This is a genomic window from Nostoc sp. (assembly GCF_036916985.1).
Taxonomy (GTDB): domain Bacteria; phylum Cyanobacteriota; class Cyanobacteriia; order Cyanobacteriales; family Nostocaceae; genus Nostoc.
In genome coordinates, this window is record NZ_JBALFD010000052.1 from 57,672 (window position 1) to 158,684 (window position 101,013).

The window sequence follows — 101,013 nt, forward strand, 5'->3', positions numbered from 1 at the left end:
GATGCGGAAAATTTTTCTGTGTAAACTTGACCAGCAAATGGTAATGAAAAACTATTATCAAGATTTTATAATTCGTGATTGGGTGCAAAGCGATCGCACAAGAGCCGCCGAAGTCATCAGTTATGTATTATCAGAATACGGTTTGGGTTGGGAACCAAACGGTGCTGACCGAGATGTGCTGCGAGTAGAGGAATATTATTTAGCTACTGGGGGAGAGTTTTGGGTAATTGAACACCAAAGCCAGTTAGTCGGTACTGGAGCATACTACCCCATACACCGAGGCGAAAAAGCTGTAGAAATCCGCAAAATGTATCTTTTGCCCAGCATCAGGGGTTTAGGATTAGGGAAATATTTGTTACAACAGCTAGAAGCAGCGATCGCAAAACGTGGATTTGGGCAAATTTGGATTGAAACCGCCAGTGTTTTGGTGGAAGCAGTCAAACTGTACGAAAGCAACGGCTATACTCCAGCAACAGGGGTAGAAACAACAAGGTGCGATCGCGTGTATGTGAAGTCACTGCACAACAGTTAATAGTTATGAGTTATGAATTTTAACTCCTAACTCCTAACTCCTAACTCCTAACTCTGAAAATGCACATTTGGATTAAAAATCTCACAGGCTTACTCAATCTTTTTCTTCAATCCCATTGCCCCCTATGTCAACGCGCAACTTCTCAAGAATTCTGTCAGAACTGCACCAGACAATTACAAAAATGTCAACGTAAAGACCCAATTTCTCTATGGCAAGAGCCAATACCAGTGTTTGGCTGGGGGGAGTATGGTGGCCCGGTGAAACGAGCGATCGCGGCGATGAAATACGAAAACAAACCCGAAATAGCTCGTCCTTTGGGTCAATGGTTAGGAGAAGCATGGTTGTTAAATTCACCGAGGCGAGATAGCCAGCCTGTGGTAGTTCCCATCCCACTTCACGCTAGCAAACAAAAGCAACGTAAATACAATCAAGCCGCACTAATCGCACAAAGCTTCTGCGAAATAACTGGATTAAAATTGAAACTAAACGGTCTAGTAAGAGTGCGAGAAACGGAAGCGCAATTTGGTTTATCAGTATCTAAACGAGAAAAAAACTTGGCTCAAGCTTTTGCTGTTGGGCAAGAATTTCGCCATCATCCTCCAAATATCCCAGTGCTGTTAGTGGACGACATTTATACTACTGGTGCAACTGCCAGGTCTGCTGTGCAAACACTTCGTCAGTATGGAATTGTAGTCTTAGGATTAGTAGCTGTAGCCACTGCTGTCAAAGACGGATGAAGGACTGCCTTCTTTGATAAATTGACCGAATTATCCTATTTTTGTAGAAAAATTGCTTGAAATGTATGAATAAAGTTTTTGCGGCAGGTTTAAAGCAACTCATCATCATTCCTGCCACATTGCTGGCAATCGGCATAAGTACAAGTGTAGCTTTTGCTCAAAATAAGTTGTATAGTCCAATTCCTTTATCTAACAGTACTGAAATTACTGATACCCTCTCAGACAAAGACATTCCCACTGGTCAAGGTGGGTTTGCTCGTGATTACACAGTGAAGTTACAGAAGGGCGATAATTTAGCAGTTGACCTGTCATCTGAAAACTTTGACAGCATCATCACACTACTAGCACCTGATGGTTCGACTTTGGCAGAAAATGATGATGGACCTGATGGCACTAGCAATTCCCTACTATTTACTCGCATCGTAGAGACAGGGAATTATGTGATTCGTGTCCGGTCTTTTGGGGAAACTGGGGTTGGGGCTTTTAAACTCAAAGTGACAAAGTTGCAACCGATTAAATGAGTGCTGAGTGCTGAGTGCTGAGTTTGGATTTTTCACTCCTCACTCCTAACTTTACAGAGTGGTCAATACGCAGAGAAATAAGGCTTCAGTCCACTCAACAACTGCGCCGTAGGTATCTCCAGTGTGTCCGCCTAGTTTGTGGTTGAACCATGCACCAGTTAAAGTGGCGATCGCACTTCCAGCAATTATCATTGTCAGTGCGAGAAATAGCTGCTGTTTATCTATCAGCACCAGTAAACCACTCAAACTCAACAACAATAACAATCCCGGTAACAAATCTTTGTAGGAGCGAATGGCTTGTTTGTGAAATGCACCTTTACCAGTTGCTTTTAGATAGGGATATCGGGCGATCGCTAATTGCTGTCCCCAACGTCCCCAGGCACAAGCAGCTATTAGCAACAACCAACGGTTTTCTGGCATATCTGTCAAGGCGGTTATTTTTAGTATCACCAAGGCGATCGCAGCCATTGCCCCAAAGGCTCCTGTAGCACTATCTGCCATCACTTCCAATCGCCGATCTGGATCGCCCACTGCCAAACCATCGGCAGTATCCATTGCCCCATCTAAGTGCAATCCTCCTGTGATGCCAATCCAAACACTTACTACCAAAGCACTACGAGTTAGCACGGGCATACCAATATAATCCATTCCCGTATCCACTAACCCTAAAATTCCCCCAATTATCAACCCAACAAGTACAGCAAGATGTGCTACTCCTCGAAAGTCCAATCCGCTCAAATACGGCAGTGGAATAATTGTATAAAATATAATACTAGCTGCCAACTTTAACAGCAGCTTTTTCCACCACTGTTGCTGTTTCGTCATCGGAATAACATTAATTTTTGGTAAACTGCTGGATAATAATCTTGATTTCGGTACAACCGACATGACCAAACTTTAAAACTTTAGATAAGATTTACTTCTATCAGACATTCTCCTTGAAAATTTTGTTATCCTGGTCTAAGTGGTAAGTAAATAATCTTAGGTACTTTTTATACAAAAAAACGAATGATTTAGGAAGTGAAAATTCCATCAGGGAGCAAAATTTGTGTTTTGTATTCGTTAACTAAAAACTTCCTCCAAATTATTAGACGATTGCCCCATAAAATTGATATTTTTTTAAATGTAGGGAGTAAACAAGCTACTCAATTATGACAGTTTAGCTATGTCGCCGCTCTCCTTAGCTCAATCGCCATTTTCCTATGAGTCACCATCTACCCGACACCAGGATACCAGCTCCGTGCATTATTAACACGGGCATCATTGTGAATAAGCTCGACATCCGGCGATTGCTGGCAGATTTAGGTCGAGTCCACTACATCTACACCCAAGAAGATAAGGTACTGAGCGAGGGTGAAGGGGATGTGATGGAGGTTTTTGCCAATCCACAAAGGTCTACCTTAGTGGCTAACAATGCGTTATATCTGAATGTTTGTAGTTTTGATTATTTGGAACTCAAGCAGTCACCGCAACAAGAAACCTACTTGGATTTGATGCAAGAAGGAGTGTGTCTGCGGTTAATTCCCCGCTCAACCCCTTTACAAGAGCGACGAGAGCGAGGTTTCAATGTCAGCGCCATAGAAGCGATGATGGAGCAAGTACTCTCAGCCAGGTGGGATGCAGAAATTGACGATGACTGTTCTGATTCTTTCTAAATAACAATTATTACAGTATATACTCGTAAAGTTGGTAACTAAGTTAGTAGTGAATGCTTAAGTATTCACTAAAACTCAATTACCAATTTTGATGTTTGTCCATAATTTAGCCAAATAATATTAATTTTGCCCTAATACCATTTGGTTTTATGGCTGCTAGTTATGGATTTCTGAAACTCTTCATCAATTAGCGTTTCACAATCCAAAATCTAAAATCTAAAATCCAAAATGGCATGAGTGCGAATTTTTCTTTTCAATGTCTTGCTTGTTGTAGCCAAACCAAAGCTAGAGCTGGAGTGTTTTTCACCCCTCACGGTCTTGTCGAAACCCCCAGATTTATGCCAGTAGGAACGCTGGCAAATGTCAAAACTATCACTCCAGCCCAGCTACGAGATACTGGGGCACAAATGATCCTATCCAATACTTATCATCTTCACCTACAACCAGGGGAAGCGATCGTGGCTGGGGGTGGTGGGTTGCACAAATTTATGGGGTGGAATGGCCCAATGCTCACAGATTCGGGTGGTTTTCAGGTATTCAGCTTAAGTGAGATGCGAAAAATTACTGAAGAAGGTGTAACTTTCCGCTCACCCCATGATGGACGAATTATTAACTTGACACCAGAGCGCTCCATTGAGATTCAAAATACTTTGGGGGCAGATGTGATTATGGCTTTTGATGAGTGTCCACCTTACCCAGCGACTCGCGAAGAAGTGGAAACCGCAACTGAGCGCACTTACCGCTGGTTAGAACGTTGCATAACGGCTCATCAAAACAGTGAGCAGGCGTTGTTTGGGATTGTGCAAGGGGGCGTGTATTTGGATTTGCGTTGCCGTGCGGCTGAAGCTTTGGCTAAGTTGGATTTGCCCGGATACGCCATTGGTGGCGTTAGTGTGGGAGAACCACCGGAAATGATGGCTGAGATTGTCAAAGTGACAGCACCGCTTTTACCCCCCGATAAGCCGCGTTACTTGATGGGTGTGGGTACTTATCGGGAAATGGCGATCGCGATCGCATCTGGTGTAGATTTATTTGATTGCGTAATTCCCACCCGCTGGGCGAGACATGGAACGGCGATAGTCCAAGGCGGACGCTGGAATTTGAAAAATGCTAAGTTTCGTGAAGATTTTACGCCCTTAGATGAAACTTGTCATTGCTACACCTGTCAAAATTTTAGCCGTGCTTACATATCTCATTTAGTGCGATCGCAGGAAATTTTGGCTTATACCTTATTGAGCATTCACAACATTACTGAGCTAATTCGCTTTACACAAAAAATTAGAGAAGCAATATTAAGCGATCGCTTTGTGGCAGAATTTGGTCACTGGCTCAACTCATCTGAATCAGCACCAGATGAGGGGGAAATTACAAATGACTATTGACCAATGATCGATACTCAAACCATGTTAAGATACTTCTCAATTATGAAAGCTGTGTTGGATAGGTGGATTTAAACAAACATGGAAGCAGCACTTTTATTAGCAAAACTGCCTGAAGCTTACCAAATCTTCGATCCTTTGGTAGACGTTCTCCCAGTCATCCCCGTATTCTTCTTGTTGCTTGCTTTCGTTTGGCAAGCAGCCGTAGGATTTAGGTAAGTTAATCTATTTTTCAATTTATAGGACAGGTACTCTACCTGTCCTATTTTTTGTGATGCCATATTTTAGAAAGTTAACATTTATTAATATTTTGTAATGAATTAATATAATAAATACGATCTTAATCAAGCCATGTCAATATGAAGCCTTGAAAGCCAAGCTTACAGTCAAGGAGGAGTCAGTTATGGGTAATATCAAATTTGTTAAAGAAAATAAAGAAGTAGTGGCGGCGGATGGTGCTAATCTCCGGCTCAAGGCGATCCAAAATGGCATTGATATATATACATTGATTGGCAAGATGACCAATTGCGGTGGTAATGGTCAATGTGGTACTTGCGTTGTGGAGATAGTCGAAGGATTAACAAATCTTTCTCCCCGCACAGACGTAGAAAACCGGAAATTCAAGAAAAAGCCGGAAAATTACCGCCTTGCCTGTCAAACTTTAGTGAATGGCTCAGTCAGCGTAGTCACGAAGCCTTAAGTTATTTTGTATCCAGTCAGTAGTCAAAATACTTACCAAAATTGAGTTTACTCAATTGAAATTTGGAATTTGGAATTTGGAATTGGTATAACTCGGTCATCGATAATGGTATCCTAAAGTTGTTGACTGGAAATTTAAGAGAGGCTTTCTTGCTATGCAAGTTAATGACCTGGGGTTCATAGCGAGCATTTTGTTCGTACTAGTCCCCGCTGTGTTTTTACTAATTCTGTACATCCAAACTGCTAGCCGCGAAGGTGGAAAAGATAGTTAAGAGTTTGTGTATAAAATAAATAACCCCTGCACCAATAGTGTAGGGGTTTTTATTTATCAACTTAGTGCTATTAGCACATACTGAGTAGTAAAGACAAGACAAATCTTATTTCTTTACTATCCTCGTCCAACAATTCTTATACTCAGGACTGTTTACTTTAAGCGATTGTCCGCGCTAATAATACCGGACAAGTAGCATTGACTCGAACATAGTCAGACAAGGAAGATCCGATGAGTCTGTCTATATCAACAAAACTCTTAGCGATCGATGGACGGCGATCTGGAGAACCGAGCAATAATAAATCTATATTCAACTCTTCTGCCAATCGACAAATTTCTTCACCAGGCTTACCACTGCTGATGTAAGCACGAGATTGAATACCTTGTTTTTCTGCTTCTGCAACAGCAGCCGCTAAAACTGGATTTTTATCTGAGTTAACTTTAGTTATTTCAGATTTTTTACCACCTAAATCTGTACTAATATTTGCCAAAATTAACTCGCCACCTGGAATATCTCGCAGTAAAAACAATGCTAATTTTAAGCAATTTTTTGCTGAATCAGAGTTGTCTATTGCCACCATGATGCGCTTAATTCTTTTAACATAAATGTCATCTTTGACCAGCAACATGGGGCGAGAAGATAGTTGGAAAACATACTGACTGACCGAGTTTGATAAAATCGATTGTAGCCGCTTTAGCCCACGTGAACCCATAATAATCAAATCAGCATCGATTTCATCAGCTACTTGGCAAACTACATCTTTGGGGTCGCCTTCCCGCAAAATGGAAGAAACCTGGCTAGGATCTAAGTTCAAAATTTGAATAGCATTCGCCAGAATTTTACCACCATTTTCCCATTTACTTGTCATGGTAGCAGCAGTACTTTGTGCCTGAACAACATGCAAAATTGTGACTTTTGCAGATTGAATTGAAGGGATTTCTTTCAGGGTTTTGAGCATTTCTTCTGCGTGTCCCAATCCTGATACAGCCAGCAAAATTCTTCTTATCATATTACGTATTTTTGTGAAGTTTACTTTTTTTTTCGCTGTTAGTACTTGGCTTTGGTCGGATTTTCACCACCTTGCTCTATAACCTAGTTAGTAAGTTAACACAAATAAACCTTGTCCTTTAGTATTTAATACTCCAATAAATGGTAATATATAAAAAACTAAACAAATGTTTAAGTTTATTTGCACATAGTTACTTAAACTTTCAACTAGATTTCAACTATTAAGCATACTCTCAATTTAGCCTGAACAATTTAATAAATTATGATGTTAGTTATCATTTTTAATCTATGTTCACTTTTTTTAATTAGAAGTTAGTTAAGTATTGCAAAGAAATGCCAAAAATAACTCTTTAGTAAAATTGATTTAGTGTAAGCTTTACCAAGCGATCGCTACTGCCTAAAATAGTGTAACCTCCTCGGTAATTTCCCGTATTTTCCGCCTTTTTTAAGGCTATTATCGTTTTGGTAACTCAGATATAATTTCTATCTATATCCGAACACCAGAGAAATGCTGACACAATAGCATCCGAATCATATTTGATCCTATATTGAAACCCCCCAAATATAATTTGAGGGGTTTGTTTGATTGCTTGTGAGATTTGGTTAATTTAGATGCGCTCCTGGTTGTCCGTTTTGGACTACAAAGGAAGCTAGGGTTTTGACAGAGGCATTTAAGTCAACGATGCTTGAGACAACGCGGTAGTCACTTTGCCAGCGTTTTGGAGTCAGGTTGCAGCGGACGTATCCCCGGTAAGCACCGTTAAAGAACTTAGTATGAGGATTATTAGGTAGAGCAGCTTGAGATGGAGCGATGAATGAGGTGGGAAAGTCAGAGGTAATTGAAGTTCCGACAAACTCAGTGCCTACAGTTGGTGAGCTTGGGTTATTGAAGTCAAGCTTCAGGTCGTGTACCCAACTAGAATGGATGTCTCCGCTAATTACCACAGGATTAGAAGGTTGACGCTGGTTGAGAAAACTCAGGAGCCGATTACGTGCAGCTACGTAGCCGTCCCACTGATCCATATTGAAGATACCTGGGCCTGGACTGCTATTGAAATTGTACTGGGCAAACATGACCTGTTGAGCAATCACATTCCAGCGCGATCGCGACTGGTCTAACCCTTTTCGTAGCCATTGCTCTTGTTTTGAGCCGGTCATAGTAGCATTTGTATCAAAAGCTCCGGGACATCGAGGCTTCAGTCCATCATCACAAGGTTGATTAGTGCGATATTGCCTCGTATCTAGTACATTGAACTCAGCTAAATTACCAAAAGTCAAGCGCCGATAAAGCAGCGCATCTGGGCCTTTGGGCAATGCAGACCGACGTAAGGGCATGTGTTCATAGTAAGCCTGGTAAGCATTGGCTCGCCGTTTCCTAAAACCCTCTTGGGTTTGATTGTCTTCGGGGCTTAAGTTGGCGTAGTTATTATCAACTTCATGATCGTCCCAAGTGACAATCCAGGGAAAAGCCGCATGAGCAGCTTGGAGACTCTGGTCTGTTCTGTACAGAGCGTAACGATTACGATAATCGGCAAGAGTAATGATTTCTGGACTGTTATGCTGGCGTGGCCCACCGGGTTGTGGCCCGTATTCATAGATGTAGTCACCCAGATGAACCACAAGGTCGAGATTTTCCTCAGCTAAATGCCGATAAGCCGTATAGTAGCCATTTTGCCAGTCTTGACAGGAGACAAAAGCAAAGTTCAGTTGTTGGGTATAACTATAAGATGCCGGTGCTGTGCGAGTCCGTCCAATGGGACTAACTTCGCTACCCACTTTAAATTGATACCAGTACCATCGATTAGGGTCTAGCCCACAGACATCAACGTGGACTGAGTGGGCTAAATCTGGTGTCGCCAGTACTGTTCCTCGCCGCACTACCCGTCTCATATTTTCATCAAGGGCGACTTGCCACTGCACTGGCACATTTACAGGTGGCATTCCACCTCCAGAGAGTGGATTTGGAGCCAGTCGTGTCCAGATAACAACAGCATCCGGCAAAGGATCGCCAGAGGCAACCCCAAGACTGAACGGATAGCCAGAAAACCTTGAGGTAGCCAATACTGGATGCAATTGGCTAGCTACTGTTAACCCCGTTAAGAATCCTGCACCCAACAAAAAATTCCGCCTTCCGCACCGATTTGCTAGCAGGCGCGTGCCATCCATAAATTCCATATTCACCTTATACCCAGATGTAAATACAGTCGGCAAACTTTAGGAGGGTCAGTTGCGAAAAGCACAAATAATGGCTTGATTTAACTTGTCTCCTAATTGCTGCTCAACCAAATACAAGGAACCTACCAAGCCAGGATCAAGTGGAAATTAAGATTTTGTTAAATTTAAAATTGAATTAGGGGATTGAAACTAGGAGAAATTTGTGGCAGATTGAGACCCACCACCAAAATAGTAAAGAATTTATGACAGTTAATGATGCAGTTTTAGGAGGGATTGAAAGAGTTAAGCAATTGCTGGCGCATGAAAAGGTTAAACAAAAAATTGATGCCCTTCTAGATGCTTTTGAATATGGGGAAGCTGGCTTAGACTTGATTATTCTAGCTTTACAGAACTCAGAGGTTGACGTTCAAGAAGCAGCTTATTGGCTACTTCAGGAAAGTACAGAGCCAAGAGCTAAACTGGCATTACAGCTATACAACCCATATTTATTTTTTGAGTATCTTTTTACTATTGAGAAGTATACAGACGAACTTCGCAGGATAGCTTGTGTAGATATAAGCCAAGAGTTGCAAACCTCAGTTACTTGTAATTATAACAACATAATTCAAGTGTGGAATACGCAAACGCAACAAGTAATTTGCACATTCCAGCCAGAAGCAACTAAGGAATTTCATCAAATCGCTATCACACCCAAAAATCGCGTTTTAGGACTTTGGAATTGTAATGATTATGCTGAAGTATAGGATCTAAAAACAAAGGAAAAAATCTTCACTACACATCGGCGCTCAGATTGGTTTTGGTATATCGCCTTTAGCCCAGATGGTCAATCATTTTTAAATGCTGTTGACGGAGGAATTTTTGAATTGTGGAATATACAAGTAAAAGGAATAATTTCCTCTATTTATATGTCCGATCTGGGCCATAATTTTATCTATTCAAATTCGCAAGTTTTAGTCACTGAAGAAAAAAACTTTGACCAAAAATATAAAATATGGGATTGGCAAACACAACAAGTAATTTGCACCTTAAGTCTTTCAGGGTATATGCCTGTAATTACTGTCAGCCGCGATCGACGCTTTTTATTTAGTGGTAGTCTAGAAAATGGAATTATCAAAGTGTGGAATATTCTTACAGGACATGAACTTTGTAGTCTCACAAGTCATTCATCGTCAATTACTCGCCTTGCAATTAGCTCAGATGGACAGAGACTATTTGTTTGGAGTAGAGATAGCACCATTGAGGTGTGGGGAATTTAATTTTTCACGGTGATTTGAGATAGTTTTACTTCCGAATTCAGAATTCTACTGTATAAATTACAAATTATTTAAAATCTGCCATTTCCCTGAACAATATGCTTAACGGTAGTCAAGGTTTCTAGGCTAATAAATCCCCGCCGATGACCTTTTTGATTAGACATACCGAGAAACACAGAATCTCCCCGCGAGGGGTTGCGGGAAAAACGCGGGGAAGTGTTGATGTAAGTGGAAGCACTATTAACTCCCAAGGCAAACTGCCGACTTTCCTGGTAAGATTCAGTAACAATAGAGTCGGCATGACCACTGCTGTGTTCATTAATCCAGGCGATCGCAGTCTCTAAGTTATCCACCAGTTTAAAAGCTACTGTCCTAGTTAAATAAGGGTTTCCCCATTCGCCCTCTTTCACCAGTTGTAACTGGGGAAAGGCTTGTACTAGTTCGGCATCCCCTCTAATTTCAAAACCTTTTTCTATCAAGCTGTTCCACAAAACTGCTAAGGATGATGGCAAGGCTTGACGATGAACTAGTACCTTTTCAATGGCGTTGACTTGATCGGGTTCACTTTGATGGCTATCAAGAATCATCCAGCGCACCATTTCTAAGCTGCTATTGGGCGACCAGTAGAGATAACAGTTACCCATTGCGGACTTTAAAACTGGGCAAGTTGACTGTCGTACTACCTGCTGCACCAAGCTAGAACGTCCGTAGGGAATCACCAGATTCACGTACTCATCTTGAGTGACTAAATCCCGAATTGAAGCACCATGTTCGGCTGTGATTAGTTCTACACAACCTGGAGGTAGGCCAACTTCGGCGATCGCATTTTGCAGTGCCTCAGCGATGGCGGCGTTAGAATGACTAGCTTCAGTACTACCTTTGAGAATTATACTATTGCCAGTTTTAATACAAAAACCCGCTGCGATCGCTCCTAAATCGGGAAAAGCTTCATAAATAAATCCAATCACTCCCAAGGGCATTAACTGGGTGTAACTCTGGGAATCTCCCAGTTGATAATCAGCAGTTCTGACGCGTCGCAGCGGATCTGATAATTCCCCCAACCGTTGTAAAATGTCTACTGTCATCTCCAGCCTTGTGGGAGTCAGCTTTAGCCAGTCCAATATCAACTCTGGCACTGCCATTTCTCGACTGGCTTCTAAATCCAAGGTATTGGCTTCGAGAATGTCGTCAAATGAGCGCTCAAGCGCCTGTGCCATCGCCAATACTGCACGACTCCGGTCTGCCCCCTTTGTGATCCCCAACTTTAGGGAAGCTTGATAGGCTCGTTGGGCACTAGTAATCGGTTCGGGGTGATCGTCCAAAACTTCAACAGTCATTGAGTTAACGTCTGTAGGTAAGCCAGACCATTAGTGCTGGTAGGATAGCTAATAGCACTGCCACCATTGCCCAAGCAATAATGCTAGAACCATTTGCTAATCGCAGTGCTAATGGTAGCCATATAATCACTAGCACGAAAATAATGCCGAGCGCTATAGGCAGATAGCTTTCTCCCAAGCGGGGATGGACAACATGCCAACTATTTCCCATCCACCGCCAAGCCCGTTTGTAGGGATAGGTGGTAGAAAGCTGTTCTAGGACATGACCATTATCTTCTACAACAAAGATTTGCTGACAGCGATCGCAACCAAATGCTTCTGTCAACGTAATCGGAATTAACTGACCCCGGCGACGACAGGGACAGGGGTATTCAGCATTGAAATCGATTTTTTCAGGTTTTTGAGATTGCACAAGCGTTCTAATAACTTGAGCGTGTTTTACACGGACTGCGAGGATATAGTAACTTGGTAAATGCCTAATAAGGCTTCTCTCTTGATATACATAGACCAGCTTGCAAACATCGCCATGAGCGCAAACAGTAGATGCTTCTAAATCTAAGTATCGTAATTATCATATAACTACGGACTCATCTGTTTGTAGTTTTTCCCGTAGCTAGCAATCTTGTTTAAAAACTTCCTTCTCTTCATCTATCGCTTTCAAGGTAATGTAGTTGCATTTTTGGGCATTTCTTATGTATGCTGACACACCTGGAACAATTTTAAGCTTACGATGGCGACCACTCCGAAAACAAATCGTTTGGGAAGGCTACGCTCATAAATAATAGATACCAACAAACCCTACAAAACGAATTGATAACACCTGTAAAGATTGTAGCCAAGCTAATGCCTATCTAGATTAGTCTAAAGCTGGGTTTTATATTTCTTAGCAAGTGGTAATACCAATTTAAACAATGATTGCCACAGATGGAATGCTCAGAGTAATTACTATTAGTAAAACTCAACTGATTTTCACTGAGCAGTTTGAAGGCTCACTCTGACATCTTAGCGACTAAGTAGCCCTCACACCAAAATCCAAAATCCAAGCGAGAATTGAGAAACACTTCAATGCACCCTGAAAACACTAAACCTCCTGGAGTTTTTGACTCTAAGAGGTTTACTTGGAAGCGGGTAACGCGATTCGAACGCGCGACATTCACCTTGGCAAGGTGACGCTCTACCACTGAGCTATACCCGCAATCTATTGCCAAATATAAATATCTCAGATTTATTTCTAATTGTCAACCCCTTAATTTAGTCATTGGTCATTGGTCATTGGTCATTGGTGAACAACAAAGGACAAATGACTAATGACTCATTTAGCCCAGTTCTTCTGACTCCACTGTTAAATTGCCAACGCTGGCACTTTGAAAGGAAGCTGGCAAAGACTGGCTATTTCGAGAATATGGCTCTGCCAGGTTAGAACGCAGTTGCCGCATCAGGCTAGCCATTTCTAGGGCGTTCAGGGCGTAATCCCAACCATGATTACCTTTGATGCCTGCCCGTTCTAAGGCTTGCTGCATAGTATCTACTGTCAAAATGCCAAAAATTACTGGCACTCCAGTTTGAAAACTAGCGGCGGCAATGCCTTTAGAAACTTCGGCGGATACGTAATCAAAATGGGGTGTTTGCCCTCGAATGACTGCACCTAGACAAATTACAGCATCATAACGATGAGAAAGTGCTAGTTGGCGGGCTACTAAAGGTACCTCAAAACTTCCTGGAACCCAAACATAGTCCACCTGATTACCGTTGGGGTTAGGATCTACACCGTGGCGTTTCAAGCAATCTTGACATCCCTCTAGCAGCTTTCCGGTAACAAGGTCATTAAATCGACCAATCACCACTGCAAACCGCAAAGGCTCCGTTTGGGTAAAAGTTCCCTCGAAAACTGCCATGACTGCCTCTTTATCAACTATAGTTTTGGTCAATATACATTTCTTATTTAAATGTAGAGGAGCAGGAAAGCATGGTTAGAAAAAAGGAAATCGGAAAAATTTCTCCTTTTTTCCTTTGGTCTTTGACCTTGGCTTTTCTGCCCCTCTAGTTCTTATATTAAGTGCCTACCCCAGAGCGAAGCCGTCGCCTACACGACAAAAAAGTTTAACAAACCAACTAAAAATACCAAACCAATCCAGACACCAGAACCAACCCAGAGTAGTTTTTTAGATTCAACCCAATTTTGGGGAGTGGCGTAAGCAACAGGGACGCCAACAACCAGGACAAAAGACAACAGAACTAGACCTATCAAGGCAAATTGGAATATTATGGTCATTTTTGCTTCTCCCAATACAGCTAAATACTAAGGATAGAATATCCTTAAAGGGCGACACTGCCACTTTCTTATTATTTTTAAGCTAGCAGAAATTGTAACATTTTAGTCATTTGTCTTTGAAGCTCTGATGCCTGCGATGAATTGCACCAACTGGTACGCGAGCGTCCGAAGCCTCTGCTTAGACTTCTCTGTTTGTCTAAGTACCAATGACTAATGACTAATGACCAATGACTCTTAACTATGGATTTAATTCTTTGCCACACAACAGCAGATTTTGATGCGCTAGGAGGGGCGGTAGGCTTAACGCGCCTATTACCAGGAAGTAAGATTGTGCTGACTGGCGGTTCTCACCCTCCTGTAAGGGATTTTTTAGCATTACATCGGGATGAATATCCGCTGATTGAACGCCGTTCGGTGAATCCAGAAAAAATTCGTTCTCTGACTGTGGTGGATACGCAACAGCGCGATCGCTTGGGTAAAGCTGCTGAGTGGTTAGATTTACCCAATCTCAAAGAAATTATAGTTTATGACCATCACTTAGGACAAGAATCAGATATTCCCGCGACGCGATCGCATATTTCTTCAGTCGGAGCCACCACAACTTTAATTGTGGAGCAATTGCAACAACAGCATATTTCTCTGACTTCTGCTGAAGCAACAGTGATGGCTTTGGGTATCCATGTTGACACTGGCTCCTTGACCTTTGACCAGTCTACACCACGGGATGCTTTCGCTTTGGCTTGGTTGATGCAACAAGGTGCTAGTTTGTCGGTAATTTCTAGCTACCGTGACCCTGGTTTGTCTTTGCAATTACAACAGCTATTAACTGAGGCGCTGGAAAATTTAGAATATCTTTGCCTACATGGATATACGCTTGCTTGGGTAACTTTAAAAACCGATGCTTTTGTACCAGGGTTATCCAGCTTGGCATCAGAACTTGTGGAATTAACCGAAATTGATGCTTTACTGTTGGCTAATGAGTATTCTTTGGGTGAAAGTGATTCACGTTTAACAGTAATTGGGCGATCGCAAATTCCCAAAACGAATCTTAACCTATTATTTCAACTTCTAGGAGGCGGCGGTCATTCTCAAGCCGCATCACTAAATCTAAGAGGAGTGGATTCACAAGCAATATTAAAACAACTCCTAGACGGTTTAAAAGCGCAGGTTCCTCACCCCCTCACCGCCAGGGATTTGATGTCCTCTCCTGTCCGTACAATTCTCCCTGAAACTACAATTACTGAGGCACAGCGCATTTTATTGCGCTATGGACACTCTGGTTTATCTGTAGTCGATACTCAAGGGCAACTAGTAGGTATTATTTCACGCCGGGATCTTGATATTGCCTTACACCACGGATTTAGTCATGCGCCAGTCAAGGGATACATGACAAGAAATCTGAAAACAATTACACCAGATACGACACTGCCACAAATTGAATCGCTAATGGTGATTTGTGATATCGGACGTTTACCAGTATTAGAAAATGGGCAGTTAGTTGGTCTTGTCACCCGTACTGATGTTTTACGCGAATTACATCAAGAAAAGGATGAAGACGAAGGAGGGGGAGAAGTACAGAGGGGGAAAAGTAATATTAGTCTCCCGCAATTGCAAAATAAACTTGCTCCTCAGCTATGGCAATTACTCACCATCGCATCACAAGAAGCAGAAAAACGGGGTTGGCATCTTTATTTAGTTGGGGGTGCGGTACGGGATTTGCTGCTAGCTGAGACAGCAGGTAGCTTGATGATTAAAGATATTGACCTAGTAGTTGATGGTTTTCACAAATCAGCAGATGTTGGTGCTGGTGTGGAACTAGCAAAAGCACTCCAACAACTTTACCCTGCGGCTCGTTTAGAAATCCACGGGGCTTTTCAAACTGCTGCTTTGCTGTGGCACAAAGACGCAGAATTAGATTCTCTTTGGATAGATATTGCCACCGCTAGGACAGAATTTTATCCTTACCCAGCAGCAAATCCAGAGGTTGAGGCGAGTTCCATTCGGCAAGACTTATATCGCCGAGATTTTACCATCAACGCTCTCGCTTTGCGGCTTACTACTCCCCGTGCTGGTGAATTACTCGATTTTTTTGGCGGATTACTCGATTTACAAGCTAAACAAATTCGAGTTTTACACGCCAACAGCTTTATAGAAGACCCCACCCGCATTTATCGCGGTGTGCGTTTTGCTGTGCGCTTTGGATTTCAGATAGAACCGCAAACTGAAGAGTTTATCCGCTATGCAATCAACAGTGGTGTTTACGATCGCACTGCTCAAGAGAATAGCAGAACTCCAGCCCTGCAAACTCGACTGAAAACAGAATTAAAACACATCCTAGAAGCCCCCTACTGGAAATCGGCTTTACAGTTACTCGATAATTTAGGGGCATTGCAATGTATCCATCCTACTCTGAAGCTAGATGTGGAAGTCCTACAACAATTACGTTTATTAGAACGCTGTTTGCGGCGATTTGACCCGCAACCAACCCTCATCCATTGGGAAATGCGCTTAGAAACGTTAATCGCCTATTTAGAACCACAATATCGGGCGAAAGTAGCAAAAAATCTGCAACTACAAGAAGATGGCATTAAACGCTTACAAAACTTGGCTTCTGCCCAAACTGAGATGATGGAATCTTTGCCTAAATGTCAAAGTCCCAGTCAAGTAGTACAGCTGTTGCGAAAGTACGATTTACCAATGCTGATTTTAATCGCTGTGCAAAGCCCGCGATCGCTTAGACATCAGATTTGGGAATATCTAACTGTTTTGGCTAATGTGCAGCCACTATTGAATGGCAATGATTTAAAGAAACTGGGTTACACACCAGGGCCACAGTATCGGCAAATATTAGATGATATAGTTACTGCTACCTTAGATGGAGTAATTAAAGATAGGGCTGAAGCTGAGGAGTTTTTAGTACAACACTATCCTAAATAAAATAGCTCTGGTCTAAATTGTATCTGGATCGATATTTAACTCCCGCAGTTTTGCTGCTAAACGTTCAGCCTTTTGTTCGGCTTGTTCTGCTTGTTGTTGTGACTGTTCAGCCTTGTGTTCAGCTTGTTCAGCTTTTTGTTCGGCTTGTTCAGCCTTTTGTTCAGCTTGTTCTGCGGTTTCTTCAGGTGTTGGTACTAATTGCCCATCTCGTGTAAAAAACCGCAATAGTCCCTGATAAACTCCCAGATTTAACCCTAGTTGATGACTCCATAAATATCCTTGCCCACTTGGTTGTAGAGGTTGATATTCTCCATCTACTAAATGAAATCCTGCAAATTCTTGTGTGAAAGGATCGAACCAAAAATAATCGGGTGTGCGGAAGGTATCTTGATAAATTGTTTTCTTTAAATCTTTGTCAGTATTAGCTGTTGAGTCAGACAGAATTTCCAGAATTACATTCGGATATTTGCCATCTTCTTCCCAGACTACCCAACTTTTACGGGTTTTACGTTCAGTTCCCAGCACTACAAAAAAGTCTGGCCCTCGGAAGTGTTCTGATTTTCGTTGGCGTGGACTGTAGTAGATAGTCAGATTTCCCGCCGCATAGAAATCATTTCTATCTCGCCACAGCCATTTTAGGCATTTGAGTAAGAGCATGATCTGCTCTAAATGAAGTTCGCTTTCCAAGGGAGGCTCGTCACTATATAAATCACCAGGGGGAAATATAACATCTTGGCAGATGCCTTTTTGATCATCTAATTCTTGAGCTATGGTCATAGAATGGATAGGGCATCAAGTAGTTATGGATTTATTTTAGCAGTGTTGTAGTTAGCGATCGCATAGCTTACCGTAGGCGATCGCCTATTTTTAGGGTAAGGGTAAATAAACTATTATGTCTTGATATTCATCGTCTTCTGATGCCAAAGCAACTATTATGAGTTCTTCTATATTTTCACTAATACTTAAATTTGGATTGAGGATAAAAATTCCTGGTACGTGAGTGACGATTAACAGCGATATGTTCAGCTAAATGTACTGGCATAGAAGTTCGGTTATTTGTTACTAATATAAAATTATTGTCCTCACACCAACACAGGATTTCTGGATCGAGTGTACTTTTTGGTGGAGTTCCTGATTCTCCTACCACTTTGATCGCAATCTCAGGTTCTCTCTCGTAGTCTAATTTGATTTGGATATACAGGATTGACATTTTCATCAATCAGATATTGCAGTGTCATGCTTGCTGTTTAGCTTGTCTTTCAATTCGGAGTTGGCGCAGTTTTTCTGACACTGGCGGGGGATTAAGCCTCTGTTGTTCTCGCATTCTATGAACGTGTTCTATCCAGTTTTTGATGTAAGCACTGACAGTTTCTTTGTTTTGCAGATAATAAAGACTTGTTGCATACACTTGCTCTAAAGATATTGTTTGATAAATTTGGGCAATTTCTTCTGGAGAACGTCCACAATCAATGTATTCATAAAGAATTGTTTCAAGACCAATTCTTGAGTCTTTCAATCTAATGTCTTCAGAAGAGAGAAAGTTGAAATACTCTGCGATATGTTTGGTAGACATAGATTGACCTATACTCATAGTTAGTTATTATATATAGTAATCTTTTTGTTCAAGCGATAAGCTTGACGGCATAGCGATCGCTACCCTTCGGAAATTCCTTAGTGTTACACTGTAGTCAATATCAAACATCATCACAACTCCAACGAGATAGTAGAAATGAAGTAGTACCAAAGACCTGTTGCACCAAAGCAATAAATGTCAACGAAGAATAAACGCAACTAGCTTGACAGGGTTACTTCACATAGTCATGCACTAAAAATATTGTCATTAATCCTATCTATATAGAACCGTTTGACGAGTGTCTGCGGCTAAGTTTTTTTGTGTCTAATCTACCCGTAAGTTTTGCAAATACGCGGGTGGAAGTTTGCGAATTGAGGTTTGAAAATAATGCAGAAAAAATCAATATTGTTAGCTGAGAATTTAGCATATAAACTCAGCGTAGATAGAACTTTGTTTCAAGGGGTTCAGGTAAGTATTGAAGCAGGCGATCGCATTGCTTTGGTTGGTCGTAACGGAATAGGAAAATCAACCCTACTCAAGATACTTGCAAGTCAACTCAGCCCCAATACAGGCTCAAGGCAATTTTGGGGATGGAAAACCAAACAGCTGTTTTAGAATTAGGTGAGGTTTTGCTCACACCAACGATGAAAGCTGTATATCTCGATCAAACCTACAAATTCGTAAATCGAAAATTCACAATTCTGGAAAATATGCAAGCTGCCAATTCTGATCTCAGCTATCAGCTTTTGCGTCAACAGTTGGGACACTTCCTCTTTAAATATGATGATGTTCACAAAAGCGCCTCTATACTGAGTGGGGGTGAATTGGCAAGACTAGCGATCGCTATGATTAGTATCTCAGAAATCGATCTGCTGATTCTTGATGAGCCAACTAATAACCTGGATATTGAAACTGTTGAACAAATAGTAGTAGGTATCAATGATTACCAAGGAGCGATTTGGGTAATTTCCCACGATATCGATTTTCTCAGCCGGATTAACATTACCCAAGGTTTTAAATTGAAGGAACAAACTTTGCAAACGACGACTTATTTACCGAGTACACCAGAGCAATATTATCGAGAGTTGCTGGAATGCGATCAATAAAGCGATCGCCTCATGTAAATTTATAGCTCAACAACAGAAGCCGCAAAGCATACAGGCAAGTTATAATTCTCTTGCGGTGCAACGTAACAAAAATTTATGAGTAATCCCCTTGTGCAAGCCTTTTTCGTAGGCAGAGCGGTAGCAGAAGTAGTTAATGAGCGTTTAGAGGTCGCCTTGACCGATGCTTTGAGCGATCTGGGCAAATTTGATGCAGAAGCTAGAGAGCAGCTGCGCCAGTTTACAGAAGAAGTCCTAGAGCGGGCAAATCGGGCAACAGAATCAGCTAATGCTGGTCAATCTACCGCAAGTACTGGGCAAGCCAGTTCTGATTCCGGTGACTTGCAAGCAGATATTGACGAATTAAGAGCAGAAATTGCCCTCTTACGAACAGAATTGCAACATTATCGCCGAACTTCTGCATAAATTTTAGTCATTGGTCATTAGTCATTGGTGAAAAATTATGTACGAATGACATAGACGCGCCAGCGGCTTCCCGCAGGGTAAGACAAATGACAAAGGACACTTAAGAAAAAACAGTTTAGGAATCAGAGTGTCTGTTCTTCCAAGTGATTCGGTCGCAAACCAACGGTACACAAAGTATATGGAACAAGGTTATTCAGAGAAGGCATACCGTTGGAATCGGGAAAAATACTCTAGCAGACGGCGTTTTGTGGACATTTGGTCTTTTGTCTTGACCTTATTGTTCAAACTTTGGCTATACAACAAATCTTGGAGTTATCCGGGTGGTGTGACTGAGGCAAAGCAAGCTACAAGGCGCAAAACCCAAGCAGTCTGGATTCGTAATACCCTACTGGATTTAGGGCCAACCTTTATCAAAGTTGGGCAATTGTTTTCTACCCGTGCTGATATATTTCCTGGTGAATATGTAGAAGAACTGGCCAAGTTACAAGACAAAGTACCGGCATTTAGCTATGAGCAAGTAGAAGCGATCATTGAGAAAGAATTAGGCAAAAAAATTCCTGAACTCTTCCATAATTTTGAACCGATTCCCTTAGCTGCTGCAAGTTTGGGGCAAGTACACAAAGCTATACTGCATACTGGGGAATCGGTTGTTGTCAAGGTGCAACGTCCTGGACTAAAGAAGTTATTTGAAATAGATTTACAGATTCTCAAGGGAATTACCCGCTACTTTCAAAACCATCCCAAATGGGGACGGGGACGAGATTGGTTGGGTATTTACGAAGAATGTTGCCGCATTCTTTGGGAAGAAATTGATTATCTTAATGAAGGTCGTAACGCCGATACTTTCCGCCGGAACTTTCGCGGCTACGATTGGGTGAATGTCCCAAGAGTATACTGGCGTTACGCCACTTCTAGAGTGCTGACTTTAGAATATCTCCCTGGAATTAAAATTAGCCAATACGAAGCTTTAGAAGCAGCAGGTTTGGATCGAAAGGCGATCGCTCGTCAAGGCGCTCAAGCCTACTTACTACAATTACTCAATAGTGGCTTTTTCCACGCCGATCCTCACCCAGGCAATATTGCCGTTAGTGCGAGTGGTGCTTTAATATTCTACGATTTCGGCATGATGGGGCGGATTAAAGCCAACGTCCGCGAAGGATTGATGCAAACACTGTTTGGTATTGCTCAAAAAGATGGCGATCGCGTTGTCCAGTCTCTCATCGATTTAGGCGCGATCGCCCCAACCGATGATATGGGGCCAGTACGGCGTTCTGTCCAGTATATGCTGGACAATTTCATGGATAAGCCCTTTGAGAACCAATCAGTCGCAGCAATCAGTGACGACCTTTACGAAATAGCTTATAATCAGCCATTTAGATTTCCAGCAACTTTCACTTTTGTGATGCGAGCCTTTTCTACCCTAGAAGGGGTAGGCAAAGGCTTAGATCCAGAATTTAACTTTATGGAAGTTGCCAAACCTTATGCAATGCAACTTATGACCGATATGAATGGTTCTGAGGGGAATAGCTTTCTTAACGAATTAAGTCGCCAAGCAGCTCAGGTAAGTAGTACCGCCTTTGGTCTACCACGTAGATTAGAGGATACACTAGAAAAGCTAGAGCAGGGAGACATGCGCTTGCGCGTTCGGTCTATAGAAACTGAACGCCTGCTGCGACGACAGAGCAGTATTCAGCTCTCAATCAGCTATGCTCTGTTGATCAGCGGTTTCACGCTTTCAGCTACTATCCTAGTGGTTAAGGATTATGTATGGCTAGCACTGCTGCCTGGTTTAATTGCAGCTGGGCTTTCAGTGATCTTGATCCGACTACTTTCACGCCTCGACCGTTACGATCGTATGTATTAATTGTTGCAGCAAAATTTATGAAACTTAATTTCACGGGTTTTAGCGATCCGGGACTTATTCGTTCTAATAATCAGGATGCTTACTATATTGACCCAGAAGGGCGGTTTTTCATTGTCGCCGATGGCATGGGTGGTCATGCCGGAGGTGAAGAAGCAAGTCGGATTGCCGCTGAAGAAATTCAGGCTTATTTAGTCGCCAATTGGGAATCTTCTAAATCTTCTCAAGAACTGCTAGAGCAAGCTTTGTGGGGTGCTAATGAAGCGATTTTGCAAGATCAGCAAAGCCATCCCGAACGCGCCGATATGGGTACAACGGTTGTAGCGGTAATTTTTCGCGCCCCAGAGTCCCCCTGGTGCGCTCATGTTGGGGATTCCCGTCTGTATCGCTTTCGGGAGTTGCAATTAGAACAGGTAACAGAAGATCACACTTGGGTTGCACGGGCGATCAAAATCGGTGACATCACCTTTGAAGAAGCGCGATCGCATCCTTTTCGTCATGTATTATCTCGCTGTTTGGGGCGTGAAGACTTGCATCAGATTGATGTACAACCACTAGACGTAAAAGTTGGCGATCGCTTGCTCTTATGTAGTGATGGTCTTACAGAAGAACTTGTCGAGGAAAAGATTGCTAGCTGCCTCCAAGACACTCCTTGGCTTGATAAAGCAGCAATCTCTCTAGTTGAGGCTGCCAAAGACCACGGAGGGCACGATAACATCACAGTTGTCATCCTCTCACTCGAAGAAAATAGTCATTAGTCATTAGTCATTGGTCATTTGTCATTTTCCAAGATAAAGAACAACTGAAAATGATTAATCCGGTAAATATACTCAGTAATTTGTTCAGTGTGAGCATTTTTCCTTTTTACAATTTGATACAAATATTTTTAGCCTCCAAAATCACCTAATGAGGCTAAATTTGCATAAATTGGTGAATTGACATCTTGCACGTAATAAGGTAGAGCGACTATAATTCACGCTTATTACCATTCATTTCCCAACCTCCTTAAAATTCCTGCCCTCTCAAGCTTCCTCTATACTGGAGCAGACAGCATCTTAGGTTTTTTAAGCAAAAAGACCAAGACGCTTAAGGGTAGCATCTAATATTCTCCTCAAAGAAGAGTTAGATCGAGCAATAGTGAGTTAGGGAGGTAGTTATACTTATCTGAGACTAAATAGAGCCTATTTTCCGGAATATGGTTCGGTTGACTTGGGTGGTATATCAGTAGGATTAGGTGCAAGATATCAGATCAGAAAAATTCCACATTTAGGATGTAGGCAATCTGTCAAACAGTTGTTATCTTTCTTAATACAGAGGAACAAATTTTGGACAGATATCAGTCCAATTCTTATCCCATTTGGACTTCTGTGAGCGATATCACCTTTACACGTTGTTTTTTCGGAGTTAATTATGAATCAACCAATGAAACTATCCTTGGAACAGCAATTCAGCATTTGCTCATTTTCCACTCAGGTGCAGAACATGAGCCACGAGCAAGCTAAAGACTTTTTAGTAAAGCTCTATGAGCAAATGGTCGTGCGTGAGGCAACCTATCAAGAACTTCTGAAGCATCAGTGGGGCTTAGATTCCGGTTCCACTATGGCATAGAGTCGTTCTAATGTCGCAGTGGGCGACCTCCTTCTCTTGCTTGGTTCCAAGGAGGAAAAGAGCTGGGGATGTCGGGGCGTCAACTTCGATAAGTTACTCTACAAGAGGGACGCAAAATTTCAATTCACAAAACGAACGAAATAGTAAACATTGTCTACGGTATATTTGCTGGAGTCTAGACTTAACTTTACCATTGTAGGCCAAACTCTTTTTTGTTTTGTCTAGTCTGAGAACCACACCTGCGTAAATTTACAATTTCCTGGAATATCTACACAAGAAAATTCAGAGAGAGCTCAGATAGCACTGCTTTAGCAGCTACCAATTTCACTCCTTTATACATATAACTAGAACTTACATCTTTATATATACTTTGTTTATAAAAGTTTACATTCCGGTAGTGACCAGCCCTTAGTAACATTAAAAAATTATTCCTAGCTGCAAAGATCGTATGGGGAATCTGTGTCAATACTTTCCAGTTTTGTGATAATTTGAGGCTTAATTTTTTCGTACTCACTTTTTAGTAACCTCTTACTGATTTGCGGGTCGGCAGAAGACACCAGCGTGTTACTCATTGCGACCCACTCTTGCAGTCGTTGGCGCTGGGCAGAAGCAACGCTGGAAAGTAAGATATGGGTACAGCGATTTGGTGTTTCTCGTGCAAAGAATAACAAGCGGTAGTAACCCGTGTGCTGTAGTAACCGGACAATTTCTTGACCAAGACTGCTTTTGAGATCGAGGTAGTAAGGCAACCATTTAGCACCATGCTTACGGTTGTAGATGACAGTAATCCATAGCAGCATGGGATGGGGAAGAGAGATGAACAGAAATTGGTTATAGCGGGTACAGAGTAAGCGTTTTTGAATTTCCTCCTGCGGTAGCATCACCCATAAAGCTGGTAAAGCCTCCCCACTGATATGAATGGCCTGGGGAAAGACAATATCGGCAATTGGCTTATTGGGGGGCCAGGAAATGGCACGAGCGATTTCATCGTTAGACCAGGATACCCGCAAATCGGCTTTTGTCTTTTGTTCAAGCTCAGGACTAACTATAGTAGTAGGAACTAGGGCATGGCTGTCTTGTTTAACTTTGCGTGTATGCTCGGGCTTTTCTAGAGACGCTAGAACTTTGAGGATTTCATTGATACTTTGGGGGCGATCGCGTGCTACCTTAGCAAGACAACTCATCACCAAATTTTCGAGTTCTCTTGGTAGTTCTAATCCAGGCGCAACCTCAGCAAAAGAACGTGGTTTTTGATAGTGATGTGTTTTATACCATGCTCCAAAAGAGTGAGTTGGTGCCACCAGTGGCATTTTGCCCGTGAGCATCTCAAACATCATGACGCCCAAACTATAAATATCAGCACGGTTGTCTAATTCCTTACCCTCCATTTGTTCGGGAGAAGAATAAGCCAATGTCCCCAAATAGAATTTTGTATGGTCGCCATCTGACTGTAATAATTTAGCAATACCAAAATCTAGAACCTTGACCAATTCCCCGAAACTGGGATCTTGAATCACCAGCATATTACTTGGCTTGATATCGCGATGGATAATTGGGCAAATAGTACCCTCAACTGGGATACCATCATGGGCGCACTGTAATCCCAGGCTGAGTTGACGCGCCATACTCAGGAATCTTGCTAAAGGCAGTCGTTCCTTGCGAATAATATTGTTCAGGCTTTGTCCTTGTAAGTATTCCATGACGTAGAACGGGGTATTATTATCATCTACGCCATAGTCCATAACTCGGACAATGTGAATGCTTTTTTGCCCTAGTAAAGCACAGGTTTTTGCTTCTCGCTCAAAGCGGTCTTGCAATCGCATCTTTTCATTTTGGATTGATAGAGCAAGAAACTTAACTGCAACGGGTACACCTCCCAATAAAGTATCTTTAGCACGATAAACTCGACCCATTGCTCCAGTACCGATTAACTCCTGGAGTTGGTAGCGTTTGCTGAGTAAGCGACCAATGTTAGGGTCTGACATAGAAAATTCGACTCCAAAAGCAGGTTGTAAGTGTTTGGGAGGAAAAGTGCATTCAAACTGATATAGCAATCCGATAACGAAGCGGTAGCGAGTCAGACGCTCCTGCGTCGCTAACGCTGCGCTATCGAGCGTCTTTGATTTCTGAATCACTCGTAGAGGTAAGGGACTGGGGACTGGGAAGAAGGAATAAAGGTGTACTGAGTTTTGTTCAAAAATCAAATATGAGTCCTATATCTGAATTATTGTGCCCATAAATGACTTTCTAGGCTCGTACTGCAAGGCAGAAGTCGGAGCGCAAAGAGCTTATAGGATAAGCTTTTATGCGATTTCCAATCGTCGCTTTATTTAGGCAGTGGTGTACTAGCTTTTTAAATCCCCTAAAAGAGGATTTAAACCACGCTCTGCCAGTTTGGAACCAAGATGGTTATTACAACTGGTACAAGAGACTAAATCAAACAAACAGAAAGGGTATATTTATAATGACGCTTTGTACCATTTGCACTTTAATTGTGATGTAACTTTAGTTTGCCCAATTTTGACGAAATAGATAACTCTAGGATCTAGCAAAAACCTTAGTTAGGGAGTACCGCGCTTACCACAAAGTTCTGAGAACTCAGTCGTGAGTGCAAATTTTTGAATTATCAATAAAGCCTAAACGTTATTCAAGTAAGAATTTCTGTTTACTTGTAGGTTATTAGACATATCAAAAGCTGATTTATTACCCATTGCATAGTAAAGGGTAAGAGTATCTCAATCAGGCTTGACATAAGGAATCAGAAGAATCTAATGTGCTGCTAATAAAACAATATTTTGGCCTTCGTCCGCGCAGGCGGACGAGAGTTTGTGTCGCCGCGATTTCTAATCGCTTGGATTATTCTCTCTCCAGAGTTATAGAAGAGCGCTAGAATCTCAGATTAGTGTAAAGTTTTATGTATAAATTCAAAGTTATGCTATTTTTGCTATATTTACTTAAGTGAAGACAAAGTAGAAAAATTGTTTTTCCATTGAAAATAAAAGTAACCTCATCAAAAACTTTCTATATTTATAGAAATCAATTTTTCTTTGCCTCAAGATATTTAATGAATTACCTAGACTAGCAAAAAGCATATTTAATTTCAAGTCTAGACGCTTGCTTTAGAGAGAAATATTTTTTGCATAGAAACTATTTTAGACGAATATATGAAAGTTTTAATTGTTACGTGTCACTTACCAACTGATGATAAAACTGATAAACATGGATGGTTTAAACGCTTAGAACTATTTATCGATGCACTCAAGGAAATTGCTGAGATCCACATCCTTTACTATTTTAGTAATGGGCAAGAAAATTTGACCTTAGAAAAAACTGCTGAGATAGAAACAAATCTTAGTAATAAATTCAATAAGAAGGTTAGTTTATATATTTTTCCGTATGTAATGAGAGGTAACTTAGTAGGGAAAACAATAGATTTGATTTTGAATTTTTATGATAAAAAAAGATTATTTTCTAGCAGAAACTCTTTAGAGACTAAATTTTTTCAAGAGAAACTTCAAATAATAAAACCTGACATACTATTTTTTAGTAGATTACTGTCAATTTTCCCAGCATTAGGTACTGAATATAAGTTTCCTAGTATTTTTTTTGATGTTGATGATATTTTCCACACTGATTATTACAAGAGGCTATGGAAATCTCAGCTACTTTATTTAGGCAATTACTGGGAGAATATTAAATCAGTTCCTCTTTTCTTTTTCCAGACTCTTTATAAAGAATTACTACTTTCTCGTGCTGTTGCAATTTCAGACTTAACATTTGTTTGTTCTGAGATAGACCGTAAATATGTTTCGGAAAAATTTAATGATTCTGAGGTTAAAACAGTAGCAAATGCTGTGACTATCCCAGAGGCAAAAAGTTCGCTTCCTAGCAACCAAAATTTGCTGTTTTTAGGAAATTATGACCAATCACCTAATAATGTTATTGGTGCTAATTTCTTGATAGAGAAGATTTGGCCGCTTATTTATCAACAGCAGCCAGAAGCACGTTTAATTATTGCTGGCAAGAGTCCAGATAATATTCGTACTTATAATGATAATATTCCTGGAGTTGAATTTACAGGCTTTGTCACAGATATAAATGCTCTTTATGACCAAACTCGCGTCGTTTGTTGCCCAATCTTATCTGGAGGTGGTACTCGACTTAAAATCATCGAAGCAGCAGCGTATGGAAAACCAATTGTTTCAACTAGTGTTGGAGCAGAAGGGCTAGAAATAATAGACGGGAAAGAATACATGCTTCGAGATCAGCCTGAAGATTTTGCCCAAGCTTGCCTAGAGTTATTTAGAAATGATTTTCTTTGCGAACAGCTAGGAAATCAAGCTCGTGCTGCTGCTATAAAACATTACGATCGCAACTCTATAGTTAATCTTATACAAAAATATTTTCAGCAGTTCTAAGAATAAGTTGATCAAATTGCCAAGATTTTCTCCTAAGCGTTCACGAGGTAACAGGGCAATAGTCAAAATATTTAACAGAAAGCTTCTGGACTAGATGTACAGCAATGAGGTGACGTTGCCCTTAACTTGATTGACGCTCTAGACTAGCTTCCATTGTGTTAGTTAAACAATGACCAGCCAAAATGCCACTACTGAGGTAATATGTATCTTCCGAAATCCGGTGTAGGGTTTCAAAGCCACTACGTCGCTGACGATCGCCTAGTACCCAGTAACGCTGCACAATAGTATCTAAACCAATCCAGCCTTCGCCTTCAACCTGACCCAAAATATTATGTTGTAGTAAAAAAGTATATTGACGCTCTCCCTCATGCAGCCGCCCCTTGTATTGTAGAGAGATTTCGGAGCGATCGCTACCTGGGAATATTAATTTTGTGGCCATAGTGAACCAGTTATCTCGATGCCAAGCTACCAAGGTCATACCCTTAACGCTGATTGGTATACCATTACGTTCCAGCCAATTTCCTTGCATTGCCCAGCGTCCTGGTTCTAATAAAAAAGTATGAGCCACCTTTTATATTTCCTGTCTTGATCGAGTGCCGCCAAGACTACAGTTATAGCAGTGCTGAGTTAGGAGTTAAGAGTTAAGAGTTAAGAGTTAGGAGTTAGGAGTTAAAAGTTAGAAATTCTTTCCCTACTTTCCCATTCAGTACGGGCTAAACCTTAGGTATCTGCTAACAGCACTTAAGACTGACCTTGCTGAATTTCTCCCAAAAGCACTTCTTGAGGTGCCCCAGTAGCAGTAGGTAGGTTGCCAGGAATGCCCAAATTTCGCCAGTAGGCTAAAACCGCGAAGGCGATCGCTTCTTTAAAATCTGCACTCAAGCCGACTTCATCTGTAGTCCAGACTGGTATTGATGTCATCAACAACTGTAATCTTTGTTTGAGATAGAGATTGCGACTACCACCACCACATAATAGTACCCTTTGTGGCATTTCCGGCAAAAAAGCGCGGTAACTATGAACAATTGAAGCCGCTGTAAGTTCCGTGAGAGTTGCCAGTACATCAGCAGCATTAAGTTGGTATGCTTGTGCATCTTTTAAACACTGATGCAAATAAGTCACACCAAATAACTCTCGACCAGTGGATTTGGGCGGTGGTAGATGAAAATAGTCTTGGCTTAACCATTGTTCTATCAATGGATCGCAAGGAGTACCACTTGCTGCCCAATTGCCGTCTTCATCATAAGTTTTAGCACCAGCACTTAAATGCTCCACCGCTAGATCCAACAGACTATTTCCTGGGCCAGTATCCCAAGCGCGAATTTTTGAGAGCCAGTCACCATACCGAGGCGGAATATAAGCAACATTGCCAATACCACCAATGTTTTGAATGCAACGCCCTTCCTGGGGATGACTGAGTAAATAAGCATCGACTCTGGGCACGAGGGGCGCACCATGACCACCAATAGCGATATCAGCAACACGAAAATTGCTCACAGTGGTAATAGCTGTAAGATGGGCAATTAATGCACCACGCCCTAATTGCAGACTGTAACCCAAAGGAGTGCTAAGTGCTGAGTGAGGCATTCCTCTCCCTCTGCTCCCCTGCTCCTCTGCTTCCCCTGCTGATTCTTTGGGTGGTCGATGATAAACTGTCTGACCGTGGGAACCAATGAGAGTAGCTGGCTGATGACCAATTTGAATATTTTGGGCAGCTTGGGCAAAGACAATGGCGATCGCATCATCTATTTCTGCTAATTCTGCCATTGAGATGGCAAGGCCTGCACCAACTGCCAATATTCTTTCTCTGAGTTCGGCTGGATAAGGATATGTTGCCCCAGCTAGCAACTCAATTTTGAGATCCGATTCTGTACCGGAAATCTCTACCAACACAGCATCTATGCCATCTACGGATGTGCCACTAATTAAACCAATAACGCGAGTAGGAACAGCAACTTCTTCGGTCGGATGCATTGATCGAGATTCTTTTATTGATTGCAAGAGGTAGTTTAATTCATGCTACTACCCATGTCAAAAAAACTCAGGTGGTAAAGTTGACTGGAGAAAGACGAATGATGAGGGAAAGGGTGAGAGGCAGCCTACAGCTAACTGTCAAAGAACATTGTAGTCCCCTTGAAGTAAAAAGAATAATTTTGAAATTACGGCAATTCCAGAGTTATGAAATGTATTAAAACTATCTGGATATATTGTGAAAATTTATGCAATCGGTTGCCATAAACAGATTGTGAAGTTAATCACACAGTAAAATGCAGGTTATGTAATTACCTGAAAGAAGAACTGAGGTAATCTTAATTTTTGAGCTTGAAAAACTATTCAGCCAAGGGATAAGCACTGATTTTCAATGGTTTGGCATCGCACAATGCCTCATGCCTTCTTGATCTAGAACCCTAAAAATATAAACTGCCTGCGAATCACAAAATGGCACTTTTTATAAATGAAGCTTGTTTACAATTTAGCACTGACAACTTTGCATCTTCTACATAAAGCTATAGATATAACAGAAAATAATATCAGTAATTATCCTCTAAATAAAGTCCAATAGCCTGAATTTTCATCTGGATATAGTCAAATCAAAAAAGTAGTAATCCCTCTGATGTTGGAATCTATAAGCACATCGCACAATGAGGCTATGAACACAAGAGATTAAAAAACAAAAAGGAATTGTCAAATGAAAAAGCTTCTAATTAAGTCTGCGATCGCTTCTGGTGTAGTTTTGTCTTTAGCTACTATTACCCGTCCTGCAACGGCTGCGTCTTTTGCGATATCAATAGAAGGTGCAGGCGTACAAAATGCAAATTTATCAAATCTTGTTAATGCCCACATAGACACTTTTGATTCACAAACACAAGGTTATAGTGGAACAGGATTTGAATGGAAAGATGGAACAACAAAGATTGGTAGCTATAGCAATACTCTGATCGAAAATGCAGATCAATATGGTGGTGCTGGTGGAACAGGCAAGTATTTTGATGTAGACACGAGTAGATCGGGTAATGGTCAGAAGGTTTCCACGCTCAATTTGACAACCCCACAAAGTTACTTTGGACTTTGGTGGTCTGCGGGAGATGCTAACAACGTAATTACATTTCTTTCACAAGGTCAGGTTGTACAATCTCTAACCACCGCTGATGTGGTTAGCTATATCTCAAAGCTAACAAACAAAAGCAGCTACTACAGTAATCCTAATTCGGCATTCCAAAATCAAAATTCTGGAGAACCCTATGCGTTCATCAACTTCTACGATGTTGGCGGAACTTTTGATCAGGTTCAATTCACCAATGTTGGCGGAACTGGTTTTGAATCAGATAATCACACAGTCGCCACTAGTTACAAGAGTATCACTGGCAGTGTAGTTACTCAAGCCGTTCCTGAGTCTTCTTCTGTATTAGGAGTTTTTGCGATTGGTTTTGTGGGTGCTGCTTCAGTTATGACTCGTCGAGTCAAGAAAAAGTCAGTTTTGCAATTGTCTTAAGTCTAGCGGCTTGCAAACAACGCAATTTCTAGCTCACATTAAGTATCTTCTGCACTTCTGATGATAGTTAAGGGAATGTCACTCTCAAGCGATGCCTGCGGCGGGCTACGCCTACGCCACTTTAATAGTATTGCTTGAAAGCAGTACTATTAAAGATACCAACTCTAGCTCAGTAAGATTTGCCTGATTTTCTCTATGCCTCACTCCCAGGCTCCACTTCACGTAGCGTGCCGTAGGCAAGATTTCAGAAGTTCCAGCGAAAAGTCAACATTAAATACAAGTTAGGGCGAGCTTACTTAGGTAAACTCGCCCTAATTGTTTGGCGATTTATTTGATGAGCAGCCAACTCACTTAGATTGCCTTCTGCTTGGAGATATTGGCTAAAAGCTTAACTTGGCATAGAAGTGATCCTAAAACCCAGGACTTAAGAATCGATATGATAGAAAAGTAGATAAAATTTAAAAAATATTTATCGAATGGTGCTTCAATCATCTGGCTTGTCCAAGGTCAAAGACTCACTAAGACAAAAAATCTTCTTGGGTAATGAACCCAATGCAGAGTTAATTGCAATTCTCACCGTTTACTTTGTCCAAGGAATTTTAGGGCTATCGCGTCTAGCCGTGAGCTTTTTCCTCAAAGATGAACTGCTGCTAAGTCCAGTCCAGGTGTCGGCACTATTGGGAATTGTCTTCCTACCTTGGATGATCAAGCCGGTGTTTGGTTTTATCTCTGATGGGTTGCCTATATTTGGCTATCGTCGGCGTCCTTACTTGATTTTATCTGGGATATTGGGAACTGCTTCTTGGGTGAGTCTGGCCACAATAGTTCATACTAGCTGGGCAGCTACCTTAGCGATCGCTCTTAGTTCTCTTTCTGTAGCCCTTAGTGATGTCATAGTTGACTCGCTGGTTGTGGAACGTGCCAGAGGCGAATCACAAGCAACAGCCGGTTCACTACAATCTCTGTGCTGGGGTGCTTCTGCGATCGGAGGTTTAATTACAGCATACTTTAGTGGTTTGTTACTTCAATACTTTACTACCCGTACCGTCTTTGGGATTACCGCTTTCTTTCCTCTCATCGTTTCAGGGGTAGCTTGGTTAATTGCTGAGTCACCCATTCGGAAAGATTCTCAAGATAGTAATCAGACAAACCCCCTACCCATCAAACATCAACTGGAGCAGCTACGCCAAGCCATTACCCAAAAAACAATTTGGCTACCAACGGCATTCGTCTTCATCTGGCAAGCTACCCCAAATGCTGACTCGGCCTTTTTCTACTTCTCTACCAACGAACTACATTTTGAACCAGAATTTTTGGGGCGGGTACACTTGGTAACAAGTTTCGCTTCTTTAGCAGGCGTTTGGATTTTTCAACGTTTCCTCAAAAGTATCCCTTTTCGGGTGATTTTTGCTTGGAGTACTGTTCTTTCGTCAATTTTGGGGATGACGATGCTCTTGTTAGTGACTCACACAAACAGACTGTTGGGTATAGATGACCACTGGTTTAGTTTGGGTGATAGTCTTATTCTCACTGTAATGGGGAAAATTACCTTTATGCAAGTGATGGTGCTAGCAGCAAGGCTTTGTCCCCCTGGAGTGGAAGCGACATTATTTGCCTTGTTAATGTCGGTGTTTAATTCAGCAGCAACGGTTTCCCATGCATTTGGGGCATTAATCACCTATTGGCTGGGGATCACCGCCACGAACTTTGAATCACTTTGGCTATTAGTACTAATTACTAACCTCAGCACGCTGTTACCCCTACCATTTATCAATTGGCTACCTGCTGCTGAGGAGCAAACTGAGATACCAAAAGATGGGGAAAAAGTTTTTTTGCCAGATTTGATGTCTGAGTTGGTATTGAAAGAACCAGAGTCGGAAATAGTGGAATAGGGTAATACAGCAGTTTTCAAGTAGATAAGGTACAAAGTGCAGGACTCATGCATCAGAAATAAAGAGTTTCTACTTACTGCCTCCCGTCTCCTGCCTCCTGCCCTATTTGGGTGAAACCATTTTTTCGCTAGCAATGATATGCAAATCGATGTTTTTGAGTAAGCGTACCAATCTTTGCGTCAAAGATCCTTTGAGAAACATAAGCCAGCGCGATCGCTGACTTTCTCCAATCACAATCTGGGTGATCCGATGTTTCTCGGCGACTTCTGCGATCGCATTGGCTACGTTACTGTTGGTAACACGAAGAAAAGTACCTTCAAATTCTTTACAGAGTTTCTCACAGGTGTGGATGTGTAAGCTTTCCTCTTTGGTGAGAAAGCGCTCTGGATTGGCAACAAATAAAGTATAAAGTGGGGCGTTCATATAGTTAGCCAGCCTTGCACCCCGGCGTAACAGTTGCACTGAGTTGGGATAAGTGGATACGCACACCAAAACCCGCTCGTGAATATTACAAGATTGCCCGTTAGGAATAGTGGCGATCGCGTTTCCTTCCACGTTGTCTGCGACTTCGCGCAAAGCCAACTCCCGCAAAGCAATCAGGTTACGGCGTTGAAAAAAATTATCGAGGGATTGTTGAATTTTTTCTGGTGCATAAATCTTGCCTTCTAATAACCGTTCTTGCAATGTTTCCGGCGTAACATCTATTACTAGTATCTCACTTGATTCATCCAAAATCCTGTCAGGAACACGTTCACGGACTACCACACCTGTAATTCTGGCTACTAGATCGTTGAGACTTTCCAAATGTTGTACATTCATTGTGGAGTGAACATCAATACCTGCTGCCAAAACTACTTCTACATCTTCGTAGCGTTTTCCGCGTGGGGAACCAGGGACGTTGGTATGGGCAAGTTCATCGATTAAGACTAATTGGGGCGATCGCTTTAAAATAGCATCTGTATCCATATCCGTTAGTGTCAACTCACCTTGCGGATATTCCTTGCGGGGTAAAATCTCCAGTCCCTCTGCCTTCTCAATTGTCTCCTTGCGTCCGTGGGTTTCTAAAAGCCCAACAACGACATCAATTCCTTCATGTTTGAGTGCGTGTCCCTCTTCCAGCATCCGATAGGTTTTGCCTACTCCAGGAGCCATACCAATAAATATCTTGTGCTTACCCCGTCGTCGTGCCGGATAAAGCGAGTAACTTGCAGAATTTAAAGGTACAGTGCCAGCTGAACCAGTATTATTATTATCTGACATTTCATTCTTGGTTTCTATCGCAATCCTATTTCATTGAAAAACGGCGCTTTACCCAATGCCCAATGCCCACTTACTGATTTTGCTGACGATTAATATCTTGCAAGTCAAGAGCATAATTCAATCGGAGAACATTGACTCCTGGTTCGCCAAAAATCCATAAAAATCTGCCATCAGTATACTTGTTAATTAAACGTAGGATCTCATCTTCTTTTACTTTCCGCGCACCAGCAACTCGTGCTAATTGCTGCCGTGCTGCTTTGAAGGAAATATGCGGATCTAAACCAGACCCAGATGTATAAATTATATCAGCAATTGGTTGAAGATTTTCGTCTCGCAATTGATTTGCGTCTTCTAGAATCCGCTTCATTAGTTCTGGATTGCTAGCAGCGAGATTGCTAGCTCCAGATATGCCAGTTGGCTTGGCTTTTTTTCCTTGGCTATATCTAACAGTACTGGGACGAGGATGGAAATATCGCTCAGATGTGAACGCCTGCCCTATCAAAGCTGAACCAATTGGTTCATTATTTAGATTCAGCATAATGCTGCCATTAGCTTGATAGTGCAAAAAAAATTGACCCACTACAAGGATGATCAGCGGATAGATAATTGCAGTCAACAACCAAAGCATTAGAGTTATAAAAATTGCTCTGATGGTTTCTCGAATAATAGTCATAATAAGTTTTCCAATTGCTCCTAGAATTTTATTTTTAATTTTTATTTTTTATTCTTTTGCCCACTCACAAAGAAGTTAAAGAATGCTGTTAGCAACAGCATAAAACACTGGGGTAACTACCACATTCAAACACAGCAGGATAAAAATAGCGAGTGGTAGGTGTTGTTTCGGCTATTGCAACCAAACAAAGGATATTGCCGAAGCGGTGCTGAATTAAAACGATGTTTATTCATATTCTTCTTTTTCCTTTTCTCAACAGGTAAAAGTAAAAATGTTTATTATTTTACTTTGGTCAAGATGCGTTTGTTTCCCTAAGAGGATGTTTGAAAAGTATTAGGCAATAGAATGAGACTATTGGTCAATTCACGGTGGGTTTGACCCCTCACCCCGAAAACATTGGTTTGGCGTTGCTTTCCCGCCCTGAAATAAATTTCGGGCTAATAGCTCAAGTCCGTTGAAACGGACCCAAATCAGACTAATGAGGAATGATGGGTTAGACTCCCTATTAATTCGCCAACAGAGTCATAGAATTCGCTACTACACAAAACTTAGTCCACGGAGGTGGACTAAGTAAGATACAATCAAGGGTTTTTAACCCACGGAGGTGGGTTTGGTTTGTATAGCCGCGACTTGCAGTCGCCCGGTGAGTAATAAATTAGACTTTTCAAACATCCTCTAAGCCAAACCTATAACTGTAATCAGTATATCGATCAACTTAATCGCAATAAACGGCGCAATCACCCCACCTAAGCCGTAAATTAAGATATTGCGTTGGAGTAGCTGATTAGCTTTCAACGGTCTAAATCGCACACCCTTCAATGCCAAGGGAATCAAAGCGGGAATAATCAAAGCATTATAAATCAGCGCTGATAGTACAGCAGATTTCGGGCTAGTCAAATTCATAATATTTAGGCTTTGCAGGTTAGCAGCGACAAATATCACTGGAATAATTGCAAAGTATTTGGCTATATCATTAGCGATGGAAAATGTCATCAATGCCCCGCGAGTAATCAACAATTGTTTACCAATGCTAATGATGTCGATCAGCTTTGTGGGATCAGAGTCCAAATCGACCATGTTGGCGGCTTCTTTGGCAGCTTGTGTCCCCGTATTCATGGCAACGCCGACGTTAGCTTGGGCTAATGCTGGAGCATCGTTAGTACCATCTCCAGTCATGGCAACCAGTTTGCCTGCGGCTTGTTCCTTTTTAATGACGTTAATTTTATCTTTTGGTGTGGCTTCGGCAATGAAGTCATCCACGCCTGCTTCTTTGGCAATGACCGAAGCTGTAATTCGGTTGTCTCCAGTTAGCATGATGGTACGCACTCCCATCCGTCGTAGTTGCTCAAAGCGATCGCGGATACCAGGTTTAACTATATCTTTGAGATAAATAATCCCGTAAATTTCGTTATCTAGGCTGACTGCTAGGGGTGTGCCTCCCAGGCGAGAAACTCGTTCGTAGACAGCATTTAATTCTGGTGTATCACGTCCGTTGCGGGAACGCACAAATCCTTTGATGGCTTCTACTGCTCCCTTTCTGGCCTCATACCCACCGGGTAAGTTAGTGCCACTCATCCGTGTTTTGGCGGAAAAACTAACTCCTTCTGCCTGGTTGGGGTCAAAATCAAACCGTGCTACCAACTTTTCTGCTAGTCGCACAATGGATTTACCTTCTGGTGTATCGTCAAAGACACTAGCCGCCCAGGCAACATTAGCAATTTCTGACATTGAATGACCGTTGATGGGAATAAACTCTTCCGCCAAACGGTTGCCAAGGGTAATTGTACCTGTCTTATCAAGAACTAAAGTGTTGACATCACCACAGGCTTCGACTGCTCGTCCTGAAGTTGCAATGACGTTAAATCGGGCAACTCGATCCATACCAGCAATGCCAATGGTACTTAGTAAGCCGCCAATGGTTGTAGGAATTAATGCTACTAATAGGGCAATTAAAATTGGTATGCTGACTGGACTGTTGACATAGTAAGCAAGTGCAGGCAGAGTTACCACGACTAACAAAAATACTAAGCTGAGAACTGCCAGCAATACTGTCAGAGCAATTTCATTGGGTGTTTTACTACGTTCTGCCCCTTCTACTAAGGCAATCATCCGGTCAATAAAGCCTTTGCCTGGATCGGATGTGATGCGAATAATTAGCTCATCTGAGATAATCCGCGTCCCACCAGTGATGGAACTGGCAACATCGGAACCTGATTCTTTTAATACTGGTGCGGATTCTCCTGTAATTGCCGATTCATCTACTGAGGCGACACCCATAATTACCTCGCCATCAGCGGGGATGATATCACCAGCAACGACGTAGATGGTATCACCCTGTTTGAGGCTAGTGGATGAAACTTCGCTAAGAGTGCCATCCGGAGCAAGTTTTTTGGCGATCGTCTCTGATTTCGTTAAGCGCAAGGCATCAGCTTGGGCTTTACCCCGTCCTTCCGCCACTGCTTCGGCAAAATTGGCAAACCAAACTGTAAAGAATAAAATCCCCGATAACAAGCCGTTGAAAAGTTGCGGGTTCTTTTGAAGGGCTGGGCCAAATAGGTTGGGATCAATCGTTAGCAGTAGGATGATGATTGTCCCTACCCAAACCACAAATATCACTGGATTTTTGATTGCATACTTAGGGTTGAGCTTGACAAAAGCATCTCTAATTGCCCTTAAGTACAGCCATTTCTTACTTGCCCTGGCCTTTTTACGTCCTTGGCGGCGATCGCCAGAACGAGAATTTGGGCGTCTAGCTTTGAAGTTAGTTGCCACTTGATTCATAAATAAAGTTATAAGTGAGAAGTACAGACGCGATTAATCGCGTCTGTACAGGAGGAGTAGAGGATTAATCGCGTCTGTACAGGAGTTAGGAGTTATTAGGAACTTCTAATAAAATATCCAACCTGTCGGGTGGCGTTAGTAAGACACTCTACGAAACCGGATAATTTATTTATGTTTTAGTATTCTCTTAATTCCAAACTCATCACTCATAACTCATAAATTTTCTAACTGCCAGATGCTAGCTTTAAACCCTCAGCTATGGGGCCTAAAGCTAGAACGGGAAAGAAAGTCAATACTCCCAAAACCAGTGTCACTCCAGCTGTGATACCAGTAAATACCAGGGAATCTGTTCTTAATGTACCAGGGGTTTCGGGAACTGGTTTTTTGCGAGATATGCCGTCAGCCAACAGCAGGATGGCGATTATCGGAATGTAGCGTCCTCCTATTAAGCTAACTAAAGTACTCAAGTTCCACCACAGGGTATTATCCCTCAACCCCTCTAAGCCGGAGCCATTGTTTGCTGCTGCTGAGGCGTATTCATAAACTACTTGAGAAATACCGTGATAGCCAGAGTTGCTAATTCCAGATAGGGAGATGGGATAAGCTAGAGCGATCGCACTGGGAATCAAAACTAGGATTGGATGAATCAACAGCACGACGCTGGCAAGGACAATTTCTCGCTTTTCAATTTTGCGTCCTAAAAACTCTGGGGTGCGGCCTGCCATAAGTCCAGTGAGAAACACTGTAAGAATTAAGTAAATAAATAAGTAAGCTGTTCCAGTTCCTTGACCACCCCAGAGAACTTGGATAAATAAGTTGAAGAGAGTCGAAAATATTCCTTGCGGCATCAAAGAATCGTGCATCCCATTTACAGCACCAGACATAGTAGCAGTAGTCATCACTGCCCAAAATGCCGTTTGTGCCCAGCCAAATCGAACTTCTTTACCCTCTAAATTAGGCTGTTCTAATCCAAAAGCGTTATTAACCAGGGGATTACCTTGTAGTTCTCCTACGGCTGTCACTCCCACCAGAATTACAAAAATCACAAACACCATCCAAAAAAGTAGCCAAGCTTGTTTGATGTTGTTGGCAAATATACCGTAGGTGTAAATCAAGGCTGCTGGGATAGAAATCATCGCGATCATTTCTATCAAATTAGAAGCCCCATTGGGATTTTCAAAGGGATGTGCTGAGTTTACGCCAAAAAAGCCGCCGCCGTTCTCGCCCAAAAGTTTGATCATTTCAAAGGATGCTACTGGGCCTCTGGCAAGATATTGCGTCCCGCCTTCTAAGGTTCTCACATCTAGAGTGTTCGCTAATGTTTGTGGAACACCTGTTACAAGCAAAGCGATCGCGCCAATAATCGAAATCGGCAGCAATATTCGCGTAATTCCACGAACTAGATCGACGTAAAAGTTACCCAGCCGTCTACCCGTCAACCCGCGAATAAAGGCAATTCCTACAGATAAACCGGTAGCTGCGGAGGTGAACATTAAAAAACCTAAAGCTGCTACTTGGCTAAAATAGCTTAAGGTTGTTTCACCAACATAGTGTTGCTGGTCGGTATTGGTCACAAATGAAATAGTTGTGTGCAGTAATACATCCCAAGTGGGCGCACCAAAGCCGTTGGGATTCCAGGGTAAGAGTCTCTGAAAATATATCAGTAAATATACTGCAATGCCCATAATGATGTTGCTGCACAATACAGCCCGGATATACTGCCAACCCGTCATATCATCTTTTCTCCGAACACCCGCTAGTACAAACATACTTCGCTCTATGGGGTTCATTAAAAAATCCAGCAGTGTTCTTTCTCCCAAGAAGACACGTGCTATGTATCTCCCAAATAGTGGAGTGATTGTTATGACAATACACAGCGTTAAGCCTATTTGCAAAAAACCTTGTCCCATATATTTTGTGCTAAATTAAATTTGAGTACTAACAAGCCAATTCTTAGAAATAACAGATTAACTGTGGGAATATTTGATTTCGAGAGATTTACTATTTTCCAGATAATTGTTAAAGTCTTTGTTAAGAATATTTAATTTTTACTCTTACTTCATCTATATCACTAGTTAGGATTACTTGTTTATACAATACATTTTCCCAGTTTGCTACTTTCAAAGATATCAACAGCACCAATCAAAGAAACAATTTTTGTTTACTTTTGGATGAGATGTACGTGTGCTTGTTGTCTTGCTGCTAGAACGGGCAAACGATCATACTAAAGTTCAAGAATTCAGAAGTCAGAATGGGCTACGCCCCGCGGCGCTAACATGAGTGGGGACGGAGACGTTTCCGTTAGCTCCGGTCAGAATTAAAACACTCTCTACGAAACCCTACGCGTAGAGAGCGTCTGAGTATAGATTGAAACCCTACTTCTTCCCTCTACGCGAATGTCCCCTAGTGGGTGAAAATAAATTCAAAAATTTTCGCCTTAAAAATCCATTTCTTAAGAGTGGGACGCACTTCGAGAAGCCTCAGCGACCACTACGCGAATATGGGTAGAGTATTCAGAATTCTGAATTCTGTTTTATATAGTATTAAAATTAAAAAGCTTGGTGGTCATCATTGATGATAGTACCGACTGCTTGGTTATTAGCAAAGGTAGCATTTGCCGCGCCATAGATATTGACAAAAAATGTTTCATTGGCTTCAACTTTATTATCACCTCTAAGGCCAATACTAATAATTTTACTGGTATCACCAGGGTTGAAAACAATTGTCCCCAACCCAAAATTGTAATCTGAGTCAGATTCTTGGGCAGTACCATCACTCGTGCTATAACTTACGGCTATCGGTTGATAGAATTCACTAGAGAGAGTGACGACAAAATTAGCATTAGTGGTCATCCCTGTTGTGCCTTCTTTGAGTGATACATCTGCAATGCTGATGGTGGGGGGGGCATCATCATTTATGATAGTAGCCACTCCCAAGCTATCAGTAATTGTGGCATTTGTAGCACCGAAGAGATTGACAGAAAATGTCTCGTTGGTTTCAGCTTTATTATCACCGATGACACCAATACCAAGAGTTTTACTGGTTTCCCCAGGAGCAAAAATAATCGTCCCAGAAGCAGAATTGTAATCAGAGTCAGAAACTTTAGCAGTGCCATCACTCGTGTTGTAATTTACAGTAACTTGCTGCAAACTCGCTGCGGAGAGAGTGACGATAAAGTTAGCATTAGTGGTTGTGCCTGTGTTACCTTCAGCAAATGAGACATCCGAGATACTGACAGTTGTTAGGTTATCATCATCAATGATAGTACCAACTCCTAAATTATCTGCGATCGCAGCATTTGTCGCACCCGAAAGATTGACAGCAAATGTCTCGTTGCTTTCAGTTTGATTATCGCCGATGACGCCAATACTAAGAGTTTTGCTAGTTTCACCAGGAGCGAAAATAATTGTTCCTAAAGCAGAGTTGTAATCAGAGTCAGCAACTTGAGCAGTACCATCACTCGTGTTGTAATTTACAGTAACTTGCTGATAGCTGGGATTAGAGAGACTAATAGTAAAGTTAGCGTTAGTTGTTGTACCTGTATTGCCTTCAGCAACAGAGACATCCGAGATGCTAATAGTTGGTTGGTTGTCATCATTGATGATGGTACCAACTCCTAAGCTATCAGTAATTGTGGCATTAGTTGCACTCAAAAGATTTACAGCAAATGTCTCGTCAGTTTCAAATTTGTTATCACCGATGACACCAATACTAAGAGTTTTGCTAGTTTCTCCAGGAGCAAAAATAATCGTCCCCGGAGTAGAATTGTAATCTGAGTCAACAGTATTAGCAGTGCCGTCACTTGTGTTGTAATTTACAGTAACCTGCTGAGAACTGGGATTGGAAAGAGTAATAGTAAAGTTAGCGTTAGTTGTTCCTGTATTGCCTTCGGTAATTGAAACATCCGAAATGCTGATAGCTGGTTGGTTGTCATCGTTGATGATAGTACCAACTCCTAAATTATCTGCGATCGCGGCATTTATCGCACCTAAAAGATTGATAGCAAATGTCTCGTCAGTTTCAGTTTGATTATCACCGATGACACCAATGCTAATAACTTTGCTGGTTTCGCCAGGATTGAAAGTAATCGTCCCGGAAGCAGAGTTGTAATCAGAGTCAGCAATTTGGGCAGTGCCATCACTTGTGTTGTAATTTACAGTAACTTGCTGAGAACTGGGATTGGAGAGACTAATAGTAAAATTAGCGTTAGTTGTTGTGCTTGTATTGCCTTCAATAACTGAGACATCCGAGATGCTGATAGTTGGTTGGTTGTCATCATCAATGATGGTAGCAACTCCTAAATTATCAATAATTGTGGCATTAGTCGCACCCAAAAGATTGACAGCAAATGTCTCGTTGGTTTCAGCTTTGTTATCACCAATGACACCAATGCTAAGAGTTTTAGTAGTTTCGCCAGGATTGAAAGTAATCGTCCCGGAAGCAGAGTTGTAATCAGAGTCAGCAACTTGAGCAGTACCATCACTTGTGTTGTAATTTACAGTAACTTGCTGATAGCTGGGATTAGAGAGACTAATAGTAAAGTTAGCATTAGTTGTTGTACCTGTATTACCTTCAGTAATTGAGACATCCGAGATACTGATAGTTGGTTGGTTGTCATCATTGATGATGGTAGCAACTCCTAAATTATCAGTAATTGTGGCATTTGTTGCAGCCAAAAGATTGACAGAAAATGTCTCGTCGGTTTCAAATTTGTTATCGCCTACAACACCAATGCTAAGGGTTTTACTGGTTTCGCCAGGATTGAAAGTAATCGTCCCCAGAGTAGAATTGTAATCTGAGTCAGCAGCATTAGCAGTGCCGTCACTTGTGTTGTAATTTACAGTAATCTGTTGAGAACTGGGATTAGAAAGAGTGATAGTGAAGTTAGCGTTAGTTGTTGCACCTGGGTTTCCTTCAGTAACCGAGACATCCGAGATGCTGATAGTTGGTTTGTTATCATCGTTGATGATGGTTGCTGTAGCTGAATTGTTAGTAATTGTGGAACTTTCCGGCGCAGTTGTGAGGTTGGGGTTACTCAGGGTAACAGTAATGTCTTCATTAAGTTCAAAGGTGTTGTCACCCAAAACATCGGCTGTAATTGTCTTTGTGGTTTCCCCAACGGCAAAGCTTAAAGTCCCAGATGCAGCACTTCCTCCACCCGAAACTTGAATATTGTTATAGTCACTGCCAAAAGTTGCCGTACCGTTAAAAGCATAATCTACGGTGCTAGCTACACCAATACCACCACTGCGAGTAACCGTGAAGCTAACAGCTTGAGTACCGCTATTACCTTCGGTTAATGTTGAGGTGGTGGTAGAAATTGCATATTGAATAGAATCATTAGCAGCAATATTTAGAGTAGTTTCAGTTATTGTCCCTAAATCCGCTCCTGTTAGCGTACCGAAGTTGAGTACAACTGTTTCTGTATTCTCAGGTAAATCATCTGGATTAATAGTAAAAGTAATTAGTTGTGTTAAATTTGCGCCTGTTGCTCCAGCAGCAAAAGAGATAGTAGTAGGGGAAAAAGTGTAATCATTGCCATTAGTAGCCGTACTACTGTTTTTGACAACAATAGGAACTGTGACAGCTGTTTCAGGAGAGGCATTTAAGGTAACAGGAATAGTTACTGTAATGGCGGTACTATCTTCTGTTGTATTGTATGTAGCAGCACCAAAGTTGACTTTTGGAAGCACATATTCAAATGCTCCAATGTCAAGTCTGCCGCTTTCAACGCGGTTAAAATTCGTACCGCGTTGGTCGGTTGTTAAGCCACCATTGTAAGTGGGATCGCCTGCATTTCTGGCAGGACTGTTAAAGTCTAGAGCGTGAGTTTGTGTAGAACCACCGTAATCTCCTAGCGGTTTGAGTCCGGGGTTAGGGTTAATAATATCTGTACCTGTGCCTAGAGTCCCAGATAGTTTACCAACAATTTTGCCAATCAGGTTGTAACCATTACTATTGAAGTTGCTACCATAGACATCAGATCCTTGATTACCTGGGTCAATATTGCCAGCAATGATACTATTGCTAATGCTAACCGTGCCGCCAGCTCTATAAATACCGCCACCATCACCTTGACCGTTGTTATCGCTATCAGCGGTGTTTCCAAAAATAGTGCTATTACTGACTGTGGCATTGTTGGTGTCGATGCCGCCACCATAATTTTTAGCTGTATTGCTAGAAACAGTGCTGTTGCTTATGGTGAGAATACTACTGCTGAAGATGCCGCCGCCGTTATTGTTCGCAGTGTTGCTAGAAAAAGTACTATTGCTAATAGTAGCATTGCTGCTGTAGATACCGCCGCCGTTATTGTTCGCGGTGTTGCTAGAAAAAGTACTATTGCTAATAGTAGTATTGCTGCTGTAGATACCGCCGCCGTTACTGTTCGCAGTGTTGCTAGAAATGATGCTATTACTAAGTGTGACACTACTACTGCTGTAAATGCCACCGCCATTAGTGCTGGCAGTGTTTCCAGAAAGAATACTATTACTGACTGTGACACTACTACTGCTGTAAATGCCGCCACCATTTGCTGCATTTCCGCCAGTTATGTTCAACCCATCAATTGAGAGGGAGGCACTGGTATTAAAAACACGGAAGGTATTGTTACCACTGATGGTAAGTTTATTAGCCCCAGTTCCTTGAATGATCACTCCTTCAGTAATATTCAATTCCCCAGAAGTGAGGGTAATGGTGTCGGGGGTGGCATCACCGAATACTCCAGTCGTATCAAAGATAATTGTCTCAATCCCTGGATCATTATTGGCATTGATAATAGCTTGCCTTAAGGAGCCAGCACCGCTATCATTGGTGTTAGTAACTATATAGGTGGTGCCATCTACTTTAACAGATACATCGTCAATGGCTAAACCATGATCGTTGCCTCCATCATCTATATCTTCCCAACGCAATATAATCTCTTCACCGTTAGCTATTGGGGTAGCTAGATTAAGTATTACAGGCGTTATGACAGTTCGATTAGCAATTTGATTACCAATCAAGGAGCCTGCGGTTGCAGTTGCAATTGGCCCGGTGAAATCTAGCGATGTAACAGGCGTCCATGTTCCTGTTGTTAAACTTGCAACAGTCGACCCAGTTTGATAACTAAATTTCAGCTGTTGCGGCGATGTATTGCCACCATTACGCCATTGCTCACCTGTATAATTTACTTGCAAGCTAGTAATTGGTGAACCTGTGTTGTTTTGTAGGCGCAACCCATAATAAATAGTTCCTGTAGTACCGGAAGCTACAGAACCAAGTGCCCGATCTGTGGTCGTACCAAAACTGTACATTGCACCTGTATTATTAGTGCCAGAACCAGCGTTATAAGTAGTTCTTGTAGAATACCAGCCTGGAATAGTTGAATCATCAGTCCAAGCAATAGATGTTCCTGAGGCAGCTAATGTGTTGAAGTTTTGAGTGTATGTGCCAGTAAAACTCGCTGGCAAAATCGATTGGTAAGCCTGTATTACTTCGGGTTTAAATGCCAGAGAAGCCTCAATGTTTCCTGTCTTCACTTCTAAATCCCAGTTGCCACCTAAAGCTGCACTTCCGGTTTTGTCTGTGGAAGCGGCAACATCTGCCCCAGTAATTCGGCTAATTTGCTGCACAAATTTTGTGCCTTCACCACTGGCTACATCACAGCCATATAGCAAAATATCAGCATTCTCAGTTAAAACACTTGCCCATTTTTGTAACTGATTTGCATAGCTATCCAGGTTACTGAGGTTGAGGTTGCCTGACCCTAGTTGCAAACTCCCCGCACTTCCGTGGGAAACAATGTGAATTGATTGAACTGAATTTGATTTATGTTTTTCCAGAAACTCGGTGATTTGTGTTAAACCATCTCTATTGGGATCAAGAATAACGACTTCACTGCCGAGGATAATACCAGCTACTAAGCTTTGGTAATCTATAACTTTTGGATCTATGAAAACAATATTTGTGCTTGCTTCTAGTATTTTTTTAGTAGAGTTTTTTCTGGTATTATGCTGATTATTATCTAGCTGTTTGGTCATAATCCTTAAATAGAAATTTAGATCGAATAAGATATTTGTTAGCTTTAGCTTGGTAGTGTTTTTCGTGTATAACAAAACGGAAAGTGAATGGCTCTACATTCGCTTCCATTACCAAATTAAGTCGGCGATTTAACCTTTTAGCTAATGGGTTAAAGCCGCAATATTTTTAATTTTTATATAACCAAGCACACCTTCAATAAACTTAGCTATTTTTTAGCCATAGCTTTTATTTATAGCAATTTATACTAAGTCTAGTGACAAGGCAACTGCATTTACACTTAAATCGTGATGGATTAGTTTATTAACAACTGTGGTACTACTAATCCTTTTTGGATATCTAAAACTGCGGCTTAGGTGCGATCGCATATTTCTAGTTTCCGCAAGATAGTATGGACATACTAGTGGCAATCTAGAGTCTTGGGAGTGACAGGTTTGGTGATGAATGGGGAATTCATGGGGCGATCGCTCCTGGGAAGGTCTGTTGTCTCCATAATTGATATAGATACAAGGCGTGTAATAATCAGAGGTTTTATGTCCTTAACGCTTGAAGACTTGGAACAAATGCAGCAACAGCATCCCGACTTTCGGATGGAACTAGTGAAGGGTAATATTATTGTTATGGGTCCATCAGGATACGAATCAGATGAAGTCGCAGCCGCCATGATTGCCCAGTTACATAACTGGGTTAGACCGCGCAAACTGGGACGAACAGCAGCTTCTAGTGCCGGTTTCAGGTTGCCTAATTCAGACTTGCGCGCACCAGATGCCTCATTTGTTTTAGCCGAACGTTTGCGTCGCAGTCCGAAGTCTTTTGCTCAATTGGCTCCTGATTTGACTGTCGAGGTGAAGTCCCCTAGTGATAATTTGGAGGATTTGAGAGCCAAAATTCAAGAATTTCTGAGTTTAGGAACTCAGGTAGGAATTTTGCTCAATCCAGATGAGCGAATTGTTGAAGTTTACAACCTTGGACAAGAGGCAATAATACTTCGTGATGGCGACATTTTAACAGTTCCCGAACTGCTCCCAGGATGGGAAGTACCAATTGCAGATTTTTGGCCTCTAGAGTTTGACTAGGATAGCGTATTTATGTCGTTTACAATGTCTATAACGTAGAAATAAAGACAGTTTTACGCTATTTACATTTTCTAAAACGTTTTTCACTCATCATACTCCTTTATCATCTTCTCAACTGCTTTGATACCAGGTTCCATTTCTCCAATCTAGATGATTGCCCGGTTGATACAATGTTCGTGCCGGAAATCCAAAAACATCCTGACAAGCATCATTCAGAATTTCAAGAAAGGCGTATATCAAGCCTAGTTCCCAGCTTTTACCTTTTAACTGAAATACCCAATTTAATAATTCATCACTATTGCAACATCTCTCCAAATAAACTTGATAGGAAACTAGCTTAGTTCCTCTGAACTGGATAGTTAGATCATTTGTTTGAAAGAAAACCTTCAAGCTGTTAATAGTAACTCCATTTTGAAGACGTTCTTTGTGATTGGCTTCTCCTTGGGCAAGGAAATCCCTACCAGATACAACTCCAAGCTTCTTTCTAATATCATCAACATCGTTTTGTTCTGGCGTCTTAGTTATATGGGGGTCAGTGAATATAAGCAAAAGTGATGGGGCAATGAGATGATTATATTTTTTTATTACAAAGGACGGTTACTCAACACCCTACACGGTGGGGATGGTAAATGACGGCGTTCAGTAAAAATTTTTACAAGATAGCGATCGCTAATCCGAGAAAAAGCATAAAACTATCAAAATTTGGCAACTGTCATAGTGATTTAGTTCCTCATCAGCTGAGTGACGGTAGAATATACCTAATTTATAATCTTCATAGCTATCGAAAGCCTAACATGACGATGCATCCTACACTCCAACGTGCATTTACTAACCGCCGTGTTTTAAAAGTGATCAGCGGTTTGAATAACTTCGACGCCGCTAGCGTTGCTGCTACTGTCAAAGCTGCTGAATTCGGCGGTGCTACTTTTGTTGATATTGCTGCCGATCCAGCTTTAGTCCAGCTAGCTAAAAGTTTGACAAAATTACCAATTTGTGTGTCAGCAGTAGATCCGGAAAAATTTGTGCAAGCTGTGGCAGCTGGTGCTGATTTAATTGAAATTGGGAATTTTGATTCCTTCTATGCTCAAGGTCGCCGCTTTGAGGCTCCAGAAGTGCTAGCGCTGACTAAGCAAACCCGCGCTCTCCTCCCAGAAATTACCCTATCTGTCACCGTTCCCCATATCCTGGAACTAGATCAGCAAGTACAGTTAGCAGAAGAACTGGTGAAAGCTGGAGCAGATATTATCCAAACCGAAGGCGGTACTAGCAGTAACCCAGTTCACCCCGGAACTCTAGGATTAATTGAAAAAGCTGCTCCCACCTTGGCAGCAGCTTTTGAGATTTCCCGCGTAGTCTCAGTGCCAGTATTGTGTGCTTCAGGCATTTCTAGCGTTACCGCACCGTTAGCGATCGCGGCTGGTGCTGCTGGTGTTGGTGTTGGTTCTGCCATCAACCAACTCAATAGCGAAGTGGCAATGATTGCTGCCGTGCGCGGCTTAGTAGAAGCCTTAGCAACTACAAATGTCGTAAGAAGTTAAGAGTGATGAGTTAGGAGTGATGAATTATGAGTTGAAGAAACTTATTCATTCAAAACTCCTAACTTCTAACTTCTAACTTCTAACTCATAACTTCTTTCAAGGCATAAATCACCTGGTCTTGCTGCTGTTGTGTCAATTCTGGGAACATCGGCAAGGATATGACTTCATGGCAAGCTTGCTCTGCTATTGGTAAGTCTCCAATTTGATAGCCCAAATTCTGATAAACTGGCTGCAAATGTAAAGGATGGGGGTAGTAAATCATTGAACTCACACCCTGTTCTTGCAATTGGCTACGCACCCAATCTCGATATTTGGCGCTAGAACCATTTCGCCCTTCGCCTGATATGCGAATAGTGTATTGATTCCATACTCCAATACCCCCAGGTAATTCTTGGGGCGGGACGATCCCCGGAATTTGACAGAGATATTGGTAATAATAGTTGGCGATATCTCGTCGGCGCTCATTCCAAATATCTAAATAACGTAGCTTAATCTGCAAAATAGCTGCTTGGAGAGCATCTAAGCGGCTATTTACACCAATTTCTTCATGTAAATATCTAATTTTACTGCCATGATCTCGTAAGATTCGCAGTTTAGTGGCGATCGCTGGATCATTAGTCGTGATTGCGCCGCCATCGCCGCAACCACCAAGATTTTTGGTAGGGTAGAAACTAAAACAACCAATATGTCCAATACTTCCGACTTTTTGATCAGCCCAAATTGCCCCTGTAGACTGGGCGCAATCTTCAATTATTGCCAAATTGTGAGACTGAGCGATCGCCATCAATGATGTCATATCCACAGGCTGCCCAAATAGGTGAACCGGGATAATTGCTTTAGTTTTGGGTGTAATTGCTGCCGCTACTTGCTCTACATCTAAATTAAACGTAGTTGCGTCAATATCGACGAAAACAGGCTTTGCCCCCACGGCGCTAATCACTTCAGATGTAGCAATAAAGGTGAAAGGCGTTGTAATCACTTCATCGCCTGCACCAATTTCCAAGACTCGTAACGCTAAAAAAAGCGCATCAGTACCAGAATTACAAGCCACACATTCACTAACAGTATTATAAGCGGCAAACTGTTGTTCAAAACCTTCAACTAAGGGGCCGCCAATATAGCGACCAGAAGCCAAAACCTCTAAGACAGCTGCACTTACTTCTGCTTCAATGGTGGTGTATTGCTGCTTGATATCAAAGGCAGGGATGGGATTTACACTTTGGATCATGAGTTCTTATTTTATCGGGAGATACAAAGGATGCACTTCGACAGTCAATTTTTGCTGATTGAATTGTTAATCAAAGAGGAGCTACTAAAAGACTATCGCCCAAGATACGCATCTATTAGGGATTTTACTTAAGTTGTGGTGCAGTAAGCTACCGCACATTTAATTTACAACACTCAGTGCTGAGTGCTGAGTAAGAAGAGTACTGAGTACTTTCGCACTATGGTAAAAGCCCCGCCCCTTGTGGGCGGAATCAACAATTCGTTTGGAGGTTGATACCCCGCCTTTTGTGGGCGGTCTAACACTCATCACGGGCTAAACGCCCCGCTATCGCTAACAGAACTCAGCACTCTTCATAGATATAGGCATACTAGGTGTTTGCCATGTTAAGGTCGTACCATTTGGAATTTTGAATTGATGAAAGTGATACATATCAACGGATTTCGGCGAGAAGTCTCACACGAGAGGTACTCGTTGCTGGGGGAGGAACGCCGCTTCGGGAGTGGGAACTGGGGACTAGGTACTGGGAAAACATTCAAAAATTTGGGAGGAGTTAAAGCAAATTCCATAATTTTTAGCTTGAAAACCAAATCCCCAGCTCCTAATCCCCAGTATCCAGTCCTTTTTACTCAAGATCCAACAGATCGGATCAAAGTTCCTCTTGTGTGGGCTGCTTTGAGAAGAAAATACCAGGAGATAGAGAACCTATGCAGGATCTAATCAAACTGGATTTCGTGGATTTAGCTATGGCTGTGGGATTGATGGCGATCGCCATTGGTTTATCTGCCTGGGAAAAATTAGGATTAGAGTTGAACCTAGCCCTTGCTACTGGGAGAACCATCTTACAACTTCTTGTATTGGGATACATTTTAGATTTCATCTTGGCTTTAGACAATGCTTGGGCAGTTTTGACCCTATTAGCAATAATGCTGACAATTACGGCGATTGTCGCACGAAATCGCATCAGCCAAAAAATTCCTCATCTGTTGCCTTTGGTGTGGGGTGCAATTTTAATTAGTACCGCCCTGACAGTGTTTTACACCAACTTCCTGATTATTCAACCAGAAAGATGGTATGAACCACAGTATATAATTCCCTTAGTAGGGATAGTCTTAGGTAATGCTACTAATGCAGCTGCGATCGCAGGCGATCGCCTTGTCAGCACCATTAATTCCAGCCATCTCGAAATAGAAACCCATTTGAGCTTAGGCGCAACTCCAGAGCAAGCAGTTAGCCAGTACCGCAAAGACTCCATCAGAGCCGGATTAATTCCCACTCTCAATCAAATGATCATCATTGGGATGGTCGCAATCCCAGGAATTACCACCGGACAGCTATTAGCTGGTGTGAAACCTCTGGATGCTGTATCTTACGAAATTTTAATTATGTTCATGGTGGCTTTTGCGAACTTGTTGACAACAGTTTTAGTCACAAAGGGGTTGTGTCGTCAATTTTTTAATTCTGCCGCCCAGTTGGTGAGGTGAAGCGGTTAATCTACATCCTTGAGTATTTCATCATCTTGCCCTGGTAGATCAAGGGCAATCAACAGTGCTTGATTCAATTGAGCGATCGCTATAAAAAATATTCAATTAATTCTTGTGAGGTAGGCGAGACGCCATTAGTGTCAACTTCAGGTTAAAACCCATTTGTGAACGATGGGTTTTGTTAGGAACGAAGTATAAAGGTGAACTTTTTTCTGACTTTTATACGCTAGCTCGGAGTAATGCTAATAAACAAAGCATTAATAGTCCCTGAAAAAGTTCGTTTTTTGTCCCTTTCAAACCGAATTTATCAGCATAAATACTTATTGACATAAGAAGTTTGAGCTTAACTTGACACCTATGGCGAGACGCCCACCATATAGACTAGGCGTGCAAGATGCCCACCCCACAATATTGGATAATTTATTTATCGTAAAATCAAGGGTTTAAAACCCCTACGTCTATACGTAGTATCAGTTGAGTTGGAGATTTAAACCCCAACTCCAACTGTCTTTAATTTTGAATTTTGTTAGCGAGTCTGCGAGTCGTCATTTTGAATTTTGAATTGTTAATAGAGTTCCCTAAAAGGTAAATTAAAATGGCATTTAGTAATTACAAAAATATTAGTACTGTCATTAAAAAATTTCAAATTAAATATGTACAGTCTAATTTTATGCTAGAAGTATCATTTCCTGTTGAACAATCTTTCAAAGATGAATTAGATTTGCTATTCACCGATGGAGTTATTGATAATTCTGAAGATGCTATTTGTGAAAATTTCATCTATCCAGTATTAAAAGAAGTATGGAAAACTTACCGAAGTAAGTTAACACTTTGGAGTCATGAAACATTAGCTTACGATGAAGATTTATCAGGCGTTCCAGATTATACAGTGACACAGCGAAACCCCCTGGGTACGATTGTTTTTGATAAACCTTATTTTTTGATAGTTGAAGCCAAACAAGACAAATTTGAAGAAGGCTGGGGTCAGTGTTTAGCTGAAATGATCGCAGTGCAGCGAATTAATGATGATTTTGCCACCGAAGTTTTTGGAATTGTTTCTAATGGAAAAATATGGCAATTTGGAAAGTTAAGTGCTGATGTGTTTACTCGGAATAAAAATCTGTATGTAATTCAAGATTTAGATAAATTATTTGCGGCCGTTAATTATATTTTTCAACAATGTGAATTAAAAATACAATAACAATAACATAGTGTATTTTTCCGATAAAAGTAGAGGATATTTGCAAAGTTGTCAAGTATACTAAAAACCTCTCTCCGCTTCGGATAGAGGCTTTGAAACTTATACAGAAACTTTCTAGATTAACTCCTAATTTTTCTAACCCCCTAATGTCCGTGTATAAATTACCTGACCTTGGGAATCATAAAGGAAAAGGGACAGGTTGGCATTGTCACCGATTACAGCTAAGGCTTCCCGTAAGCTTTGCAAATGGTTGGTAACATCAACAGCAGTATCCGAGTTCTTAGAATAAGGATTAGCCAAGTTATTTTGCCTTATTTGGTCATACTCAGGCGTTAACCGGACAATAATTCCTGCGTTGTCTATGCTAAAGGTGCAAATCCGAATTCCATTATTAATACAGGTTTTATCTAAGTCAGTGCGAGTTTGTTGGAAACTACTAACAACTTGTATTTTTTCTTGTGCTTGTTTAAGGGCTGTTGAGTAGGGTTCGATGAGAGACTGAGCTTGAGTATAGTACAAGCTATCTTGGGGAACTTTTTTAGTAGTTTGCAAAGCCTGATCCCAGTATGTCGCTGCTGCTTGCCATTGGTTTTGTTGCTCATAAGCTTTGGCTTGCTTGGCGGTGATCAGGGCTTGTTGGTAGGTTTGAACAGCTAATCGTTCTTTAGTAGCGCGATCGCGAACTACTACTAACTTCGGTTTATAATCTACCAACAGCTTTTGAGCTTCTTGGTATCCAACGCTATTCCAGGGAATGGTATTCAAGGCATTAACTACTACCAGCCAAGTAGACTGAACCTTTTGCCAGTCATTCAATGATTTAGCATTAGCTTCCCGCTTCTCGGCTGCAACGGCTACAGCTTTTGCAGCAGTTAGTTTTTTCAGCCATTTTTCCTCAATAAATATCTGTTGATTTACCGCGTGTAAATGGACACGAAAATTAAGTAATTTACCCTGCACCAATCCATAGAGTTCGCTACTGGAACTTATAGTTTCTAGTGGCGCTATAGCTTGGCGCCATAAGTGTTGTCTAGATTGTAATTCCTCTAGGCTAGATGCAGGAGTTTGAACTTTTTGTGTTGCCAAAGATGCCGTCTGCAAAGCCTTGACTACCTGGTTGATTTTTTCTGAGCGCCCAGACAAACTTGCTTTTAGTTCTTCTGACATCTGGTAACGGGGCGACCAACTAGGAATTGCATTCAAAGCGGCGCTGGCTGTCTCAAGTTCCTGTTGTATGGTAACTAATTCTTTTTCAGACTTAGCGCGGCGCATCAATTGTGAGGATTTTGTTTTTAATTGCTCGGCGTTTTGCATTTCTTTACACTCAGACATCACACAAGGAGGAGTCAAAAAGTAAGCACTACCGCCTAAGACTACAATTGCCAACAATGCTGCACCCAGTAGGATAGGTTTGACTTGAAATCCTGGCTTTGCAGCCGACAAATTCGGCACATCTGCAAAGGGGTCAAATAGCTCCTCTTCCTCAGCCTCATCGATTGATGGAGAATATGTCAGAGATGATGAGAGGGATGAAGATGAATAAGATATTGCTTCCTCATCTCCCCCATCTCCCTGCTCCCTGCTCTCATCTCCCTGCCTCCTGCCCCCCGTCTGCTTCAACTCCAAAAAACATTTGGCATAAGGGATTTGTTCACCAAAAATTCTGAGGAAACATTGCACCCGTTGTTCTTTGTGGGGTGCTAGAGACTGAAGTACTTCCTCAATAACTGTAAAAATTAGTTGAGTGTCAACTATTACATCTGATGCGTGTTGCGTTAAAATCATTAGCTCGTCTTTATTGACGGCGCACTTAACCTCGAAGACTTCAGCTGTTGAAACTTCTACAAGTAATTGTTCCTGCAAAGTTTTGGCTAAAAGCTGTAAATCTTCCTGCTGGACTGCTACTTTCATAGAGCTTTCCCGCTGAACTTCTATATTGTTTTGATTATTTTTAAGAGGATGAAATGAACTTTCTCGGTTTGTTGAATGCAAATGCACAATTTAACCAACCACAGCCTGAAAATCTGAACGACCAACTTTCTAACACAAATTCTGACTTTTCACCAAAAATTAAAAAAGCAGTTATTGTTCGCGGCGTTACATTTTCATATTCATCGATGAAAAATTAAATAATCTGTCGTCAGATATAAATTACAAATAAAAAATGGGAATAATAGAGTGTTTGGGTATTTTCACTGCATTATTTCGCCACAATTAAATTCATAGGAGCTAGTCTCCTAGAAGATTCTAGTTGCAGAGCAGTTGTTACCAAATTATCCAAAGGTTAAGAAAATGATGTTATGTCAGAGGGTTTTGACAGAAATGCTAATTATCTTCTATGCTGGGAAGCTTGCTGAGGATATTAATTATGTGTTGTAAACGGGTTGGCTATCGAAATTAATGTGCCTCATTTGGTGAATTCGATAAAATTGATCCGTGAAAAATAAATTTTTATAGCTGCTAAAAGCTTCATTCTGCAATAAAGGTGCTGCAAAATATTAAGACAGCAATCAGCAAAAGCTTGGAAAGTATCAGTACAAGGTGTATCAATGGATTTATTAGAGTATCAAGTTAAAGAATGGTTTGGGAAGATAGGCATTCCGGTATTGCCTTCCCAGCGAATTGACCATCCTACAGATTTAAAACGTTTAAAAATTCGCTTTCCAATTGTACTGAAATCTCAAGTACACGGAGCAGAACGAGCAAAAGCTGGTGGAGTCAGGTTTGCTCAAACGACTATCGATGCGATCGCAGCTGCTCAAAATATCTTTAGTTTACCAATATGGGGCGAATTGCCGGAAGTTGTGCTGGCAGAATCCCAATACGACGCTAACCAGGAATTTTATCTAGCGGTGGTTTTAGATACTGCTGTCTGTCGACCGGTACTTTTAGGTTGCAAAGAAGCGGACATCGATTGGGAATCAGCTGGCGAAAAAATGCACCATGTTGTTGTAGAACAAGAATTCTCGCCATTTTATGCCCGACGACTAGCTTTGAAAATGGGTTTGCAAGGAACGCTGATGCAGTCGGTAAGCAACGTTTTGGAGAAGATGTACCACTTATTTGTGCAAAAAGACCTGGATTTAGTTGAAATCAATCCCTTGGCAGTCAGTGCTACTAATCAAGTTATGGCTCTCAATGGTAAAGTCAGAGTCAACGAACGGGCGATCAAGCGTCATCCCGATCTTGCCGAAATGGCGGCAAAAATTATCAGCCGTCATACCAGTACTGAAATCAACGGTATTTTAGGCGACTGGGATGGTGTAGCAATGCATGGAAAAATCGGTATTTTAGGTAATGGTACTGGTTCGGTGATGGCAACTTTGGATTTAGTCGCTAATGCTGGTGGTAATCCAGGTCTTTGTTTGAATCTACGTCATGCTTTCCTTACAGATACTACACCAACAACCTTCCGCGATCGCCTAGAAATGGGTCTGAAAATGCTGGAGGCTGATAAAAGTATTCAAGTAATATTAATTAACTTTCTAGGTAGCATTCCTCAAACCGAGGAAGTAATTGAAGTGATAGCCAGAGTTGTGCAGCCAGACAATAGCGAACTTCAATCACAAATTATACGTTCTAATGGTAATAAAGTGCGGCGAGAGCCTAATTTTCCATCTTTAGTTGTCCGCCTTGCTGGTTCGGAATTTAGTAGTGCAAGAAAATATTTGACAACACTAAAAACCCACAGCAACGCGCTCCTTGTGGTAGAAAACTTAGATGAGGCAGTGGATGCAGCAGTTCGTCTTGCTAAACCAACGGTTAATAAAAAGTAGTGAGCAATAAGTAAGTGGGCGTCAATATTTGTCGTTGGGATAAGGCAGGAGGCAGGGGACAAGGGGCAGGGATTATTTCTCCTTCATCTCCATCACTCACTACTCAGCACTTTCATGTCCCTTTCTTCAAGCCCAGTGGCTCAATTCACTGGCTTGGTAAATTTAAGGTAATTTTTTATGAACTTAACGCCAGAAAGTAAAGTCTTAATTCAAGGCTTTTGTGAATTTATATCAAGCACCTATGTTGCTCAAATGAAAGCTTATGGCACGAATTTGGTAGCTGGTGTCAATGCTGGATGCGGCGGACAAGAACTGCATGGACTGCCAGTATTTGATTTAGTAGAGGAAGTAATAGAGAAATTTGGGGCAATTGATACGACAATTATTTGTGTAGATCCTTATGACGTACTAGATGCGGCATTAGAAGCGATCGCATCTAAGATTCGCCAGATCATTATTATTACTGCTGGCGTGCCGCCTTTGGATATGGTGCAATTACTCCGCAAAGCCGAAGCCTGTGAAACTTTGGTAATTGGGCCAAATAGTCCGGGGATAATTGTACCGGGAAAAATTCTCTTAGGGACTCAACCCAGCGAATTTTATACCCCTGGGACAGTGGGGATCGTTAGTCGTAGCAGTACCCTCACCTACGAAATCGCCTACGAATTAACAAAAGCAGGTTTAGGGCAGTCGATTAGTGTCAGTATTGGTAGTGATGCGATCGTTGGTTCCTCGTTTCTGCAATGGTTGCAAATTCTTGATGAGGATGAAACCACAGAGGCGATCGTTTTAGTCGGTCAACCTGGTGGTGGTAGTGAAGAAGCAGCAGCCCAATACATTGCTGAGACAATTGATAAACCAGTAATTGCCTACATTGCAGGCCGACTTGCACCACCAGGAAAAACTTGGCGTCAAACCGGGACTTTAGCAACGGTTATCGGACGCGATCCCAATTTTGGCACAGCCCAAAGTAAATTAGCTGCTTTAAAAGAAGCGCAAGTTACAGTAGCCGAACGCCCTTCTCAGATTCCAGAATTATTGCGAAAAGAAATTAACTAATTACTAATTCGTATTTTGTAGTTAAGAATTCAATTACGAATTACGAATTACGAACTATCGTAAATTAAAGGGTTTAAGAATCTGCAATCTACATGTAGCACCCATTTCAGTCGGGGTTTGTCTTGAGAAATCGCTCCACTTGGGCAAAGCCCAAGACCGCGTTTCTCGCTAAATCCACCGTTAGCGCTAGCGTAAAGCCTTCTCTACGAGAGGCTCCGCCAACGGCATGGCAACGCTATGAGCGACGGAGGAGCGTCAATTGCCACAACGCTCTTAACTTATCGCTTGGCACTTCTCTTCTCTACGAGACGCTACGCGAACGTCTGAAATGTCTTTAATTTTGAATTTTGAATTTTGAATTGTTAATTAGTCTTGGGAACGATTTTGAGGAAACAGGTAGGCGATCGCAGCGTAACCCGAAAAACTGAGTAAACTAACCAAAAAAGCGGCCAGAACAAAAGTAGACATAATGTTATACTCTATGCAATTCCCAAATTTTGGTGTCTATCAACAAACAAAAATGTGGGATACTTTCAAATTAACAATTGGGTATGACACAGCCATGACTACCTTGTGTCAATCCCTTAGACTCAAAATTTTTTAGCTCAACTCAAGCCAAAGGCAGAAAAAACCGAAACGTACTGCCAACTCCCAATTCGCTTTCTACCTGAATCTTACCGCCTTGTAGTTCAATTAAACGGTGGGAAATAGTTAAACCAATCCCAGTACCTCCCGAATGGCGATCGCGCGATAGGTCGGCTCGCCAGAAGCGCTCAAACACATGGGGCAGATTTTCTGGAGCGATACCAATACCTGTATCTATCACCGCAATCCAGAGTTGAGATGCTTCAGTCCCAACATCAATAGTAATTGAACCTTCATTAGTGTAATATACTGCATTACCTAGTAAATTCACTAACACCTGTTCTGTCCGATCAATATCTGCCAATACAGGAGGTATTACAGATGGACACTTTAATATCAGAACTGGCCCATCTTCTAACAGTTGGTCGGTAAATTTTTCAATTAATGACTCTAACAACGGACGCAGATTTATCCGTTGGATATTAATTGGCAGATAACCTGCTTCTGCCTTAGACAGTTCTTGTAAATCGTTCACCAAGCGCTCTAAACGCTTAGTTTCTTTAGCTAAACGCCGATAGATTTCAGGAGACGCTTCAATTTCTCCATCAGCCAGTTCTTCCAAGTAACCGCGCACCACTGTTAACGGTGTTCGTAGTTCATGGGTCATATCTCCAATTACTTCTCGCCGCCGCGCTTCTACGCCTTCTAAACTGGCTGCCATTCGGTTGAAACTAGCACTTAGCCCACTGAGTTCTGGAATATCAGATACAGGTAGTCGTGCATCCATCTGACCAGCAGCAAACTTTTGGGTGATCTGTTCCATCTCGGTTAACCGCTGCGTAATCCGTCTGGACACCCAGTAACTCAATCCTCCGGCGGCGGTAGTACCCACTAAGACTGACCAAATAGTGCTTCGTTGCCAAGCAAGTTCAAATCCTGTAACCAATTCAGCACGGACATCGATTAAGTCAAACCCCTGATTTTCTAATCCTTCCAAATGCAGTACAAACAAACGCGGGGAAGAGATTTTGCTGATGCTTACCAGACTAGCTACTCCCACGATCATCACTACTAAGTGGGAGAAAAATAGGCGCGTTCTCAGACCCATCTTCATAACATTTATCGTACTCAGTACTGAGTGCTGTTAGCGGTAGCGGGGCGTTTAGCCCGTGCTGAGTGCTGAGTTTTGAAGTTGAGTAATAAGTACTTCCGCACTATGGTAAAAGCCCCGCCCGAAGTCAAGCGGAATCTTTTAATGCCAGAGGAATGTTGATACCCCGCCCACAAGTGGCTCGGTCTTTCAACTCAGCACTCAGCACTCGTAACTCAGCACTCTTCATGCTACCAGAGGATCTTCAAATTTATAGCCAACGCCAACAACAGTTTTAATAAAAGTAGGATTTGCCGGATCGGGTTCAATCTTTTTTCGCAACCGAGCTACATGAGTATCTACCACTCGTTCATCGCCAAAAAAGTTATCTCCCCAAAGTTTATCAATTAGTTGAGTGCGGTTCCAAACTCGACCAGGATTGCTGACAAAGGTGGTAAGCAAGTTAAATTCTAGGGTAGTTAAGTCCAAAATTTCAACTTCTTGGGAATTCATCTGGCGATTGGCAGTGCGCTGGTCTACATCGACGATAAAGTGTTGGGTACGATTAACTTGATGCTGTCCCCCTTGGCGGAGACTACGACGTAATAGTGCCCGCACCCTAGCTACCAACTCTCTGGGGCTAAAGGGTTTGACCATATAATCATCAGCACCAGTGGATAGACCAATGACGCGATCGATTTCCTCACCCTTAGCAGTGAGCATCAAAATGTAAGGATCTTTTGCACCTGGTTTCTGGCGAATTCGGGCACAAACTTCTAACCCATCCAAACCAGGAATCATTAAATCTAGAATGATTAAATCCGGTGGTTGATCCTGAAACATCCGCAGAGCATTCATACCATCGCGGCTAGTGCGACAAAAAAATCCTTCTTTTTCTAAAGATATTTCGATTAAATGAGCAATTTCTGGTTCATCTTCAACTATTAAAATATCCATTTAAATATAAGGTTGAGCAAAATTGAACTGGGGACTGGGGACTGGGGATTAGGGATTGGGAGGGTATGAATAGGATTTAAACCCCACCCAATCTGATAAACCTTCTACAAGTTTGCAATAGCTGAGTAGAGATTTCGATAGATTTGAAATCGGGTTTTAAAGGTTTGAATTTGACGGCGTGCGATAACTATAGCCAAGATTAGAATCTTTTTGAATGTGTGTTTTAATGCTATCGAGGTCAATGAAGCAGTCAGCAACATCAATCAAACTTTCACTGGTCGTTGTTTGCAGACTGACCACTTCCACCCGAACCCCCATTCTGCTGACAGCGTTCACTGCATAAGCTAAATCTCCATCCCCACTAACTAAAACCGCCGTATCATAGTAAGGGGCTAAAGTGATCATATCTACAGCAATTTCTACGTTCAAATTTGATTTTTTGAAATTCTCTGCTGCTAAAACAAGTTCTTTTGCCACTACACGATAGCCATTACGACGCATCCACAATAAAAATCCCTGTTGCTTTTCATTGCTGAGATCAACTCCAGTATAGAAGAAAGCACGCAACAGTCTTGAACCGTTGGTTAAATGACAAAGTAATTTAACATAGTCAATTTCTATACCCAGTTGTAAAGCTGTATGAAATAGGTTTAAGCCATCAATAAAAATAGCAACTCTACCACGATTCAAGCTATTGAAAATCGAATTATCAGGTGCAGTATCTTGTATCTTTTTGATATCTTTACCTTTGACAGCAGTATCACTCAAATTTTGCCCTTGCCAATGGGGTTTCGCTTTAAGTATTTTAGGTTCCTTAAATTCACTTTTTTGTTTGCTAAAATTAGTTATAATCATTGATACCTCTGATTTTAAAGTTGGAAAAAGTTTTGGGTAAATTGTCTATAGTATAGTCTGTGCTGATTTATGAACCTAGCAGGTAATGGTCTTAAGTCACTACATACAGATAAGCTTAACTGGCGCTCAAGCTTCGTTCAAAGTAGACATCTCAAGAGGTTGTCATTTTTCCCAGGGTTGGTTTAACGAGATATTGCGCCTCTGTCCACAGATATGTTAATCTTTACCCACCAAGACAGCAAGAGTCTGGAGAAAATAAATCCTTTTGTCTGGATAGGGGCAAGAATCCGCAAACGTCATCTATCTATTTTTATTTTACCCCCGTATTTTAATAACCTGACAGTCAGGAAGTTGAGATTTACCGCAGGCTAAGGACGATCAAATACTGATAGAGTTAGAAGCACTAATAATGTAATGTGCGATGCCTGTGGCGGGCTACGCCAACACACCTCAAAACGTAGGTTGTACTAAGTATTTAGGTAATATTTAATTTAACGTGAGTTCGATGAACCTCTCCCTCCCAACCTCCCTCTCCGAAACGGAAAGGGAGGAGCAACGAAAAATTAAGCTTTTTGCTCTCCTCTCCGTGTCGGAGAGGGGCTGGGGGAGAGGCCAAATAAGACTTGTCGAACTCACGTTAATTTAATCAGCACTAACGAAAATACTAGATTCCCGACTTCTTGAAAGAAGTCGGGAATCTGAGTCTTAGCCTTTAGCTAACTTTTTATTAGATGTGTAGTAAACTTTACTACCAGTATCAGGGACAAAATGGCAGTTGATGCATGAATGCCATAATGACTTCCAAATTGGTTCTTCTGATTTGTGGAAATACTCACCCATTACTGGTTTTATTGCCTCAGTTGCCCTCAACAAATTGTAGTGAGGGATGTTAAGGAATATATGGTGAGCGACATGAGTACCGATATCGTGATGGATATGATTAACCAAACCATAATCGCGGTCAATACTAGAAATTGCACCTTTTAAAAAAGTCCAATCTTCTCCACGATACCAGGGAAGTTCTGGCTCAGTGTGGTGCAAGAATGTTACCAAATCTAGCCAGATAATGAATACAAGGTAGGGCACAGCATAATATTTCAGCAACCACATCCAACCCCATTGGTAGGTGAGGAAACCGAGCAAACTTACCATGCCAATCAAAAGTACAGTGCTAGTGATGACATCCCATTTTTCTGATGGCTTGAAAAGCGAACTGCTAGGTAAAAAGTGGGAGCCTTCTTTATTAGGAGAACGCTTAAACAGATACACAGGATAAGCCAATAGGAAAACATAATACCTGCCTATTTTTTGAGCTAAAGGCATCTCCTTATATTGTGATTCTGTCACAGGATACCAGCTTTCATCGTTATCGATATTGCCAGTATTTTTGTGATGAGTTCTATGGCTGATCCGCCAACCATGATAAGGAACAAGTATTGGTGTATGAGAAAGATGTCCAATCAAATCATTGAGCCATTTGTGCTTAGAAAAAGATTGGTGTCCGCAGTCGTGTCCGACTACAAACAAAGCCCAAAACATCGTTCCTTGCATTAGCCAGAAAATCGGGAAGAAAAGCCAAGAATCCAGGTAATAAGCAACTGCATAAAGCAGACCAATAATCAAGATGTCACGAAAGAAGTAAAAAAGTGATTTTGTCACATTTGGCTGAAAACATTCAGCAGGGATTGCAGCTTTTAAATCTTGAAGAGTAAAAGGCAATTTAGTCGTATCCTCAGATGTTTCACCAGCAGGAGGATTTTTGAACGTAATGATATTTGATTGCACTAGATTCTTTTGTTGGATATAAATCGGAACTTTATTTGAGACAAAATCATCTCATATCTAGGATGCCCACAAAACAAGCGATCGCTAACATAAAAGAGGATAATTTCTGGCAGATTATCTAAAATCTTAGTCAGTAAAAAATCGCCAGAGTCTATTTAAACACAGCATGATAAACGCTCTTGTTGGTTCAAGAGCGTGAGTGTAATTACAGCGCTATTTATTGCCCTGTATAATGCTCGTCGAAAGTTTTATAGCCAACATCAGTTGTGTATAGTTGACATTGGTCTGTAATCTGCTTCATTAAAGACCAAGAAAACTGACACTCATCATGCAGATAAGGCTTCCAATTTTCTTTGATGCTGCTGTAAGCTAGCCGCAAATTATAAGAAGGAATCGCAGTGGAAATATGATGAGGGACATGAACATTGATATCATGGCACAGAATTTCTACCCAACGCGGATAATCGCAATGAATAGTTCCAGATAACTGTGCTAGAGCTTCATTCCACTTGTTTGCGGTCGCAAAAGGAACATCTGCGGCAGTATGGTGAACAATAGTAAAAGTACTCATCCAAAAATGGTAAACCATCCAGGGTACTAGCCAAAATTTGACAAAGCCCCAGATACCAGTTGTAGCGACCAGAAGCGGGAAAGCGATCGCAGCAAACACCACTACTACAGCCACAGAAAGCTTGATACTCGATTGGTCTTTAGTTTTGAAGTTCCGCCAATCAAAATGCACCACAGCCCAATGTCCAATGGAACCTACCCACCAGAAGCGTTTACGCATGAACAGTTCAAAAGCAGACTGCCGGGTTTGATCCCAATTTTGAAACACTTCTGGTCTAATTGGATGCCAAGCGTTGTCCTCATCCAGCTTGTTGGTATGAGTATGGTGATAATTATGCTTAATGCGCCAACTGTGAAAGGGGTAAATTAACGGCATCATAAAGAAATGCCCTACCAAATCATTTACCCAACGACGTTTGGCAAAAGACCTGTGACCACAATCATGGCCAATAACAAAAAATCCTGTTAAAGCAGTACCCGTAAAAATCCAAGCTAGGGGTAAAAGAAACCAAGGAGTGATAATCAGACTGTAATAGCCCAACGCAACTGCCAAGACACTCAGCAGTACTTGTGTCCAAGCTTTGCGACGGTTCTGCTGAAAACATTCCCGTGGCAGGGTTTTGACAATATCTTTGAGCCTAAAGTCGGAATTACCAGGCTCGTCACTTAGTTTCTGGCTGTTAATTATTGATGTAGTCATGGACACCTGAAAAACAACAAACTCCTCCACCAAGTCACCAAAAAGTAACTTGCCGCAAAAACTCTTCACATTAGCGCTTCGGATTATAGCAACCTAACAGACACAAGCGCACCCGTAAATAGCTTTTTGAAAAGTTAGGAGTAAAAAGTTATGAGTGAGGAGTGAGGAGTTAGGAGTTTAGATTCTTAACTCACGCCTGATGTGAATTAGAAACGCTCCTTGTCCCATAAGGATTTCTGGGTCTACCAAAAATCATGCTTTAAGAAAAATCGACGGCAAAATAAAAATTCCAACGCCTGATTCCCATTGAACGTAACTCCTAACTCCTAACTCCTAACTCCTAACTCCTAACTCCTAACTCCTAACTCCTAACTAACTTTTGTTGGGGCCAACTTCACATTAGTAGCCAGACCAACTGCTTGTAGCAATTGAACTGTCATCCAGGTTAAATCGATTTCCCACCATTCCAGTCCATGACGAGCTGAGTATTGAAAGGCATGATGGTTATTGTGCCAGCCTTCACCGAAAACTAGTACAGCTACCCACCAGCAATTAGTCGAGCGATCGCCAGAATTATAGCTCTGATAGCCAAATTTATGAGTAGCGCTGTTTACCAACCAAGTACAGTGGTAAACCCAAACGATCCGAACAAAAATTCCCCAAATCACAAAGGGCCAGCCACCCAGAAGCAAAAGCAGTACACCCAGAGCAACCTGGATCAAAATGAAATATTTTTCTAAAAACTGATAAACTGGGTCTTCGGCAATGTCTTTGGTGAAACGAGGAACATCAGCGTGAGCGGGACAATAGTGAATCAGCCAATCCATGTGGCTCCACCAGAAGCCTTTATTAGAATCATGGGGATCAGCGTCAGTATCAGAGTATAAATGATGGATACGATGTGTGCCGACCCACTCAATTGGGCCTCCTTGACATGAAAGTGTGCCGAAGAAAACCAAGAGATATTCCAGCCACTTGGGAGTTTGAAAACTGCGGTGGGTGACAAGGCGGTGAAATCCTAGAGTAACTCCTAAACCACCTGTTACCCAGTACAGCAAGAAACCCACACCAACTGCCGTCCAGCTAAAGTTACCAGGAACAAAGGCAAATAAAGCGCCGATGTGCAGTCCAATGAAAAACAGGGTATTAACCCAGTTAATTTGAGGTTTGGTTGAAGTAGCAATTGTCATGCAGTAACCTGAATTTTAATTTTTCCAGTCGAAGAACAGCGCGATCTGAAAATCCGCATATCTATAATTTTTTTGAACCGAGGAACTGATGAACAGCTTAGAACAGCTGCGGCAAGCAGAACATGCACTGTTAGAAATTTTTTCTGGAATTGACGCTCAGGTCAAGCATAATCTAAAACGAGTGCTGGATGCTTTTCGTAATCACCGTGTCGGCGCACACCATTTTGCTGGTGTAAGCGGCTATGGCCATGATGATTTAGGACGAGAAACTTTGGATAAAGTTTTTGCCGAAGTTATGGGTGCTGAAGCTGCGGCGGTGCGAGTGCAGTTTGTTTCGGGAACTCATGCGATCGCTTGTGCTTTGTTTGGTGTCCTTCGTCCTGGGGATGAAATGTTGGCAGTGGTCGGTTCTCCCTACGATACGCTTGAAGAAGTCATTGGTTTACGGGGTCAAGGTCAAGGTTCCCTTATCGAGTTTGGCATAAATTACCGCCAATTGGAGCTAACCCCCGCAGGAACTATAGATTGGCAAGCAATAAGAACTAGTGTGGCTGAAAACACTCGTTTAGTCTTAATTCAGCGTTCTTGTGGCTATTCTTGGCGTCCTAGTTTATCAATTGCCGATATTGAGAAAATCGTCCACTTAGTCAAAGAGCAAAACCCGAACACCGTTTGCTTTGTAGATAACTGCTACGGCGAATTTATTGAAACTAAGGAACCCACAGCCGTAGGTGCTGATTTAATGGCGGGGTCATTGATTAAAAATCCTGGTGGCACTATTGTCAGCGCTGGTGGCTATGTCGCTGGTCGCGCTGACTTAGTGGAAGCATCCGCTTGTCGCCTCACTGCTCCCGGTATCGGTAGTTATGGCGGTGCTACTTTTGACCAAAATCGCCTGCTGTTCCAAGGCTTATTTCTCGCGCCGCAGATGGTAGGAGAGGCTATGAAAGGGACTTATCTAACTGGTTATGTATTTGATAAACTCGGCTATCCAGTGAATCCCGCACCTCTAGCTCCCCGTGGGGATGTAATTCAGGCAATTAAACTCGGTTCTGCCGAAAAGCTAATTGCTTTCTGTAAAGCGATACAGCAGCATTCTCCGATTGGTTCCTACTTAGACCCCGTTCCAGATGATATGCCGGGGTATGAGAGCCAGGTGGTAATGGCTGGGGGGACGTTTATTGAAGGGAGTACTTTGGAATTATCAGCAGATGGGCCTTTGCGTGAACCCTATGTGGTTTATTGCCAGGGTGGGACTCATTGGACTCATGTAGCGATCGCCCTGGAGGCTGCGATTGATGCAGTTGGCAATTGTCATTGAACGGAAAAAAGTTGTGACTGAGATTAGAGGCTTGAGAACTGAAAGTCAAACAATTTTGGATTTTAGATTTGCAATTTTGGATTGACCCTCACCACAAGGGTACAGGGCTTGGTGATTTGAGATTGACAATTTTGGATTTGTTCCGCTTGACTTCGGGCGGGGCATGAACCGAAATCATCTAAAATCTAAAATCTAAAATCTAAAATCTAAAATAGGTACGTCAATGTATTTTAAAACATTTATTCGATAGACAGGAGAACAGCAAGTAATGAGCGATCGCCATACCACGACTGCTGCAAGTCTCAATGTCTACATCCAAGGTCAAGGATTCCCAATTTTAGGCTTACATGGTCATCCTGGTACTGGTCGTAGTCTTTCTGTCTTTACCAATCATTTATCAAAACGCTACAAAACTTTTGCTCCTGATTTACGTGGATACGGCAAAAGTCGCTACAACCGCAATTTTGAGATGAATGACCATTTGACTGATCTAGAAGCGCTGCTAGACCGCTTAGAGATTAAAAAATGCCTAGTATTGGGATGGTCACTTGGGGGCATTTTGGCAATGGAGTTGGCATTGCGTTTGCCAGAGCGCATTACTGGGCTAATTTTGGTGGCGACAGCCGCAAAACCCCGTGGTAGTCATCCGAGCATTACTTGGCAGGATAATTTATATACTGGCGTTGCTGCCTTGTTGAACTATATAAAACCGAGTTGGCAATGGAATATTGAAACTTTTGGTAAGCGATCGCTTTTTCGCTATCTAATCCAACAACATACATCTACCAGTTACAACTACATCGCTAAAGAAGCAGTGCCAGCTTATCTGCAAACCTCTCCTGCTGCCACTCGCGCCCTCTATAGTGCAATTCAATCGGGATACAACCGACTTCCAGATTTGCCACTAATTCAATGTCCGACTTTAGTACTTGCTGGCGATCAAGACCGCCACATTACATCTGATTCCAGCTTAGAAACTGCCAGACACCTCCAAAATTCTCAGTGGCATTGCTATGCCAATACCGCACATCTTTTTCCGTGGGAAGTACCCCAACTAGTGCTAAATGACATTGACCGTTGGCTGGAAGAACATCCGCAGGTAATTCGTAATTCGTAATTCGTAATTAAGATCCAGAGAAAGCGACCATGAAGGATCGTGCTGTTACAACTGGGGTTTAAATTCCCATCCATAACGTAATAGACATTGTAGAGACGCGCTAGGTAGCGGGACGAAACCCAGTCTAATTTCGTGTCTCTACATTCTTTGTTAGCAGATGTCTAATTACGAATTGTTAATAGTCCAAATAGTTAAAAAATTTTGACTATTGACGAAGAATAAATGGAAAGGGAGGATGTGTTGATGCGGTGAGCAAAAAAGACTCGATAACCCGTCAAAGAATTATCTGTGTCTCCATATCTTTGCGTCCCCACGTTCCCGCATCCCATTTATTTTCTGGCCTAACTTAAATTTGACCGCCAAAGGCAGGCTGTACTTTGCGGTCAAATCTTTCCCCCAAGTCGTCAGCAATCGTTAAGGTATTAGGTTTGCAACGCTTGACACTCACAACAATTCCCGTAGCTCCTTCAAGCTCCAAATCTTCTATGTATCCTTTGCTGGCTAATGTTGCATCGGAAGAACTCAGAAATGGGCCGAAGTAGTACGTGCAGCGAGGATTCTGCGTTACAATCTCTACCCACCAAGCCAAGCCGAGGTTCTCAAACGTGTTAATTAACACTTCCTTGAGGTTATGCCAAATGGTTTTCATGGTTTTCGCCGATTTATAAACGTGCTACAGGGTGTGAAACGATATGCTACTTTATTATCTTTTACATTTCTTTATACTCTGTTACGTTATTTTTTAAAAGAGATTTTGTGTAATTTATCTAAGTGCAGCGTATTTAGTGATCGCTGGCGATAAATCTCATAAAGCGCCATACCCGCTGCTACCGAAGCATTCAGGCTGGGAGTCTTACCCTGTAGAGGAATTGAAACTAAAAAATCACAGGAGCGTTGAGTCAACATACCCAGACCTTCGCCTTCTGAGCCGATTACTAAAACGATTGGGCCAGTGAAATTAACTGTGTGCAGAGGTTCGCTGCCACTTGCAGCAGTGCCGTAAATCCAAAAGCCAGCTTCTTTTAATTCTTCTAAAGAGCGGCTGAGATTGACAACTCTAGCGACAGCAAAATTTTCTAAAGCGCCTGTTGCTACTTTCATCACAGTAGAAGTAATCCCAGATGCTCTTCTTTGGGGAATCACTAACCCTTGAGCGCCGATTGCTTCGGCGGTGCGAATAATTGCTCCCAAGTTGTGGGGATCGGTAATTCCATCAGCTACGACAATTACGGCATCGGTTACAGATTTGCACTGTTCAATTAGATCGGGTAATTCGGTGTAGGCGTAGGGAGCGATTTGTGCTGCCACACCTTGGTGATTAGCGCCGTTGGTGAGATAGTCTAAGCGCTTGGGTTCAACCTCATCAATAACTGTGCCATTTTCCTTTGCTTGCAAGAGAAAATGGTGAAAGCTGGGATCGTAGCGCAGACGGGTAGTAATCCAGAGACGATTGAGATTGCGCTGATTTTGCAATGCACTCAATACGGGGTGACGACCGTAGATGAGATCGCTATCTTCTTCTATCGGTTGTGTAGATGCAGATGGCTGGGAGAAGTTATTATTTCGTTGTCGAGAGTTCCCATAACTGGGGTTGCCATCTACTTTCCTGGGATTGCGATTCGGATTAACAACAGAGATAGTGTTGCCATCTACTTTTCTGGGATTACGAGTTGGATTCGCCACAGAAATGGGGTTGCTATCGATTTTCCTGGGATTGCGAGTTGGATTCGCCACAGAGATGGGGTTGCTATCGATTTTTCTGGGATTGCGAGTCGGATTCGTGATAACACGTTTACCTTTAATTTTTACGGGTTGTCCACGATCGGGTTCGTTAGAAGTCCTGATTTTTTTTGGTTTATTCTGCATTTTAGTTATGGATATAGCGTATGGTCGATCGCTCCGATTGCCTCAATTTCTTGAACCTAATCTAGTGTTACGGCAATTGTGAAATTGAGTTTTCACTCTTTTTCTATATGAAGTATTTGCAATAGTTCGGTTAGACGCTGATAATCGGTGAGATATAAGTAGCCAATTAAGGTTTCTAGACTAGTAGCCTGTTGATAAATTTCGGGATTAAGTCGCTTAGGGCGTCCTGTTGCGGCGTTTCTACCCCGTCGGACAATTTCTAATTCGGTATCCCTGAGATGAGGAATCAGCGATCGCAAATGTAGCGCTTGTGTTTCCGCTCTTACCTGCTCCACTACCAGACTATGGTAAATCCCTGACCGCTGCAATGGCAGCAGATAGAAGATTCTAACATACAATTCATAAATTGCATCCCCTAAATACGCTAAAGCAGTAGGAGAAATTTGTTGCACCTGTGAAAGGGAAATCTGTTGGAATGGCGCTGTGGTTGCCAAGAGTGCTTGATCCCAAGATAAACTCTGTTTGGGAGTTTTATCTTGTCCATCTAATAGCTCTTCCTCCTGTGACTTCACAAATAAATCATTCCTTGACTGGCTCTATTTGGCAGGCATTCTTCGCAAAGATTGATTTTTCTGAAGTATGCCATGATAGTATACTTAGCATAATCAATACTATCAAATTTACTTCCTAATTTCATCTTTTTGATTGAGAGTTGGCATTTTAAATCACCCTGATGTCAACATCTGTAAACCAAATTCCGCCTACTTCTTGTAGTCTGTGCCGAAGATAGGGTAAAATTTGAACATCAAATTTAGGCTTTGGCTTGATCGCATTGTCGTCCTTACTTAGTAAGTGACAATTTTTAACTATACAGGATCAAGTCTACTTATCGACAAACATGCTGGCTTGATATTTCTTACAAATTTCTCAGCTTTGATTATTTATCAGATATTATAGCCAGCGATTACATACCCAAGAACTGGGTTTTTATATCTTTAATATTGCTTAACTTTAAATATAAACCTCATCTATGTTGAAACCTAGAGTTTTTTAAAAGATTTATGTAGGTTGGGTGGAGTGAAACGCAACCCAACATTACCACCAAATTTTATGTTGGGTTACGCTATCGCTGCACCCAACCTACAAAACTACAGTTCTCAAGGTAGACGAGGTTTAGTAGCTCAACTGGCTTTTTGCCTCTCCCACAAGGAGAGAGGTTTTTTGCCAGAAGTTTTAAAAATTAAGCTATCTGATGTTGAATCTAGATAGCTAAATTGAACTCTCAGGTCTAGCAATCAAGACTACTTGACGTTTTCTAGAGCGTCTTCAACTGATTTTTGCAGGGAGAGAAACTTCTCTAGGCGAACAAGCTTGACTGTTTGAGTTACACGGGCATTCGTGACAATTTGCAAAGTGCCATCAGCAGTTTGAGCCTGCTTGGCTAGCTGCACCAGAGCGCCCAAGCCAGAGCTATCTACAAAGTCAATTTGTGAGAGATCCAAAATAATATGCTTAGGGCCCTCGTCAATCTTGCTGCCAAGTGTCTTGCGAAATGTCGGCTCAGAAAAAGCATCTAACAAACCTGTGAGGCGGAATAGCTGACAGTTATCCCGGACTTCACGAGTGCCCCTCAGGCTAACGGTTAGATTTAGTGGCTCAGCAATAATTCCCTCCTCATGAGTTAAAGTGAACGCTCAAGTATAGATGGTTTTTGAGCAAGTTGTCTACAATCTGTTGGAATAGGGGATTGGGTACTGGGTACTGGGTACTGGGTACTGGGGATTGGAAAATAGTATTCTTAATTTTATTCCCCAGTCCCTAGTCCCTATTCCCTATTCCCCAGTCCCTATTCCCCAGTCCCTAGTCCCTAGTCCCCAGCCCCCATTCCCCTATTTTTACCTAACCTCTGCCACGGTTTGACGTGCTGTTCGCATGGATTGAACAAATTGCTCAAACAAGTAATCAGCATCGTGTGGGCCAGGACTGGCTTCTGGGTGATACTGTACGGAAAATACAGGTAGAGATTTGTGACGTACCCCGGCAATGGTGCGATCGTTTAAGTTTAGGTGGCTGATTTCCACAACTGCCGTAGGTAAAGAATCTGGATCAATTGCAAAACTATGGTTTTGGCTAGTAATTTCTACCCGTTGTTGTAAACCGGCAGGCTGATTCAAACCACGATGACCAAATTTGAGTTTATAGGTTTCTGCCCCTAGTGCATGACCTAAAATTTGGTGCCCCATACAAATACCAAAAATTGGTTTTTGACTTAACAGGAGCGCTTTGGCAGTTGCAATTCCTTCAGTGACGGCAGCCGGATCGCCAGGGCCGTTAGAAAGAAACACACCATCTGGATTGTATTTGAGGATTTCCTCTGGTGGTGTATCAGCAGGTACAACAATCACCTTACAACCGTAACTTACTAGGCGACGTAAGATATTGCGTTTTATGCCAAAGTCAAGGGCAACAACGGTAAAGGCTTCCCCAAGATTTTCGGCAGCTTCAGAGTTGAATTCCCAAGCTGGAATTGTCGGATCTGCCCATTCATAAGCCGTTGGGGTGGTGACTTCACGAACCAGATTCAATCCTGCCATGTTGGGAGCCGTTAGTACCTGCTCTAGCAATTCTGCCTCATCAAGAATGGTTGTAGAAATGCCACCATTAATCGCTCCAAACATCCGAATTTTGCGGGTGAGGGCGCGGGTATCGATGCCGTAGATCCCCGGTACTCGGTTATGCTTGAGGTAGTCAGGTAAAGATTGTGTCGATCGCCAGTTACTTGGACGCTGACAAATATTTCGGGCGATCGCACCCCGCACTTGAGGCCCATCTGATTCTTCATCTTCAGGATTGACGCCAGTATTCCCCAATTCAGGATAGGTAAAAATAACTATCTGACCCCGGTAACTAGGGTCAGTCAGAACTTCTTGATAGCCGGTCATGCCAGTGTTGAATACCACTTCTCCGATCGCGGTTCCCGTCGCACCGAAAGACCAACCGCGATAAGTGGTTCCATCTGCTAGGACAAGTAAAGCTGGGATTGCTGCGTCAGTCAGGGGCATAGTAGATTGGGGAATGGGGATTGGGGATTGGGGATTGGGTACTGGGGATTGGGTACTGGTGGGTACTGGGAATTGCATAGAGGGGTACAGGGTGGGAAAAACTCTACTCCCTTGCTCCCTACTCCCTTGCTTCTTCCCCAGTCTCTAATTCCTAGTACCCAATACCCAGTCCCCAGTCCCTATTCCCCAATACTGCGATTGTTAATTATCCCATAAGTTGAGTAATTGGGAGTTTTTAAGATAGTTAATTAAAATTAAAAGGGAATTAAAGTAGCGGGAGTGGATTTGGCAAAGCTTGGGCAGTTAAAATTAATTATGCTTCAGTCTTTTTTATCCCGTGCAACCCTAATTTTTGTATCAAGCGTTCTAGCGATTTTATGTGTTGCCTGTAGTGAAGACAAACAAAACACCGCGACTGGTGGCAATGACCAACCCACACCTGTTGGGGATCTGGCATCAGTAAAGCCGACTGTCAAACCAGTAACACCCGCAGCTACCCCAGAAGTGCAGCCGCTAGATCCGTCTGAATCTGAAAGTGAACCAAGTCTTTTTGAAATGGGGCGAGACAAAGCTGTTGGCGCTTGGAGTATTAGCCAATCGGCTCAATCTCCAGATGACTGGAAGTTGGTGGCAAGTCAATACCAGGATGCGATCGCGCTGATGCGAAGAGTGCGGCCACAAAGCCCAGAATTTGCGATCGCTCAAACCAAAATCACGGAATATCGCCGCCAAGTTAAATACGCTCAGCAGCAAGCTAATCCTCGCCCTGTTGCAGTTAGAGAACCTCAGAAAGTTGTTGTTGTTGTTCCTCAGAGAGAAACCATACCAAAGTTTACTTTACCTCCTATACAAACAAAACCGTTATCACCAGAGCCAGGTTTGCCGTCATCAGCAGTGCTAATTCCCGATGAAGCAGTATTTACAGCGCCGATAAAAAGGCGAATTGGTGGTACGCCAATTGTGGAAGTCACGTTTAATGGCCAGCAACAATTTGAGATGATTGTGGATACGGGAGCGAGTGGCACTGTTATTACCCAACAGATGGCCAATGCTTTGGGAATCGTCACAGTGGGGAAAGCTAAGGCAAATACCGCAAGTTCCAGAGCGGTAGAATTTCCTGTGGGCTATGTTAATTCGATGGCAGTTGGCGGGGTAATAGTGAATAAAATACCAGTAGCGATCGCAGGTGCGGAACTAGAAACTGGACTTTTAGGACATGACTTTTTTGGTAATTATGATGTCACCATTAAGCGTAATGTCGTAGAATTTCGCCCGCAATTGCGATCGCAAATCAATTCCCCAGAAACTCAACTAACTGCTCCAATTTCGTCCAAGCTGCCCCACTCTGTAGGATATCCTTAGCGATTTTAATACCTTCGGCGTGATCGAGGAGTGCGATCGTACCTGCGACTTGTAGCGCCAAGGAAGCATTCAAAGCTACTGCATCTTGTTGCGCCTGAGTTCCCTTACCTTGGAGTACCGCCTTGAGAATCTCCGCATTCTCTTGGACATCCCCACCCCGAAGCATACCGATGGGAGCAGGCGTTAAATCAAAATTTAGGGGATTAATGGTAGTTAACTGTACTTCTCCGTCTGATAACACTGCCAAGTCAGTTTCATCTCCTAACCCAGCCTCATCGAGTTTTTCTCGCCCGTGCAGCACAATCGCCTTTTCCTTGCCCAAATTTTGTAAAGCTTCGGCAACTGTTGCCAAAAGTTTGGGAGTAAATAAGCCCACCACTTGCCCAGTAGGACGCAAGGGGTTTACTAAAGGCCCAAGCAAATTAAACACCGTTCGCACCCTGAGAGTCCGCCGCAATTGGGCAACTGCCTTGAGTGCTGGATGCCAACCAGCAGCAAACAAGAAAGTGATCCCCACTTCTTGTAGTGCGGCTTGTACTTTTTCACTAGAGGCACTCAAGTTTACACCCAAGGCTTCTAATACATCTGCACTTCCTGTGAGACTTGAAGCTGAACGATTGCCGTGTTTAGCGACGGGTATACCGTAGGCTGCGGCAACAAAAGCAACAGCTGTAGAAATATTGAAAGTTGATGAACCATCTCCACCAGTACCACAGGTATCTATTACAGTGGTGAGTGGTGAGTGGTGAGTGCTGAGTGGGGAACATTGAGACTGTAATACTTCAGCCATACCGGTCAACTCGTCGGCAGAAATGCCTCTAAAGTTCAGCGCTGTTAAAATTGCTCCCGATAACTCTGGGGGAACCGCTTCACTGAGCCAACCCTTCATCAATTCAGCAGATTGAGTACGAGACAATGATTGTCCATCTATTAATTGTTGTAGCAGGATATACCAGCTAGCAGAGGATTCTTGAGCAGGTATTGGGGAAGTTGTCATAGCTAAGGTTTATATGTTGTAGCTAATATTAAGAGCTATGGGATTTATCCTACCGGAAAATTGGAAGCTATCAAAGTTAGATTTAAATCTCAAGGCTTAATTGCAAAGCGGGATTAGCAAGGTTTTGATTTAGTGATTTATTTTCCAAATAAAGTTTAACTTCGTAATTAGTAATGAATAACTCTTTTCCTTTAGCTGCACCACTCTGCTTATAATTATTCATCCCATACTGTAATTCCCATTCTGAAATATTCGCCCATTGAAAATTTTCTCTAATTTGTGTTGAGTTGTCGTAGGTAATTAACCAGCGATGATGACATTGTTGTAAAAGTTCAGCAAATCTCTGATGTTCAAAGGAAGTGTGCAAATTACCATCTTTACCATATAGTTTTGATTTTGTAGCACTAAAATATGGTGGATCTAAAAATAAAAATACATCTTCCCCGTCTGATTTTAATACGTGGCTGTAATCCAAATTAGTAATTTGGACGTTTTTTGATAAGATATTCTCTAACTTTTCAAGTCGTTCTATTGAAGAATCAGTAAATCTTTTATGGAAAGCTTCTTGGGAAAAGCCACCTGATTCTACAGTTCCAGAAAAAGTAATTCTGTTAAGGACAAAAAAGCGAATAGCTCTTTCTATATCAGATAAATTATTGACATCTACACTAGTCAATTCTGTAAAGAGTAATTTGCCATCTGTATATTTGACTCTAATATGCCGAATTTCTTTAACCAACTGAGCTAGATCAGATTGGGCAATTTTCCAGAATAAGAAGAGTTCGCGGTTTAAATCGTTAATCCAAATTTTGAGATCAGGGACTTTTTGTCTTAAATAAATGAATACAGAACCACCACCCACAAAAGGTTCTCGAAATTCAGAAAAGCTTTCTGGGAAATATTCAACTATTTGATTTATTGCTTTTGACTTACCACCAGGATATCGGAGAGGACTTTTGAACATAAAAGTAATGTAATATTTAATTATTCAAATATTGTACAGTGACTTTTTATTTGGCGCTGTACCAAACTAATATCATCGAGGGTATGAAGCTTGAACTCTCTAGTTTTAAGCTGAGAAGCAGCACAGAAAAATTTTCGGCTATATCAACACAAATTATTGCAAGCCTAAAGCGGGTAAGGCTTAGTTTGATGACATCAATTTGTCTCAACGCCATTTAATTTGTCACTGTACAACTGGACAAGTTTGGGATTAATTTGTAAGGCTTGTCCGATTATCCCTGTCCCGCCGTTCAAACGAAATATTGTGCCGATACAGCACTTCCGGCAGCTATGAGGTACATCCTCAAGTCTGAAAGCTTTGATAGGAGAGGGCAAGAAGAAAAACTGTATTGCATAATAGCCGGAAGCGCTGTATTGGTTCCTTCTAGTCGCTCCATCTATTCAGAATTGAGCGATATTCCGAATCTTTGTCGTCCATATCACCTAAATACATACGACAGTGGTTAGGAACAGCATCATAGGCTTGGCGCAAATACTCTTTATTTGCCTCGTTTGGCTCATGCTTGTATTGTGTTAATGCCTGTCGGCAAATCTCTCCTGTTGTTAGCTGCCCATTAAGTCGTCGGATCTCATCTTCAATTTCTTTAACAAACTCTTGCTCCTCAACTCTTGATTTCACTTGATGGGCAGTGAAATTCAGACCAGACACCATCATTGAGACTCTTGCTCCTTCAGGCAGATGAGTTCTAACCCAACCTTTGCTCACCTTTTCTTTGAAACCATCAAAGTCAACCATCCCCCAGCAATCAATTCTGCCGTCTTTGTAGACCTTAATTTCGGTGACAAAATAGTGGTCTCCATTATTGATAAAGGCTTGCAGAAATACGCCAGGAATAGTTACGCCATCAACTATGCGATAGGTCGTGTTGAAGAAGGACATAATAACAGAAACCTACATATAGGAAGAGTTCTCAGATTATCTTGCCGAAGATTACACGTGTCTTGGCCAATACCAACTATAAGTTCTAACAGATGATCTCTTGTCAATTTGATAGCCTAATTGCCCCAAACCTTTATTTCCCGTGAAGAGTACACTAGAACTCCACATCTTTTAATAATGCTTATCAATCACGCTGTCTGTAATCCTCATTCTTCAGTTAATTCATAATTTTTTCCAATTTACTGCTCTTTTAGTGTCTACTTGCCATGATGTACAGCGACAAATAAAAAATCACTGTACATAAGCGATCGCAATCCTACTACTACAATATTACGTACCCGTAGTATATATGGCTAAATTTTATATCGAGCTTATGTTGCAATTTCGTAAAAATCTGTTACATTACTTTACAGGCAGTTATAACTGTTACAACATACAAGCTCGGAGTATTATTTATGGCAGACGTTAAGAAGACTACGCCTTCGGTTTCAGAAGATCCTAATGCTTTGCGCTGGGGCTTCACTCCTCAGAGCGAAAACTGGAACGGTCGTTTTGCAATGATTGGTTTTTTATCTGCTGTTGCACTTGAAGTGTTTTCTGGTCAAGGGATTTTACACTTCTGGGGCATTCTCTAAATTTAAACGTTTTTACCTTCATTAGATTATGAGGCAAGGCGGAGATTAGTAAAATTGTCTGTCTTGCCTCATAATCTCAAGAATTAGAAAACTCGCCAGCAGCTAGCGTGATGAGCGAAATATTACACGCCCTGGATATTCTTCTTGATTAATTCGCGCATATACTCGAAGACAAGTTAAGACTTCGCCAGGAATACCACCACAGTCTAGTTGTAAGTCATCCTTGGATAAAACACAGATATCTGCATAAAGTCCTGATAATTGGCGAATTCTCACTTCATTACCTGCATTAATAGCTTCATCGGCGACTTTCTTCAGGATACGCCGTGATTCATGTTGTAGCTTTCCCCACCAAGAATAGCGTTCAGCCGGTGGTACGAATACTAGAGAATGTATAGCTTCGTCCATATCAATCCAAGCACGCAGAATTGATAGAGGATCAGTATTTTTCTCTGCTTTTTGAGTGCGTTGGAAGCGATCGCTTAAAGCCTCAATGTATTGACCGCGCTGTTCTGGTTTGGAGTGTAAGGAAATGACATCGAAGCTAAAAACGCTTTTTAAAGCATGATGTAAATCTGGGTCTATTTCGATAAAATTCATATATAAAAATAGGAATGCCGCTGGTAAATCGGATGCATTTCCTTGAGGAACTTTAGAATTTGAAAGTGCTTGTTGATACAAGCTCAATCCCTGTGTTTGAACAGTACCACTAAGTCCGGGGTAGATAATTTCATCGCGGATAAAGGGAAGTTGATAAAGGTTAGAATTATCTGCGATCGCACCAACTTGTTCAGCCAGATCCAAGGTGCGCTGTTGCCAAGATGCAGCTAAATCCTCTGGAAGTCGTAGCAGTTTGCGTTGAATCTCATTCCATAAATCTGAGTCTGTTTGGCTTTGCAGTTGGGAATTACCCAGATAATAACTAAGTTCTGTGTCAGAATTAAAAGCTTCTCGGAGGTGACTTAGTTTTAACTCATTTGGCGGATCTTCCCAACCAGTATTTTGCTGTGGCGGCGCAGGTTGCAACAGGTTATGAAGTTCTTGCAGCAAATCATCGCATATTTTAGATCCTGGATCTAGTGGTAATTCTGCGCGAGCCTGATTCAGAGTAGCCTCTAGTCCATACAAACTAAACCGCAGTAATTGGGCTAACTCTGAGTTTTCTATCTCTAATAATTGACGCAAGTGCTGCATAAATATCACCTCCAAATATACTTGGCAAATCTCTGCGACCCTACCCTGCGGGAAGGCGAAAGCGCCTATGCGTTTACTCCGCACCCCTTTGGTTTAAAAATATTAATTTTTTCAACGCAGAGGAACGCATTCGCAAAGCGTCTCGCAGAGAAGGTTAGCGCAGAGGAACGCAGAGGTTTAATGTATGCCGCAAAAGGGATCGCGTTCTTTATCAACTTCATTAGGTTGTAACTCTAATTCAGCACGATAAACACATCCTTCTTCCTTTAAGCATTCTTGATTTTGTGATGTCCAGTAAGGGACTTCACCAGCGTGCATCCTTAGAATACCTTGATCGTCGAGAGTTACACGATATTGGCAAGGGTAATCTGTGGTTATATCTGGTTTACTGAGTGCGCCAATTCTTATCCATTTTTTGCTGTTGGTTTCGGCATCTGTTTGATAAACATAGAAGGTGTGCTGTCCAGTTTGTGGGAAGGGAGGTAAGGGATTACTAATTAACCCAATTCCTGGTTGCGTCACTCCATCGCGCAAATAGTGAAATTTGTGAAACGTTTTACTACCATCATTTCCGACTTCAAATACAAGATGATAGGCATCTGGTTGATCGACAGTTGCGGACTCAATAACATTGACGGCAATATCACCATCATTCAAATCTTTATTGAAGCCTTCCACAGCAATATTCCAGTTTAATTTACCATCGGCAAATAGGGCTGAAGTTTCTGAAACTACCGATTCTAAATCAATACCAGAAATATCAATTAAATAATGGGGATTTCCCTGACAAAGCAATACATTAAATTCGAGGGTTTGGTCAATCTCAAACTGAACTTTTATTTTTTTCAGAAACTCGGCTTCTTGCATCTCCAGTTGATTCATGAGGTTTTTACCGTCAAAACTTCCCCAAAGCCGTAAATCTCCCTCTTCGTAATCTTGACGGTAGATAATGTTAGTTAATTGTATGCCTTGCCAATGAGTACGAACTTTGGCGGCAGTTTCCCAAGGTGCGAGTTGATAGAGTTCTTGTCCAGCTTTGAATATAGTTAGTAAATCGTTGCTTTGGGTTTTGCGTTTGAAGTTGCAGGGCAAATAATAAAACAGGTTTTTAACATCAATTTCTAGCTGGTTGGCTCCCTTACGCAACAAGCTTTTGGACTCTTCTGGATCGAATCTTAATCTTCGTAGCTTTTCGGCATAACAAGCACCGGCGGAGGTGGCTAGTTTGGTAAATTCCAACACAAAAGTAATCCGTTCTGGATTCCAGACAAAATATGGGGATTTACTAAATTCTTGGTAGATTTGGCGCTGTACTATGTCTAAATTACAAGTTTTACCAGACAAAATTAACCAATCAACTTTTTGGGAATTCCAAGAATCTTTGGTGAGATCATCAGGACGCAAACGACTTTCCATTAATCCTTTGGCAATTCCGATCGCTTCTTTAATTCCAGATGCGGCAGCTCGTTCAAATTGTTGGTTATCTAAGGTGACACAGATGTTATTTGGATCTGTAACTTGTAATTTAACGGCGCTTTGGGTAAGTAATTCAGAAATTTGCTGTTCTGAAAGTGTGAAGGTTAATAAAGAATTCTCTGCTGGTGGCTTTTGCCCAAGTTTAAGTTTCGCTGCTTCTGCATGATCCCAGAGAATATAAAAAGATTGTAGACGTTGAGGTGCTTGTTGCCAACGGGTGGGCAATACTTTCTCGGCAGTATCTAGAGCATCTTTATAAGCAATATCGCCTTCTGGATTTTCTCTATCCAGACATTTTAAAAGACTGCCAGTTTTGAATTTGCCTTGTTCTAAAAAACGCTCGTTTAACTCGGAGTTAATTAAATCTTCTAGTTTTTCGTTTTCAATACCACCTGTTGTTACTGCTGTCAACAAAAAGTCTGCGATCGCAACTTTTAATAATCTAAAAATTCGCAGTGTAATTAACTCACCGCCTAGCTGTAAATGACCAGATGAACCTAATAGTTTGGGGGTAAGTTTATAGTAACGTCCTCCTAAACCTCGGTCTTCATAATCAGCAAAAGCTGGGGTTTTATCTTCTAAAGTTAGTTCGATTAAAGCTAAGTCTGTGGTTCCGCCGCCGATATCCAAGACAAGGACATTTTGTGACCATTTATTTCCTACTTGGCGACAACGGGTTTTGAATGACTCAATCCCAATGTTGAGATTACCGCCAAATTCTCGCCATAAAAAGAATATCGCCACAGAAACGGCTTCATCATAAGCAGTTTGTACATCATCGATCCCCAACTGCTCAACCAGTTCTCTAACTTCTTTACGAACAACTGGTGGGGCGACTGTTGGGTAGGTGACAACTGCTGTTAAAAAATCTCCTTCAGAAAATCTGCGTCGTGCGCGTTGGCGGTAGTCTTCAGTTAACTCGATTAAATGCGCCCAAGCAGATTGGATTAACTGATTGGCGGTAATTGTTTCTTCTTCACCATTCAAAATAACTGAAAACGATCGCTCCTGGCCAAAATAGCGTTTGGGTGAATGGTGAAACCTGCTGATAATTTCCTTTAAAGAACCGCTTGTACCTTGAGCGATCGCTTTTTTTCGGTTATCTCTAGCTTCCCTACCCATCCGCAGTTTTAAATCCCCTAAGTGCGAAATTTCCGACTCGCTGGGAATTTCCGTATCGCGGCGATCGATATCCAGCACAACTGGGATCAGATTTTGCGACTCTAGGGTAGGGACGCGGAACACCTCATGATAGATTTGGTAAAGTTTTTTGCTGACAGCCCGGCGGAATCTTTCGCTGTTTCCTAAAGAAAGTTCAATTTGGCGAATTGCTTCTAAAAATCGCTCTTTATTATCACTTTCAAAAACTTCACTCAATCGACTGGGTTCTATCTCCAAATTTTTGCTAATTTCTGTGATAAACTTCGCCCAATCATCAGTACTGACATCTGGTAAAGCCACTGAGGCGGGAGAACTGAGCCATTGCGATAAGCGATCGCGCAACCGTATTTCTTGCTCTTTGGGTAAAATTTCTGCGATCGGTACTTCAATTGGATCGAAAAGTGTGACTGTCGAATTCGACGTACCAAAATCTAAAGCAAACCATCCCGGAAATCTTTTTTGTTGTTTCTCGCTTGGTTCGCGATCGCTATAGGTATTCAATTGGAAAGGGTTCATTATAGTATCACTGTCTGTTGTTTATTTTATAGCTGGCTAAAAACTGTAATATTGCATTATAAAATTACAAATTCAGAGAATCCTTATGGTAAAAACTTTTAATTTTTGCCCCTGTACCACTGATTCTGTTTAGCACTGGCTTTTTTCTTTGGCGTGATATTTACGCCTACACTTTTATATGAAAGGACGTAGACGTAGCTCAAACTAGGCATTGCTATGAAAATTACGGTAGTTACTAAGTTGATGTTGAAGACTGTTGCTCAGTTGCAAGTCTTACTTGTTCGATAGTTAAATCAAGTAACTGGGCAACCTCTTCCATCGACATACCACGAGCTAAGAACCGAGGCACAAGTTCAAGTTTTAGTTCTTCTCGTCCTTCTTCTCGTCCCTCTTCTCGTCCCTCTTGTTTCGCTTCTTGATAAACCCTAGTTTCTTCTAACTTAACTCCTAACATCGCCTCTACCTCTTCACGACTTAAGTTTGCGAATTTATAAACTGCAATTGTTGTGATTACATCTATTATCTCCTTCTTAGCCAAGAGAGTTATCTGCTCTTGTTGCACCCGCTCAATTAAACGTTTTGCTTCCCGAACCATTTGAGTCTCTGAGGCAATAGTCAACTGCATCAAACTGATACCTACTTTTTGCTCATCAGGGCTACCTAACTCATCTAAATAAATTCGTTGTACTTGAGAACTGTTCAGTAATGATCTGTGAATAGTAGTCTTTTCTGGTTCCAAGCTGCGAGACTGTAAAATAATTACCCCGTACCAGTCATCGTAAAGCGACGGGTTACGATACATATACAGCATCGATTCGGTAAAAAAGCGATGGTACAGTAACTCATCCTTTTGGAATTGTACCTCAGCAAAAAAGATCGTTTGAGATGTTGCATCCGGTGGAGGTAAAAATACCCCATCAATCCGAAATGTTGGTTCTTTAACCTCAACTGATTCAAAGCGATAGCTAGCAGCTTTAGGTGGTGGCTGTTCTACTAACTCGAAAAATAATCCTGGGACACGCTTGAAAATTGTATAAAAAATCGCATCACGTCTCACAAATACACCCTCATATCTCTACGCCATCGCGTCATCTCAAATCCAAATCATCTGAGTAAGAAACAGCGGCCATTTCTGAAATAATCTGCAACCAAGTAGGAATTTGAATCTCAGATGGCAATTCCCCAGCTGCCAAATATCTTAACAAAGTTTCTTTTTTAGAAAGGTTTTGCAGACTAGGAATAATTTGATCCAAAATGCCTTCTAGTTCGGAATTAATTTGCTGATTAACTTCGCTAACATACTGCACAAGATGAAGACTGGCACTAGCAGTAATTTCATCTCGCAGTCGCAGTACTAAAAGTTGGTGATTGCTCGATCTGGGTAAGCCTTGGCTTTTCTCTGGTGCCCAGTCAAAGATTTGACCAACGTTGTGTTTATCGTCTTGACGTGCTAGAGGAAAGATAATTTCAGGTGCAACAGTTTTGTCTTTACTAGTAATTTCTGAGATGATTGCTTCTTTCCATTCGTTAGGATCGCATCCTAGTAATAATTTATAAAAGAGATCGGCATCTTCAAAACCAAATTTTTCTTCGATTTCTTGTTCCATTTCTGGGTGGAAAAATGCCTGCAATTGTTCGCGTTCTGGGGCTACATGATTTGATAATTGATTTAATAAATCTACCACGGCTTGATGAATGCGCTCGCGGGCAAAATCTTCTACTTCTTTAACAGTTTTCTCAAATACTGGATAAAAATCATCGCTCTTAGTTGGAAGGGAAGTGTTTACACGATTTCCCCGATCGAATAATTTACCAGCTGCACCTTTAGATTCTGCCAGAGCGATCGCTCCATTATTAGCTTTGTTGAAGAGTAAAGTCCACTGGTTCCAATTAAGAATTCTAAAGGTGAGTTCGTCTTTCACTACATCGCTGACAACAACACCGCGCCGGTCTTTAAGTGGTTCTTTGCCGATATCTTTTTGAAAATTTCTGTAAATTTTATCTAAGCTTTCGACCACAAAGCGCAACTCGATAAAAGCGGGACTATCGCCTGTGGGGATACCTTGCTCGTGAATTTCATCTATGATATCTTTCAAGTGATCTTGTTGCTGACTCACCACATCAGCAGCTCTTTTGGTATCTTCATGCAGTTGCTTCAGACCATGAGTAGCTACGTGGGTTTGAATCAATTCGCGCAGCTTACTAAGTCCGCCATCTTGACTAAAGTAACCTAGCTGTCTGCCTAAATAGCTACGGGTGTTAGATTCTATCAGCTTTTCACTTAATAGCTCCCATTTCTGTTGCAGTCGTTTAGACCGATCTAAATAATCAGGATAGTCCAAGTTAGCTAAAAAGTCTGGTGAACCAGCTTTGACTGTAGTAGAACGTTTTGCTAATTCAGCCAGTCCCAACAGTGGCGACAATAAAACGATGCGGTCTTTTTGGGTTGTAAATGCTGCTGCACCGTCAATGGTAGTTTGCAGAACTTTGAGTTTTTGGAGAACCGTTTCCTCTTCCAAATGGCTATCTTGAATCAGATGGTCAAGTTCTCTTTCGCCACCCTCGCTGTCTAAAGGTAGTTGATCGAAGCGACCCACACCGACGAGAATTAAATCTTTCAGGTCTTGTCCCGGTCGCTGCTGCTGCATCATGGTGAAGATTTTATTGGCGCGATCGCTTCCAGGAGATTTACCATTGAGCAATACCAAAATTGTCTGTACTTCTGCCAATTCTCGCAATGACAAAAAGGTATCCCTAGCCCCGGAATTAGCAGCCCCCAATCCCGGAAAATCAATCAGAATAAATTTAGCTGCATCTGCAAAATCCCAAATTTCCCGTGAAATTTTCACATCGATATCGACGCGGCGGATTAGTGGGAAACTGTTTTGCAATAACTTTGTTGGTAGCCTCTGGGGTGGACTCGGTAATCTGATGTGTGCAGGCGGTAGATCCTCAAATTTCAGAGTTTGGATTGCCATTGGCTGTTCGACTAGCTGTAGCCCCTCACGGGCAGTCACCGCATCAATCTGGTAGTGCCCACTACACATAACTTCCCCATAAGCTTGATAAGCCCGCAGGAATAATACCAACTCTCGGAGTAAATAACGTAGCTCTAAATTGTTACTGCTATTCCATGCTTCTTCACACCAGCCAATAATATCTGTCCCAGAGTTGAGTTTCGATACTGGTATCGGAGGAAGCCCTGCTGCTGTTGTCCGTTTATTGGCTTCCCCTAGCATGAAGCGTAGACACTCATGTACTCCCTCATGGGAAAGATACTCTACTGTAAAGTTACTTAGTTGTGTCGTTGCGAAATCGTCTTGCGGGATAATATGGATGGCAGTAACATTACCGGTAGTGGGGTTTTCACTGACAGGCAAAGCATCTGCATATCCAATTAGACTGCCTAAAAGTAAAGTTTTTCCACTACTGAATTCCCCCATCACCCCAATTTTGACAGGCGAAGTTGCCAGGTCTACAGTTTTCTGGGCAGCTGAACGCAAACGAAGAAGACAGTCATCAAGACTAGCTGGAACCCAATCTTCTTGTTTAGAAGGGTACTGGGGCACAGAATCTATCTTTCGGAGGATGAATTCGCCGTACTCCTTAAAACGGCCAAGTTTATCTGGTTCCATAAAGTAGTTTCCGCCTAACATTAATTTCTGTGAGCTTTATAACATAAAAAATGCGATTATCAGCCATTGTTGCAACGTGTTGATATCACATTTAGCATTTCTCTCATTTAATTTACGATTTTGCTATAGCAATCCTAAATCATGAGTGAGATTTGTGAATTCTACTTTTGTTCTCTTTTCCTTGGCAGTTCGTCATCACAGAGATTTCTGATAACTCAGATAGGATTTGCTATATAAGGAATTTTGAATAGTCAAGACAATTTTGAAAAATTGGGTTTTGTTGAGAACAATAAAAAAGAATACGTTCGTCATCATCCAGGATTACGAATAAATAAAGTTGGGTTTTATACACCAATTTACTAGGGATTGCTTAGTAGAGATGTGGTTCTCAAACTCTTTTATACCCCTGATTTTAAGGAAGCTAGATCCATCAGCCAGATTCTAATTCATAGAGAATTGTTCTTGATGAAAAATCAATATTTATTTTGGATAAAATTCTTGATTATTGTAAATTTCTGATAAAGATGTAAATACTCCACAGAAAATCATATAGCCTCTGTAAAGTTAAATCAGGTTTTTGAGCAATGCAATTACATAGCTAAGATGAATTTTTCAGTGATTTAAATCAGAAATAAATTCAAACAAGTTCTCTGACATATAGATAGTTTAAAATTCATAAAAAATGCTGAATTTAATCTTAATGATAACTTCAGCGTTTTTGCAATTTATTTACAGTAAAAGAGGAATTCGCGCATATATAAAAATGAATAAAGTATTAAGATAGTTAGCATATCGGCATGAAAAAGATTATATCCATGTATTAACAAATCATATTTTCAGACTATTACCTTAATAATTTAGGCAGAGCAGGTAGGCAAAAGTGTTTTCTAAAAAGGTGCAGAGCTACGTTAACCAAATCATCGTTGAAGAGGAAGAAAGACAACAGAATGAAAAAGTATTTTATCAGCAAGCGGATACTACTCCTCTGATGATTTGGATGTCTGGATGCAATGCACTTTACTGTTACTTCAATTCCAATTGGCTGAAATTTACTGGAACACATCTAACAACATCTGCGCGAGAAGGGGAGATAGGCAATATCTGGACTTGCAGCGTCCATCCAGAAGATAGACACCGATGTGAAGATATATACTTGAGAGCATTTGCGACACATAATTCCTTCCAGAGGCAATATCGCCTGCGTGGTGCTGATGGCGAATATCGCTGGATTTTAGATACAGCCACGCCACGATTTTCAGCAGATGGTAGCTTTGTTGGTTACATCGGTTATTGTATCGATCTAACAGGAGTGCCGATAGCGAACAGCCAACCTTCAGAAAGCTACTCTTCATCGACAAAATATTCTCGGCAATTACGTAAAGTTACAGATAGAAAACGAGTAAGAGAGTTATCAAAAGCATTAGAGCAACTGCAAGCTGAAACTACAAAACGCCAAGCAATTGAGGCACAGTTGCGCCAAAAAACATCAGAATTTGCAGCGATTTTGCAAGTGCTTCCTGATTTGTACTTTCGGCTTGATGCTGATGGAAGTATTCTGGATTACAAGCAAGGATTGATGCAGAGTATGTATATTCCATCAGGAGATTATCAGGGCAAGAGTTTGCGAGAATGCTTACCAACTGCTGTAGGCGATCGCTTCTACCAAGCAATAACTCAAGTACTTGAAACTCAATATGAAGTCAGTTTTGAATATACTTTACCGCTACCAGAAGGGAAAAATCATTTTGAAGCTAGGTTATTACCATTACCAGACCAGCAAATCATCGTTCTTGTCCGCGACACCAGCGAGACTATCCAAGCAGTATTGATCGAAAATGATGCCAAGTTCCGCAGCATTGTGGAAAACGCCAACAACGTTATTTTTGCACTGACACTTGAAGGAATATTTTCCTACGTTTCTCCTAACTGGACTGCAATTTTTGGGCATGAGGTTGCAGAGGTTGAAGGCAAATCCTTTATTCCCTTTATACATCCTGACGATGTGCATATCTGTACCGATTATTTTCAAAGAATTTTGACAACAGGCGAAAAACAAAAAGCAATTGAATATCGAGTCAAACAGAAAAATGGTAGTTGGCGATGGCATACAAGCAACTCATCTGCGATTAAAGACGCCAATGGCAATGTTTTGTACTTTGTTGGTATTTGCTATGACACCACCGATCGCAAAGAAGCAGAAGTAGCTCTAGCAGAACGAGCGCGGTTAGCAAATTTTCGTGCTGATGTAGATGCGGCATTGACTCAGAGTGACAGCTTACAGAACATGATGCGCCGCTGCACTGACGCTTTAATTGAACATCTTGATGCAGCCTTTGCTCGCATCTGGACGCTGAACAAACAAGATAATGTATTGGAGTTGCAAGTCAGTTCGGGGATGTACACCCACATCAATGGGCCTCATAAATATGTGCCAGTCGGTCAATTCAAAATTGGTTTGATTGCCCAAGAAGGCAAACCTCACTTAACTAACTCTGTGCAGACAGATCCCCGCGTCGGTAACAAAGAATGGGCAAAGCAAGAGGGTATGGTCGCCTTTGCTGGCTATCCCTTAATTGTTGAAGATGAAACTGTAGGGGTGATCGCCATGTTTGCCCGCCAAACAGTGACAGAATCAACTTTCACAGCATTGGAATTTGCCGCCCAGGAAATTGCCATTGGCATCAAGCGCAAACAAGCAGAAATTGCACTCAGAGAAAGCGCCCAGCGAGAAGCACTACTTAATCGTCTTTCTAATCATATTCGAGCTTCTTTGGATCTCAATTACATTGTGGAAACCGCAGTGCAAGAAATTCACAACTTATTCGAGATCGATCGCTGCGTCTTCTTTTGGTATCGCCAAGATGCTGATGTACCATACTGGGAAAAAGTATATGAGGCGAAAAGTTCCTTTTTACCCTGTCTGCTTAACGACCAAGAAGCAACTCATGCCGAAATCAAGCTAATCGCAGCCAAAACCTTGAATGGAGAAATCATCCGCATTAATGATGCTGAGACTGTGAGCGATTCCATAGCACAGCAGTTTTTGCAGGATTTTGGTTTCACTGCCTTTCTGTCGCTGCCTGTACATACCCAATCTGGAGAAATTGGTGCATTTAGCTGTGGTTATTGTAGTGGCTTTCGCCCTTGGCTGAACAACGAAGTAGAGTTACTACAAGCAGTTACAGTTCAACTAGCGATCGCTATTGACCAAGCTAAACTTTACACCCAAAGTCGCATTGCTGCCCAAACTGCCCAAGATAAAGCCCAGCAACTAGAAGCAGCACTGCTAGAACTTCAACAAACCCAAGCGCAACTGATTCAAACTGAAAAAATGTCCAGTTTAGGACAATTGGTTGCAGGTATTGCCCACGAAATCAATAATCCTGTTAATTTCATCTACGGCAATATTAGCCATGCCAGTGAATATACTAAGGATTTGCTGCACTTAGTAGAACTTTATCAACAGAGTTACTGCCCACCAACACCAGAGATTAACCAACAAATCGACACCATTGATTTAGACTTTCTCCGGCAAGATTTACCCAAAATCCTGGAGTCTATGAAAATGGGAGCCGAACGCATTCGGCAGATTGTCCTATCTTTACGCAATTTTTCTCGTCTTGATGAAGACGGTACAAAAGCAGTAGATATTCATCAAGGTATGGATAGCACCTTGCTGTTGTTGCAAAATCGCCTAAAAGCCAAACCAGGACATCCCGAAATCCAAGTAATCCGAGACTACGGCAACCTACCACCAGTAGTGTGTCACGCTGGACAGATGAATCAGGTGTTTATGAATCTGTTGACAAATGCGATCGATGTTTTGGAAGAGGGACTGGGGACTGGGGACTGGGGAAAAGTTTTTCAAATACCTAATACCCAATGCCCAATGCCCAATGCCCAATGCCCCATCCCAACAATTCGCATTCGCACCCTCATCCAAGAAGACTATGTAATCATTAGCATTGCCGACAATGGCCCAGGCATGACTGAGGAAGTACGCAAACGCCTATTTGATCCCTTCTTCACGACAAAAGCTGTGGGTAAAGGCACAGGTATGGGATTATCAATTAGCTACCAAATTATCGTTCAAAAACATGCAGGAAAGATCGATTGTAGTTCAGCACCAGGAGAAGGTGCCGAGTTTGTTGTGATGATTCCACTAAAGCAAGAACCCTCAACATAGACATCATAAATGATCAGCTGTTTTTTAGACCAAGCGGCTGTACCATTAGCATGAGAATATTCTGGGAGTAAATTCCATGCAAAGCAGCCTGACAGAAAGTATTTTGAGTTACTTAAAATTACTAGACCCAACTGTAAATCGCTTTAGAATGGAAAAACGGCAAAAGGGTTGGTGGCCAAAGAGGTCTAAATCTTTATCGGCCATTGAAATACTCTTGTTCTCTACTACACCTCTGTTGATTGCCTCAACGGCTGTAGTATCAATAGCAGCGCCACAAAAAATTGCTCAAGTAAATCCTGGAGATAGCATTAACCGCCCTATCCTCAAAATTGGTAGTCAAGGCGAACGCGTATCTGAACTTCAAGCAGCTCTGAAACTTTTGGGTTTTTACTCTGGTGCCGTAGACGGTACATATAGTGAGAATACAGCTAGTGCTGTTGCTCGGTTTAAACAAGCCGCGGGTTTGAATCCAGATGGTATTGTTGATGCCAGCACTTGGCAACGACTTTTCCCAAAAGAACCAGCAGTAGCGTCAACCGTCCCTTCATCCCAGCCTAGATTTAACTCAGCTACAAATTTTCCTGTTCCAACCCAGGCTAGCAACCTCACCAACGTTGCAAATCCCAATCCCCCAAGACAAGCTGTAACACAAGTTGCGACTCGCCCTGAACCCAAACCTACTACCCCAAAGAAAGCTGTAACACAAGTTGCAACCACCCCTGAGCCAAGACCTGCTACTCCAAGAAAAGCTACAACTTCCAGCACAAAGAAAACGCCAAATCGTACTACATCAACCACTCGAACTCAGTCAAATACAACTACGAAACGAACCCCTGGTATTCAATACACCTCAGAAGGATTGCCAATTTTGCGTATAGGATTACGTGGTTCTGAAGTTGTGAAGTTACAACAACAACTGAAAAAGCTTGGTTTCTTGAAAGGTGATGCCGATGGAGACTTTGGGGTGACAACAGAGACAGCTGTGAAAGCTGCACAAACGCGCTATGGATTAGAATCTGACGGCGTAGTTGGTGGCTCTACCTGGGAGGTTCTTTTGCGGCGTTAACCGATATGAGTTCGATAAACCTCTCCCTGCCTTGAACTAAAGTTCAAGTCTGTCCCTCTCCGAATCGGAGATGGACGGTTTTGCGTAGTAAAACCAGGGAGAGGTCTTTTTTACCATACTGAGTGCTGAGTGCTGAGTGAAGAAAATTGAATACTCAGTAATTTTGCACTATGGTAAAAGCCCCGCCCCTTGTGGGCAGTCTTTCATCTCAGCACTCAGCACTCTTCATGGCTATTATATGGACACTATATGCGTATCCCACTCTTCAAACTTACACGTAGCGTCCCATCCGCCCGTAGCCAGAGGCGCGGGCAAAATACCAACCGTACAAAACTGGATAATTTATTTCTTGTAAATCTCCAATTACTGAGATTTCTCGGATTAGAGAAACCTTTGTAGGGGTTTTGCGCTTCACAGCATTTTTTATGAATTTAATGCGGTACATCCTGCAATACGATAAAGATATACCGATTAGAAGTATCTCTATGCCAGCACTGAAAAATTACCGAAGAAGAATTCAGAATTCAGGAGCCAGAATCCAGAATGGATTATGTGCGACTGGATGGAGAATCGAGGTTTAGAGCAAGCGATTTTAAACCCGCGTGATCTTAAATTCTTTCTTAGCGAAACCCCTGACTTGACAGAGTAGAGTATTCTGAATTCTGTTAGCGCTGCGGGGCGTAGCCCATTCTGAATTCTGACTCCTTCTCATATTGCTTTTAGACTGATAAAAGATGATGGCAACTTTAGGAGTCAAGCACAAGACACCTAATCGTGTTACAGATCACAGATGGCAATAGTGAAATTAATTAAACTTACTGCTAATTACTCTAAAAAAACTTATGCAACACTTTTTATTAACTTGGCTCGGTACTGCGGTGGCGTTATTGATTACTTCTAGAATTGTTGATGGTTTTATTGTCAATAATTTTGTTGTCGCCCTTGTTGCATCTGTAGTTATTGGTCTTGTTAATGCGTTTGTCAGGCCTATTTTGCGTCTTTTGACGTTTCCAATTACCTTACTCACCTTTGGTTTATTTACATTTGTGATCAACGCTTTAACCCTTTGGCTGGCAAGTGCCCTAACTCCTGGTTATGGTTTTGAAATTAAAGGCTTTTTACCTGCTTTGTTAGGTTCAATTGTGCTAGCAATTGTTTCTAGCGTAATTAACTATTTTTTGAGAGTTGTTGACTAGAAAAATTAGTGAATTTCTGTAATACTAGTAGTATTTAAAGCTTGGGCAACAGCTAGAGTTACCGCTCCTGGTTGCCCTTGTCGCTGGAAAATTTGTTTGGGAAGTAAGAATCTTACTCGCAATTCTTCCATGCTTGTAAAGGTAAAAATAGTCACCGATGTGAGTTGAGAAGCTGCAAGAATAGCAGCTGCCTCTGCTACGCTAGGTGTACCTACTTTGTGGTCAGTAATTGTGGCAGGGTTGGGGACACACACACAGCGAAGAATTTCCGCAGAAAAGGTCTTTAGAGGCAAGTTGCGGAAGTGGCAAAGTTCTACTAAGCCAACTTCTGAGGCTTTAGTGTCAATGGTAGCAATTCCTGCGATCGCACTTGTAAAAAGTTGATTTTCTCGAAACACTTGCTCAATCGCCCAATCAATCAACTGCCATGATGTTCCTCGTTTACAACCGATTCCTATCCATAAAACCTGTTGCACTTGGCCTATTTCCTTACTTATTCAATTGGTCAGAATTTGGTTTACTCCAACAGCCAACCAAATAAATCTCCCACCGTCAGCCTCAACTCACTTGCAAAATTTGGCACAGGAAGTAAAGCATCTAGTTCATCTAACATGATTGGTTGTTGATTGCGAATATACACAAATACCGTTTGTTCTTCTGGATCGATCAGCCAACCCATTTGTGTTTCATAATTCAGGCAATGTAAAATATTTTTTGTAACTTTCGTTTGTCTTTGGTCAGGTGATAGAATCTCGATAGTCCAATCAGGAGCGGCTTGAAATAGGTTGGCAACTTGACCATTCTCATCACGGGGAATTCTTTGCCAAGTAAACACAGAAACATCTGGCACTATTGACCTTCCGCCAAAAGTACACCGCAGTTCTGGAAAAACACGAGCAATTCGTTTAGGCTTCACTATTGAGTTGATAGTGCCAATCATTTCACCTCGAATTGTACTGTGCTTTCCCTGTGGCATAGGTTTTTGAATAATTTCACCATCGATGTATTCACTAGCAGGCTTAGTTTCCGGTAACTTCAGAAATTCCGCCAAAGTTATGTTTTTTGATGGTGTACGTACCATAATCGCCTCCAAATCCTGCAATTATAATTAAAAAAACCGCAAAGTACACAAAGAAGCTTTAACTCAACTCTTACTCTGCGTACCTTTGCGCTACCTCAGCGTAATTCTGCGTTAAAAAATATTACATCCTCTCCAATACCTGAATTCCCAACAAAGATAATCCCAGTTTCAGAGTTCTAGCAGTCAAATCACATAAAACCAAGCGGGATGTCCTCTGTGGCTCCTCGGCTTGTAATATAGGACAACGATCGTAGAATTGGTTAAACTTCTGACTCAGTTCAAACAAATACTCACATAAACGATTAGGCAGCAAGTCTTGCTCTACACTACTAATAACTTCATCTAGTTGAAGTAAGTATTTTGCTAGCGTTAATTCTGTTTCATGCTGCAACAAAACGGCATTATTTCCCAACTCTTTAAAGTTAATATCACCCTTACGGCTAATCCCATGAATCCGCGCATAAACATACAGCATATAGGGCGCAGTATTACCTTTGAGATCCAGCATTTTGTCGTAGCTGAAGATGTAATTACTCGTGCGATTTTGGCTTAAGTCTGCATACTTAACTGCACTGATTCCAACTACCTTAGCAACTTCATTAATAAAGTCTTCAGTTTCTTGGCGTTCTTCTTTTTGTAATCTAGCTTTTAAGTCAGCATGGGAACGAGAAACAGCTTCATCTAACAAATCCCGTAACCGCACAGTATCCCCAGAACGAGTTTTGAATTTTTTACCATCTTCTCCTAACACCAGCCCAAAGGGAACATGCACTAATTCCACATCATCGGGAATCCATCCAGCTTTGCGTGCCACCTGGAAAAATTGGGCAAAGTGGTTTGCTTGTCCCGAATCTGTTACATAAATTATCCGCTTTGCTTCATCTTGCTGAATTCGGTAGCGCAGGGATGCTAAATCAGTTGTGGCATAGTTATACCCGCCATCTGATTTCTGCACAATTAACGGCAAAGGTTCACCTTCTCTATTGGTAAACCCTTCCAGAAAAACGCATTTTGCACCTTGGTTTTCTACTAGTAACCCAGATTTATCTAAATCTTCCACAACGCCAGATAGTAAAGGGTTATAGAAAGATTCTCCGCGTTCAGTTAACTTGATATCCAGTAACTCATAAATTATCTGAAATTCCCGCCGTGACTGTTCGCACAGCATCTTCCAAGCATGGAGTGTATCTTCTGCACCTGCTTGTAATCTGACGACTTCTTGGCGTGCTGTCTCTTGAAAAGCTTCATCTGCATCAAACCGCAATTTGGCTTGGCGGTAAAAAGAGACTAAATCACCAATATCTAAAGCATTAGCGGTGGTAAGCGCGTCTGGGTAAACTTCCCGCAGATAGGCGATTAACATGCCAAACTGCGTACCCCAATCACCTACATGATTTAACCGCAGTACATCGTGTCCTTGAAATTCTAAAATCCGGGCGATCGCATCACCGATAATTGTAGAACGCAAGTGTCCGACGTGCATTTCTTTAGCAATATTCGGACTGGAAAAATCCACAATTTCCCGCTTCGGCGTTTTTGCGGCTGGAACTCCCAGTCTGGGATCAGCTTGAATCGCGTTTAGTTGTGCTTCTAAGTATGCTGTTTTCAGTTTGAGATTGATAAATCCTGGCCCAGCGATTTCCGGCGGTTCACAGATTTCGGATACATCTAGTTTCTCAACAATTGCACCTGCGATCGCTCTTGGTTGCTTTCCTAATTTTTTACTCAGAGATAAAGCCACATTCGCCTGATAATCACCAAATTTAGGATTGCTAGCAGGAACCAAAATTGGATCTACTCCAGCGAAGTCAGCGCCAAAAGCCGCAACTATTGCCTGCTTAACTTGATCTTTGAGTTTTTCTTGTGTAGCGTTCATATATAAATTTTATCTGTGAGAGGGGGAATGTAGCTCTAGAAAAGCTTGATTATTTCACTCTAAAGTATTGAGGGATTTTAACAACCCCTGATTGATGTTCGCGGGTTGTCATTAGTCATCAGCTATTTGGAGATGGGGAATAAAGTTTAGGACTCCTATCTGATTTTTGAAAAAATCCGTACATCTGAAGAGTCTCGAAATCAAAGCTAGAACCAATCAAACAGTAACGGCTAATGGGAAAAGCAAAGAATTGAGGCATAAAAACGCCAAACCCATATTTTAGCTTGTAAGCAAATATCTTCTTCAGGGTTTTTTCTGGGCAATTAGGAACAATCTAGTAAGTATACGGGAACTTCTGGTTCTGGGTTATGGTCACTTGATGTCACTCTCTAATTAGCATAGACCTAGCTAACCGCAGCCCTCTGTGTCCAATTTAACTTACCTTAACTTTTCGGCAAACCGCTATATGCATCTAAAAGTGCGTATAGATGCTGTTATCCGTTACCGACTTTTCCCGAATTGTCTTTATATATACAATAATTACATTTTTTTAGTCAGATTAACGCAGACTTCAAACACTTTCAAATCCTTAAAATGGATGTTTGCTCATGGAAAGTTTTCGCAATATCCAACCAAATATTACCATAATTCTTTATATCTATACTAAAAGTTTATGAAAGCGATATCAAACGACACCTCAAACACTTTTGCTACCAAAAACCTCTATACTAGACTAGACTTTGATCAATTTGAGAGTTTTGTTAATTGCAACACCAAAAACCATCAATTTTTAGATGAAATACTAGCCTATCTTATAGTCTATAGTTTTTAAGGTTTAGTCAAAACTATATCCAGTATCATCAAAAAACTGCAAACTTCATGTGGTGCAAAAATCAAGCGGGGAGTGAAAACATGAATTTACGTAGAGATGCATTGCAAATCCTCAAAGAAACTAGCCGAACTTTTTATATCCCAATTAGTCTTTTACCGCCAGGATTGCAAGAAGCAGTCGCATCAGCATATTTGTGTATGCGTGCCATTGATGAAATTGAAGATCATCCTGAATTAGATAACGCTACTAAAGCCAAGCTGTTAAGAACGATTAGTCTGACATTACAGGCAGGAGTTGATGGCTTTGCACTAGATGCTTTCTTTGCAGGATTTAGTGGGTATGAGAATTCATTAGAAGAAGTCACTTTGAGGATTAGAGAATGGTCACTGCTAGCACCAGACACCATTGCACCTCGAATTTGGGATGCCACTGCTGCAATGGCAGACCGGATGGCTTATTGGGCAGAAAGAAACTGGAAAATTCACACTGAATCTGATTTAGATCGTTATACCTTTGGGGTTGCAGGTGCAGTGGGATTGTTACTTTCAGATTTATGGAATTGGTATGATGGAACACAAACAAACCGTACCCAAGCCATTGGGTTTGGTCGAGGCTTACAAGCAGTCAATATCCTGCGTAACCATAATGAAGATTTGGGGCGTGGAGTAGAATTCTTCCCAGATGGTTGGAGTGCAGACAATATGCAGGAGTATGCCCGGCGCAATCTAGCACTGGCAGAAGCTTACATTCAAGACCTTCCTACCGGCCCCGCCTTAGATTTTTGCCAAATTCCCTTCACCTTAGCTAACGGCACTCTTGACGCTCTTGCTAATGGTAAAGAGAAACTTAGCCGCAGTGATGTTTTTGCACTTATCGAACAGCTGATTAGTGTGAACATGAAAGCAAGCTAATAGTCTCTTAAGGACTAATGGAGACGATTGTGAACTACCTACACCGACCTGAGTACAGGTATGGTGTAGGCTTCTGACCTCATTTACTTGCAAAGTTCTGTATATACAATCACAGAGAAACCTAATAATCTACCGTAGGGATGATGACAAGTTAAGGGATTTCGTAGTAATCACTTAAGTGCTTAGGTGAGAGCTACAGCCACCCACTACGAACCGATCAAAATTACTGACATAGACCACTAGTACCGCAAGGCGGAATTCAAAATGACGCTCTCTACGAGACGCTAAAAGCGAACGCAGACTCGCTAACAAAATTCAAAATTCAAAATTAATACAGTGTAAGCGTTTCATTGATTTTGAATGGGTGTTTATTTAGGCCGTGTTGTACTAAATTAAAGCAAACTTTCTCTATTGCGAATTACGTTAGTAAATTGGGAGAGCATCAAGCTTTAAAAGACCATCATTACGAATTGATATAAAGTAGCATAAATATTATTTATCAGTTTAAGTATAATAAATCGTCTGGTTCTAGCGATCGCTATACGTAATCTCAGCTAAACTTTAGCAACTCTTCAAAGGATTTCCCGCAAAAATTACCTGGCAGGAGTTGATTAATATCTAAATAATTGAAAGGGAGTATAACACTCCCCGTGATTATTCGTGCAGCGAGTTGAGAGTGCATGAGCTACTGCTTAAGTCCGACCTGTCCCAATCCAGAAAATTTGGTATATAGCCAAAAGTGTCAGTCTTGTGGCTCGCAACTACTGTTGCGCGATCGCTATCAGGTGATCAAACCATTAGGTCAGGGTGGCTTTGGAGCAACCTTCTTAGCCAATGACCAAGGCTTACCAGGAGAACCGAGCTGCGTAATCAAACAATTACGCCCATCAGGAAGCGCTCCACACGTTTTACAGATGGCCAGAGAACTCTTTGAGCGAGAAGCTAGAACTCTAGGTAAGATTGGCAATCATCCCCAAGTACCAAGATTATTAGACTATTTTGAAGATCATGAACAATTTTACTTAGTTCAAGAATATATCAGTGGTGATACCTTGCAAGAGGAGGTCAAACTTAACGGCATTTTGAGTGAAACTGGAGTCAAGCAATTTTTGAGCGAGATTTTGCCACTGTTGCAATACATCCACGAGCAAAAAGTAATTCACCGTGATATCAAGCCAGCCAACTTAATTCGCCGCACTCAAGATTCCCGAATGGTACTGATAGACTTTGGTGCCGTCAAAAATCAAATCAGCCAGAGTCCGACAAGTCCATCAGGACAGACAGCATTAACTGCTTATGCTATTGGTACTCCTGGTTTTGCACCTCCAGAGCAAATGGCCATGCGTCCAGTCTACGCCAGTGATATTTATGCACTGGGGGTGACATGCATTTTTTTACTGACTAGCAAAACTCCTAAAGATTTAGATTACAATCCCAACACTGGCGAGATGATATGGGAGCATCTTGTGCAAGTGAGCGATCACTTGAGCAATGTATTGCGAAAAATGTTAGATGTATCTGTACGTAATCGCTATCAGTCAGCAGCAGAAGTTCTCCGAGCATTGGAAATAGAACCATACTTAGATAGTTTAGCCAAGGGTTTACTGATTAAATCTGAGGGTGGATCTAAAGATCGAACACATAACCACGTGGAAAATTCTGCTGTTTTATGTAACAATCCTTCTGCTACAAGTACTGGAGTGGCACAGGTAGCGGCGGCAATTCGTGCTAGACGAGCCAAGACAGCAGAAGCAGGGGGATTACACCAGGGTTCTGGGATGGCTAAATCAACAACTTTCGCTAGCAACAGCAATGGTTCACAAGTTCAAAATTCTAAAGTTGAGCGGAAATTAGATACCCAAAGTTTGTTAACAGCTTATCTGAAAGGAAGGCGGGATTTTGCCTTACACAATTTAAGTTTGCTGAATCTGCAAGGTGCTGACTTATCCCAAACAAATTTCCATTCTGCTCAATTGCAAAAAACCAATCTCCAGGGGGCTAATCTCCACAATAGTGACTTTGGCAGAGCCAGTCTCACTCGAGCAAATCTTAAAGATGCTAATTTGAGCAAAGCATACTTTAACCATGCTGATTTAGAAGGGGCAGACCTGCGAGGCGCAGACCTCAGCAATGCTTATCTTAGCAATGCTAACCTCCGAGGAGCTAATCTGTGTGGTGCTAATCTCACCAGTGCCAAGATTTCTGATGAACAGTTAGCACTAGCAAAAACAAATTGGATGACCGTGCGCCCCAATGGAAAACGAGGCTTGTTGTGATTGGAAAGTTTAAACTTGGGAGCCACTTGCTTACTTTAGTAGCAAGAGTTAAGCAAAGTGGGATGATTTTTAGATTGGGTGACTTAATTTTGGATATTAGATTCTAGACTATCTTTACAAATGAATCCTTTTGATTGAAACCGATTATTTAGATTAGTAAAATAGTCTCCCTGCTTTTTTAATGATCCATTAAGTAGGTATATGAATCCTATTTGATTTGCTCTCAGTGAAAGGTTCAGATCCCCGGCTTATGGAAGAAGTTGGGGATCTTTTTATTTATAACTTCTGCACAAATTCTTATAGATGTAATTAAATGTAAAATCAAATTTTTATTCATAGCCCGGTTCTCAAGAGCTAGAGCCGCTTCTTAGCAGCTTTATTTTAATTAAGCCTTTCTACTTAGTACACGTTACCGTAAAAAAAAGTTCGGAAATGTCGAGGGTTTATGTTTGGTTTCACTATGTTCCGCCCAACCTACGAATGATTAAATTCCATACTCTTTTTGTGGTGGGCTGTACTTACTGACAATTATAAAATGCTTGTTTTATAAGGATCACAAAGCTGATATTTTCTTGCTAGCTTGGAAAATCAGCCCTGATGATTAGGGTAAAAACTCAGATTTATTCAGAATTTACCAAATAGATATAATATTTAGGTTGATCGATAGTCATTGCTATTGCAAATGTTAAGAAATATCCAGTTTCTTAGCAGAAATACGTAGATAATTAGCAATTCTTAATGAAAACTTTATGATTTCTGGCTGTTACAAATAACAAATGATTATTTACAATAAACAATAAAGCATCATAATAATTTCTTAAGAATATTTCCATGCTTTTTATAGCTAGAAACAACAGGGAATTTTCCACCTAAAAGTTGTAAAATAGAACGCTCTTGAGCCACTCAAGTTTTCAGATGGCAGCGGAAAGCAAAAAATCAATTATCCCTGATTGTAGGCTGAAACAGAATATTCACGACCGAAATCAGGTAGTACAAGGTTTACGTATAATGACTGACTTTGCACAAACAGAAATAGAACGGCGATTAACTTTATATCAAGTATTCCTCAAGTTGTATGAACACCACAGCAGCCTTTTAGATGAAATTCTTCAGCTAGAAAATCTATCTCAACCGTCGTTGACGAGAGTCAAGGCGTGTTACGTACATGGTGTAGTCGATACTGCTGCTGTTTATTTGATGACTAACTTGTGCGACAATCAGACTCAAAGTTTACGACAGCCACAACGGATCTGGACGATAGGTCGTAATCGCACTAGTGGTATTTGCATTGCTGATAGTCATCTGTCTCGTCGCCATGCTGCTATTCAACATATTGATGAGCAAGGCTTTTACTTAATTGATTTCAACAGTACTAATGGCTCGTTTGTGAATGGCGATCGCGCTGTCGGGCGAATCAAGCTTAAAGATGGCGATCGCATCCGTCTAGGCAATATGACTTTTGATTTTTTTGTAAATTATACCTACCGCGTTTTGCCAACTGTAGCTATAGATTTATTGATGCAGCTTGTGCATCGGAAGGGTAATCATACAGTAGAAATGCTTACTTATTCCCAGAATAGACAAAAACCTCTCACTGAAAAACCAGATTCTAATTTAGAGACTTTCAGAAATTTCGGACTAGTTGAGAAGCTGGAAAATCGTTATGAAAACTTCAGTTCAGAACAAAAATCAGAAATCCTAGACCGCTTTTTTGCCAGACAAATACCGTCTAATCTCAGCTAGCTAAACAATTAGATGTTCTCTGACAGCAATCCTGCTGTCAGAGAAAGACTTAAGGTCAAAATATAGAAAAAAAATTAAGAATGTGATTAAATATCATAGCAATCATTTTGGAGTAGCATCTTTAGCCCACAATAAAAAGAAAGCGATTCAGGAATTGAGTGAGCAAGTTATCCTCTATCCTGACAACAGGAGGATACTCAAGGTCTACCAGCAGTAGCAACAAGAGTAGTGGCGCACTCCGGTCATCTGGGCATAAAATACTAGGGCGATATCTAACGACGGAAACTGCTTTTTCTGCAAGAGGCTTCCGCCAAGGCGCAGCGTCTCGTAGAGAAGACTGCAACCCCTAACTGTTTCGCGTTTACATAAAAAAACCCCCAGTGAGCGTTAGCCAACCAGGGGAGTTAGTTATCAGGGTGCATCTACCAATTAAATGTTCTCAGGTTGAACACCATACTCCGGATGAAATTGTACAAAGGTCAGTTATTTTTTTAAATAAAAAAACCCCAGTTGGTGTTAACCTACAGGGGAGTGAGTTATCAGGGTGCATCTACCAATAATCTTTTCTAGGGGCAGCTAGTATCTTCCGGAGAAAATGAACTAAATTAGGATTGATGGTGATGTCTAGG

82 protein-coding genes, 1 tRNA gene and 1 pseudogene are annotated in these 101,013 nt (G+C 41.6%); 38 read left to right on the forward strand and 46 right to left on the reverse strand.

The window, feature by feature from the left end; translation table 11 throughout:
- Positions 1-43: 43 nt before the first annotated feature.
- From V7L07_RS17795 to V7L07_RS17805, 3 genes are all read left to right on the forward strand, one after another.
- The gene (locus tag V7L07_RS17795) at positions 44-532 is read left to right on the forward strand and encodes a GNAT family N-acetyltransferase (RefSeq protein ID WP_335059999.1); all 489 of its coding nucleotides are present in this window, start codon (positions 44-46) and stop codon (positions 530-532) included.
- Between the two features lie 59 nt (positions 533-591).
- On the forward strand, positions 592-1,269 hold the full coding sequence (locus V7L07_RS17800; RefSeq protein ID WP_335060001.1) for a ComF family protein: 678 nt from the start codon (positions 592-594) through the stop codon (positions 1,267-1,269).
- A 65-nt stretch (positions 1,270-1,334) separates the two neighbouring features.
- Positions 1,335-1,790 carry a PPC domain-containing protein gene (locus V7L07_RS17805; RefSeq protein ID WP_335060003.1) on the forward strand — a complete coding sequence of 152 codons (456 nt, stop codon included), beginning with the start codon at positions 1,335-1,337 and terminating at the stop codon, positions 1,788-1,790.
- Between the two features lie 51 nt (positions 1,791-1,841).
- On the opposite strand, the gene cobS is transcribed toward V7L07_RS17805, so the two are convergent.
- Positions 1,842-2,615, reverse strand: coding sequence for an adenosylcobinamide-GDP ribazoletransferase (cobS, locus tag V7L07_RS17810; protein WP_335060121.1), 774 nt, complete (start codon positions 2,613-2,615; stop codon positions 1,842-1,844).
- 377 nt (positions 2,616-2,992) lie between these two features.
- On the opposite strand from cobS, the gene V7L07_RS17815 reads away from it, so the two are divergent.
- The 5 genes from V7L07_RS17815 to psbM all read left to right on the forward strand — a co-directional run bounded on the left by V7L07_RS17815 (position 2,993) and on the right by psbM (position 5,795).
- Entirely contained in the window at positions 2,993-3,445 is a 453-nt protein-coding gene (locus tag V7L07_RS17815) for a hypothetical protein (RefSeq protein ID WP_335060005.1), read from the forward strand.
- Positions 3,446-3,678: 233 nt separating this feature from the next.
- Positions 3,679-4,827, forward strand: a complete 1,149-nt coding sequence (gene tgt, locus V7L07_RS17820) for a tRNA guanosine(34) transglycosylase Tgt (protein WP_292853970.1) — start codon at positions 3,679-3,681, stop codon at positions 4,825-4,827.
- 78 nt (positions 4,828-4,905) lie between these two features.
- Complete coding sequence (locus V7L07_RS17825) at positions 4,906-5,043, forward strand: photosystem II reaction center protein K (protein ID WP_006195022.1); 138 nt, start codon at positions 4,906-4,908, stop codon at positions 5,041-5,043.
- Positions 5,044-5,227: 184 nt separating this feature from the next.
- Complete coding sequence (locus tag V7L07_RS17830) at positions 5,228-5,524, forward strand: 2Fe-2S iron-sulfur cluster-binding protein (RefSeq protein ID WP_335060007.1); 297 nt, start codon at positions 5,228-5,230, stop codon at positions 5,522-5,524.
- 154 nt (positions 5,525-5,678) lie between these two features.
- Positions 5,679-5,795 carry a photosystem II reaction center protein PsbM gene (gene psbM, locus V7L07_RS17835; RefSeq protein WP_084227279.1) on the forward strand — a complete coding sequence of 39 codons (117 nt, stop codon included), beginning with the start codon at positions 5,679-5,681 and terminating at the stop codon, positions 5,793-5,795.
- Between the two features lie 157 nt (positions 5,796-5,952).
- Here the strand turns inward: psbM and V7L07_RS17840 are convergent, their stop codons facing one another.
- Together V7L07_RS17840 and V7L07_RS17845 are read right to left on the reverse strand one after the other, a co-directional pair.
- Entirely contained in the window at positions 5,953-6,804 is an 852-nt protein-coding gene (locus tag V7L07_RS17840; RefSeq protein WP_335060009.1) for a universal stress protein, read from the reverse strand.
- Positions 6,805-7,406: 602 nt separating this feature from the next.
- Positions 7,407-8,978, reverse strand: coding sequence for an alkaline phosphatase D family protein (locus tag V7L07_RS17845; protein ID WP_335060123.1), 1,572 nt, complete (start codon positions 8,976-8,978; stop codon positions 7,407-7,409).
- Between the two features lie 242 nt (positions 8,979-9,220).
- Between V7L07_RS17845 and V7L07_RS17850 the strand changes: the two genes are divergently transcribed.
- Both V7L07_RS17850 and V7L07_RS17855 read left to right on the forward strand, forming a co-directional pair.
- Positions 9,221-9,721, forward strand: coding sequence for a hypothetical protein (locus V7L07_RS17850; RefSeq protein ID WP_335060011.1), 501 nt, complete (start codon positions 9,221-9,223; stop codon positions 9,719-9,721).
- Between the two features lie 162 nt (positions 9,722-9,883).
- Complete coding sequence (locus V7L07_RS17855; RefSeq protein ID WP_335060013.1) at positions 9,884-10,234, forward strand: WD40 repeat domain-containing protein; 351 nt, start codon at positions 9,884-9,886, stop codon at positions 10,232-10,234.
- A 68-nt stretch (positions 10,235-10,302) separates the two neighbouring features.
- On the opposite strand, the gene V7L07_RS17860 is transcribed toward V7L07_RS17855, so the two are convergent.
- From V7L07_RS17860 to psbZ, 5 genes are all read right to left on the reverse strand, one after another.
- The gene (locus tag V7L07_RS17860) at positions 10,303-11,568 is read right to left on the reverse strand and encodes a glutamate-5-semialdehyde dehydrogenase (RefSeq protein WP_335060015.1); all 1,266 of its coding nucleotides are present in this window, start codon (positions 11,566-11,568) and stop codon (positions 10,303-10,305) included.
- A gap of 4 nt (positions 11,569-11,572) precedes the next feature.
- Complete coding sequence (locus V7L07_RS17865; protein ID WP_041565838.1) at positions 11,573-11,980, reverse strand: hypothetical protein; 408 nt, start codon at positions 11,978-11,980, stop codon at positions 11,573-11,575.
- Positions 11,981-12,691: 711 nt separating this feature from the next.
- Positions 12,692-12,763 (reverse strand) — tRNA-Gly (locus V7L07_RS17870).
- A gap of 121 nt (positions 12,764-12,884) precedes the next feature.
- Positions 12,885-13,463, reverse strand: a complete 579-nt coding sequence (gene ribH / locus V7L07_RS17875; protein ID WP_335060124.1) for a 6,7-dimethyl-8-ribityllumazine synthase — start codon at positions 13,461-13,463, stop codon at positions 12,885-12,887.
- Positions 13,464-13,651: 188 nt separating this feature from the next.
- Complete coding sequence (gene psbZ / locus V7L07_RS17880; RefSeq protein ID WP_300415693.1) at positions 13,652-13,840, reverse strand: photosystem II reaction center protein PsbZ; 189 nt, start codon at positions 13,838-13,840, stop codon at positions 13,652-13,654.
- Positions 13,841-14,080: 240 nt separating this feature from the next.
- Between psbZ and V7L07_RS17885 the strand changes: the two genes are divergently transcribed.
- Positions 14,081-16,777: a CBS domain-containing protein gene (locus V7L07_RS17885; protein WP_335060017.1), complete on the forward strand. Its 2,697-nt coding sequence runs from the start codon at positions 14,081-14,083 to the stop codon at positions 16,775-16,777.
- A gap of 12 nt (positions 16,778-16,789) precedes the next feature.
- On the opposite strand, the gene V7L07_RS17890 is transcribed toward V7L07_RS17885, so the two are convergent.
- The 3 genes from V7L07_RS17890 to V7L07_RS17900 all read right to left on the reverse strand — a co-directional run bounded on the left by V7L07_RS17890 (position 16,790) and on the right by V7L07_RS17900 (position 18,350).
- Positions 16,790-17,554, reverse strand: a complete 765-nt coding sequence (locus V7L07_RS17890) for a Uma2 family endonuclease (protein WP_335060019.1) — start codon at positions 17,552-17,554, stop codon at positions 16,790-16,792.
- Between the two features lie 178 nt (positions 17,555-17,732).
- The gene (locus V7L07_RS17895) at positions 17,733-17,987 is read right to left on the reverse strand and encodes a hypothetical protein (protein ID WP_335060021.1); all 255 of its coding nucleotides are present in this window, start codon (positions 17,985-17,987) and stop codon (positions 17,733-17,735) included.
- Between the two features lie 24 nt (positions 17,988-18,011).
- Positions 18,012-18,350 (reverse strand): DUF433 domain-containing protein, encoded by a 339-nt coding sequence (locus V7L07_RS17900; protein ID WP_335060023.1) that lies wholly within the window; start codon positions 18,348-18,350, stop codon positions 18,012-18,014.
- A 387-nt stretch (positions 18,351-18,737) separates the two neighbouring features.
- Between V7L07_RS17900 and V7L07_RS17905 the strand changes: the two genes are divergently transcribed.
- From V7L07_RS17905 to V7L07_RS17930, 6 genes are all read left to right on the forward strand, one after another.
- Positions 18,738-18,965, forward strand: coding sequence for an ATP-binding cassette domain-containing protein (locus tag V7L07_RS17905; protein WP_335060025.1), 228 nt, complete (start codon positions 18,738-18,740; stop codon positions 18,963-18,965).
- Complete coding sequence (locus V7L07_RS17910; protein ID WP_335060027.1) at positions 18,941-19,456, forward strand: ATP-binding cassette domain-containing protein; 516 nt, start codon at positions 18,941-18,943, stop codon at positions 19,454-19,456. Before V7L07_RS17905 ends, V7L07_RS17910 begins: the two co-directional genes overlap by 25 nt.
- A gap of 96 nt (positions 19,457-19,552) precedes the next feature.
- Positions 19,553-19,879: a DUF6825 family protein gene (locus tag V7L07_RS17915; protein WP_335060029.1), complete on the forward strand. Its 327-nt coding sequence runs from the start codon at positions 19,553-19,555 to the stop codon at positions 19,877-19,879.
- Positions 19,880-20,057: 178 nt separating this feature from the next.
- Positions 20,058-21,743: an ABC1 kinase family protein gene (locus V7L07_RS17920; protein ID WP_335060031.1), complete on the forward strand. Its 1,686-nt coding sequence runs from the start codon at positions 20,058-20,060 to the stop codon at positions 21,741-21,743.
- A gap of 17 nt (positions 21,744-21,760) precedes the next feature.
- Positions 21,761-22,498 carry a Stp1/IreP family PP2C-type Ser/Thr phosphatase gene (locus tag V7L07_RS17925; RefSeq protein WP_334711908.1) on the forward strand — a complete coding sequence of 246 codons (738 nt, stop codon included), beginning with the start codon at positions 21,761-21,763 and terminating at the stop codon, positions 22,496-22,498.
- A 652-nt stretch (positions 22,499-23,150) separates the two neighbouring features.
- Positions 23,151-23,348: an NblA/ycf18 family protein gene (locus tag V7L07_RS17930; protein ID WP_094348015.1), complete on the forward strand. Its 198-nt coding sequence runs from the start codon at positions 23,151-23,153 to the stop codon at positions 23,346-23,348.
- A 431-nt stretch (positions 23,349-23,779) separates the two neighbouring features.
- Here V7L07_RS17930 and V7L07_RS17935 read toward each other — a convergent pair whose 3' ends face one another.
- Positions 23,780-25,333, reverse strand: a complete 1,554-nt coding sequence (locus V7L07_RS17935; RefSeq protein ID WP_335060125.1) for a serine/threonine-protein kinase — start codon at positions 25,331-25,333, stop codon at positions 23,780-23,782.
- 1,179 nt (positions 25,334-26,512) lie between these two features.
- Here V7L07_RS17935 and V7L07_RS17940 point away from each other — a divergent pair.
- Positions 26,513-27,766 (forward strand): glycosyltransferase, encoded by a 1,254-nt coding sequence (locus V7L07_RS17940; protein WP_335060034.1) that lies wholly within the window; start codon positions 26,513-26,515, stop codon positions 27,764-27,766.
- A 121-nt stretch (positions 27,767-27,887) separates the two neighbouring features.
- On the opposite strand, the gene V7L07_RS17945 is transcribed toward V7L07_RS17940, so the two are convergent.
- Together V7L07_RS17945 and V7L07_RS17950 are read right to left on the reverse strand one after the other, a co-directional pair.
- A complete protein-coding gene (locus V7L07_RS17945) occupies positions 27,888-28,334 on the reverse strand; it encodes a hypothetical protein (RefSeq protein WP_179067998.1) in 447 nt (148 codons plus the stop codon).
- Positions 28,335-28,507: 173 nt separating this feature from the next.
- Complete coding sequence (locus V7L07_RS17950) at positions 28,508-29,740, reverse strand: anhydro-N-acetylmuramic acid kinase (RefSeq protein ID WP_335060036.1); 1,233 nt, start codon at positions 29,738-29,740, stop codon at positions 28,508-28,510.
- 715 nt (positions 29,741-30,455) lie between these two features.
- Here V7L07_RS17950 and V7L07_RS17955 point away from each other — a divergent pair.
- Both V7L07_RS17955 and V7L07_RS17960 read left to right on the forward strand, forming a co-directional pair.
- Positions 30,456-31,259, forward strand: a complete 804-nt coding sequence (locus V7L07_RS17955; protein WP_335060038.1) for an Npun_F0296 family exosortase-dependent surface protein — start codon at positions 30,456-30,458, stop codon at positions 31,257-31,259.
- Positions 31,260-31,735: 476 nt separating this feature from the next.
- Positions 31,736-33,151, forward strand: a complete 1,416-nt coding sequence (locus V7L07_RS17960; RefSeq protein WP_335060040.1) for a folate/biopterin family MFS transporter — start codon at positions 31,736-31,738, stop codon at positions 33,149-33,151.
- A 102-nt stretch (positions 33,152-33,253) separates the two neighbouring features.
- Here V7L07_RS17960 and V7L07_RS17965 read toward each other — a convergent pair whose 3' ends face one another.
- The 5 genes from V7L07_RS17965 to V7L07_RS17985 form a co-directional block, all read right to left on the reverse strand.
- Complete coding sequence (locus V7L07_RS17965) at positions 33,254-34,411, reverse strand: universal stress protein (protein WP_335060042.1); 1,158 nt, start codon at positions 34,409-34,411, stop codon at positions 33,254-33,256.
- Positions 34,412-34,481: 70 nt separating this feature from the next.
- Entirely contained in the window at positions 34,482-35,084 is a 603-nt protein-coding gene (kdpC, locus tag V7L07_RS17970; RefSeq protein WP_335060044.1) for a K(+)-transporting ATPase subunit C, read from the reverse strand.
- Positions 35,085-35,759: 675 nt separating this feature from the next.
- On the reverse strand, positions 35,760-37,865 hold the full coding sequence (gene kdpB / locus V7L07_RS17975; RefSeq protein ID WP_335060046.1) for a potassium-transporting ATPase subunit KdpB: 2,106 nt from the start codon (positions 37,863-37,865) through the stop codon (positions 35,760-35,762).
- A gap of 224 nt (positions 37,866-38,089) precedes the next feature.
- Positions 38,090-39,775, reverse strand: coding sequence for a potassium-transporting ATPase subunit KdpA (gene kdpA, locus V7L07_RS17980; RefSeq protein ID WP_335060048.1), 1,686 nt, complete (start codon positions 39,773-39,775; stop codon positions 38,090-38,092).
- Between the two features lie 639 nt (positions 39,776-40,414).
- The gene (locus V7L07_RS17985) at positions 40,415-45,883 is read right to left on the reverse strand and encodes a Calx-beta domain-containing protein (RefSeq protein ID WP_335060050.1); all 5,469 of its coding nucleotides are present in this window, start codon (positions 45,881-45,883) and stop codon (positions 40,415-40,417) included.
- A 531-nt stretch (positions 45,884-46,414) separates the two neighbouring features.
- Between V7L07_RS17985 and V7L07_RS17990 the strand changes: the two genes are divergently transcribed.
- Positions 46,415-46,957, forward strand: a complete 543-nt coding sequence (locus tag V7L07_RS17990; protein ID WP_335060052.1) for a Uma2 family endonuclease — start codon at positions 46,415-46,417, stop codon at positions 46,955-46,957.
- Between the two features lie 111 nt (positions 46,958-47,068).
- Here the strand turns inward: V7L07_RS17990 and V7L07_RS17995 are convergent, their stop codons facing one another.
- The gene (locus V7L07_RS17995; RefSeq protein ID WP_335060054.1) at positions 47,069-47,506 is read right to left on the reverse strand and encodes a hypothetical protein; all 438 of its coding nucleotides are present in this window, start codon (positions 47,504-47,506) and stop codon (positions 47,069-47,071) included.
- A gap of 245 nt (positions 47,507-47,751) precedes the next feature.
- Between V7L07_RS17995 and V7L07_RS18000 the strand changes: the two genes are divergently transcribed.
- Positions 47,752-48,495, forward strand: coding sequence for a DUF561 domain-containing protein (locus tag V7L07_RS18000; protein ID WP_335060126.1), 744 nt, complete (start codon positions 47,752-47,754; stop codon positions 48,493-48,495).
- Between the two features lie 79 nt (positions 48,496-48,574).
- Here V7L07_RS18000 and V7L07_RS18005 read toward each other — a convergent pair whose 3' ends face one another.
- Positions 48,575-49,723 carry a DegT/DnrJ/EryC1/StrS family aminotransferase gene (locus V7L07_RS18005; protein ID WP_335060056.1) on the reverse strand — a complete coding sequence of 383 codons (1,149 nt, stop codon included), beginning with the start codon at positions 49,721-49,723 and terminating at the stop codon, positions 48,575-48,577.
- Between the two features lie 704 nt (positions 49,724-50,427).
- Between V7L07_RS18005 and V7L07_RS18010 the strand changes: the two genes are divergently transcribed.
- Both V7L07_RS18010 and V7L07_RS18015 read left to right on the forward strand, forming a co-directional pair.
- Positions 50,428-51,204: an ABC transporter permease gene (locus V7L07_RS18010; RefSeq protein WP_335060058.1), complete on the forward strand. Its 777-nt coding sequence runs from the start codon at positions 50,428-50,430 to the stop codon at positions 51,202-51,204.
- 595 nt (positions 51,205-51,799) lie between these two features.
- On the forward strand, positions 51,800-52,405 hold the full coding sequence (locus V7L07_RS18015; protein ID WP_335060060.1) for a hypothetical protein: 606 nt from the start codon (positions 51,800-51,802) through the stop codon (positions 52,403-52,405).
- A gap of 135 nt (positions 52,406-52,540) precedes the next feature.
- On the opposite strand, the gene V7L07_RS18020 is transcribed toward V7L07_RS18015, so the two are convergent.
- Positions 52,541-54,316: a hypothetical protein gene (locus V7L07_RS18020; protein WP_335060062.1), complete on the reverse strand. Its 1,776-nt coding sequence runs from the start codon at positions 54,314-54,316 to the stop codon at positions 52,541-52,543.
- 53 nt (positions 54,317-54,369) lie between these two features.
- Between V7L07_RS18020 and V7L07_RS18025 the strand changes: the two genes are divergently transcribed.
- From V7L07_RS18025 to V7L07_RS18035, 3 genes are all read left to right on the forward strand, one after another.
- The gene (locus V7L07_RS18025; RefSeq protein WP_335060064.1) at positions 54,370-54,534 is read left to right on the forward strand and encodes a hypothetical protein; all 165 of its coding nucleotides are present in this window, start codon (positions 54,370-54,372) and stop codon (positions 54,532-54,534) included.
- Positions 54,535-54,954: 420 nt separating this feature from the next.
- The gene (locus tag V7L07_RS18030; protein ID WP_335060066.1) at positions 54,955-56,181 is read left to right on the forward strand and encodes a succinate--CoA ligase subunit beta; all 1,227 of its coding nucleotides are present in this window, start codon (positions 54,955-54,957) and stop codon (positions 56,179-56,181) included.
- A gap of 177 nt (positions 56,182-56,358) precedes the next feature.
- On the forward strand, positions 56,359-57,240 hold the full coding sequence (locus V7L07_RS18035; RefSeq protein ID WP_335060068.1) for a succinate--CoA ligase subunit alpha: 882 nt from the start codon (positions 56,359-56,361) through the stop codon (positions 57,238-57,240).
- Positions 57,241-57,850: 610 nt separating this feature from the next.
- On the opposite strand, the gene V7L07_RS18040 is transcribed toward V7L07_RS18035, so the two are convergent.
- The 6 genes from V7L07_RS18040 to V7L07_RS18065 all read right to left on the reverse strand — a co-directional run bounded on the left by V7L07_RS18040 (position 57,851) and on the right by V7L07_RS18065 (position 64,972).
- Entirely contained in the window at positions 57,851-58,939 is a 1,089-nt protein-coding gene (locus tag V7L07_RS18040; protein WP_335060070.1) for a sensor histidine kinase, read from the reverse strand.
- A gap of 222 nt (positions 58,940-59,161) precedes the next feature.
- Positions 59,162-59,872: a response regulator transcription factor gene (locus V7L07_RS18045; RefSeq protein WP_334780165.1), complete on the reverse strand. Its 711-nt coding sequence runs from the start codon at positions 59,870-59,872 to the stop codon at positions 59,162-59,164.
- A 156-nt stretch (positions 59,873-60,028) separates the two neighbouring features.
- The gene (locus V7L07_RS18050) at positions 60,029-60,727 is read right to left on the reverse strand and encodes a LabA-like NYN domain-containing protein (protein ID WP_335060072.1); all 699 of its coding nucleotides are present in this window, start codon (positions 60,725-60,727) and stop codon (positions 60,029-60,031) included.
- A gap of 705 nt (positions 60,728-61,432) precedes the next feature.
- Positions 61,433-62,512: a fatty acid desaturase gene (locus V7L07_RS18055; protein ID WP_335060074.1), complete on the reverse strand. Its 1,080-nt coding sequence runs from the start codon at positions 62,510-62,512 to the stop codon at positions 61,433-61,435.
- Positions 62,513-62,729: 217 nt separating this feature from the next.
- Positions 62,730-63,782 (reverse strand): fatty acid desaturase, encoded by a 1,053-nt coding sequence (locus tag V7L07_RS18060; protein ID WP_335060076.1) that lies wholly within the window; start codon positions 63,780-63,782, stop codon positions 62,730-62,732.
- 368 nt (positions 63,783-64,150) lie between these two features.
- A complete protein-coding gene (locus V7L07_RS18065) occupies positions 64,151-64,972 on the reverse strand; it encodes an acyl-CoA desaturase (RefSeq protein ID WP_335060078.1) in 822 nt (273 codons plus the stop codon).
- A gap of 88 nt (positions 64,973-65,060) precedes the next feature.
- Here V7L07_RS18065 and V7L07_RS18070 point away from each other — a divergent pair, with 88 nt between their 5' ends.
- Positions 65,061-66,293 carry a methionine gamma-lyase family protein gene (locus tag V7L07_RS18070; RefSeq protein WP_335060080.1) on the forward strand — a complete coding sequence of 411 codons (1,233 nt, stop codon included), beginning with the start codon at positions 65,061-65,063 and terminating at the stop codon, positions 66,291-66,293.
- A 268-nt stretch (positions 66,294-66,561) separates the two neighbouring features.
- A complete protein-coding gene (locus V7L07_RS18075; RefSeq protein ID WP_335060081.1) occupies positions 66,562-67,410 on the forward strand; it encodes an alpha/beta fold hydrolase in 849 nt (282 codons plus the stop codon).
- A gap of 346 nt (positions 67,411-67,756) precedes the next feature.
- On the opposite strand, the gene V7L07_RS18080 is transcribed toward V7L07_RS18075, so the two are convergent.
- From V7L07_RS18080 to V7L07_RS18090, 3 genes are all read right to left on the reverse strand, one after another.
- Positions 67,757-68,059: a DUF1816 domain-containing protein gene (locus V7L07_RS18080; protein WP_179067515.1), complete on the reverse strand. Its 303-nt coding sequence runs from the start codon at positions 68,057-68,059 to the stop codon at positions 67,757-67,759.
- 86 nt (positions 68,060-68,145) lie between these two features.
- Positions 68,146-69,276, reverse strand: a complete 1,131-nt coding sequence (gene rlmB / locus V7L07_RS18085) for a 23S rRNA (guanosine(2251)-2'-O)-methyltransferase RlmB (protein WP_335060082.1) — start codon at positions 69,274-69,276, stop codon at positions 68,146-68,148.
- A 92-nt stretch (positions 69,277-69,368) separates the two neighbouring features.
- Positions 69,369-69,848 (reverse strand): Mini-ribonuclease 3, encoded by a 480-nt coding sequence (locus tag V7L07_RS18090; RefSeq protein ID WP_292854009.1) that lies wholly within the window; start codon positions 69,846-69,848, stop codon positions 69,369-69,371.
- Positions 69,849-70,353: 505 nt separating this feature from the next.
- Here V7L07_RS18090 and V7L07_RS18095 point away from each other — a divergent pair.
- On the forward strand, positions 70,354-70,545 hold the full coding sequence (locus V7L07_RS18095) for a hypothetical protein (protein WP_335060085.1): 192 nt from the start codon (positions 70,354-70,356) through the stop codon (positions 70,543-70,545).
- Positions 70,546-70,577: 32 nt separating this feature from the next.
- Here V7L07_RS18095 and V7L07_RS18100 read toward each other — a convergent pair whose 3' ends face one another.
- Entirely contained in the window at positions 70,578-70,943 is a 366-nt protein-coding gene (locus V7L07_RS18100; RefSeq protein ID WP_084227153.1) for an STAS domain-containing protein, read from the reverse strand.
- A gap of 228 nt (positions 70,944-71,171) precedes the next feature.
- Positions 71,172-72,338 carry a glutamine-hydrolyzing carbamoyl-phosphate synthase small subunit gene (carA, locus tag V7L07_RS18105; protein WP_335060128.1) on the reverse strand — a complete coding sequence of 389 codons (1,167 nt, stop codon included), beginning with the start codon at positions 72,336-72,338 and terminating at the stop codon, positions 71,172-71,174.
- Between the two features lie 315 nt (positions 72,339-72,653).
- Between carA and V7L07_RS18110 the strand changes: the two genes are divergently transcribed.
- Positions 72,654-73,700: a retropepsin-like aspartic protease family protein gene (locus V7L07_RS18110; protein ID WP_335060087.1), complete on the forward strand. Its 1,047-nt coding sequence runs from the start codon at positions 72,654-72,656 to the stop codon at positions 73,698-73,700.
- Here V7L07_RS18110 and trpD read toward each other — a convergent pair.
- The 3 genes from trpD to V7L07_RS18125 form a co-directional block, all read right to left on the reverse strand.
- Complete coding sequence (gene trpD / locus V7L07_RS18115; RefSeq protein ID WP_335060089.1) at positions 73,630-74,697, reverse strand: anthranilate phosphoribosyltransferase; 1,068 nt, start codon at positions 74,695-74,697, stop codon at positions 73,630-73,632. The two genes, V7L07_RS18110 and trpD, sit on opposite strands and share 71 nt — an antisense overlap.
- Before the next feature lie 82 nt (positions 74,698-74,779).
- Entirely contained in the window at positions 74,780-75,661 is an 882-nt protein-coding gene (locus V7L07_RS18120) for a DNA adenine methylase (RefSeq protein ID WP_335060091.1), read from the reverse strand.
- Between the two features lie 423 nt (positions 75,662-76,084).
- A complete protein-coding gene (locus V7L07_RS18125; protein ID WP_335060092.1) occupies positions 76,085-76,600 on the reverse strand; it encodes a DUF7638 domain-containing protein in 516 nt (171 codons plus the stop codon).
- A gap of 455 nt (positions 76,601-77,055) precedes the next feature.
- Between V7L07_RS18125 and V7L07_RS18130 the strand changes: the two genes are divergently transcribed.
- On the forward strand, positions 77,056-77,235 hold the full coding sequence (locus V7L07_RS18130) for a high light inducible protein (protein WP_069071239.1): 180 nt from the start codon (positions 77,056-77,058) through the stop codon (positions 77,233-77,235).
- A gap of 102 nt (positions 77,236-77,337) precedes the next feature.
- Here the strand turns inward: V7L07_RS18130 and V7L07_RS18135 are convergent, their stop codons facing one another.
- The 4 genes from V7L07_RS18135 to V7L07_RS18150 all read right to left on the reverse strand — a co-directional run bounded on the left by V7L07_RS18135 (position 77,338) and on the right by V7L07_RS18150 (position 85,217).
- Positions 77,338-78,429, reverse strand: coding sequence for a hypothetical protein (locus V7L07_RS18135; protein ID WP_335060093.1), 1,092 nt, complete (start codon positions 78,427-78,429; stop codon positions 77,338-77,340).
- A gap of 177 nt (positions 78,430-78,606) precedes the next feature.
- Complete coding sequence (locus V7L07_RS18140) at positions 78,607-81,582, reverse strand: molecular chaperone (RefSeq protein WP_335060095.1); 2,976 nt, start codon at positions 81,580-81,582, stop codon at positions 78,607-78,609.
- A 235-nt stretch (positions 81,583-81,817) separates the two neighbouring features.
- Positions 81,818-82,639, reverse strand: a complete 822-nt coding sequence (locus V7L07_RS18145) for an Rpn family recombination-promoting nuclease/putative transposase (RefSeq protein WP_335060097.1) — start codon at positions 82,637-82,639, stop codon at positions 81,818-81,820.
- A gap of 31 nt (positions 82,640-82,670) precedes the next feature.
- On the reverse strand, positions 82,671-85,217 hold the full coding sequence (locus V7L07_RS18150; protein WP_335060099.1) for a proteasome protein: 2,547 nt from the start codon (positions 85,215-85,217) through the stop codon (positions 82,671-82,673).
- Between the two features lie 880 nt (positions 85,218-86,097).
- Between V7L07_RS18150 and V7L07_RS18155 the strand changes: the two genes are divergently transcribed.
- Both V7L07_RS18155 and V7L07_RS18160 read left to right on the forward strand, forming a co-directional pair.
- Positions 86,098-89,403 (forward strand): PAS domain-containing protein, encoded by a 3,306-nt coding sequence (locus V7L07_RS18155; protein WP_335060101.1) that lies wholly within the window; start codon positions 86,098-86,100, stop codon positions 89,401-89,403.
- A gap of 76 nt (positions 89,404-89,479) precedes the next feature.
- Positions 89,480-90,469: a peptidoglycan-binding protein gene (locus tag V7L07_RS18160; protein ID WP_442936065.1), complete on the forward strand. Its 990-nt coding sequence runs from the start codon at positions 89,480-89,482 to the stop codon at positions 90,467-90,469.
- 271 nt (positions 90,470-90,740) lie between these two features.
- Here the strand turns inward: V7L07_RS18160 and V7L07_RS18165 are convergent, their stop codons facing one another.
- Entirely contained in the window at positions 90,741-90,884 is a 144-nt protein-coding gene (locus tag V7L07_RS18165; RefSeq protein WP_335060103.1) for a hypothetical protein, read from the reverse strand.
- 427 nt (positions 90,885-91,311) lie between these two features.
- Between V7L07_RS18165 and V7L07_RS18170 the strand changes: the two genes are divergently transcribed.
- A complete protein-coding gene (locus V7L07_RS18170) occupies positions 91,312-91,665 on the forward strand; it encodes a phage holin family protein (protein ID WP_179067811.1) in 354 nt (117 codons plus the stop codon).
- A 5-nt stretch (positions 91,666-91,670) separates the two neighbouring features.
- Here the strand turns inward: V7L07_RS18170 and V7L07_RS18175 are convergent, their stop codons facing one another.
- From V7L07_RS18175 to V7L07_RS18190, 4 genes and pseudogenes are all read right to left on the reverse strand, one after another.
- A complete protein-coding gene (locus tag V7L07_RS18175) occupies positions 91,671-92,141 on the reverse strand; it encodes a cobalamin biosynthesis protein (RefSeq protein WP_335060105.1) in 471 nt (156 codons plus the stop codon).
- Positions 92,142-92,182: 41 nt separating this feature from the next.
- Positions 92,183-92,746, reverse strand: coding sequence for a Uma2 family endonuclease (locus tag V7L07_RS18180; protein ID WP_335060107.1), 564 nt, complete (start codon positions 92,744-92,746; stop codon positions 92,183-92,185).
- A 121-nt stretch (positions 92,747-92,867) separates the two neighbouring features.
- Entirely contained in the window at positions 92,868-94,622 is a 1,755-nt protein-coding gene (gene argS / locus V7L07_RS18185) for an arginine--tRNA ligase (protein WP_335060109.1), read from the reverse strand.
- 118 nt (positions 94,623-94,740) lie between these two features.
- Positions 94,741-94,950: pseudogene (locus tag V7L07_RS18190) on the reverse strand (hypothetical protein); the annotation flags it as partial.
- Positions 94,951-95,534: 584 nt separating this feature from the next.
- Between V7L07_RS18190 and V7L07_RS18195 the strand changes: the two are divergent.
- The 3 genes from V7L07_RS18195 to V7L07_RS18205 all read left to right on the forward strand — a co-directional run bounded on the left by V7L07_RS18195 (position 95,535) and on the right by V7L07_RS18205 (position 100,384).
- Positions 95,535-96,365, forward strand: coding sequence for a phytoene/squalene synthase family protein (locus V7L07_RS18195; protein ID WP_335060111.1), 831 nt, complete (start codon positions 95,535-95,537; stop codon positions 96,363-96,365).
- A 680-nt stretch (positions 96,366-97,045) separates the two neighbouring features.
- The gene (locus V7L07_RS18200) at positions 97,046-98,641 is read left to right on the forward strand and encodes a serine/threonine-protein kinase (RefSeq protein ID WP_335060113.1); all 1,596 of its coding nucleotides are present in this window, start codon (positions 97,046-97,048) and stop codon (positions 98,639-98,641) included.
- A 1,008-nt stretch (positions 98,642-99,649) separates the two neighbouring features.
- Entirely contained in the window at positions 99,650-100,384 is a 735-nt protein-coding gene (locus V7L07_RS18205) for an FHA domain-containing protein (RefSeq protein WP_335060115.1), read from the forward strand.
- Positions 100,385-100,505: 121 nt separating this feature from the next.
- Here V7L07_RS18205 and V7L07_RS18210 read toward each other — a convergent pair whose 3' ends face one another.
- A complete protein-coding gene (locus tag V7L07_RS18210; RefSeq protein ID WP_335060117.1) occupies positions 100,506-100,727 on the reverse strand; it encodes a hypothetical protein in 222 nt (73 codons plus the stop codon).
- Between the last annotated feature and the right edge of the window lie 286 nt (positions 100,728-101,013).

Bases quoted from the DNA above. Each gene is read 5' to 3' on its own strand.
- V7L07_RS17795 (WP_335059999.1), top strand. From the start codon at position 44: ATGAAAAACTATTATCAAGATTTTATAATTCGTGATTGGGTGCAAAGC.
- V7L07_RS17800 (WP_335060001.1), top strand. From the start codon at position 592: ATGCACATTTGGATTAAAAATCTCACAGGCTTACTCAATCTTTTTCTT.
- V7L07_RS17805 (WP_335060003.1), top strand. From the start codon at position 1,335: ATGAATAAAGTTTTTGCGGCAGGTTTAAAGCAACTCATCATCATTCCT.
- cobS (WP_335060121.1), bottom strand. From the start codon at position 2,615: ATGACGAAACAGCAACAGTGGTGGAAAAAGCTGCTGTTAAAGTTGGCA.
- V7L07_RS17815 (WP_335060005.1), top strand. From the start codon at position 2,993: ATGAGTCACCATCTACCCGACACCAGGATACCAGCTCCGTGCATTATT.
- tgt (WP_292853970.1), top strand. From the start codon at position 3,679: ATGAGTGCGAATTTTTCTTTTCAATGTCTTGCTTGTTGTAGCCAAACC.
- V7L07_RS17825 (WP_006195022.1), top strand. From the start codon at position 4,906: ATGGAAGCAGCACTTTTATTAGCAAAACTGCCTGAAGCTTACCAAATC.
- V7L07_RS17830 (WP_335060007.1), top strand. From the start codon at position 5,228: ATGGGTAATATCAAATTTGTTAAAGAAAATAAAGAAGTAGTGGCGGCG.
- psbM (WP_084227279.1), top strand. From the start codon at position 5,679: ATGCAAGTTAATGACCTGGGGTTCATAGCGAGCATTTTGTTCGTACTA.
- V7L07_RS17840 (WP_335060009.1), bottom strand. From the start codon at position 6,804: ATGATAAGAAGAATTTTGCTGGCTGTATCAGGATTGGGACACGCAGAA.
- V7L07_RS17845 (WP_335060123.1), bottom strand. From the start codon at position 8,978: ATGGAATTTATGGATGGCACGCGCCTGCTAGCAAATCGGTGCGGAAGG.
- V7L07_RS17850 (WP_335060011.1), top strand. From the start codon at position 9,221: ATGACAGTTAATGATGCAGTTTTAGGAGGGATTGAAAGAGTTAAGCAA.
- V7L07_RS17855 (WP_335060013.1), top strand. From the start codon at position 9,884: ATGTCCGATCTGGGCCATAATTTTATCTATTCAAATTCGCAAGTTTTA.
- V7L07_RS17860 (WP_335060015.1), bottom strand. From the start codon at position 11,568: ATGACTGTTGAAGTTTTGGACGATCACCCCGAACCGATTACTAGTGCC.
- ribH (WP_335060124.1), bottom strand. From the start codon at position 13,463: ATGGCAGTTTTCGAGGGAACTTTTACCCAAACGGAGCCTTTGCGGTTT.
- psbZ (WP_300415693.1), bottom strand. From the start codon at position 13,840: ATGACCATAATATTCCAATTTGCCTTGATAGGTCTAGTTCTGTTGTCT.
- V7L07_RS17885 (WP_335060017.1), top strand. From the start codon at position 14,081: ATGGATTTAATTCTTTGCCACACAACAGCAGATTTTGATGCGCTAGGA.
- V7L07_RS17890 (WP_335060019.1), bottom strand. From the start codon at position 17,554: ATGACCATAGCTCAAGAATTAGATGATCAAAAAGGCATCTGCCAAGAT.
- V7L07_RS17895 (WP_335060021.1), bottom strand. From the start codon at position 17,987: ATGTCAATCCTGTATATCCAAATCAAATTAGACTACGAGAGAGAACCT.
- V7L07_RS17900 (WP_335060023.1), bottom strand. From the start codon at position 18,350: ATGTCTACCAAACATATCGCAGAGTATTTCAACTTTCTCTCTTCTGAA.
- V7L07_RS17905 (WP_335060025.1), top strand. From the start codon at position 18,738: ATGCAGAAAAAATCAATATTGTTAGCTGAGAATTTAGCATATAAACTC.
- V7L07_RS17910 (WP_335060027.1), top strand. From the start codon at position 18,941: ATGGAAAACCAAACAGCTGTTTTAGAATTAGGTGAGGTTTTGCTCACA.
- V7L07_RS17915 (WP_335060029.1), top strand. From the start codon at position 19,553: ATGAGTAATCCCCTTGTGCAAGCCTTTTTCGTAGGCAGAGCGGTAGCA.
- V7L07_RS17920 (WP_335060031.1), top strand. From the start codon at position 20,058: ATGGAACAAGGTTATTCAGAGAAGGCATACCGTTGGAATCGGGAAAAA.
- V7L07_RS17925 (WP_334711908.1), top strand. From the start codon at position 21,761: ATGAAACTTAATTTCACGGGTTTTAGCGATCCGGGACTTATTCGTTCT.
- V7L07_RS17930 (WP_094348015.1), top strand. From the start codon at position 23,151: ATGAATCAACCAATGAAACTATCCTTGGAACAGCAATTCAGCATTTGC.
- V7L07_RS17935 (WP_335060125.1), bottom strand. From the start codon at position 25,333: ATGTCAGACCCTAACATTGGTCGCTTACTCAGCAAACGCTACCAACTC.
- V7L07_RS17940 (WP_335060034.1), top strand. From the start codon at position 26,513: ATGAAAGTTTTAATTGTTACGTGTCACTTACCAACTGATGATAAAACT.
- V7L07_RS17950 (WP_335060036.1), bottom strand. From the start codon at position 29,740: ATGCATCCGACCGAAGAAGTTGCTGTTCCTACTCGCGTTATTGGTTTA.
- V7L07_RS17955 (WP_335060038.1), top strand. From the start codon at position 30,456: ATGAAAAAGCTTCTAATTAAGTCTGCGATCGCTTCTGGTGTAGTTTTG.
- V7L07_RS17960 (WP_335060040.1), top strand. From the start codon at position 31,736: ATGGTGCTTCAATCATCTGGCTTGTCCAAGGTCAAAGACTCACTAAGA.
- V7L07_RS17965 (WP_335060042.1), bottom strand. From the start codon at position 34,411: ATGTCAGATAATAATAATACTGGTTCAGCTGGCACTGTACCTTTAAAT.
- kdpC (WP_335060044.1), bottom strand. From the start codon at position 35,084: ATGACTATTATTCGAGAAACCATCAGAGCAATTTTTATAACTCTAATG.
- kdpB (WP_335060046.1), bottom strand. From the start codon at position 37,865: ATGAATCAAGTGGCAACTAACTTCAAAGCTAGACGCCCAAATTCTCGT.
- kdpA (WP_335060048.1), bottom strand. From the start codon at position 39,775: ATGGGACAAGGTTTTTTGCAAATAGGCTTAACGCTGTGTATTGTCATA.
- V7L07_RS17985 (WP_335060050.1), bottom strand. From the start codon at position 45,883: ATGACCAAACAGCTAGATAATAATCAGCATAATACCAGAAAAAACTCT.
- V7L07_RS17990 (WP_335060052.1), top strand. From the start codon at position 46,415: ATGTCCTTAACGCTTGAAGACTTGGAACAAATGCAGCAACAGCATCCC.
- V7L07_RS18000 (WP_335060126.1), top strand. From the start codon at position 47,752: ATGACGATGCATCCTACACTCCAACGTGCATTTACTAACCGCCGTGTT.
- V7L07_RS18005 (WP_335060056.1), bottom strand. From the start codon at position 49,723: ATGATCCAAAGTGTAAATCCCATCCCTGCCTTTGATATCAAGCAGCAA.
- V7L07_RS18010 (WP_335060058.1), top strand. From the start codon at position 50,428: ATGCAGGATCTAATCAAACTGGATTTCGTGGATTTAGCTATGGCTGTG.
- V7L07_RS18015 (WP_335060060.1), top strand. From the start codon at position 51,800: ATGGCATTTAGTAATTACAAAAATATTAGTACTGTCATTAAAAAATTT.
- V7L07_RS18020 (WP_335060062.1), bottom strand. From the start codon at position 54,316: ATGAAAGTAGCAGTCCAGCAGGAAGATTTACAGCTTTTAGCCAAAACT.
- V7L07_RS18025 (WP_335060064.1), top strand. From the start codon at position 54,370: ATGAACTTTCTCGGTTTGTTGAATGCAAATGCACAATTTAACCAACCA.
- V7L07_RS18030 (WP_335060066.1), top strand. From the start codon at position 54,955: ATGGATTTATTAGAGTATCAAGTTAAAGAATGGTTTGGGAAGATAGGC.
- V7L07_RS18035 (WP_335060068.1), top strand. From the start codon at position 56,359: ATGAACTTAACGCCAGAAAGTAAAGTCTTAATTCAAGGCTTTTGTGAA.
- V7L07_RS18040 (WP_335060070.1), bottom strand. From the start codon at position 58,939: ATGAAGATGGGTCTGAGAACGCGCCTATTTTTCTCCCACTTAGTAGTG.
- V7L07_RS18045 (WP_334780165.1), bottom strand. From the start codon at position 59,872: ATGGATATTTTAATAGTTGAAGATGAACCAGAAATTGCTCATTTAATC.
- V7L07_RS18050 (WP_335060072.1), bottom strand. From the start codon at position 60,727: ATGATTATAACTAATTTTAGCAAACAAAAAAGTGAATTTAAGGAACCT.
- V7L07_RS18060 (WP_335060076.1), bottom strand. From the start codon at position 63,782: ATGACTACATCAATAATTAACAGCCAGAAACTAAGTGACGAGCCTGGT.
- V7L07_RS18065 (WP_335060078.1), bottom strand. From the start codon at position 64,972: ATGACAATTGCTACTTCAACCAAACCTCAAATTAACTGGGTTAATACC.
- V7L07_RS18070 (WP_335060080.1), top strand. From the start codon at position 65,061: ATGAACAGCTTAGAACAGCTGCGGCAAGCAGAACATGCACTGTTAGAA.
- V7L07_RS18075 (WP_335060081.1), top strand. From the start codon at position 66,562: ATGAGCGATCGCCATACCACGACTGCTGCAAGTCTCAATGTCTACATC.
- V7L07_RS18080 (WP_179067515.1), bottom strand. From the start codon at position 68,059: ATGAAAACCATTTGGCATAACCTCAAGGAAGTGTTAATTAACACGTTT.
- rlmB (WP_335060082.1), bottom strand. From the start codon at position 69,276: ATGCAGAATAAACCAAAAAAAATCAGGACTTCTAACGAACCCGATCGT.
- carA (WP_335060128.1), bottom strand. From the start codon at position 72,338: ATGCCCCTGACTGACGCAGCAATCCCAGCTTTACTTGTCCTAGCAGAT.
- V7L07_RS18110 (WP_335060087.1), top strand. From the start codon at position 72,654: ATGCTTCAGTCTTTTTTATCCCGTGCAACCCTAATTTTTGTATCAAGC.
- trpD (WP_335060089.1), bottom strand. From the start codon at position 74,697: ATGACAACTTCCCCAATACCTGCTCAAGAATCCTCTGCTAGCTGGTAT.
- V7L07_RS18120 (WP_335060091.1), bottom strand. From the start codon at position 75,661: ATGTTCAAAAGTCCTCTCCGATATCCTGGTGGTAAGTCAAAAGCAATA.
- V7L07_RS18125 (WP_335060092.1), bottom strand. From the start codon at position 76,600: ATGTCCTTCTTCAACACGACCTATCGCATAGTTGATGGCGTAACTATT.
- V7L07_RS18130 (WP_069071239.1), top strand. From the start codon at position 77,056: ATGGCAGACGTTAAGAAGACTACGCCTTCGGTTTCAGAAGATCCTAAT.
- V7L07_RS18135 (WP_335060093.1), bottom strand. From the start codon at position 78,429: ATGCAGCACTTGCGTCAATTATTAGAGATAGAAAACTCAGAGTTAGCC.
- V7L07_RS18140 (WP_335060095.1), bottom strand. From the start codon at position 81,582: ATGAACCCTTTCCAATTGAATACCTATAGCGATCGCGAACCAAGCGAG.
- V7L07_RS18150 (WP_335060099.1), bottom strand. From the start codon at position 85,217: ATGGAACCAGATAAACTTGGCCGTTTTAAGGAGTACGGCGAATTCATC.
- V7L07_RS18160 (WP_442936065.1), top strand. From the start codon at position 89,480: ATGCAAAGCAGCCTGACAGAAAGTATTTTGAGTTACTTAAAATTACTA.
- V7L07_RS18170 (WP_179067811.1), top strand. From the start codon at position 91,312: ATGCAACACTTTTTATTAACTTGGCTCGGTACTGCGGTGGCGTTATTG.
- V7L07_RS18180 (WP_335060107.1), bottom strand. From the start codon at position 92,746: ATGGTACGTACACCATCAAAAAACATAACTTTGGCGGAATTTCTGAAG.
- argS (WP_335060109.1), bottom strand. From the start codon at position 94,622: ATGAACGCTACACAAGAAAAACTCAAAGATCAAGTTAAGCAGGCAATA.
- V7L07_RS18195 (WP_335060111.1), top strand. From the start codon at position 95,535: ATGAATTTACGTAGAGATGCATTGCAAATCCTCAAAGAAACTAGCCGA.
- V7L07_RS18200 (WP_335060113.1), top strand. From the start codon at position 97,046: ATGAGCTACTGCTTAAGTCCGACCTGTCCCAATCCAGAAAATTTGGTA.
- V7L07_RS18205 (WP_335060115.1), top strand. From the start codon at position 99,650: ATGACTGACTTTGCACAAACAGAAATAGAACGGCGATTAACTTTATAT.